Annotated in this window: 109 protein-coding genes and 2 pseudogenes (2 of these 111 only partly in view); 26 read left to right on the top strand and 85 right to left on the bottom strand. The window is 70.1% G+C overall.

The features are described from left to right. The 4 genes from ACFS27_RS27185 to ACFS27_RS27200 form a co-directional block, all read left to right on the top strand. Window positions 1–1509: the 3' portion of a PspC domain-containing protein gene (locus tag ACFS27_RS27185; RefSeq protein WP_377190189.1), read on the top strand. Its footprint begins 237 nt before the window's first position; only the last 1509 of its 1746 coding nucleotides appear in the window; its start codon lies off the left edge, out of view; its stop codon occupies window positions 1507–1509. Continuing rightward, on the top strand, window positions 1506–2138 hold the full coding sequence (locus tag ACFS27_RS27190; RefSeq protein ID WP_377190191.1) for a hypothetical protein: 633 nt from the start codon (window positions 1506–1508) through the stop codon (window positions 2136–2138). Before ACFS27_RS27185 ends, ACFS27_RS27190 begins: the two co-directional genes overlap by 4 nt. A gap of 164 nt (window positions 2139–2302) precedes the next feature. Further along, window positions 2303–3523, top strand: a complete 1221-nt coding sequence (locus ACFS27_RS27195) for a glycosyltransferase family 4 protein (RefSeq protein WP_377190193.1) — start codon at window positions 2303–2305, stop codon at window positions 3521–3523. Between the two features lie 136 nt (window positions 3524–3659). After that, window positions 3660–4286 (top strand): prepilin peptidase, encoded by a 627-nt coding sequence (locus ACFS27_RS27200; protein WP_377190195.1) that lies wholly within the window; start codon window positions 3660–3662, stop codon window positions 4284–4286. A 57-nt stretch (window positions 4287–4343) separates the two neighbouring features. Here the strand turns inward: ACFS27_RS27200 and guaA are convergent, their stop codons facing one another. From guaA to ACFS27_RS27220, 4 genes are all read right to left on the bottom strand, one after another. Further along, window positions 4344–5936, bottom strand: coding sequence for a glutamine-hydrolyzing GMP synthase (gene guaA / locus ACFS27_RS27205; RefSeq protein WP_377190197.1), 1593 nt, complete (start codon window positions 5934–5936; stop codon window positions 4344–4346). A 112-nt stretch (window positions 5937–6048) separates the two neighbouring features. Then, the gene (gene dgoD, locus ACFS27_RS27210; RefSeq protein ID WP_377190199.1) at window positions 6049–7197 is read right to left on the bottom strand and encodes a galactonate dehydratase; all 1149 of its coding nucleotides are present in this window, start codon (window positions 7195–7197) and stop codon (window positions 6049–6051) included. Beyond that, a complete protein-coding gene (locus ACFS27_RS27215; protein WP_377190200.1) occupies window positions 7194–7817 on the bottom strand; it encodes a 2-dehydro-3-deoxy-6-phosphogalactonate aldolase in 624 nt (207 codons plus the stop codon). Before ACFS27_RS27215 ends, dgoD begins: the two co-directional genes overlap by 4 nt. Beyond that, window positions 7814–8833 carry a 2-dehydro-3-deoxygalactonokinase gene (locus tag ACFS27_RS27220; protein WP_377190202.1) on the bottom strand — a complete coding sequence of 340 codons (1020 nt, stop codon included), beginning with the start codon at window positions 8831–8833 and terminating at the stop codon, window positions 7814–7816. Before ACFS27_RS27220 ends, ACFS27_RS27215 begins: the two co-directional genes overlap by 4 nt. 69 nt (window positions 8834–8902) lie before the next feature. Here ACFS27_RS27220 and ACFS27_RS27225 point away from each other — a divergent pair, with 69 nt between their 5' ends. Continuing rightward, the gene (locus tag ACFS27_RS27225; protein ID WP_377190204.1) at window positions 8903–9688 is read left to right on the top strand and encodes an IclR family transcriptional regulator; all 786 of its coding nucleotides are present in this window, start codon (window positions 8903–8905) and stop codon (window positions 9686–9688) included. Between the two features lie 3 nt (window positions 9689–9691). Here ACFS27_RS27225 and ACFS27_RS27230 read toward each other — a convergent pair whose 3' ends face one another. From ACFS27_RS27230 to ACFS27_RS27245, 4 genes are all read right to left on the bottom strand, one after another. Further along, window positions 9692–10348, bottom strand: coding sequence for an OmpA family protein (locus ACFS27_RS27230; protein WP_377190206.1), 657 nt, complete (start codon window positions 10346–10348; stop codon window positions 9692–9694). Beyond that, window positions 10345–10992, bottom strand: a complete 648-nt coding sequence (locus ACFS27_RS27235; protein WP_377190208.1) for a hypothetical protein — start codon at window positions 10990–10992, stop codon at window positions 10345–10347. The genes ACFS27_RS27230 and ACFS27_RS27235 overlap by 4 nt, the downstream gene beginning before the upstream one ends. A 121-nt stretch (window positions 10993–11113) precedes the next feature. Continuing rightward, window positions 11114–12859, bottom strand: coding sequence for an ABC transporter ATP-binding protein (locus tag ACFS27_RS27240; protein ID WP_377190210.1), 1746 nt, complete (start codon window positions 12857–12859; stop codon window positions 11114–11116). Further along, a complete protein-coding gene (locus ACFS27_RS27245; RefSeq protein ID WP_377190212.1) occupies window positions 12856–14667 on the bottom strand; it encodes an ABC transporter ATP-binding protein in 1812 nt (603 codons plus the stop codon). The genes ACFS27_RS27240 and ACFS27_RS27245 overlap by 4 nt, the downstream gene beginning before the upstream one ends. Window positions 14668–14751: 84 nt before the next feature. On the opposite strand from ACFS27_RS27245, the gene ACFS27_RS27250 reads away from it, so the two are divergent. Beyond that, on the top strand, window positions 14752–15165 hold the full coding sequence (locus ACFS27_RS27250) for a DUF3817 domain-containing protein (RefSeq protein WP_377190214.1): 414 nt from the start codon (window positions 14752–14754) through the stop codon (window positions 15163–15165). Here the strand turns inward: ACFS27_RS27250 and ACFS27_RS27255 are convergent. Further along, entirely contained in the window at window positions 15153–15971 is an 819-nt protein-coding gene (locus ACFS27_RS27255) for a hypothetical protein (protein ID WP_377190216.1), read from the bottom strand. The two genes, ACFS27_RS27250 and ACFS27_RS27255, sit on opposite strands and share 13 nt — an antisense overlap. 126 nt (window positions 15972–16097) lie before the next feature. Here ACFS27_RS27255 and ACFS27_RS27260 point away from each other — a divergent pair, with 126 nt between their 5' ends. Continuing rightward, window positions 16098–17264, top strand: coding sequence for a MalY/PatB family protein (locus ACFS27_RS27260; protein WP_377190218.1), 1167 nt, complete (start codon window positions 16098–16100; stop codon window positions 17262–17264). Between the two features lie 85 nt (window positions 17265–17349). Here ACFS27_RS27260 and ACFS27_RS27265 read toward each other — a convergent pair whose 3' ends face one another. Beyond that, window positions 17350–18252 carry an SURF1 family protein gene (locus ACFS27_RS27265; protein ID WP_377190220.1) on the bottom strand — a complete coding sequence of 301 codons (903 nt, stop codon included), beginning with the start codon at window positions 18250–18252 and terminating at the stop codon, window positions 17350–17352. Between the two features lie 186 nt (window positions 18253–18438). On the opposite strand from ACFS27_RS27265, the gene ACFS27_RS27270 reads away from it, so the two are divergent. From ACFS27_RS27270 to ACFS27_RS27290, 5 genes are all read left to right on the top strand, one after another. Next, a complete protein-coding gene (locus tag ACFS27_RS27270) occupies window positions 18439–20928 on the top strand; it encodes a phosphoketolase family protein (RefSeq protein WP_377190221.1) in 2490 nt (829 codons plus the stop codon). A gap of 49 nt (window positions 20929–20977) precedes the next feature. Then, window positions 20978–23083, top strand: coding sequence for a phosphate acetyltransferase (gene pta / locus ACFS27_RS27275; RefSeq protein ID WP_377190223.1), 2106 nt, complete (start codon window positions 20978–20980; stop codon window positions 23081–23083). A 98-nt stretch (window positions 23084–23181) separates the two neighbouring features. Then, the gene (locus ACFS27_RS27280; protein ID WP_377190225.1) at window positions 23182–24405 is read left to right on the top strand and encodes an acetate/propionate family kinase; all 1224 of its coding nucleotides are present in this window, start codon (window positions 23182–23184) and stop codon (window positions 24403–24405) included. Window positions 24406–24505: 100 nt separating this feature from the next. Further along, window positions 24506–25417 (top strand): DUF4031 domain-containing protein, encoded by a 912-nt coding sequence (locus ACFS27_RS27285; protein ID WP_377190227.1) that lies wholly within the window; start codon window positions 24506–24508, stop codon window positions 25415–25417. Between the two features lie 112 nt (window positions 25418–25529). Further along, complete coding sequence (locus tag ACFS27_RS27290; RefSeq protein ID WP_377190229.1) at window positions 25530–26153, top strand: SanA/YdcF family protein; 624 nt, start codon at window positions 25530–25532, stop codon at window positions 26151–26153. 33 nt (window positions 26154–26186) lie between these two features. Here the strand turns inward: ACFS27_RS27290 and ACFS27_RS27295 are convergent, their stop codons facing one another. The 4 genes from ACFS27_RS27295 to ACFS27_RS27310 all read right to left on the bottom strand — a co-directional run bounded on the left by ACFS27_RS27295 (window position 26187) and on the right by ACFS27_RS27310 (window position 30249). Beyond that, window positions 26187–26669 carry a hotdog fold domain-containing protein gene (locus ACFS27_RS27295; protein WP_377190230.1) on the bottom strand — a complete coding sequence of 161 codons (483 nt, stop codon included), beginning with the start codon at window positions 26667–26669 and terminating at the stop codon, window positions 26187–26189. A gap of 239 nt (window positions 26670–26908) precedes the next feature. Continuing rightward, window positions 26909–28543 (bottom strand): succinic semialdehyde dehydrogenase, encoded by a 1635-nt coding sequence (locus tag ACFS27_RS27300; protein WP_377190232.1) that lies wholly within the window; start codon window positions 28541–28543, stop codon window positions 26909–26911. A gap of 105 nt (window positions 28544–28648) precedes the next feature. After that, window positions 28649–29128, bottom strand: a complete 480-nt coding sequence (locus ACFS27_RS27305) for a GNAT family acetyltransferase (RefSeq protein WP_377190234.1) — start codon at window positions 29126–29128, stop codon at window positions 28649–28651. Next, the gene (locus ACFS27_RS27310; protein ID WP_377190236.1) at window positions 29125–30249 is read right to left on the bottom strand and encodes a GuaB3 family IMP dehydrogenase-related protein; all 1125 of its coding nucleotides are present in this window, start codon (window positions 30247–30249) and stop codon (window positions 29125–29127) included. Before ACFS27_RS27310 ends, ACFS27_RS27305 begins: the two co-directional genes overlap by 4 nt. Window positions 30250–30420: 171 nt before the next feature. Between ACFS27_RS27310 and ACFS27_RS27315 the strand changes: the two genes are divergently transcribed. After that, window positions 30421–31143 carry an exonuclease domain-containing protein gene (locus ACFS27_RS27315; protein ID WP_377190238.1) on the top strand — a complete coding sequence of 241 codons (723 nt, stop codon included), beginning with the start codon at window positions 30421–30423 and terminating at the stop codon, window positions 31141–31143. Between the two features lie 50 nt (window positions 31144–31193). On the opposite strand, the gene ACFS27_RS27320 is transcribed toward ACFS27_RS27315, so the two are convergent. Further along, window positions 31194–31832: a Rid family hydrolase gene (locus ACFS27_RS27320; RefSeq protein WP_377190240.1), complete on the bottom strand. Its 639-nt coding sequence runs from the start codon at window positions 31830–31832 to the stop codon at window positions 31194–31196. Between the two features lie 359 nt (window positions 31833–32191). Here ACFS27_RS27320 and ACFS27_RS27325 point away from each other — a divergent pair, with 359 nt between their 5' ends. After that, window positions 32192–33805 (top strand): flavin monoamine oxidase family protein, encoded by a 1614-nt coding sequence (locus tag ACFS27_RS27325; protein ID WP_377190242.1) that lies wholly within the window; start codon window positions 32192–32194, stop codon window positions 33803–33805. 108 nt (window positions 33806–33913) lie between these two features. Here the strand turns inward: ACFS27_RS27325 and guaB are convergent, their stop codons facing one another. Beyond that, a complete protein-coding gene (gene guaB / locus ACFS27_RS27330) occupies window positions 33914–35428 on the bottom strand; it encodes an IMP dehydrogenase (protein ID WP_377190244.1) in 1515 nt (504 codons plus the stop codon). A gap of 67 nt (window positions 35429–35495) precedes the next feature. Continuing rightward, window positions 35496–36752, bottom strand: a complete 1257-nt coding sequence (locus tag ACFS27_RS27335; RefSeq protein WP_377190245.1) for a MerR family transcriptional regulator — start codon at window positions 36750–36752, stop codon at window positions 35496–35498. 191 nt (window positions 36753–36943) lie between these two features. On the opposite strand from ACFS27_RS27335, the gene ACFS27_RS27340 reads away from it, so the two are divergent. Beyond that, a complete protein-coding gene (locus ACFS27_RS27340) occupies window positions 36944–37231 on the top strand; it encodes a WhiB family transcriptional regulator (protein ID WP_274993201.1) in 288 nt (95 codons plus the stop codon). A gap of 182 nt (window positions 37232–37413) precedes the next feature. Here the strand turns inward: ACFS27_RS27340 and groES are convergent, their stop codons facing one another. After that, entirely contained in the window at window positions 37414–37710 is a 297-nt protein-coding gene (gene groES / locus ACFS27_RS27345) for a co-chaperone GroES (protein WP_253869104.1), read from the bottom strand. 334 nt (window positions 37711–38044) lie between these two features. Between groES and ACFS27_RS27350 the strand changes: the two genes are divergently transcribed. Together ACFS27_RS27350 and ACFS27_RS27355 are read left to right on the top strand one after the other, a co-directional pair. Continuing rightward, window positions 38045–39313: a class I SAM-dependent methyltransferase gene (locus ACFS27_RS27350; protein WP_377190248.1), complete on the top strand. Its 1269-nt coding sequence runs from the start codon at window positions 38045–38047 to the stop codon at window positions 39311–39313. Continuing rightward, window positions 39310–40485, top strand: coding sequence for a glutamate--cysteine ligase (locus tag ACFS27_RS27355; RefSeq protein WP_377190249.1), 1176 nt, complete (start codon window positions 39310–39312; stop codon window positions 40483–40485). The genes ACFS27_RS27350 and ACFS27_RS27355 overlap by 4 nt, the downstream gene beginning before the upstream one ends. Before the next feature lie 7 nt (window positions 40486–40492). Here the strand turns inward: ACFS27_RS27355 and ACFS27_RS27360 are convergent, their stop codons facing one another. Beyond that, a complete protein-coding gene (locus ACFS27_RS27360) occupies window positions 40493–41107 on the bottom strand; it encodes a malonic semialdehyde reductase (protein WP_377190251.1) in 615 nt (204 codons plus the stop codon). Window positions 41108–41216: 109 nt separating this feature from the next. Between ACFS27_RS27360 and tsaD the strand changes: the two genes are divergently transcribed. Continuing rightward, window positions 41217–42260 carry a tRNA (adenosine(37)-N6)-threonylcarbamoyltransferase complex transferase subunit TsaD gene (gene tsaD / locus ACFS27_RS27365; protein ID WP_377190253.1) on the top strand — a complete coding sequence of 348 codons (1044 nt, stop codon included), beginning with the start codon at window positions 41217–41219 and terminating at the stop codon, window positions 42258–42260. 56 nt (window positions 42261–42316) lie between these two features. Further along, entirely contained in the window at window positions 42317–43036 is a 720-nt protein-coding gene (locus ACFS27_RS27370; RefSeq protein WP_377190255.1) for a hypothetical protein, read from the top strand. Window positions 43037–43060: 24 nt separating this feature from the next. Here the strand turns inward: ACFS27_RS27370 and ACFS27_RS27375 are convergent, their stop codons facing one another. The 6 genes from ACFS27_RS27375 to ACFS27_RS27400 all read right to left on the bottom strand — a co-directional run bounded on the left by ACFS27_RS27375 (window position 43061) and on the right by ACFS27_RS27400 (window position 48165). After that, window positions 43061–43918, bottom strand: a complete 858-nt coding sequence (locus tag ACFS27_RS27375) for a sulfurtransferase (RefSeq protein WP_377190257.1) — start codon at window positions 43916–43918, stop codon at window positions 43061–43063. Further along, window positions 43915–44463 (bottom strand): ribosomal protein S18-alanine N-acetyltransferase, encoded by a 549-nt coding sequence (rimI, locus tag ACFS27_RS27380; RefSeq protein WP_377190259.1) that lies wholly within the window; start codon window positions 44461–44463, stop codon window positions 43915–43917. Before rimI ends, ACFS27_RS27375 begins: the two co-directional genes overlap by 4 nt. After that, window positions 44460–45200, bottom strand: coding sequence for a tRNA (adenosine(37)-N6)-threonylcarbamoyltransferase complex dimerization subunit type 1 TsaB (tsaB, locus tag ACFS27_RS27385; RefSeq protein ID WP_377190261.1), 741 nt, complete (start codon window positions 45198–45200; stop codon window positions 44460–44462). Before tsaB ends, rimI begins: the two co-directional genes overlap by 4 nt. Window positions 45201–45267: 67 nt before the next feature. After that, window positions 45268–45804 (bottom strand): tRNA (adenosine(37)-N6)-threonylcarbamoyltransferase complex ATPase subunit type 1 TsaE, encoded by a 537-nt coding sequence (tsaE, locus tag ACFS27_RS27390; RefSeq protein WP_377191201.1) that lies wholly within the window; start codon window positions 45802–45804, stop codon window positions 45268–45270. 32 nt (window positions 45805–45836) lie between these two features. Next, entirely contained in the window at window positions 45837–47072 is a 1236-nt protein-coding gene (alr, locus tag ACFS27_RS27395; RefSeq protein WP_377190263.1) for an alanine racemase, read from the bottom strand. A gap of 79 nt (window positions 47073–47151) precedes the next feature. After that, on the bottom strand, window positions 47152–48165 hold the full coding sequence (locus tag ACFS27_RS27400) for a pseudouridine synthase (RefSeq protein ID WP_377190265.1): 1014 nt from the start codon (window positions 48163–48165) through the stop codon (window positions 47152–47154). Between the two features lie 178 nt (window positions 48166–48343). On the opposite strand from ACFS27_RS27400, the gene ACFS27_RS27405 reads away from it, so the two are divergent. Next, window positions 48344–48826, top strand: a complete 483-nt coding sequence (locus ACFS27_RS27405; RefSeq protein ID WP_377190267.1) for a glutathione peroxidase — start codon at window positions 48344–48346, stop codon at window positions 48824–48826. Window positions 48827–48855: 29 nt separating this feature from the next. Here the strand turns inward: ACFS27_RS27405 and ACFS27_RS27410 are convergent, their stop codons facing one another. Beyond that, a complete protein-coding gene (locus tag ACFS27_RS27410) occupies window positions 48856–49131 on the bottom strand; it encodes a hypothetical protein (RefSeq protein ID WP_377190269.1) in 276 nt (91 codons plus the stop codon). A gap of 167 nt (window positions 49132–49298) precedes the next feature. Here ACFS27_RS27410 and ACFS27_RS27415 point away from each other — a divergent pair, with 167 nt between their 5' ends. Continuing rightward, a complete protein-coding gene (locus ACFS27_RS27415; RefSeq protein WP_377190270.1) occupies window positions 49299–49772 on the top strand; it encodes a GNAT family N-acetyltransferase in 474 nt (157 codons plus the stop codon). Between the two features lie 10 nt (window positions 49773–49782). Here ACFS27_RS27415 and ACFS27_RS27420 read toward each other — a convergent pair whose 3' ends face one another. Genes ACFS27_RS27420 through ACFS27_RS27430 form a run of 3 tightly spaced genes read right to left on the bottom strand, consistent with a single transcriptional unit; the run spans window position 49783 to window position 52896 of the window. Next, window positions 49783–50424 (bottom strand): response regulator, encoded by a 642-nt coding sequence (locus ACFS27_RS27420; RefSeq protein ID WP_377190272.1) that lies wholly within the window; start codon window positions 50422–50424, stop codon window positions 49783–49785. Further along, entirely contained in the window at window positions 50417–51703 is a 1287-nt protein-coding gene (locus ACFS27_RS27425; RefSeq protein WP_377190274.1) for a sensor histidine kinase, read from the bottom strand. The genes ACFS27_RS27420 and ACFS27_RS27425 overlap by 8 nt, the downstream gene beginning before the upstream one ends. A 50-nt stretch (window positions 51704–51753) precedes the next feature. Beyond that, the gene (locus ACFS27_RS27430; protein ID WP_377190276.1) at window positions 51754–52896 is read right to left on the bottom strand and encodes a hypothetical protein; all 1143 of its coding nucleotides are present in this window, start codon (window positions 52894–52896) and stop codon (window positions 51754–51756) included. 125 nt (window positions 52897–53021) lie between these two features. On the opposite strand from ACFS27_RS27430, the gene ACFS27_RS27435 reads away from it, so the two are divergent. Then, the gene (locus tag ACFS27_RS27435; RefSeq protein ID WP_377190278.1) at window positions 53022–53783 is read left to right on the top strand and encodes a class I SAM-dependent methyltransferase; all 762 of its coding nucleotides are present in this window, start codon (window positions 53022–53024) and stop codon (window positions 53781–53783) included. A 16-nt stretch (window positions 53784–53799) separates the two neighbouring features. Here ACFS27_RS27435 and ACFS27_RS27440 read toward each other — a convergent pair whose 3' ends face one another. The 5 genes from ACFS27_RS27440 to ACFS27_RS27460 form a co-directional block, all read right to left on the bottom strand. Next, complete coding sequence (locus tag ACFS27_RS27440) at window positions 53800–55170, bottom strand: copper amine oxidase (RefSeq protein WP_377190280.1); 1371 nt, start codon at window positions 55168–55170, stop codon at window positions 53800–53802. A 134-nt stretch (window positions 55171–55304) separates the two neighbouring features. Further along, a complete protein-coding gene (locus tag ACFS27_RS27445) occupies window positions 55305–58208 on the bottom strand; it encodes a choice-of-anchor G family protein (RefSeq protein WP_377190282.1) in 2904 nt (967 codons plus the stop codon). A 403-nt stretch (window positions 58209–58611) separates the two neighbouring features. Next, window positions 58612–60996 (bottom strand): helix-turn-helix transcriptional regulator, encoded by a 2385-nt coding sequence (locus ACFS27_RS27450; protein WP_377190284.1) that lies wholly within the window; start codon window positions 60994–60996, stop codon window positions 58612–58614. Window positions 60997–61223: 227 nt separating this feature from the next. Then, window positions 61224–61424 carry a hypothetical protein gene (locus ACFS27_RS27455; protein WP_377190285.1) on the bottom strand — a complete coding sequence of 67 codons (201 nt, stop codon included), beginning with the start codon at window positions 61422–61424 and terminating at the stop codon, window positions 61224–61226. 56 nt (window positions 61425–61480) lie between these two features. Then, window positions 61481–63148: a bifunctional ADP-dependent NAD(P)H-hydrate dehydratase/NAD(P)H-hydrate epimerase gene (locus tag ACFS27_RS27460; protein ID WP_377190287.1), complete on the bottom strand. Its 1668-nt coding sequence runs from the start codon at window positions 63146–63148 to the stop codon at window positions 61481–61483. Between the two features lie 169 nt (window positions 63149–63317). Between ACFS27_RS27460 and ACFS27_RS27465 the strand changes: the two genes are divergently transcribed. Then, window positions 63318–64367, top strand: coding sequence for a TIGR03560 family F420-dependent LLM class oxidoreductase (locus ACFS27_RS27465; RefSeq protein WP_377190289.1), 1050 nt, complete (start codon window positions 63318–63320; stop codon window positions 64365–64367). A 32-nt stretch (window positions 64368–64399) separates the two neighbouring features. Here ACFS27_RS27465 and ACFS27_RS27470 read toward each other — a convergent pair whose 3' ends face one another. From ACFS27_RS27470 to glmS, 4 genes are all read right to left on the bottom strand, one after another. Further along, window positions 64400–64750, bottom strand: coding sequence for a holo-ACP synthase (locus ACFS27_RS27470; protein ID WP_377190291.1), 351 nt, complete (start codon window positions 64748–64750; stop codon window positions 64400–64402). Window positions 64751–65036: 286 nt separating this feature from the next. After that, window positions 65037–65891, bottom strand: a complete 855-nt coding sequence (locus ACFS27_RS27475) for an alpha/beta fold hydrolase (protein ID WP_377190293.1) — start codon at window positions 65889–65891, stop codon at window positions 65037–65039. Window positions 65892–65917: 26 nt separating this feature from the next. Then, on the bottom strand, window positions 65918–66274 hold the full coding sequence (locus ACFS27_RS27480; protein WP_377190295.1) for a pyrophosphatase: 357 nt from the start codon (window positions 66272–66274) through the stop codon (window positions 65918–65920). A gap of 39 nt (window positions 66275–66313) precedes the next feature. Beyond that, window positions 66314–68215, bottom strand: coding sequence for a glutamine--fructose-6-phosphate transaminase (isomerizing) (glmS, locus tag ACFS27_RS27485; protein WP_377190297.1), 1902 nt, complete (start codon window positions 68213–68215; stop codon window positions 66314–66316). A 122-nt stretch (window positions 68216–68337) separates the two neighbouring features. Between glmS and coaA the strand changes: the two genes are divergently transcribed. After that, window positions 68338–69333, top strand: a complete 996-nt coding sequence (coaA, locus tag ACFS27_RS27490) for a type I pantothenate kinase (RefSeq protein WP_377190299.1) — start codon at window positions 68338–68340, stop codon at window positions 69331–69333. Window positions 69334–69351: 18 nt separating this feature from the next. On the opposite strand, the gene ACFS27_RS27495 is transcribed toward coaA, so the two are convergent. The 4 genes from ACFS27_RS27495 to rplM all read right to left on the bottom strand — a co-directional run bounded on the left by ACFS27_RS27495 (window position 69352) and on the right by rplM (window position 72734). Then, window positions 69352–70017 carry a DedA family protein gene (locus ACFS27_RS27495; RefSeq protein WP_377190301.1) on the bottom strand — a complete coding sequence of 222 codons (666 nt, stop codon included), beginning with the start codon at window positions 70015–70017 and terminating at the stop codon, window positions 69352–69354. Window positions 70018–70265: 248 nt separating this feature from the next. Beyond that, on the bottom strand, window positions 70266–71630 hold the full coding sequence (gene glmM, locus ACFS27_RS27500) for a phosphoglucosamine mutase (RefSeq protein ID WP_377190303.1): 1365 nt from the start codon (window positions 71628–71630) through the stop codon (window positions 70266–70268). 124 nt (window positions 71631–71754) lie between these two features. After that, entirely contained in the window at window positions 71755–72240 is a 486-nt protein-coding gene (gene rpsI / locus ACFS27_RS27505; protein ID WP_377190305.1) for a 30S ribosomal protein S9, read from the bottom strand. A 44-nt stretch (window positions 72241–72284) separates the two neighbouring features. Then, window positions 72285–72734, bottom strand: coding sequence for a 50S ribosomal protein L13 (gene rplM / locus ACFS27_RS27510; RefSeq protein ID WP_377190307.1), 450 nt, complete (start codon window positions 72732–72734; stop codon window positions 72285–72287). Window positions 72735–73015: 281 nt separating this feature from the next. On the opposite strand from rplM, the gene ACFS27_RS27515 reads away from it, so the two are divergent. Further along, window positions 73016–73441: a DUF5709 domain-containing protein gene (locus ACFS27_RS27515; RefSeq protein WP_377190309.1), complete on the top strand. Its 426-nt coding sequence runs from the start codon at window positions 73016–73018 to the stop codon at window positions 73439–73441. Between the two features lie 78 nt (window positions 73442–73519). Here ACFS27_RS27515 and truA read toward each other — a convergent pair whose 3' ends face one another. After that, window positions 73520–74437, bottom strand: a complete 918-nt coding sequence (gene truA / locus ACFS27_RS27520; RefSeq protein WP_377190311.1) for a tRNA pseudouridine(38-40) synthase TruA — start codon at window positions 74435–74437, stop codon at window positions 73520–73522. Window positions 74438–74476: 39 nt separating this feature from the next. Between truA and ACFS27_RS27525 the strand changes: the two genes are divergently transcribed. Continuing rightward, window positions 74477–75238, top strand: coding sequence for an ROK family protein (locus tag ACFS27_RS27525; protein ID WP_377190313.1), 762 nt, complete (start codon window positions 74477–74479; stop codon window positions 75236–75238). A gap of 82 nt (window positions 75239–75320) precedes the next feature. On the opposite strand, the gene rplQ is transcribed toward ACFS27_RS27525, so the two are convergent. The 42 genes and pseudogenes from rplQ to ACFS27_RS27735 all read right to left on the bottom strand — a co-directional run. Continuing rightward, a complete protein-coding gene (rplQ, locus tag ACFS27_RS27530; protein WP_377190315.1) occupies window positions 75321–75842 on the bottom strand; it encodes a 50S ribosomal protein L17 in 522 nt (173 codons plus the stop codon). Between the two features lie 55 nt (window positions 75843–75897). Further along, window positions 75898–76875, bottom strand: a pseudogene (locus ACFS27_RS27535) (DNA-directed RNA polymerase subunit alpha). A gap of 461 nt (window positions 76876–77336) precedes the next feature. Continuing rightward, window positions 77337–77681: pseudogene (gene rpsK / locus ACFS27_RS27540) on the bottom strand (30S ribosomal protein S11); the annotation flags it as partial. Between the two features lie 75 nt (window positions 77682–77756). After that, window positions 77757–78131 (bottom strand): 30S ribosomal protein S13, encoded by a 375-nt coding sequence (gene rpsM / locus ACFS27_RS27545; RefSeq protein ID WP_253869160.1) that lies wholly within the window; start codon window positions 78129–78131, stop codon window positions 77757–77759. Window positions 78132–78316: 185 nt separating this feature from the next. Continuing rightward, window positions 78317–78430, bottom strand: coding sequence for a 50S ribosomal protein L36 (rpmJ, locus tag ACFS27_RS27550; RefSeq protein WP_003956441.1), 114 nt, complete (start codon window positions 78428–78430; stop codon window positions 78317–78319). A gap of 128 nt (window positions 78431–78558) precedes the next feature. Next, window positions 78559–78780 carry a translation initiation factor IF-1 gene (gene infA, locus ACFS27_RS27555; protein ID WP_116673604.1) on the bottom strand — a complete coding sequence of 74 codons (222 nt, stop codon included), beginning with the start codon at window positions 78778–78780 and terminating at the stop codon, window positions 78559–78561. A gap of 294 nt (window positions 78781–79074) precedes the next feature. Next, on the bottom strand, window positions 79075–79536 hold the full coding sequence (locus tag ACFS27_RS27560) for a hypothetical protein (RefSeq protein WP_377190317.1): 462 nt from the start codon (window positions 79534–79536) through the stop codon (window positions 79075–79077). Between the two features lie 77 nt (window positions 79537–79613). Beyond that, the gene (gene map / locus ACFS27_RS27565) at window positions 79614–80501 is read right to left on the bottom strand and encodes a type I methionyl aminopeptidase (protein WP_377190319.1); all 888 of its coding nucleotides are present in this window, start codon (window positions 80499–80501) and stop codon (window positions 79614–79616) included. A 3-nt stretch (window positions 80502–80504) separates the two neighbouring features. Next, entirely contained in the window at window positions 80505–81062 is a 558-nt protein-coding gene (locus tag ACFS27_RS27570) for an adenylate kinase (RefSeq protein ID WP_377191203.1), read from the bottom strand. A gap of 80 nt (window positions 81063–81142) precedes the next feature. Further along, window positions 81143–82438 (bottom strand): preprotein translocase subunit SecY, encoded by a 1296-nt coding sequence (secY, locus tag ACFS27_RS27575; RefSeq protein WP_377190320.1) that lies wholly within the window; start codon window positions 82436–82438, stop codon window positions 81143–81145. Window positions 82439–82651: 213 nt separating this feature from the next. Continuing rightward, the gene (gene rplO / locus ACFS27_RS27580) at window positions 82652–83104 is read right to left on the bottom strand and encodes a 50S ribosomal protein L15 (RefSeq protein WP_377190322.1); all 453 of its coding nucleotides are present in this window, start codon (window positions 83102–83104) and stop codon (window positions 82652–82654) included. A 2-nt stretch (window positions 83105–83106) separates the two neighbouring features. Further along, entirely contained in the window at window positions 83107–83289 is a 183-nt protein-coding gene (rpmD, locus tag ACFS27_RS27585) for a 50S ribosomal protein L30 (RefSeq protein WP_020016131.1), read from the bottom strand. Further along, a complete protein-coding gene (gene rpsE, locus ACFS27_RS27590; RefSeq protein WP_377190324.1) occupies window positions 83289–83942 on the bottom strand; it encodes a 30S ribosomal protein S5 in 654 nt (217 codons plus the stop codon). The genes rpmD and rpsE overlap by 1 nt, the downstream gene beginning before the upstream one ends. A 31-nt stretch (window positions 83943–83973) precedes the next feature. Further along, complete coding sequence (gene rplR, locus ACFS27_RS27595; RefSeq protein ID WP_377190326.1) at window positions 83974–84345, bottom strand: 50S ribosomal protein L18; 372 nt, start codon at window positions 84343–84345, stop codon at window positions 83974–83976. Window positions 84346–84347: 2 nt separating this feature from the next. Further along, window positions 84348–84884: a 50S ribosomal protein L6 gene (rplF, locus tag ACFS27_RS27600; protein ID WP_377190328.1), complete on the bottom strand. Its 537-nt coding sequence runs from the start codon at window positions 84882–84884 to the stop codon at window positions 84348–84350. Window positions 84885–84905: 21 nt separating this feature from the next. Further along, entirely contained in the window at window positions 84906–85304 is a 399-nt protein-coding gene (gene rpsH, locus ACFS27_RS27605) for a 30S ribosomal protein S8 (RefSeq protein WP_377190330.1), read from the bottom strand. Between the two features lie 73 nt (window positions 85305–85377). Further along, entirely contained in the window at window positions 85378–85563 is a 186-nt protein-coding gene (locus ACFS27_RS27610; protein ID WP_021480434.1) for a type Z 30S ribosomal protein S14, read from the bottom strand. Between the two features lies 1 nt (window position 85564). Next, window positions 85565–86140, bottom strand: coding sequence for a 50S ribosomal protein L5 (gene rplE, locus ACFS27_RS27615; RefSeq protein ID WP_253869169.1), 576 nt, complete (start codon window positions 86138–86140; stop codon window positions 85565–85567). After that, complete coding sequence (gene rplX / locus ACFS27_RS27620) at window positions 86140–86481, bottom strand: 50S ribosomal protein L24 (RefSeq protein ID WP_253869170.1); 342 nt, start codon at window positions 86479–86481, stop codon at window positions 86140–86142. The genes rplE and rplX overlap by 1 nt, the downstream gene beginning before the upstream one ends. A gap of 2 nt (window positions 86482–86483) precedes the next feature. Further along, a complete protein-coding gene (rplN, locus tag ACFS27_RS27625) occupies window positions 86484–86852 on the bottom strand; it encodes a 50S ribosomal protein L14 (protein ID WP_253869171.1) in 369 nt (122 codons plus the stop codon). Window positions 86853–86988: 136 nt separating this feature from the next. Next, window positions 86989–87276, bottom strand: coding sequence for a 30S ribosomal protein S17 (gene rpsQ, locus ACFS27_RS27630; RefSeq protein WP_253869172.1), 288 nt, complete (start codon window positions 87274–87276; stop codon window positions 86989–86991). 4 nt (window positions 87277–87280) lie between these two features. After that, the gene (gene rpmC / locus ACFS27_RS27635) at window positions 87281–87520 is read right to left on the bottom strand and encodes a 50S ribosomal protein L29 (protein WP_116673593.1); all 240 of its coding nucleotides are present in this window, start codon (window positions 87518–87520) and stop codon (window positions 87281–87283) included. Then, on the bottom strand, window positions 87520–87936 hold the full coding sequence (rplP, locus tag ACFS27_RS27640; protein WP_020016120.1) for a 50S ribosomal protein L16: 417 nt from the start codon (window positions 87934–87936) through the stop codon (window positions 87520–87522). The genes rpmC and rplP overlap by 1 nt, the downstream gene beginning before the upstream one ends. Before the next feature lie 2 nt (window positions 87937–87938). Continuing rightward, window positions 87939–88781 (bottom strand): 30S ribosomal protein S3, encoded by an 843-nt coding sequence (gene rpsC / locus ACFS27_RS27645; protein WP_377190336.1) that lies wholly within the window; start codon window positions 88779–88781, stop codon window positions 87939–87941. Continuing rightward, window positions 88781–89140, bottom strand: a complete 360-nt coding sequence (gene rplV, locus ACFS27_RS27650) for a 50S ribosomal protein L22 (protein WP_116673591.1) — start codon at window positions 89138–89140, stop codon at window positions 88781–88783. Before rplV ends, rpsC begins: the two co-directional genes overlap by 1 nt. 67 nt (window positions 89141–89207) lie before the next feature. After that, window positions 89208–89489 (bottom strand): 30S ribosomal protein S19, encoded by a 282-nt coding sequence (gene rpsS, locus ACFS27_RS27655; protein ID WP_357473565.1) that lies wholly within the window; start codon window positions 89487–89489, stop codon window positions 89208–89210. A gap of 14 nt (window positions 89490–89503) precedes the next feature. Next, window positions 89504–90340, bottom strand: a complete 837-nt coding sequence (rplB, locus tag ACFS27_RS27660; RefSeq protein ID WP_377190338.1) for a 50S ribosomal protein L2 — start codon at window positions 90338–90340, stop codon at window positions 89504–89506. 31 nt (window positions 90341–90371) lie between these two features. Beyond that, window positions 90372–90674, bottom strand: coding sequence for a 50S ribosomal protein L23 (rplW, locus tag ACFS27_RS27665; RefSeq protein ID WP_129788480.1), 303 nt, complete (start codon window positions 90672–90674; stop codon window positions 90372–90374). Further along, window positions 90671–91375, bottom strand: a complete 705-nt coding sequence (gene rplD, locus ACFS27_RS27670) for a 50S ribosomal protein L4 (protein WP_377190340.1) — start codon at window positions 91373–91375, stop codon at window positions 90671–90673. Before rplD ends, rplW begins: the two co-directional genes overlap by 4 nt. A gap of 5 nt (window positions 91376–91380) precedes the next feature. Next, window positions 91381–92034, bottom strand: coding sequence for a 50S ribosomal protein L3 (rplC, locus tag ACFS27_RS27675; protein ID WP_377190342.1), 654 nt, complete (start codon window positions 92032–92034; stop codon window positions 91381–91383). 14 nt (window positions 92035–92048) lie between these two features. Then, the gene (rpsJ, locus tag ACFS27_RS27680; protein ID WP_019146773.1) at window positions 92049–92357 is read right to left on the bottom strand and encodes a 30S ribosomal protein S10; all 309 of its coding nucleotides are present in this window, start codon (window positions 92355–92357) and stop codon (window positions 92049–92051) included. A 527-nt stretch (window positions 92358–92884) separates the two neighbouring features. Beyond that, the gene (gene tuf, locus ACFS27_RS27685) at window positions 92885–94081 is read right to left on the bottom strand and encodes an elongation factor Tu (RefSeq protein WP_377190344.1); all 1197 of its coding nucleotides are present in this window, start codon (window positions 94079–94081) and stop codon (window positions 92885–92887) included. Window positions 94082–94203: 122 nt separating this feature from the next. After that, window positions 94204–96306: an elongation factor G gene (gene fusA, locus ACFS27_RS27690; RefSeq protein WP_377190346.1), complete on the bottom strand. Its 2103-nt coding sequence runs from the start codon at window positions 96304–96306 to the stop codon at window positions 94204–94206. A gap of 93 nt (window positions 96307–96399) precedes the next feature. After that, window positions 96400–96870, bottom strand: coding sequence for a 30S ribosomal protein S7 (gene rpsG / locus ACFS27_RS27695; protein ID WP_182620558.1), 471 nt, complete (start codon window positions 96868–96870; stop codon window positions 96400–96402). Next, window positions 96870–97244 (bottom strand): 30S ribosomal protein S12, encoded by a 375-nt coding sequence (rpsL, locus tag ACFS27_RS27700; RefSeq protein WP_108492305.1) that lies wholly within the window; start codon window positions 97242–97244, stop codon window positions 96870–96872. Before rpsL ends, rpsG begins: the two co-directional genes overlap by 1 nt. Window positions 97245–97680: 436 nt before the next feature. Next, the gene (locus tag ACFS27_RS27705; protein ID WP_377190348.1) at window positions 97681–101565 is read right to left on the bottom strand and encodes a DNA-directed RNA polymerase subunit beta'; all 3885 of its coding nucleotides are present in this window, start codon (window positions 101563–101565) and stop codon (window positions 97681–97683) included. A gap of 78 nt (window positions 101566–101643) precedes the next feature. Further along, window positions 101644–105156: a DNA-directed RNA polymerase subunit beta gene (gene rpoB, locus ACFS27_RS27710; RefSeq protein WP_377190350.1), complete on the bottom strand. Its 3513-nt coding sequence runs from the start codon at window positions 105154–105156 to the stop codon at window positions 101644–101646. 395 nt (window positions 105157–105551) lie between these two features. Next, window positions 105552–105938, bottom strand: a complete 387-nt coding sequence (rplL, locus tag ACFS27_RS27715) for a 50S ribosomal protein L7/L12 (RefSeq protein ID WP_377190352.1) — start codon at window positions 105936–105938, stop codon at window positions 105552–105554. A gap of 81 nt (window positions 105939–106019) precedes the next feature. Further along, the gene (gene rplJ, locus ACFS27_RS27720) at window positions 106020–106550 is read right to left on the bottom strand and encodes a 50S ribosomal protein L10 (protein ID WP_377190354.1); all 531 of its coding nucleotides are present in this window, start codon (window positions 106548–106550) and stop codon (window positions 106020–106022) included. A gap of 405 nt (window positions 106551–106955) precedes the next feature. Further along, on the bottom strand, window positions 106956–109553 hold the full coding sequence (locus ACFS27_RS27725) for a CHAT domain-containing protein (RefSeq protein WP_377190356.1): 2598 nt from the start codon (window positions 109551–109553) through the stop codon (window positions 106956–106958). A 156-nt stretch (window positions 109554–109709) separates the two neighbouring features. Further along, on the bottom strand, window positions 109710–112307 hold the full coding sequence (locus ACFS27_RS27730) for a CHAT domain-containing protein (RefSeq protein ID WP_377190357.1): 2598 nt from the start codon (window positions 112305–112307) through the stop codon (window positions 109710–109712). 25 nt (window positions 112308–112332) lie between these two features. Further along, on the bottom strand, window positions 112333–113137 hold the 3' portion of the coding sequence (locus ACFS27_RS27735) for a S8 family serine peptidase (protein ID WP_377191205.1). It continues 737 nt past the right edge of the window; only the last 805 of its 1542 coding nucleotides appear in the window; its start codon lies off the right edge, out of view; the stop codon is at window positions 112333–112335.

Below are 113137 nucleotides of genomic sequence, written 5' to 3' on the forward strand. Positions count from 1 at the left end.
CCGCGCTCCGAGCGGCGCTGGGTGGGCGGCGTCGCCGGTGGCCTGGCCGAGCGGTTCGGCTGGGACCCGCTGCTGGTGCGTGGCCTGCTGATCGTGAGCTTCTTCCTCGGCGGCCTCGGCCTCATCCTGTACGGCGCCGCCTGGGCACTCCTCCCGGAGCGTGACGGCCGGATCCACCTGCAGGAGGCGACGCGCGGAAACTTCGACGTGGCGATGCTCGGTTCGGTGGCCGTGTTCCTCATCGGCTTCTCCTGGGGCGGCCCGCTGGGCTGGTGGGACGACGGCGGCGGCTGGGAGCTGGAGCTGCTGGGTGTCCTCTTCTGGCTGGCCGTGGTGGGCGGGGTCGTCTACCTGATCGTCCAGGGCATCCAGCGGCAGCGGGACAACAACGCCGCCCGCCGCGCGGGCGCTGTCCGTGGGTCCGTCCAGGGCACAGCCGGCATGCCCGGACCAGGGGCACCTGCCCCTGGCGTGCCCACGCCGGGTACCCCGACCGGCACCTCCGCACCCGTCGCGCCTCGTGCAGCGGGCCCCGGCCATCCGACGGCCAGCGCCTTCGAGGCTCCGCAGCGTCCTGGTGAGCCCGGCGCCCCTGCCCCGTTCACGCCCGCACCGCCGGTCAACTACCGGCGGCCCGACGGTCTGGTCTACGCGACCGGCGCCGGCCCTGCCCCGTACCGGCAGACGCAGTCTTCCTACCGGTCCGGCCCCACCCCGGCCAACCCGCCGCAGCCGGTCTACACTCCGCCGCCGGCCCGCGCCCACCGGGGTCCGGGCGGCACCACCGTCGGGGTCACGATCGGGCTGATCCTGCTGGCCGGTGCACTGCTCCTTGGCATGGACCGCGTGGACTACGGGGAGCTGCCCGGCAACGCCGGGTACGCAGCGGCCTGGCTGGGCATCGGGACGGTGATGCTCGGTGTCGCGATCTTCATCTCGGCCATGCGTGGCCGGACCAGCGGTCTGCTCGGGTTCTTCGCGATCATCGCGATGCTGTTCGGCCTCACGTACGTGTCCGTCGCCGGCGCAGTGGGTCCGCGCTGGGTGGACGACGCCGTGACGAGCAGCCGCGAGATCGAGGGCCTCGTGACGGACTCCAACAACCCGGACGCGGCCACCCTCACCGAGGGCACCGTCACCGTGCAGACCGTGCGCGAGGCGGAGAACGGCTTCTACGTCCAGTGGGGCGACCCCGTCATCGACCTCACGGAGCTCGACCTGTCCAGGACCGAGCCGGGCGAGCCCGTGGTGGTGCCGATCCAGCTCGGTGCAGGCCAGACCGTCGTCATGGTGCCGCAGGACGTGGCCGTCGAGGCGAACGCCTATGTCGCCGCCGGTTCCGTCCAGTGGCGGGTCGACGACCAGGACCGTGCCGCGAGCGGCGTCGGCTCCGACACCTACTTCGCGAGCGACGAGGTTGGAGACGACGGCGCCGTGCTGAGCCTCCAGATCGAGGCCGGCGCGGGCGAGGTCATCGTGAGCGAGATCAAGGCAGGGAGCACACCATGACCGAGCACCCGAACGACCGCGAGACCCAGAGCGACAGCCCAAGTCGGCCCGAGGGCCGGGACACGAGCGAAACCATGGACAACAAGACCACGCAGGATCCGGACACCACCGAGGTGCTGCCGTCGGCGGAGACCCCGCCCACGCAGGAGATCGCCCAGGCCACCCAGCGGCTCCCCGAGGGCTCAGTGCCCGAGGGAGAGGTGCACCCCGCCTACGGCGTCGCCGCGGCACGGGTACAGGAGCAGGAAGCTGCGGCGGCCGCCGTCCAGGACGCACCCGCTCCGGACGACTCCGACCCGCTCGCCCCGCTGCGTGACCCGGCGCCCGAGGCGCCGGCCCAGCCCGCCCAGGCGCCGCCCGCCCAGGCGCCGCCCGCCCAGACTCCGGCCCAGCCGGCACAGGCCGTCCAGCAGGTGCAGGCCGCTCAGCCGGCGGGTGCGGCCGCCGTGCGGCGCCCGCGCGTCGGGACGGCGGTGTGGGGGCTGATCGTGATCGCGGTCGGCCTGGGGATCCTCGCGGTCTCCGCCGGCGTGATGTTCGACCTGGGTGTCGCACTGATCGTGCTGCTGGGCGCGGCGGGCGTGATCCTCGTCGTCGGGTCGGTGATCTCCAGCCTCCGGCGGCGCTAGCGCGGGGCCGTTGAACCGTACGGCCGGAGGGTCGGGCCGCGGCGTCGGCACATCGCATCGAGGTCGGTCCAGGTCTGGACCGACCTCGATGCTTTCTGCCGACCGCGACCGGACATACCGACGTCACTGCGAACGCGCCGGCCGCCGGTGCGAGGATGACCAGCGTGCGCATCACTCACGTGTCGGACACCTACCTCCCGCTGCTCGGCGGCATCGAGGCCCAGGTGAGTCGCCTCGCCCGCCAGCAGGCAGCGGCCGGGCACGACGTCGAGGTCATCACCACCACACCGGCATCCCCCGGCGCCCACGGGGTGAGCACGGCGGTCGAGAAGGGCGTCACCGTGCACCGCGTCGCCGCGCGGGTGCCGGGCGGCTGGCCCGTCCACCCACGCTCCACCGCCCACGTGACAATGCGCCTGCGGGAGGCGATCACGCGGGGCGAGCGGCCCGACGTCGTGCACCTGCACATGGGGGTGCTCGCCCCCACCGCGCAGGCCGCGCTGCGACCGGTGACCCGGCTCAGGCTCCCTGCCGTGCTGACCGTGCACAGCGTGTGGGGCGGTGCCTGGCGGATTTTCGCGGCGGCCGACGCAGTGCTCGGCTGGTCACGCTGGCCGGTGCGGTGGTCGGCGGTGAGCGAGCTGACCGCGGCCCCGCTGCGGCGGCTCCTGCCCACGGCAGTGCCGACCGGAACGACGACCGGAACGACGGCCGGAGCGCCGAGCGGAGCGCCGAGCGGAGCGGGCAGAGACGGAGTGGCGATCCTGCCCAACGGGCTCGACCTGGATGCCTGGCGGGTGCCGCGCACCGAGCGTGACGCGCGGCCGGAGGGCTCCGCCGTGCACGTCGTGGCCGCTGCGCGGTTCGCGCCCCGCAAGCGGTTGCTGCCGCTGCTCAGAGCCGCCGCCGACGCCGCATCCCGGCTCCCCGACGGCGCGCTGTTCGTGACGCTCGCCGGCGACGGGCCAGAACGCGCGGCGGCAGTACGGTTCGTCGCGGAGCACGGGCTGCGCGACGTCGTCTCCCTGCCCGGACGGCTCACCGAGACCGAGCTCAAGCGGCTCTACGCGCGGGCCGACGTCTTTGCGGCGCCGTCCCCCGCCGAGGCCTTCGGCATCGCCGCGCTCGAGGCGCAGGCCGCCGGACTCACCGTGATCACCCACGCCGAATCGGGTGTGGCCGAGCGGGTGACCGAAGGCGTCACCGGCCTCGTGGTGCCCGACGACGACGCGCTCGCCCCCGCGATCGTTCGGCTCGCGACCGAGCCGGGCCTGCTCGACGGGCTGCTGGAGCGTGCCGCGACCCCGCCGTCCGGCGTGGACTGGCCGGAGGTGCTGGCCGTGACGGAGCAGGCGTACCGGGAGGCGGCGGCCCTGCTGCGGTGACCTGACGCCGCTCGCCGTGCCGGACGTAGGGTTCGTCGCACTCTCGGGAGCCATGCGGCGACTGCTCCTACGTTCGGCGAGGCCGGGTGCGGCTCGGCCGGGTGCGTCGGCCGGAGGGCGCCGATAGCCTCGGCCGGTGAGCCCCTCCGAACCCGCTGCGACGAGCCCGGCTGAGCCCTTCGTCGTCCGCCAGTACGAGCGCGCCAAGGCCGAGGTGCGGCCGTACGCGCGGCTCACCGGCATCGCCGCGGTGCCTGCCGCCGGCTGGGCGGTCTGGGCGAGCGGCCCGGGCTGGCTGACACCGGCCTACCTGGTGCTGGCCGTCGCGGGCGCGGCGCTCGCCGTGATCGACGCGCGCACCCACCGGCTGCCGAACGCCCTGGTCTTCCCCCTGACGTGGGCGACGGCGGTCCTGCTCGCGCTCGCGGCTCTCGGCACCGGCGCCTGGGGGTCCCTCGGCCGGGCCGCGCTGGGCGCGTGCGCGTTCTTCGCCGTCTACCAGGTGCTCTACCTCATCGCGCCGCGCGGCGGCATCGGGTACGGCGACGTCAAGCTCGCCCTGAGCCTCGGTGCACTCCTGACCTGGCACTCGTGGACCATCCTGCTGGTCGGCGTCTTCGCAGCGCACATCGTCGCCGGTGCGGTCGCGATAGTCCTGCTGCTCGGCCGGCGCGCGGGCTGGTCGACGGGCATCGCCTTCGGCCCCTACCTGCTGCTCGGCACCGTGATCGGCCTGACCTGGGCGCACCTCACCGGCTGGTGAGCACCCTCCGTACAGCACTGCGGCCCTGTCCCGGAGGAGGGACAGGGCCGCAGGAGGTCACTCCCACTCGATGGTGCCCGGCGGCTTGCTCGTCACGTCGAGCACCACGCGGTTGACCTCACGCACCTCGTTGGTGATGCGCGTCGAGATGGTCGACAGCACGTCGTACGGCAGGCGGGTCCAGTCCGCCGTCATCGCGTCCTCGGACGAGACCGGACGCAGCACGATCGGGTGGCCGTAGGTGCGGCCGTCGCCCTGGACGCCCACCGAGCGGACGTCGGCGAGCAGTACCACGGGGCACTGCCAGATCTCGTTGTCCAGCCCGGCCTTGGTCAGCTCCTCGCGGGCGATGGCGTCGGCACGGCGCAGGATCTCCAGGCGCTCGGCGGTGATCTCGCCGACGATCCGGATGCCCAGGCCCGGGCCGGGGAACGGCTGGCGCGAGACGATCTCCTCTGGCACCCCGAGCTCGCGGCCCACCGCGCGGACCTCGTCCTTGAAGAGGGTCCGCAGGGGCTCCACCAGGGAGAAGTCCAGGTCGTCTGGCAGGCCGCCCACGTTGTGGTGGCTCTTGATGTTGGCGGCGCCCTCGCCGCCGCCGGACTCGACGACGTCCGGGTACAGCGTGCCCTGCACGAGGAACTTGACCTCCTCGCCGTGCTCACCGGCCTCTTCGATGATCTCGCGCTGCGCGTCCTCGAAGACGCGGATGAACTCGCGGCCGATGATCTTGCGCTTGGTCTCCGGGTCGCTCACGCCCGCGAGCGCCGTCAGGAAGCGCTCCTTCTCGTCGCGAATGATCAGCTTGACGCCGGTCGAGGCGACGAAGTCGTTCTCGATCTGCTCGACCTCGCCGGCCCGCATGAGGCCGTGGTCGACGTGGACACAGGTGAGCTGGTCGCCGACGGCCCGCTGCACGAGCGCCGCTGCGACGGCGGAGTCGACGCCGCCGGACAGCGCACAGATGACGCGAGCGCTGCCGATCTGCGCCTTGATGTTCGCGACCTGGTCGGCGATGACGTTGCCGGGGGTCCAGTCGGGTGCGAGCCCTGCGCCCTCGTAGAGGAAGTGCTCGAGCACCTGCTGGCCGTGCGCGGAGTGCCGCACCTCGGGGTGCCACTGCACGCCGAACAGGCGGCGGTGGGTGTCCTCGAACGCGGCGACGGGCGAGCCGTCCGACGTCGCGAGCACCTCGAACCCGACCGGGGCCTTGTGCACGGCGTCGCCGTGGCTCATCCACGCGGTCTGGTGCTCTGGGGTGTCGGCGAGCAGCATGCCGGAGGAGCACACCTCGACCTCGGTGCCGCCGTACTCGCTCAGCCCGGTCTGGGCAACCTCGCCGCCCAGTGCCTGCGCCATGGCCTGGAACCCGTAGCAGATGCCCATGACCGGGACGCCGGCCTCGAAGAGCTTGGGGTCCACGAACGGGGCGCCCGCCGCGTACACGGAGGAGGGCCCGCCGGACAGGATGATGGCCGCTGGGTCCTTGGCGAGCATCTGCTCGACCGTGAACGTGTGCGGCACGATCTCCGAGTACACCTTCGCCTCGCGCACCCGGCGCGCGATCAGCTGGGCGTACTGCGCGCCGAAGTCGACGACGATGACCGGTCGGGGGGTCTGGGGCTGGCTGTCAGGGGCAGTGGACGACACCCGGCAAGTCTATGGGTCCGACGGCGGCGGGGCGCTCCACGTCCGTGTAACTTCGCGCACCCCGCCGTCGGTCCGTCGGCGGTGCCGGCTCGCCACCCGGCTCACGACCGGCTCACCACTCGGCGAACGAGCCGTCGCCGTGCCGCCAGACCGGGTTGCGCCAGCGATGCCCCTCGGCAGCGCGCTCACGGACGTACTCCTCGTTGACCTCGATCCCGAGGCCCGGCCCCTGCGGGATCGCGACGGAGCCCTCGGAGTAGGCGAAGACCGACGGGTCCACGATGTAGTCGAGCAGGTCGTTCGAGGTGTTGTAGTGGATACCGAGGCTCTGCTCCTGGATCACGGCGTTGTACGCGACGGCGTCGAGCTGCAGGCACGCTGCCAGCGCGACGGGGCCGAGCGGGCAGTGCGGCGCGACGGCGATGTCGTAGGCCTCGGCCATCGCCGCGATCTTGCGGACCTCCGTGATGCCGCCAGCGTGGGAGAGGTCGGGCTGGATGATGTCGACGACGCCGGAGGTGATGACGTCCTTGAAGTCCCACCGGGAGTAGAGCCGCTCGCCGAGCGCGATCGGCGTGACCGAGTTGCGCAGCACGTCCGCGATGCCGTCGACGTGCTCGGACAGCACGGGCTCCTCGACGAACATCAGGTGGTAGGGCGCGAGGGCGTCGAGGAGCACCCGTGCCATGGGCCGGTGCACGCGTCCGTGGAAGTCGACACCGATGCCGATGTCCGGCCCGACGGCGTCGCGCACGGCGGCGACGTTGGCGACCACCTTCTCCACCTTGTCGCGCGTGTCGAGGTACTGCAGCTCCTCCGGGCCGTTCATCTTGACCGCGGAGAAGCCCCGCTCGACCGCGTCCTTCGCCTGCGCGGCGGTCTCGGCCGGGCGGTCGCCGCCGATCCACGAGTACACCTTGATGCGGTCGCGTACCTGACCGCCGAGGAGCTCGTGGACCGGCACCCCGAGCGCCTTGCCCTTGATGTCCCAGAGGGCCTGGTCGATCCCGGCGAGCGCGCTCATGTGGATGCCACCACCGCGGTAGAACCCCGAGCGGTACAGGACCGTCCAGTGGTCCTCGATGCGGCGGGGGTCCTTGCCGATCAGGTAGTCGGACAGCTCCTCGACGGCCGCCGCGACGCTCGCCGCCCGGCCCTCGAGCACCGGCTCGCCCCAGCCGACGATCCCGGCGTCCGTCTCGATCTTGAGAAAGAGCCAGCGGGGCGGGAGGGCGAACGTCGTCATGGATGTGATCTTCACGGCGTGCTCCTGAGGTCGGTGTGCCAGATGCGGACGAGCTCGGCCGCTCTGGTGGCGACCACCTCCGGCCCGTCGCCCGGGCGGTAGAGCGACGTGCCGATCCCTGCGCCGGCCGCCCCGGCGGCGGCCCAGTCGGCGAGGTTGGTGGCGTCGACGCCGCCGACCGGCACGAGCTCCGTGCCGGGCGGCAGCACGCTGGCCCAGGCCCGCATGCCGCTGATGCCGACGGCCGTGCTCGGGAAGAGCTTGATCGCGCGTGCGCCCGCGTCGAGGGCCGTGAAGGCCTCGGTCGGCGTCGCAGCCCCTGGGTAGCTCGCCAGGCCGAGCCGCACCGTCTCCGCGACGACGTCGGCCCGCGTGTTCGGCGAGACGATGAGCGAGGCCCCTGCGTCGGCGGCCCTGCGGACGTCGTCGGGGGTGAGGACGGTGCCTGCCCCGACGCGTCGCTCGGGCGGCCCTGCCGCTCGGATGCGTCGGATGGACTCCAGCGGGTCCGGGGAGTTGTAGGGCACCTCGACGGCGTCGAACCCGGCGTCGAGGATCGCCTCCGCCACGGCGACGGCGTCGGCGGGCGTCACGCCGCGCAGGATGGCCACGAGGCCGGTGGGCTGGGAAGTCATGCGAGCTGCTCCTCGGTGGTCGCGGTGGTCTGCGTGGTGGCAGGGCCGGGCGCGCCGGGTGCCAGTCCGGCGTCGAGGGCGACGCGCCACAGCCCGTGGGCTGCGGCGTCCTCCCCGACCGTGCGGACCGTCGCGCCGCTGCGCTCCAGCGCGAAGCGATAACGGTGCGCGGTCGCCGGCGGCCCGCACAGCGCGACGACGGCGGCCGGGGTGCCGCGCAGCGCGTGCCGCACCTCTGCGCCGATCAGCAGGCCGGAGACGTAGTCGGCCACGTCGGTGGGGTCGAGCCGGCCGGCGAGCACGAGCGGTCGCGCCGTGAAGAGCAGGGCGGGCAGGCCGCGCTCGTCCCCCCGCTCGGCCTCGGTCCCGAGCCCTCGTTCGAAGGCCGCGGAGACCTCGGTGCCCGGCTCACCCGAGGCGAGCCGCGCGAGGATGCTGTCCCGCATCAGCAGGCCGTAGAGCTCGCCGGTCATCGCGGTCGTGAAGCCCGTGACCCGGCTGCCGTCCAGGCGCACCCACTTGGAGTGCGTTCCTGGCAGCACCACCGTCTCGGGCCGGTCGGCCAGCACGGCGAGCGCGCCGGCGAGCTGGACCTCCTCACCCCGCATGACGTCCGGGTCGGCGCCCGTCGCCCGCAGCCCTGGCACGAGGTGCACGACGGAGTCGCCCGCCGGGACGACGGTCAGCCGGTCGGCGAGGCCGCCGAGGTCAGCCGGGACGTCGAGGTACCCGGCCTCGGCCCAGCCGTGGTTCGAGCCGGCCATCCCTGCGCACAGCACCGGCACGCCGGGGTGCTCGGCGAGCCACGGGCGGCACAGCCGCGTGAACGTGTCCTCGAACGCGGTCGCCCGCTCCCGGGCCGTATCGGCTCGCCCCGAGACGGTCAGGGCGCCGTCGTCCGTGCGGACCTGGTGGATGACCGATCCGGTGCCGTCAAGGAGCCAGGCCCGGAACGTGGTCGTACCCCAGTCGAGGGCCACGAGCGCGGCGTCGCGCTCCGGTGCGTCGTCTGCCATGCCTTGGACGGTAGAGCCGGTATCCCGACTATCCGAACCGCATCCCTATTATCGGGATAGCCTGGCGCGATGGCAGAACCTTCCGCCGCTCCGCCGGGTACGCAGACGCTCGCCAGGGGCATCGCCGTCGTCAACGCCGTGTCCAGGGGCAGGACCCGGCTGCGCGACATCGCGGAGGAGACCGGCGTCGGGCGCAGCACGACGCACCGTCTGCTCCAGCTGCTTCTCGCCACCGGCTATCTTCGCCAGCTCGACGACGGCGCGTACGCGCTCGGTCCCGCGCTGATCGAGCTCGGCTACCAGGCGCTGCAGGAGAACCCGGTGACCGCCATCGCGTCGCCGGTGCTGCGCACGCTCGCCGAACGGGTGCACGACACCGTCCACCTCGCCATCGAGGACCGAGGGCAGGTGCTCTACCTCGACAAGATCCCGGGGACCCGCGGGGCGGTGATGCGTTCGCAGATCGGCCACCGCATGCCGCTGACCCGGACCGGGATCGGCAAGGCGCTGCTCCTGGACAGCCCGGGACGATGGAGCGAGCGGTTCCTGGCCGAGCGACCGGTGACGGCCGGGCAAGGACTGGCGCAGGACGTCCTGACCGTCGATGCGTTCGTCCAGGTCATGGAGGTTTCGGCGGGTCGGGGAGTGGCGTTCGACCTGGAGGAGAACGAGCCGGGCATCCTCTGTGTCGCGGCACCGGTCCGTGACACGTCGGGCTCGATCGTCGCGGCCATCAGCGTCACGGCGACCCGGCCCTACATGCCACCCGAGCGGCTCGAGACGCTCGCCCCCGTCGTGCACGACGCCGCCGCCCGGATCTCGGCAGGACTGGGCTGGCGGGCGTCGGGCGGTTAGCGCTCAGCCCGCGGTGCCCGCGTAGCCGACCTCGACGCGCCGGTTCTTGGCGCGACCCACGGGGTTGTCCTTGCCGTCTGCCTCGTTCTCCGCGATCGGCTGCCGCTCGCCGTGCCCCTTGACGGTGAGCCGCAGGTCCGGCCGGGCGTCGCGGAGGACGTCGGCGACCGCCTGCGCCCGGCGCTCCGAGAGCTCGTCGTTGAACGCGCCGTCCCCGATCGAGTCGGTGTGCCCGTCGACGGACACCTTCGCACCCTGCGGGATCTCGTCGAGCAGGGCGCGGACCGCAGTGCCGGCGCTCTTCGTGACCTTGTGCTCGCCGAACCGGAAGAGCAGGTCGGACGTCAGCCGGACGGTGGTCTCCTCGTCCTCCTCCACCACCGTCTCCAGCGGGGTGGTCGAGTCGCCGGGCCGCAGGTCCCACGTGGCGTCCTCGGCCACGAGGTCCCACCCGGCGTCGTCGGCCCGCAGGTCGAAGGTCGCGTCCGCGCGCATCGCGTCGGTGACCGGCACCGACGCGAACCGCTCGAGATCGGCCCGCTGCTGCTCGGTGATCTCCGCCATGAGTGCCGGGTCGGGAGACGGCGCCGCTGACGCGTCGGCCCCGGCCACACCACCGAGGGCGAGCACCGCCGCCAGCGCTCCGGCTGCCAGGGTCACGACCCACCGTCCAGGTAGGTCACCTCGGCCTGGGTGAAACCGGGCAGGCCCTCGACCGGCAGCACGTCGACGGTCTTCGGCGCGCCCTCCGGTGCGGGCAGCGACGCCCAGCCCTCGACCGTGCCGTGGTTCGGGAACCTGAAGTGGACCTCGTTCACTGCGGAGGACAGCATCGACGTCTTGCACCGCGTCGCGTCGGCGACGGTGCCCTTCCACGACCCGTCGGTGCAGAACGGCCGGTAGACCTTCAGGTTGGTCGCGTCGATGACGCTGGCCGCGGCCCCCAGGCCCATCTCGTAGTAGGAGAGGGTGGTGGTGGGTTCGGCGTCCTCGCTGTCCCAGCGCATGGCCCAGCGCACGGTCATGGTCTGCTCGGACACCTCGACTGCGCGCAGGGTGAGCGTCACCGTGCCCGCCACACCGGAGTCGCCGGGGATGTCCGACGTCGTCTCGGCCATGGACCCGGTCACCGTTCGCGCCGAACCCGTCACCTCGACCGGAGCTGCCGGCTGGCCGCCCGCCGCGGCGCCGTCCTCCGCCGACCCGCCTCCGGCAGGCCCGCCCTCCGGCGACCCGGTGCAGGCGCTCAGCGCGAGCATCCCGGCCATCACCAGTGCGACAACCCGACCCGACGTTCGCCTCATGCTTCTCCTTCTCGCGGAACTCGGCCTCGTCTTCGTAGAGACCGACCGAGGCGAACGTTCCACATACCTCCTCGCGGCGCACCGAAAACCCTAGGGGACTTCTACCCCTGGACGTCGAGGATCACTCGTGCTGCCAGCTGCGCCAGAGCTTCGCGTACTCGCCGCCCGCCGCGACCAGCTCGTCGTGCGGGCCGATCTCGGTGATGCGACCGCCGTCGAGCACGGCCACGCGGTCGGCGTCGTGGGCCGTGTGCAGGCGGTGCGCGATGGCCACGACCGTGCGTCCGTCGAGCACCGCGTTGAGCGAGCGCTCCAGGTGCCTGGCCGCGCGCGGGTCCAGCAACGAGGTCGCCTCGTCGAGGACGAGCGTGTGCGGGTCGAGCAGCACCAGCCGCGCCAGCGCCACCTGCTGCGCCTGCGCGGGCGTGAGCTTGTAGCCGCCCGAGCCGACTTCCGTGGCAAGGCCGTCGTCGAGCGCCTCGACCCAGCCGTGCGCGTCGACGGCCCGCAGCGCGTCCATCAGCTCGTCGTCGCTCGCCTCGAGCTTGGCCAGCCGCAGGTTCTCCGCCAGCGACCCCACGAACACGTGGTGCTCCTGGGTCACGAGCGCCACGTGCTTGCGCAGGTCTTCCAGCGGCAGGTCCACCAGTGGCACGCCGCCGACCTTCACCGTGCCGCCGGTGGGCGGGTGGATACCGGCCAGCATGCGGCCGAGGGTCGACTTGCCGGAGCCCGACGGACCGACGATCGCCAGCCGCTCCCCCACCCTGAGGTCGAGGTCGATGCCGTGCAGCACGTCGGTACCCGCCCGGTAGGCATAGCGGACGTCGGTGCCGCGCACCTGCTCGTCGTCGGGTACGGCGTCGCTCGCCGTGCGGTCCATCGGCACCAGCCGGACACCGATGATGCGCGACAGCGACGTGGCGGCCACCTGGATCTCGTCCAGCCAGAAGATGAGTTCCCAGACCGGACCCTGCAGCTGGTAGGTGTACATGACGATCGTGGCGACCATGCCGATGGTCACGGTGCCCTCCGACGCCAGGAACCCGCCCCAGACGAGCACAGAGATCGGTGCGAGCATGAAGGCGAAGTCCACGCCGGGGAACAGCACGGTCCGCAGGTTGAGCGTGCCGATCTCTGCCTCGAAGGCCTCGTGCAGGTCGTCGTCGCCGCGCGTCGTACGACGTCGGCCGATCTTGAGCGCGTCGATGGTGCGCGCACCCTCGACCGACTCCGTGACGGTGCCGTCGAGGCGCGCGTAGGCGGCGGACTCCCGCTGGTAGGCGGGAGTGGCGCGCTTGAGGTACCAGCGCGCCACCGCGACGAGGACCGGCACTCCCACGAACATCCCGAGCGCCACCAACGGCGACACGATCAGGCTGACGACGATCGTCAGGACGAGCGTCACCACCGCGATCACGAGCCGCGGCACGCCGAAGCGCACGGCGTTCTGGATGCGGTTGACGTCGCGGGTCGTCCGGGCGATCAGGTCACCGGTGCCGGCGGTCTCCACGGTGGACAGCGGCAGGGACGTGACCGTCTCGATGAACTCCTCGCGCATGTCCGCGAAGACCGTCTCGCCGAACACCATGGCGCGCCGCTGTGCGAACCGGGTGATCAGGGCCTGCACCACCACCGCGGCGACCGCCACGAGCACCAGGTTCCGCGCCACCTCCAGCGTGGTGCCGGCCGTGACGGCGTCGACGAGCCGGCCGAGCACGAACGGCCCGGCCAGACCTGCCGTCGCCGCGACCGTGTTGGCCACCGTGATGACGATGAGGGGTGCCCGGTGCCTCCCGAGCATCTTTCGCGTGTACTGCCAGGTGCCGGCCGCATCGGCGATCGGCAGGATCTTTCCCGTGCTCATGACGTGCCTCCCTCCGGTGTGTTGGTTGCGCCCAGCAGCTCGTCGAGCTCCGCGTCGAGGTCCTCGACCAGCGACCGGCCGACCACCCGGCGGTAGCGGGCGGCCTCGCGCCCGCCCTCCGCGGTGGTGGGCAGGTCCAGCAGCTCGCGGTGCGTCCCGTGCGTGACGACGCGCCCGTTGTCCAGGAAGATCACGTCGTCCACGTGGTCGAGCACCAGCGGGCTCGCGGTGACGATCAGGGTCGTCCGACCGCGGCGCCACCCGGTGAGCCGCTCTGCGATACGCGCCTCGGTGTGGGCGTCGACCGCCGAGGTCGGCTCGACCAGCACGAGGATCTCCGGGTCGGTGAGCAGCGCGCGGGCCAGCGCCACACGCTGCCGCTGCCCACCGGACAGCGAGCGGCCCTTCTCCGGGATCTCGCCCTCGATCCCGTCGGGCAGCGACTCCAGCACGTCATGTGCGTCCGCGATGTGCATGGCCCGCAGCAGCGCCTCCCGGTTCGCGGAGTCGCGTACGTCGAGCTCGCCCGCGAGGCGGCCGGAGAACAACGAGGGCGTCGCGTGCGCGACGACGATGCGGTCCCGCAGCTCGCGCTTTTCGAGGTCGAACAGCCGGACGCCGCCGAGCGTGACCGGCGTGCCCGCCTCGGCCTCGTCGTCGAACCGGCCCATCCGGACCGCGACCTGCGCCGACTCGTCCGGGTCCGGGCTGACCAGGGCGACGACCCGCCCCGGCTGGAGCGTGACGCCGGTCGTCTCGTCGACCAGCGGCACGCCGGCCGGCGGCATGGGCGCTGTCGACAGCCCCGCGCCGGTGGCCGGAACCACCTGCAGCACCTTGACCACCTTGCCTGCCGCGACGTGCGCCTTGGTCACGACGTTGACCGACTGCACGAGGAGATGCACCGGCCAGGACAGGAACGCGGCGTACCCGTAGAACGAGACGAGCTGGCCCGTGGTGATGCGCCCGGCGATGGCCTCCACCGCGCCGAGGTACACGACCAGCGCGATGAAGAGCCCTGGCAGCAGGATCTGCAACGCGTCCAGCACCGACTGGGTGCCCGCGACGTCGACGCCGGCCTCACGCACCTTCTGCGACTGCGTCCGGTACCGGCCGGTGAAGACCTTCTCGCCGCCGATGCCGCGCAGGATCCGTAGCCCCGAGACGGTGTCCGCGCCGAGCGTGGTGAGCCGGCCCTGGGCGTCACGCTGCCGCTTCTGCCGCTTCTGCAGCGGCTTGACCAGCAGCGCGAGGATCGCCGCAACGACCGGGAGGCCGAGCGCGATGACGACGCCCAGCGTGACCGACTGCGAGAGCATGAGCACGACCACGATGCCGTACGTGGCGACGCTGCCGATGGCCTGACCCGCGATGGCGAAGAGCTCGCCGATGCGCATCGTGTCGTTGGCCACCGACGACACCACCTCGCCGGTCGGCAGCTCCTTGGTGATGTTGTGCCCCGAGCGGGACACGGTGCGCGTCACGAGCTGGGACGTACGGAACGCCGCGTGCATCCACGCCGCGATGTCCCACCGGTGCCCGATCGCGTTCGAGGCGATCCAGACCAGCCCGACGCCCAGCATGATGCCCACCCAGGTCCAGGTGGTCCGGTCGAGCCCTGACGCGCTCGCGCTGTCGATGATCTGGCCGAGCAGGAACGGCTGGAAGGCGCTGCACGTGAAACCGAGCACACCGAACGCCATCGCCACGAGCACCACGCGTGCCTGTTTGCGGGCAAGCCACAGGAGCAGGGTGATCGGACCGCGCAGCGGCGGGGTGCCGGGATCGGCGAAGGGGAGGGAGCGCACGATCTACACGGTACGGAGAACCACTGACATTCATCCACGCTTTATCCCGACGGCAGATCGCACGCCGGAGAAGGCATATCCTCGATGGTTGTGAGTACCCCTCAGACTGCTCCCGAGATCTCCGCCGAGGCAGCCGCCACCGCGATCCGCAAGGCCCGCGGCGCGATGGCCCGCTACCGCTTCATGGCGCTCGTCACCGGTGTCATGCTGCTGATCCTCTGCGTCGAGCTGGGCATCAAGTACGGCCTGGGCGCGCTGACCGACGTCGACGGCGTCATGCCCTTCATCGCCTGGGTGCCGTTCGCGCACGGCTGGATCTATGTCGCGTACCTGGTCACCGTCGCCGACCTGTGGTCGAAGATGCGCTGGGGCTTCGGCCGCCTCGTCACGATGGTGATCGCCGGCGTGGTCCCGGTGATGTCGTTCGTGCTGGAGAAGAAGACCCACACCGAGGCCGAGGCGAAGCTCGCCGCACTGGAGACGCGCTACCTCGGTTGACGCCTCTGCGCGTCCAGCTCTGCCCGCAGGCCTGCGCCGAGCATCCCGACGATCTCGGTGCCCGGCTCGTCCTCGTCGGGCAGCATCTCGACGAACGCCGTGGCGATGAGGTCGTCGACAGCGGCGTCCGCCCCGAGCTCGCCCTCGAGGAGGTCGAGCACTGCCCGCACCTCCGCCGCGGGATCCGGGTCCGCCGAGGTGAACAGCCGAAGCACCGCGGACCGCTCCTCCTCGGTCCAGTCGTCGTCGATCTCGAGGGAGGCCCCGTCGGTGAGCAGCGCTACCTCGCGCTCCGCGACGTCGCCGAGGAACGGGTGGGCCAGCACCTCGTCGTGGTACCCGTAGCGCTCGGCGTCCGCGAGCGGCCGCAGCCCGGGCACCGCCTGGAGCAGCCGGTCGAGGAACCCGGCGACCGCCGGCTCGTTGCGGTGGTCGCGGTCCTGGTCGAGGGCCGCGCGCACCCGTGGGCCCAGGGCGTCGGCGAGATCACCGCCCCGCTCACCGGGAGACGGGACATGGATCAGGTAGGCGCTGATGACGTCCTCGCCGACGACCGGCGGCCCGGCCTCCAGCTCGGCGCCCAGCGCGAGCATCGCGTCCCGCGCGGCCTGATCATCGGCTCGCACCCTGGCCATCAGCTCCGCCGAGACCAGCTCCATCACGAACCCTTCGGTCATCAGCTCTTGCTCGAGGCCGGCGTCGAGGCCTGCCCGCACCTCGCTCTCGGCGACCTCTCCCGCGAGCGGCACTGCGCGGACCAGGTGCCCCCACCAGGCGGATCCGGTCCAGGGTCCGGTGTCAGTCATCGTCGTCCTCTCGGTTCACCGCTCGTCGCAGGTCGCTGATCAGCCGGTGCGCCTACCGTCGAACCATCCTCGCGCATCCGCCGGGCGTCCCTGCCGGAGGCGTGCCGTACCTGGTTCAATGCAAGCGTGACCGCTCACGCCTTCGACGCCCTCACCGCTGACCACCTCCGCGACAACGGCAGCCTCAAGTGGACCGCCTTCCCCGGCGCCATCGGGGCCTGGGTCGCGGAGATGGACTTCCCGCTCGCGCCTCCGGTCGCCGCCGCTCTGCACGACGCCGTGGACCGCGGCCTGCTCGGCTATCTCCCGCCGACCCTCGTGACCGGCATGGTCGATGCGTACGTGTCGTTCGCCGCCGACCGGTACTCGTGGCAGGTGGACCCGGACCGGGTGCGTCCCGTGTCCGACGTGCTGACCGCGCTCGAGCACACCATCACGCAGTTCTCGCGCCCCGGATCGCCGATCATCCTGCCGACTCCTGCCTACATGCCGTTCCTCACGCTGCCCGGCGGGCTCGGCCGCGAGGTCATCCAGGTACCGATGCTGCGCGACGCCGCCGGCCGGTACACCTACGACCTCGACGCGCTCGACGCCGCGTTCCGCGCCGGCGGCCACCTGCTGGTGCTCTGCAACCCGCACAACCCGATCGGCCGGGTGCTCGAGCCCGACGAGATGCTGGCCGTCGCCGAGGTGGTGGACCGCCACGGCGGTCGGGTGTTCTCCGACGAGATCCACGCGCCGCTCGTCTACCCGGGGCACCGGCACGTCCCGTACGCGTCGCTGAACGAGACGACGGCGGGCCACACCCTCACCGCTACCTCGGCCTCGAAGGCGTGGAACCTGCCGGGTCTCAAGTGCGCGCAGATCGTCCTGTCCAACGACGCGGACGTCCGGCTGTGGAACCGCGTGGGCCGGCGGGTCGAGGGCGGCGCGTCGACGCCGGGCGTCCTGGCGAACCAGGTCGCGTACACCGAGGGCCGGGACTGGCTCGACGACACCGTCGCCTACCTGCACGGCAACCTCACCCGGCTGGGCGAGCTGCTCGACGGGACGGGGATCGGCTACCGCGTACCGGAGGGGACCTACCTGGCCTGGCTGGACTGCCAGGACCTGGACCTGCCGGACGACGCCACCAGCGTTGCCGACCACTTCCGCAAGCATGCGGGCGTCGCCCTGACCGACGGCGGCCTCTGCGGCGAGGAGGGCCACGGGTTCGTACGGTTCAACGCCGCGATGCCGCGCCCGGTCCTGGAACGGGCTGTCGCCAGCATGCTGGAGACCCTGGGCCGCTGACCCGCACGCCGCAGGACGAGCGACCCCTCCGGGAGGCACGCGACACACCGGTAGGGGTCGGCGTTCCGCCGGGGACGTGGACAGGTCAGGCGGACGGCAGACCCGCGATGCCCGTGTCGGCGTCGGTCGGCTCGCCTCCCCTGCGTCCCCCGGCCATCTCGTCCCGCACCAGGCGGATCCACAGCAGGACGGCGAACCCGCCGAACAGCCACCACTGCAGCGCATAGAAGATGTTCTGCAGGTTGGCGTCCGAGCCACCGTCGATCGTGGGGCGCGGCAGGGCGGCGACGCCCCCGTTCTCGGGAGAGCCTGGGCCCGCGGTCGCCACGAGGTAGCCCGTGTAGATGGGCCCGCCCCACTCGTTGACGAGCGCGCTGAGCGCGATCTGGTCCGTCTGCCCGTCCACCACCGCCGCGCTTCCCGCCGTCGCCTCGCCCGCCTGCAGCCAGCCCGTCAGGGTGACCTCGCCCTTCGGGAGGATCAGCGCCTCGGCGTCGGCGCGTGTCTCCACCCAGCCCTGGACCACCGCCAGCACGGGCGCGCCGGAGAGGTCGGCCCAGGACTCGCCACCCGCTCCCTCGTCGGACACCCGGAAGGGGGAGAGGACGAGGTAGCCGGTGTGCCCCTCCAGGACGCGGCCCGGTACCAGCAGCGAACCAGAGGGCTCGAACTCGCCGGCGACCCGGACCTCACGGCCGACGAGCTCTCCGGGAAAGGTCTCCTGCGGCGTGAGCACGTCGCCCAGCCAGGACGGCCCCTCGGCGGCGGCCTCTGCGATCTCCTGCTGCTCGGCCAGCTCGGCACGCTCGTACGCACGGTCCAGCTGCCACGCGCCGAGCCTGCCGCACACGACCGCTGCCAGCACGAACAGGAGCAGCAGCCCGATCATGCGGGGCTGCCGGGCGACCTGGAGGAAGGTGCGGCGCTCGGGGCGTGCGTCGGCGTCGGGCGCCGTCTGTGTGGATGTGCTGGGGGCACTGACAGGCATACGTCCAACGGTAACCGCCCGCGGGGTGCCGGACGCACGGGTCGCGCGCCCTCGGTCCCGACGTCCGGCACGTCACACAAGGGGCACCTGACCGGTCGTCTCGCGTAGCAAGCCGTTCTGCGTTCGAATGAACGAGCAGACAACCGGCACAGATCCCGCACGTAACTCGCAGTAGGAGCGTGAGCGATGACCACGACCGCAGTCCCCGACTCCCCGACCACCGGATGGCGTGCCACCGGCGTCGCCCAGCTGGAGCCCGCCGACCTGGAGCGCATCCACGCGTGGTGGCGGGCCGCGAACTACCTCTCGGTCGGCCAGATCTACCTGCTCGACAACCCGCTCCTGCGCGAGCCCCTCGCTCCCGAGCACGTGAAGCCGCGCCTGCTGGGCCACTGGGGCACCACACCGGGCCTCAACTTCCTGTACGCGCACCTGAACCGGGCGATCAAGGAGCGCCGGCAGGAGACGGTCTACATCACCGGCCCCGGCCACGGCGGGCCGGGCCTGGTCGCCTCGGCCTATCTGGACCGCACCTACTCCGAGATCTACAGCGACATCACCGAGGACGCCGAGGGGGTGAAGCGCCTCTTCCGGCAGTTCTCGTTCCCGGGCGGCATCCCCAGCCACGTCGCGCCCGAGACGCCCGGCTCGATCCACGAGGGCGGCGAGCTCGGCTACTCCCTGAGCCACGCCTACGGCGCGGCCTTCGACAACCCGGACCTGCTCGTCGCGGCGGTCGTGGGCGACGGCGAGGCCGAGACCGGGCCGCTGGCCACCTCGTGGCACTCGAACAAGTTCCTCAACCCCGCGCAGGACGGCGTCGTGCTGCCGATCCTGCACCTCAACGGTTACAAGATCGCCAACCCGACGGTCCTGGCGCGCATCCCGGAGCAGGAGCTCCGCGACCTCATGGTCGGTTACGGGCACAAGCCGTACTTCTTCGAGGGCGGGTACGACAAGGACGAGCCGCCGCTCGAGACGCACCGCCGGTTCGCGGCCCTGCTCGACGAGGTGCTCGACGAGATCGCCGAGATCAAGGCGCGCGCGGCGAAGGGCGACCTGAGCCGCCCGGTCTGGCCCATGATCGTGTTCCGCACCCCCAAGGGCTGGAGCGGCCCCGATGAGATCGACGGCAAGAAGACGACGGGCTCGTGGCGCGCGCACCAGGTGCCGCTCGCGAGCGCCCGCGACACCGACGAGCACCTGCGCGTGCTGGAGGCATGGCTCCGGTCGTACCGCCCGGAGGAGCTGTTCGACGACGACGGGCGCGTGCTGCCCGAGATCAGCGAGCTGGCGCCGGAGGGCGACCTGCGGATGAGCGCGACGCCGCACGCGAACGGCGGCCTGCTGCTCAAGGACCTGCGCCTGCCGGACTTCCGGGAGTACGCGGTGGACGTCCCGACGCCCGGTGGGACCAAGTCCGAGGCACCGCGCGTGCTGGGCCAGTGGCTCACCGACGTGATCCGGATGAACCCGGACAGCTTCCGGATCTTCGGCCCGGACGAGACGGCGTCGAACCGCTTGCAGGCCGTGTACGAGGCGACCGACAAGCAGTGGAACGCCGAGTACATCGGGCCGGAGGTGGACGAGCACATGGCCCGCGCGGGCCGGGTCATGGAGATGCTGAGCGAGCACCAGGTGCAGGGTTGGCTCGAGGGCTACCTCCTGACCGGCCGGCACGGGTTGCTGACGAGCTACGAGGCGTTCATCCACATCGTCGACTCGATGTTCAACCAGCACGCCAAGTGGCTCAAGGTCACCAACGACATCCCGTGGCGGCGGCCCATCGCGTCCCTGAACTACCTGCTGTCCAGCCACGTGTGGCGGCAGGACCACAACGGGTTCAGCCACCAGGACCCGGGGTTCATCGACCACGTGGTGAACAAGAAGGCGGAGATCGTGCGGGTCTACCTGCCGCCGGACGCCAACACCCTGCTCAGCACGTACGACCACTGCCTGCGCAGCCGCCAGTACGTGAACGTCGTGGTGGCGGGCAAGCAGCCGGCGCCCAACTTCCTGGACCTGCAGAGCGCGATCGAGCACTGCACGCGCGGGCTCGGCATCTGGGAGTGGGCGGGCACGGAGAAGGCCGGCGAGAAGCCCGACGTCGTCCTGGGCTGTGCCGGTGACGTGCCGACGCTGGAGGTGCTCGCCGCGGCGGACATCCTGCGCCGCGAGCTGCCCGGCCTGAAGGTGCGCGTGGTGAACGTGGTGGACCTGATGCGCCTGCAGGACGCGACGGAGCACCCGCACGGCCTCACGAACTCCGAGTTCGACGGCCTGTTCACCACCGACCGGCCGATCATCTTCGCGTACCACGGCTACCCGTGGCTCGTGCACCGCCTCACCTACCGTCGCGCGGGCCACCCGAACCTCCACGTGCGCGGCTACAAGGAGGAGGGCACGACGACGACGCCGTTCGACATGGTCATGCTCAACGACCTCGACCGGTACCACCTTGTGATCGATGTCATCGACCGGGTCCCATCGCTGGGCAGCGCCCACGCCGGGCTCCGTCAGCGCATGCAGGATGCCCGGCTGCGCGCCCGTGCGTGGACCCGCGAGCACGGCGACGACATCCCCGAGGTGCGCGACTGGGTCTGGCCGGACGCCCAGGACCTGGCGGACGGCGACCAGGTTGACGCTACGCTCGGCACTGGTGGAGACAACGAGTAGCAGCAAATTTCGCCATGCGAGATCTGGCCCAGTGAAGACGGAGCAGCATGTGACCGGCGCGACCCGCAGCATCGTCATCGCATCACCGGAGGGCGAGAGCGGAAAGTCGACGGTCGCCCTGGGCGTCCTCGACCTGCTGGTCCGCAAGGGCCAGCGGGTCGGGGTGTACCGGCCGGTGTCGCGCGCCACGGAGGCAGAGGACACCAGCGGCGAACGCGACCACGTCCTGGAGCTCCTCCTGGAGCACGACGGCGTCGACATCGGCTATGCCGACGCCATCGGCGTGACCTACGCGGACGTGCACGCCGACCCGGAGGCGGCGCTGAGCCGCATCGTGTCCCGGTTCCACGACCTCGCCGCACGCTGCGACTCCGTGGTGGTCCTCGGCACCGACTACACCGACGTCGCGGGACCCACAGAGCTCTCGTTCAACGCACGCATCGCGGCGAACCTCGGCGCGCCCGTGCTGCTCGTGGTCTCCGGCCGCGAGCGCTCGCCCGAGGACGTCCGCGCCCTTGCCGACGTCAGCCTCGCCGAGCTGGCGGCGCACCACGCACAGGCGATCGGTCTGGTCGTCAACCGCGCGGACACCCACAGCGCGCTGGACGTGCGGACCCTGTTGGCAGCGGCCCAGCCCGACCTGCCGGTGTGGACCATCCCGGAGGAACCCTTCCTGCAGGCCCCGACCGTCGGCCAGCTGCTGGACGCCGTGGACGGCACGCTCGCGCTGGGTGACCCCGAGCTGCTCGGCCGCGAGGCGCTCGACGTGCTGGTCGGCGCCATGAGCTTCGAGCACCTGCTCGAACGGCTGACCGACGGCGCCGTCGTCATCACCCCGGGCGACCGCATCGACCTGCTGATCGGGCTGCTCGCCACGCACATGACGCCGTCGTTCCCGTCGCTGGCCGGGATCATCCTCAACGGCGGGTTCTACCCGCAGGGCCGCCCGGCGGAGCTGCTGGAGGCGATGCGCCCCAAGCTGCCGGTCATCACCACCGAGCTCGGCACGTACCCGGCGGCCCGTGCGGCGGCCACGACACGCGGGCGGGTCGACAAGGGCTCGGTGCGCAAGGTCGAGACTGCTCGTGCGTTGTTCGAGCGCGCCGTTGACACCGCCGCGCTCGCCGCCCGCCTCGACCTGCCGCGGCCACAGGTCGTCACGCCGCTGATGTTCGAGTACCAGCTCATCGAGCGAGCCCGGAACGACCGCAGGCACATCGTGCTGCCGGAGGGCTCCGACGACCGGATCCTCCGTGCCGCGTCGACGGTGCTGGCCCGCCAGATCGCGGACCTCACGATCCTTGGCTCGGACGAACCGGTCCGTGCCCGCGCCGCCGAGCTGGGCCTCGACATCGAGGCCGCCCGCGTGCTGTCACCGCACGATCCGGCGCACGTGGAGCAGTTCGCCGCCGAGTACACCCAGCTCCGCGCGCACAAGGGCATGACCGTCGAGCGGGCGCGGGAGATCGTCACCGACGTCTCCTACTTCGGCACAATGATGGTGCACCTGGGCCTCGCGGACGGCATGGTGTCCGGCGCCGCCCACTCGACGGCCCACACCATCCGGCCGTCGTTCGAGATCATCAAGACGAAGCCTGGCACGTCGTCGGTGTCCTCGGTCTTCTTCATGTGCCTGGAGGACCGGGTGCTCGTGTACGGCGACTGCGCGGTCATCCCCGACCCGACGTCGGACGAGCTCGCCGACATCGCCATCTCCTCCGCGGCCACCGCCCAGCAGTTCGGCGTGGAGCCGCGCATCGCGATGCTGTCCTACTCCACGGGCACGTCCGGAACGGGCGCCGACGTGGACAAGGTCCGCACCGCGACGGGGCTCGTCCGCGAACGCATCGTGCAGCTCGACATGGAGCTCGACGTCGAGGGGCCCATCCAGTACGACGCCGCGGTGGACGCCTCGGTCGCCGCGTCGAAGCTGCCCGAGTCCGACGTCGCCGGGCGGGCCACGGTGTTCGTGTTCCCCGACCTGAACACGGGCAACAACACGTACAAGGCGGTGCAGCGCTCGGCGGGTGCTGTCGCCGTCGGGCCGGTGCTGCAGGGCCTGAACAAGCCGGTGAACGACCTGTCCCGCGGCGCCCTGGTCCAGGACATAGTGAACACGGTGGCGATTACGGCCATCCAGGCCCAGCCCCAGTAACCCCCCTCTTGGTTGTGGGCGCGAACATTGCGCCTAAAACCGGCGCGAAGTGGCAAAGATCGCGCCCACAGCAATCGGACTTCTGAAAGGCTCGCCCTGTGGCTACCGTCCTTGTTCTCAACTCCGGCTCGTCGTCGCTCAAGTACCAGCTCGTGGACCCGGAGTCCGGCCGGTCGGTCGCCGGTGGGATCGTCGAGCGGATCGGCGAGTCCACCGGGTCGGCCACGCACCAGTCGGGCGACGCCGAGACGGTCCGCGACTCGCGGGTGCCGGACCACGGTGCGGCACTGCGCCTCGTGCTCGACCTGTTCGACGAGGTGGGGCCGTCCCTCGCGGACGCAGGCATCACCGCCGTCGGGCACCGGGTGGTGCACGGCGGTGCGGTGTTCACCGAGCCGACGCTGGTCGACGACGACGTCGTGACCGCCGTGCGCGACCTGATCCCGCTCGCCCCGCTGCACAATCCCGCGGCCGTCAAGGGGATCGAGGTAGCGCGCGAGCTGCTGTCGCACCTGCCCCACGTCGCAGTGTTCGACACCGCGTTCTTCGCGCCGCTGCCTGCTGCCGCCGCGACCTACGCCCTGGACCGCAAGGTCACCGCTGAGCACGGCATACGCCGGTACGGCTTCCACGGCACGTCGCACGAGTTCGTGTCGGCCGCCGTGGCCGCGCACCCGGCAGTCGCCGCCAAGCTGGCCGCCGAGGGCCGCGGCCCCGAGACGCTGCGCCAGGTGGTGCTGCACCTGGGCAACGGCGCGTCGGCGTCGGCGGTGCTGGGCGGGCGCCCGGTCGACACTTCGATGGGGTTCACGCCGCTCGAGGGCCTCGTGATGGGCACCCGGCCCGGAGACGTGGACCCGGGCATCGTGTTCCACCTGGTACGCACGGGCATGTCCGCGTCCGACGTCGACACGCTGCTCAACAAGCGGTCCGGGCTGCTGGGCATGTCCGGGGTGAACGACATGCGCGAGGTACGGAAGCTGGCCGACACGGGTGACGCCGACGCACGCCTCGCCCTTGAGGTGTACCTGCACCGGCTGCGCAAGTACGTCGGTGCGTACACGGCGGTGCTGGGCGGTATCGACGTGCTGACGTTCACCGCGGGCGTCGGCGAGAACGACCATCGCATCCGCTCGGGCGTGGTGCGGGACCTGAAGTTCCTCGGCCTGGCCATCGACCCGGCGGCGAACGAGGCACGGTCGGACGAGGCGCGCGTGGTCTCCGAGGGATCGGGCGGCGCGAAGCCCCTGGTCATGGTCGTCCCGACCAACGAGGAGCTGGCGATCGCACGCCAGGCGATGGAACTGGTCGAGGGCCCATAGCCCGTCGGGTCGCCAGGGAGCGACGGCGGGGCTTGACGTCGCGGCGCGGCCGGGGGCCATCCCGGCGATCGCCCGATCGACCCGCGCGTAGGCTCGCTCCGTGACCCTCTTCATCGATCCCCCGGCCTGGCCCGCGCACGGGACTCTGTTCTCCCACCTGGTCTCCGACGGGTCGCTGCAGGAGCTCCGGCTGTTCGCCCGCGCGGCCGGCGTGCCCGACCGGGCGTTCGACCTCGACCACTACGACGTGCCCGCCGAGCGGTACGACGAGCTGGCCGCGGCGGGCGCGGTTCCCGTCGAGGGCGGAGACCTGGCCCGGCGGCTGGCGGGCTCGGGTCTGCGGGTCTCGGGTGCCGAGCGCAACCGCGCCAAGCGCGCGGCGCTCCTGACCCGCTGGGACGGCCTGTGGGCCGATCCGGGCCTGGCCCGCAAGGCCGGCGAGGAGCTGGTGGACCGCTGGCGCGAGCCGCACCGGGTTTATCACACGACCCTGCACCTGGCCGCTGCGCTGGACGCCCTCGACTCCATCGCTGCCGAGAGCCAGGTCCACGAGCGCACGGTCTGGCGGGCCTGCCTCGCCCTGTGGTTCCACGATGCGGTGCACGACGGCGTGGCCCGGCAGGACGAGGAGCGTTCAGCGGCGCTGGTGACCGAGCTGCTCGGCCCGCTGGCCGGCACCGGGGTCTCGAGCGAGGACGTCGACGAGATCGCCCGCCTCGTCCTGGTCACGGCGGACCACGATCCCGCGCCCGACGACGTCGTCGGCGGCCTGGTCAGCGACGCCGACCTGGCGGTGCTGGGCGGCAGCCCCGTTGTCTACACGCGGTACACCCGCCAGGTGCGCGCCGAGTACTGCGACGTGCCCGACTTGCTGTTCCGGTCCGGCCGCTCCCAGGTGCTCCGCACGCTCCTGGCCGGCGGCCCCCTGTTCCGCACCGCAGCGGGCTCCGCTCGCTGGCAGGCCGCTGCAGACGCGAACCTCCGCGCGGAGCTGGCGCAGCTGGCCGCGTGAGCTCAGCGCGATGTGATCGGTAGGACGTCAGGAGTTCGGCAGTCCCGGAGTGCCGATCACCTGACGAACTACCGACCACATGCACAAGGCCGAGCACGGTACCGTTCCCGACGTGACTCCCCTCAAGGCCGCCGCGATCGTCGCGGGCGTGCTCGCCGTCGCCTTCATCGTCCCCGTCGCAACGGTGCAGGCCACCGGCCACACCCGGGTGCGGTACGACCCGAACGAGATCGAGAAGGCCGACGCCGTCATCGTCCTCGGGGCCGGGCTCCGCTCCGACGGGACGCCGTCCACGTACCTGCGCCGCCGCGTGGAGGCGGGCGCCGAGCTCTACCGTGCGGGCATCGCACCGACGGTCATCCTGAGCGGGGACGCGCACGACAACGCCGACGGCACCCGCTACGACGAGCCCGGCTCGATGCGTGCCTGGCTCCTGGACAACGACCTCGGCGTCCCGGACCACGCGATAGTCCTGGACCGCGAGGGCTTCAACACCACCGCGACCTGCCGCCGCGCCTACGACCTCTACGGAGCACGCACCGCCGTCGTCGTCACGCAGGACTACCACCTGCGCCGCACCCTCTTCTCCTGCGTGGAGGCGGGACTTGACGCTGTCGGGGTGGGCGTGAGTGCCGCGAGCTCCGTGCCGGTCCGCGCGGCGTGGTGGCACGTGCGTGAGCTACCGGCGAGCTGGAAGGCCGCCGTTCGATCCCTCGGCCGACGCCGCACCGGCTGACCTGACGGTCCTCGCCACGTCGCCCGACCGGGGTCACTTCTTCTTCGGCGTGACCCACAGGTGGATCGTGCCCTCGACCACCACGGTCCCGTCGGCCAGGACCCCGCGCACCCGCACCGGCAGGTCCGGGTCGCCGCCGTCCCACTGCGCCTGGTCGGTCTCGGCCACGCACGTGACGTCACCGGTCGACTTCGCGAGGTAGGCGACCTCCATGCCCTTGGGCAGCCACCGCTTGCTGTCGGGCACCGTGGCTTCGGCGAGCGAGCCCATGGCCATCTCGAGCCCGTTGCAGACGGCGATCGCGTGCACCGTGCCGATGTGGTTCCGGTTGCGCCGTCGGTTGGGCACCACGACCTCACCGTAGTTCGGCCGCATGTCGACCACTCGCGGGGCGAAGCTGCCGAAGTACGGGGCCTTGAGGGTGTAGGCCGCCGTGAAGATCCGCTTGCCGAGCACCGCGCCGATGACCGGCAGGGAGTTGGCGGACTTCCAGAAGGCGTGGAGCTGCGTCGTCATGCGGGCGAGCGTACCGGGCCCGGTGACGGCCCTTCACCTCACACTGCGCTGCGCCCCCGTCTCACGCTCCACCCGTATGGCGTGAGACTGCGGCTCCGCTCCGGGCGAGTGCCTCGTACCTCGGCCCTCACCCTGCGCTGCATTTCCACCTCACGCTCCACCCGTATGGCGTGAGACTGCGGCTCCGCTCCGGGCGAGTGCCTCGTACCTCGGCCCTCACCCTGCGCTGCGCCTCCGTCTCACGCCATGCGCAGCTTGCGCATCGCCTCCAGCGCCGTGGTGAGCACGCGGCTCGGGGTGTCGCCACCGAGGCCGTAGAGGCTGTCGAGCGTGGCACCGAACCGAGCGCCGCGCGCGGTCACGACGGTCTGCTGGCGGGTGAGCCCGTCGATCGACGCCGCCCCGTGCCGTCCGCCCAGGCCCGAGGCCTTCCAGCCGCCGAGCGGAGCCGAGACGGACCCCCAGGTCATCGTGTAGCCGTCGTTGATGGCTACCGATCCGGTCTCGATCCGGGTGGCCACGCGGCGCGCCCGGCCCACGTCCCGGGACCAGACGGCCGAGTGCAGGCCGTACTCGGTGTCGTTCATGACGGCAACGGCGTCCTCGTCGCAGTCGACGCGCGTGATCGTGACGACGGGCCCAAAGGTCTCCTCGCGCGTGACCACTGCCTGCGCCGGAACGTCGTCGAGCACCGTCGGGGCGTAGAAGTACGGGCCGACGTCGGCGCGATGCACCCCGCCGGCAAGCACCCGGGCGCCCCTGGCCAGTGCGTCGTCGACGTGCGCCGTCACCTTGTCGAGCTGCGCGGCGGAGGTGAGCGAACCCACCTCGGCCGAGTAGTCCAGTGCCGGGCCGAGTCGCAGGCTCCGCACGGCGCGCACGAACTTCGCGACGAACTCCTCGGCGACCGCCTCGTGCACGACCAGGCGCTCGATGGACACGCACAGCTGTCCGGCGTTCGAGAAGCAGGCGCGCACGATGCCGGGAACTGCCGCGTCGACGTCGACATCGTCGGTCACGTAGAGCGCGTTCTTGCCGCCCAGCTCGAGCGTGGCACCGATGAGGCGCTCGCCCGCGCGGGCCGCGACCTTGCGGCCCGTCGCGGTCGAACCGGTGAACGCGATGTGGTCCACGTGCTCGATCAGGGCCTCACCGACCTCCGGCCCGCCCGCGACCACCTGGAACAGGCCGGCGGGCAGGCCGGCGTCGTCCAGGGCCTCTGCGGCCCACAGCGCGGTGAGAGTGGTCTGCGGGTCCGGCTTGAGCACCACGGCGTTGCCGGCGAGGAGCGCGGGCAGCGCCTCGGAGAGCGCGAGCACCAGCGGGTAGTTCCACGGCGAGATCGCTCCGACCACACCGACGGGCCTGCGGTGCACCTGAACACCCGCGAGCAGCGGCACCATGCCGAGCGCCCGGCGGGACGAGAGGTAGCGCTCGCCGCGCACGGCGTAGTGCCGAGCGACCTGGGCGATGTCCGCGATCTCCTCGAAGGCGGCACGGCGCGACTTGCCGGTCTCCAGCTGGACGAGGTCGAGCGCCTCGGACTGCCGGTCCAGGACGATCCGGCCGAGCCGCTGGAGGACTCCGGCCCGCTCACGTACCGACAGGCGCGCCCAACTTCGCTGCGCTACCCGCGCCCGGACGACGCACGCGGCGACGTCCTCAGCGGAAGATACCGGGAACGTCACGAGCGGGGCGCCCGTGAACGGGCACATGGACCTGTGGGTGCCAGATCCCTCGGAGGTCGCGATCCGAGCCACGAGCGGGGCCATGACCCCTGGCTCAAGGACAAAGGTCCCCTGCGGGTGCTCCGGGTCGAGCACACCGCCGACCGCACCACTAGCCGCTGCGTCGGCTGCTGCGTCGTCGATCATGGCGGCCACCCTACGCGCAAAACCCTGCGCCACGTATTGATAGGTGTGTGAAACTAACTTTCGTGTGGCAGATGACGCAGCACGCGCACCTCGCCCGACGCAGACTCAGTCGGACTCGATCCAGCGCCCCAGAACGGTGCACTCCTGGTCGGCGTAGCCCATCCGGCCGTAGAAGCCGAGCACGTCCGTGTTGGTGGTCCGCACCATGAGCTGGATCTTGCGCGCGCCACGAGCGACCAGCCACGCCTCGGCAGCGACCACTGCCGCTCGGCCGAGGCCCGTGCTCTGCAGCTCCGGCGCGACGGCCACGTAGTAGAGCCAGCCGCGGTGTCCGTCGTGCCCGGCCATCGCGGTGGCGGCCACCCTGCCGTCGGCCCGCGCGACCAGGACGGTCGAGCCGTCGCCGGCTCGGGCGTCTGCGATGTCGACGTACGGGTCGTTCCATGGACGGGTCAGCTCGCAGGTCTTCCACAGCTCGACGACCTGCTCGACGTCGGCGTCCGTGATCTCCACGAACTCGCCGTCGGCGGCGGGCGCCGCGGCGAGAACCGGGGCGAGCGGCTCGCCGTCGGGCCGCCCGGTCATCGCGGCTGGTACGGCGACACGACGACCTCGACTCGCTGGAACTCCTTGAGGTCGGAGTAGCCGGTGGTCGCCATGGCGCGCCGGAGCGCGCCGACCAGGTTCAGGGTGCCGTCGGCCTGCTTGCCCGGGCCGAAGAGGATCTCCTCGAGCGTGCCCACCGTGCCGACCTCGACGCGCTCGCCGCGCGGCAGCTGCGGGTGGTGCGCCTCGGGGCCCCAGTGGAAGCCCTGGCCGGGCGCCTCGGCCGCACGCGCGAGCGCGGCGCCGAGCATGACGGCGTCCGCACCGCAGGCCACTGCCTTGACGATGTCGCCGGAGTGGCCGACGCCGCCGTCGGCGATGACGTGCACGTAGCGGCCGCCGGACTCGTCGAGGTAGTCACGGCGGGCGGCCGCGACGTCGGCCATGGAGGTGGCCATGGGCGCGTGGATGCCGAGGCTGACGCGGGTGGTGTGCGCCGCTCCGCCGCCGAACCCGACCAGCACGCCCGCGGCACCCGTGCGCATCAGGTGCAGTGCGGCGGTGTACGTCGAAGCCCCGCCGACGACGACCGGCACGTCCAGCTCGTAGATGAACCGCTTGAGGTTGAGCGGCTCGGCGTTGCCCGAAACGTGCTCGGCCGAGACCGTGGTGCCACGGATGATGAACAGGTCGACACCGGCGTCGACCACCGTCTTGTAGAACTCCTGGGTGCGCTGCGGGGTGAGCGCGCCGGCGACCGTGACGCCCGCGGCCCGGATCTCCTTGAGTCGCTGCGTGATGAGCTCCGGCTTGATGGGCTCCGCGTAGATCGCCTGCATGCGCCGCGTCGCCTCGTCGGCGGGCAGGGCAGCGATCTCCTCGAGCAGCGGCTCGGGCGACTCGTAGCGGGTCCACAGGCCCTCGAGGTCCAGCACGCCGAGGCCGCCGAACCGGCCCAGCGCCACAGCGCTGCTCGGGCTCATCACGGAGTCCATCGGGGCCGCGACGATCGGCAGGTCGAAGTGGTACGCGTCGATCTGCCAGCCGACCGAGACGTCCTTCGGGTCACGCGTGCGCCGGGACGGGACCACCGCGATGTCGTCGAAGGAATAGGCGCGCCGCCCGCGCTTGCCGCGTCCGATCTCGATCTCGTTGCTCACCCACCAAGCCTACCCATCGGACCTGGTGCGGCGCGCAGCTTCCCGTGATGTGCACGGTGGGGCAGGCCACAGTGTCGGTGACCGGTGGCAAGGTTCTCCATGGACGCACCGGGCGGCCGTACCGAGCGAGGCGCATATGGCACAGAAACCCGGACGAGCAGGGAGGACACCATGAACGAGACCTGGATCAACAGGCCGCTGCTGGGCTTCGACACCGAGACGACAGGGGTGGATGTCGCGGGCGACCGCATCGTCACCGCAGCCCTCGTGCTGCGCACGCCCGGGGTGGGCACGGAGGTCCGTACCTGGCTGATGGACCCGGGCATGGAGATCCCGGAGGAGGCAGCGGCGATCCATGGCATCTCGACGGAGCACGCCCGCGCCCACGGCGTCCAGCCGCGCGAGGCCCTCGAGGAGATCGCGGCGGAGCTCGCCACCCACCTGGCCGACGGCGTACCCGTCGTCGCCTACAACGCCGCCTTCGACCTCTCGTTGCTCGACTCCGAGCTGCTGCGCCACGGGCTCAAGACCCTTCCACAGCGCCTCGGGCACCCGGTGGAGCCGGTGGTGGACCCGCTGGTCATCGACCGCTGGCTGGATCGGTACCGCGCGGGCAAGCGCCGCCTCGGGGACCTGACCCAGTGGTACGGCGTCACGTCGGACGGCGACCTCCACACCGCGGAGGTGGACGTCCTCGCCACCCTCGACGTGCTGGAGGCGCTGACCCGCAGGTTCCCGCAGCTGGAGCGCATGCCCTTGGCGGACCTGCATCAGCAGCAGATCGGCGCACACCGCCAGTGGGCCGTGAGCTTCAACGAGTGGCGCCGGGAACAGGGCCTGGACGGACCGGGCGCGTCGGGGACCTGGCCGGTGCAGTACTCCGCAGGCATCTGACCGAGCATCCTCCCACCGGCCAGGCCCCGGACACCGGGGCCTGGCCGAGCTCAGCGGGGATACACGGCGTCGACCTCGACCTCGACGAGCCACCCGTCCACCGGGAGGTTCTCGACCTCCAGGGCGAAGCGTGACGGGCGCGCGCCGTTGACGACCATCGGCGCGACCGTCGCCGACCCGAGCGAGACGTCGATGGCCTTGCCGGTGGACAGGTTCGTGTTGGCGAAGAACTGGCGGTAGGCCCGGTTCCACCCGGCGAAGTCCATCTTCTCCTCGCCCTTCGGGTTCTGCAGGAACACCCGCATCGAGACGACGTCGTCGTAGGACAGCCCAGCCTTGTTCAGGTTCTCGCCGATCCGAGCGAGGGCGTTGATGCCCTGAGCCTCCGTGAGGGTCACCCCGTCCGGCAGCTCGCCCCCCGGGAAGACGTCGGTCGGGATGTAGCGCTCCTCTGCGGAGGCGCCGGGTGCGGTGTTGCGCGCGGCCGGGCCGAGACCGGAGGACTTGTACCAGGCGACGTTCTTGCCGATGGCCACGCCGTCGGCGATGGACGGGGTGTCCCCGGTGACGAAGGAGTGGGCCTGGGTCGGCTCAGGCCGGAAGGCGTGCGTGGCGGCGAAGGCGGTGCCCGGGATCGCGACAGCGGCGGTGACGACGACGGCGGCGACGAGCTTCGTGCGGTTCTTCATGGTGCTCCTCCAGCTGGCCTGCCGGGCGCCACGACGGCGTCCGGGTACGGTGCCCGGCGCTCGGCACCGGGTGGCGCGTGACGCTAGCCAGGAGGAGTTTCCGGGCGATGAACGCCGCGGGTCACGCCGGGAACACGTCCGACGTCGCCATTCCTCGCATCCCTGCAACCACGGTGACCTGCGCAAACCCGCCGAAACAACATGGTTACCACCGGTTGCCGCGGTCAATTGGTCAGAAACGACGGCGACCCTCCCCGGTGACCTGCGCTCCATAGCGTCCGGCGCGGTGCTGACGGCGGCCCTCGGCCTTCGAGCCGGGCCGCAGCACGTCAGGCCTGTCGACACGAGAGGTAGAGAGCGTGGTCACCGAGAAGAGCATCTCCGGCGTCTCCCGCCGTAACTTCCTGCAGGCGGTCGGCGCGGGCTCCAGCGCCGGCGTCATGTTCGCGACCATGGGCGCGATGGGCCTGGCCCCCAGCGCGGCCGCCCAGCCGAAGGCCGATTCCTGGATCCCTCCGCGCGGCAGCGACTTCACGCTGACCGGCCGTTCCGCCAAGAAGGTGGTCGTCGTCGGAGCCGGGCCCGCCGGCCTCGCGACCGCGTACGAGCTGCAGAAGGCCGGCTACCGGGTGACCGTGCTCGAGGCGCGGCACCGCGCCGGCGGACGAACCCTGACGATCCGCGGCGGGGACTCCGAGACCGACGTCGACGGCGTCACCCAGACCGCGAGGTTCGCCGACGGCGTCTACCTGAACGCCGGCGCCGGCCGCATCGCGCAGTGGATGGTCACCATGGACTACATCCGCGAGCTGGGGGTGCCGTACGAGGTGTTCACGAACGCGAACGCCGACGCCTACCTGTACAACGAGAGGTCCGGCGCGACGCCGGGCAACCCGGTCCGGTACCGCACCGCCAAGGCGGACGTCTTCGGCTACACGTCGGAGCTGCTGCACCACGCCACCGACCAGGGCGCCCTCGACCAGAGGCTGACCGCTGCGGACAAGGAGAACCTGCGCTCCTTCCTGCGCAGCTGGGGTTCGCTCAAGCCCGACGGCACCTACGCAGGGGGCAGCAACCGCGGCTACGAGGTCTATCCGTCGGCGTGGAACGAGCACGGCACGCCCTTGCCCGGGCCCGGCACGGTCTCGGACGTGCTGGCCTCGAAGGTGGGCCAGTACTTTCCGTTCGAGCTCAACTGGGAGCAGTCGATGCTCATGTTCCAGCCCAAGGGCGGCATGGACACGACCTACGAGTACATGGTTCGGGCCATCGGCACCCAGAACGTGCACCTCGGCTCACCCGTCACGGGCGTCGAGAACACCGGTGCCGGGGTCAAGGTCACCTACACCGCCCGGAACGGCAGGCCGCGCCAGATCGAGGCCGACTTCGCCGTCGTCTCGGCGCCGGCGGGACTCATGCGGCGGTGGGACACCAACTGGGGACCTGCGGTCGACACCGCGCTCGGCGAGTTCTCCGTCGGCTCCCCCGCCGGCAAGATCGGTCTGCAGTACCGGTCGCGCTTCTGGGAGGACGACCACCGGATCTTCGGCGGCATCACCGAGACCGACATGGACCTCGCTCACCTCTGGTACCCGTCGTACGGGTACGGCGAGAAGAAGGGGCTCGTCGTCGGCTACTACAACACGGGTGCCAACGCCCGCGCGTACGCGGACCTGGCGCCGAAGCAGCGAGAGCTGCGCGCCGTCGCGCAGGGTGTGAAGATCCACGGGGAGAAGTACCGCACGGAGCTGGACAGCTCCTTCTCCGTCGCCTGGCACAAGGTGCCCTACATCGAGGGTGCCTGGGCCTATCCGAACACCGCCTCCACCGGCTTCAAGCTGTTGCAGCAGGGCGCGGGCAACGTCTACATCGCGGGCGACTGGATGTCGGAGATCTCCGCATGGCAGCACGGCGCCTTCTGGTCCGCCCGCTACGCGGTCCAGACCCTGCACGAGCGCGTCATGTCCAGCTGACGGCAGGGCACGCCGGCCGCACGAACCTGTTCAGCTGTTGGTCAGGCCTGCCGGGACCGAGGTCCCGACAGGCCTGACCAGCGAAAGCGTCCTGAACCGGCGAGCGGTTCAGAATCCGCTGTAGTTCGGCGACTCGACGGTCATCTGCACGTCGTGCGGGTGGCTCTCCTTGAGCGACGCCGACGTGATGCGGATGAACTTGCCGTTGGCCTGCAGCTCCGGGACGGTCCGCGCGCCGGTGTAGAACATCGTCTGGTGCAGCCCGCCGATGAGCTGGTGCGCCACGGTGGACAGCGGACCCTTGTAGGCCACCTGCCCCTCGATGCCTTCCGGCACGATCTTGTCGTCGCTCGTGACCTCGGCCTGGAAGTAGCGGTCCTTGGAGTAGGACTTCTTGCCCCGCGAGGACATGGCGCCCATCGAGCCCATGCCGCGGTACGTCTTGAACTGCTTGCCGTTGACGAGCACCAGGTCGCCAGGGGTCTCCTCGCAGCCGGCGAACAGCGAGCCCAGCATCACGCTGTCGGCGCCCGCCACGATGGCCTTGCCGATCTCGCCGGAGTGCTTGAGGCCACCGTCGGCGATCACGGGCACGCCGGCGGGCTTGCAGGCCAGCGACGCCTCGTAGACGGCGGTGATCTGCGGCACGCCGACGCCGGTCACGACGCGCGTGGTGCAGATCGAGCCCGGCCCGACGCCGACCTTCACGGCGTCGGCGCCCGCGTCGACGAAGGCCTGCGCACCCTGACGGGTGGCGACGTTGCCGCCGATCACCTGGACGTCCTTGGTGGCGGGGTCGGACTTGAGCCGCTTGACCATGTCGATGAGCATGCGGACGTTGCCGTGCGCGGTGTCGGCGACGAGCACGTCCACACCGGCCTCGATCAGGTCGGTCGCACGCTGCCACGCGTCGCCGAAGTAGCCGATCGCCGCGCCGACCATGAGACGGCCCTGGCTGTCCTTCGACGAGTCCGGGAACTGCTCGGACTTCACGAAGTCCTTCACGGTGATCAGCCCGGTGATGCGGCCGTCGGGGTCGATCAGCGGCAGACGCTCCAGCTTGTGCTTGCGCAGCAGCAGCGTCGCGTCGTCCCGCGAGATCGTCGACGGGCCGGTGATCAGCGGCTGCGGCGTCATGACCTCGTCCACCTTGGTGGTGGCCCACTCCGCGACGGGTGTGAAGCGCAGGTCGCGGTTGGTGACCATGCCGATGAGCTTGTTCGAGACGTCGACCACCGGGAAGCCGGAGATCCGGAACTGGCCCGCGAGGGTGTCGAGCTCCTCGAGCGTGGCGTCCGGCCCGATCGTGACGGGATTCGTGATGATGCCGGTCTGTGTCCGCTTCACGAGGTCGACCTGATAGGCCTGATCCTCGATGGAGAGGTTGCGGTGCAGCACACCGAGGCCACCCTGGCGGGCCATGGCGATCGCCATCGCCGACTCGGTGACCGTGTCCATCGCCGCTGACAGCAACGGGATCTTGAGCGAGATCTCGCGCGTCAGGCGAGACGTCGTGTCGATGTCCGACGGCGCAAGGTCGGAGTAGCCCGGCTGCAGCAGGACGTCGTCATAGGTGAGCCCGAGGAAGCCGAACGGGTCGGCCGGCGAGGTCTGGTCCGTCATGCAGCAAGTCTACGACCCGAGCGGCCGCAGATCCTGGCCGGGCGAACCGACCGGCCCGAGGCGTGCGTCACCTCGCCTTGATCACGGCCAGCACCTCGTGCAGCAGCCCGGTGAACGACCGGACCCGCTGCACCGTGGGTCCGAAGGGCAGGTCCGTCGCTGCGGCGTCCGCACGCAGGCCCACGAAGATCGGCAGGTCCGGATAGCTCTCGTTCACCGCGTGCACGACGTCGAGGTCCGGCTTCGTCTGCGTGGTGGCGAGCACGACCGCCGTCGGGCGGACCATGGTCACCAGCTCGACCGAGCGGTGGGTGCTGGCGGGGCCGGTGACGATCCGCGCCATCGAACCCTGCGCGGCGAGCGCTGCCGCGAGCGCGTGGGCCGACAGCGGCACCACCTCGTCGGGAGCCGCGAAGACCAGGACGATCTTGCGCATCCGGCTCGGGTGGTTGGCCGGCGGGCCGCCCGCCTCGACCATGACGCGCTCGAACTCCTCGGTGTAGTGACGCAGCGCGCGCAGCGCGGCGGTCGCGAGGACCACCTCCGGCATCTCCCCCGGGCCGGCAAGGACCGTGCGCTCCGACAGCCGCAGCCAGGCCGGCTCCACGAGGTCGGTCCACCAGGTGGCGGGGTCCCCCTCCGGGCCCAGCACGAGCAGGTTGTCGCAGGCGGTCCTGCTGTAGGCGAGTGCGGCGTCGACCAGTGCGGAGACCCGCCCGGACGTCGGCGCGGGGGACGACGCGGCCCGCAGCCCCGCGGCCGGGACGTCACCACCGGTCGCCCCACCCGGCAGGGCCCGCAGGCGAGCCCGGCCGCGCGGCTCGTCCGCCTGCTCGCCGCCCGACGTCGGACCCGCGGGAACGGCAGGACCTGCCGGAGCGGTCTCGCCGGGCCCGTCGACGGTGTCGGCCTTCTCGTCGCCGGGCGCGGCCGGCGCCTCGACGGTCCCGAGGAAGGTCTCTGCGAACTCCGCTTCCGGGGACTCGGGGTCGCCCTCGACCTGCACGGTCGGCAGGGCGGGCGCGGTCCGGGTGGCCACCTCGAGCTCGGCGTGCCCCGCCTCGACCGCGGCACGGGCCGCGTCCACCGGTGCAACGCCCTCGAGCGTCAGCCGGCGCATCACGAGGAGCCGGGCGACGTCGTCCGGTGTGTAGCGGCGGTGCGACCCGGCGGTGCGGCCAGAGGGGCCCAGCCCGTACCGGCGGTCCCACGTACGCAGGGTGGCTGGCGCAACCCCGAGGCGTCTGGCAACTGCGGCGACGGCCAGTCCGGGGCTGGATGAACGTGACCCGCCCGAGCTCTGGGCAGGCCGCGAAGAAGTCATGGACTCGATTCTGCCGACCTGGACCTCTCAGCGCCACTGCGAAACCCGGCGTGCCGCCGATCTCGGTGGAATCTGGTCCAGATCGATACAAAACCGGTCAGGCCTGGCGCGCTTGCGGCTGACCCGATTCTGCTCACTAGTGGAAAAATTGCCCCTTGAACAACTTCTGCACAACTTGTAGGTTGTTCGGCATGACGGAGATCTCGAGGCTTCCCGGTCCGGTAATGGAATTGTGGGAATGGCAGTACCAGGGTTCGTGCCGTGACGCGGACGACACCCTGTTCTTCCACCCCGAGGGCGAGCGCGGGTCGACACGCCGCAGGCGTGCCGAGGCCGCCAAGGCGATCTGCCGCTCCTGCCCCGTGATGATGCAGTGCCGCGAGCAGTCGCTCCGCGTGCGCGAGCCGTACGGCGTGTGGGGCGGGCTCAGCGAGGACGAGCGCTCGGCCATCCTCGCCGGCAAGTCCGTCTCTGCCTGAACCACTTTCCGCCTGAACCACTTTTCTTCGCGCGAAGCTGGTCGCTCCGCCCGGTCTGCAACAACGCCGCTGCGGACCGCCGGCCTGGACGACCGACTTCGACGGGCACGACATTCGACGGGCACGACAAGAGCCCCGCACCATCCGGTGCGGGGCTCTCGTCTACCTGGCGTGGGCTGGAGTCAGCTCACGACCACGGCGAGGACGTCGCGCGCGGAGAGCACCAGGTACTCCTCACCCGCGTACTTGACCTCGGTGCCGCCGTACTTGGAGTAGATCACCTTGTCACCGACAGCGACGTCCAGCGGCACACGGTTGCCGTTGTCGTCGATGCGGCCCTGGCCAACGGCCAGAACCTCGCCCTCCTGGGGCTTCTCCTTGGCGGTGTCCGGGATGACCAGGCCGGAAGCGGTCGTGGTCTCGGCTTCGAGAGCCTTGACGACGATCCGGTCCTCGAGCGGCTTGATGGGGACCGACACGTCGGACCTCCTCTTTCGTGAGCGGATCGAGAGATCAGCTGCGTGATGGACGTAAGTGGCTCGAACGTTCGACCGTCCGCCGTCGTCGCGGGTGCCGGCGGGCACGAACGTCTGGGTTCTCCCCCGCGGGCCCGTGGAACGGGGTCCCGCGGCGGTGAACACCCCCAAATCTAGGTCGGCGCTAGCACTCGGTCAAGGCGAGTGCCAATCGGGTGGACCTGCTCACACCTCACGGGACCGACGCGCCGCCGCCACACCGGAAACACGCCATCCCGACGAAAAGGTTCCGTCGAGCCGCTCGTCACCACCAGGCCAAACGTGGAAAGATCTTCCCATGGATGCGGCGATTCTGAGCAAACTGCTCAGCCCCGACGGCTGGGCCCTGCTTGGTGCCCTTCCGCCCTACGACGAGCGACACGCCATGAAGACCGTGACGACGCTCCGCGACAAGGGCATAGCACCGGACCTCGCGGCCGCCGTGGTGACCCAGTCGAGGCTGCGCGCAAGGGCGCGGGCCAAGTTCGGCGACTTCGCGGACGGCATGCTCTTCACCGCCGACGGGCTGGAGCAGGCCACCCGGCTCCTCGTCGCTGCGCTGCACGCCCGGCGCTACCTCGACGCCGGCGTCACGATGCTCGCCGACCTGACCTGCGGCATCGGCGCCGACTCGCTCGCCTTCGCCGGGACCGGCCTCCGGGTCGTCGCGACCGACCTGGACGAGTGCACCGCCGCCATCGCGCAGTGGAACCTGCGCCACTTCCCCGAGGCAGACGTGCGGCATGCCGACGGCCTTTCCCTCGATCTGCGCGCGGAGGGCGTCGAGGGCGTCTACGCCGACCCGGCACGCCGCGTGGGTGGCGGCTCGGGCGGGCGGAGCCGTCGGGTGTTCGACCCGCGCGCCTACGAACCTCCGCTCGACTCCGTCTGGGCGCTGCGCGAGACGGTGGCCGCCGTCGGCATCAAGGTCGGCCCGGGCATCCCGCACGACGGGCTGCCCGACGACGCGGAGACGCAGTGGGTCTCCGTCAACGGCGACGTGGTCGAGGCCGGGATCTGGTTCGGACCGCTCGCGCCCGACGGTCCCGGCCGCTCGGCGCTCGTGCTGCGCACGTTCACCGACGACGGCGGGAAGGACCACACCCTCAGCCGCACGGTGCGGGGCTCCGACGTCGTGCCGGACGTCGGGGCCGTCGGCCAGTACCTCTACGAACCCGACGGGGCGGTCATCCGCGCCGGCCTCGTCGGCCAGGCAGCCGCCGAGCTGGGCGGGCGCCTCGTCGACCCGACCATCGCGTACGTCACCACGGACAGCCCTGCCGACCTGCCTCCGGCGCGCCCCACCGACTCGGCCGGGGCGCAGGCCCCCGTCGCCACCGGCTACCGGGTGCTCGACACGATGCCGTTCGGCCTGAAGCGACTCAAGTCATACCTGCGGACGCGGAACGTAGGACGCATCACGATCAAGAAGCGGGGCACCGCGGTGGTGCCTGAGCAACTTCGCAAGCAGCTCGTGCTCACCGGGACCGAGGAGGCGACGATCGTGCTCACACGCGTGGCAGGCAACCAACAGATACTGCTCGTCGAACCACTAGGACCCGTATGAGCTCGCCGGTCCGGCTCGGCTTCGGCGAGTCCCCTCGCTCCACCGTGGGCCTCGAGTGGGAGATCGGGCTGGTCGACTCCGACACCGCCGAACTCTCCCAGGCCGGGCCAGCCGTGCTCGACGCGCTCGCGCGCGACGTCGGCCAGCCCCGGCACACCTCGACGAGCTACGCCCCGCACGTGACCGGCGAGTTCATGAAGAACACGATCGAGCTGGTCACCGGCGTCTGCGGCACCGTCGCCGACGCGGGGACGGACCTGACCCACCTCCTCGACCGCGTCCGGACGGCGACCGACCGGCTGGGCCTCGACCTCATGGGCGGCGGGACGCACCCGCTCGCGCGGGCCGCGGACCAGCAGGTCGGCGACAAGGAGCGCTACAGCCGCATCATGGAGCGCACGGGGATCTGGGGGGCGCAGCTGATCATCTGGGGGCTGCACGTCCACGTCGGGGTCGAGCACCGTGACAAGGCGCTCCCGCTGATGCGTGCGATGCTCACCTACTTTCCGCACCTGCAGGCCCTGTCGGCCGGGTCGCCGTACTGGGCGGGCGAGCCCACCGGGTACGCGTCCAACCGGTCGATGCTGTTCCAGCAGATCCCGAGCTCCGGCCTGCCGGTCGCGTTCGGGACCTGGCAGGAGCTGGAGGCCTACGCGGGCGACATGCTGCACGTCGGCGCGGTCGAGGCGTTCAACGAGGTGCACTGGGACGTGCGGCCGTCACCGACGTTCGGCACGCTGGAGGTACGCGTCTGCGACGGACCCACCAACCTGGCGGAGGCCCTCACGCTGGCAGCCCTGGTGCACTGCCTCGTGGAGCACCTGTCCACGCAGCTCGACCAGGGCCGCACCCTGCCGGTGCTGCCGCCCTGGTTCGTCGAGGAGAACAAGTTCCGTTCCGCGCGCTACGGCCTCGACGCCACGGTGATCCTCGACGCCGACGGCAACCAGGGGCCGATCGCGGACGCCATCGGCAAGCTGCTGGTCGAGCTGGAGCCGGTCGCGCACCGGCTCGACTGCGCCGCGGAGCTCGCCGGGGTACGGGACATCGTCCGCTCGGGCGCCTCCTACCGGCGACAGCAGGCGGTCGCCGCCGCGCACGACGGCGACCTGGTGCCGGTCGTGCGCGCCATGGTGGAAGAGATGCGCCAGGGTCGCCCCCTGCCCACCTGACCCGGCGTCAGACGACCTGTGCGACCTCGTCGAACTCCAGGCGCGGGGCGCGGGGGCGGCTGGTGTCTGCGCCCTCGGCCACGCTCACGTTGACGACGAGGAAGCCCTTCCAGCCGTTGTCCGCGAAGAACTCGGCGTCGATCCCGTCATAGAGGCCGTGCATCGGGCCTGCGGCCAGTCCCGCCGCGCGCAGGCCGACGAGCAGGTAGCCGGCCTGCAGCAGGGCGTTGGTGCGCGCGGCGTCGGCGCGGACCGTGTCGTCGCCCGCGAAGATCTCGCGCGCGCCGGGCAGGTGCGGGACCAGGACGTCGAGGCGCTCGTGGAACTCCGGGTCGTAGGCGAGCACGAGCGTGACCGGCGCGTTCGCCACACGCTCCTGGTTGCCCTCCGGCACGTTGGCCACGAGGCGCTGCCGTGCCTCGGGCGTGCGCACGACCAGCACGCGCAGCGGGCTGACGTTCATCGCGGTGGGGCCCCACTTGATGAGGTCGTAGACGGCGGCGAGCTGTTCGTCGGTCACGTCGGACTCGGCGAACGTCGTCACGGTGCGCGCCGTACGGAAGAGCCGGTCAGCGGTCACGTCGTCGATGGCGAGGCCGGTGGCCTCGAGCGTCTCAGTCATGCCCCCGTCAACACGATTGCCCTCGGCGATAGTTCCGAATTCAACTATGACCCCGGCCACAGGCGGGACGTCACCCTCCGCACCACCGCGACCAATTAGGCTGGACCCCATGGCAGAACCCCTGGTCCTCGGCATCGAGACCTCCTGCGACGAGACCGGTGTCGCACTGGTCCGCGGAAACGAGCTGCTGGTCGACGCCGTCGCCAGCTCGATGGAGGAGCACGCCCGCTACGGCGGCATCATTCCCGAGGTCGCCAGCCGTGCCCACCTCGAGGCGATGATCCCCACCATCCAGAAGGCGCTCGGCGAGGCCGACGTCGACCTGTCCGAGGTCGACGCGGTCGCCGTCACCGCTGGTCCTGGCCTCGTGGGGCCGCTCACCATCGGGGCGTCCGCCGCGAAGGCTCTGTCGATCGGCCTGAACAAGCCGCTGTACGGCGTGAACCACGTGATCGGTCACGCGTGCGTCGACCAGCTCGTCGACGGGCCCCTGCCGGAGCGGGCGATGGCGCTCGTGGTGAGCGGCGGCCACAGCTCGCTGCTGATGGTGAACGACATCGCGACCGACGTCACGGAGCTGGGCTCCACCCTGGACGACGCCGCCGGCGAGGCCTTCGACAAGGTCGGCCGCCTGCTCGGGCTGCCCTACCCCGGCGGCCCGCACATCGACCGGCTCGCGCGGGAGGGCGACCCCACGGCCATCCGCTTCCCGCGCGGCCTCACCGCCGCGAAGGACCAGGCGAAGCACGCGTACGACTTCTCGTTCTCCGGTCTCAAGACGGCGGTCGCCCGCTGGGTCGAGGCACGCACCGACGCAGGACAGGCCATCCCCGTGCACGACGTCGCCGCGTCGTTCGCCGAGGCCGTCGCCGACGTGCTCACCGCCAAGACGATCGCCGCGTGCCACAAGCACGGCGTCGACACCCTGGTCATCGGCGGCGGGTTCTCGGCCAACAGCCAGCTGCGCGAGATGGCGGCCAAGCGGTGCGCAGAGGCGGGGATCGACCTGCGTATCCCGCCCATCCGGTACTGCACGGACAACGGCGCGATGATCGCGGCGCTCGGCTCCGCCGTCCTGCGCGCCGGCGTCGCCCCGAGCAGCCTCGACATCCCGGTGGACTCGTCGATGCCGTTGACCACCATCACCGTCTGACAGCACCGTCTGAACCTGTCCCCGCGACACCCTCGGGTGGCTCTACGCTGCCTCCCGTGCCTGACAGAACGCTGGAGAAGCTCGAGGCTGTCCCCGTCATCGAGACGGTCCGCCGGCTGTGCGACCGCATCGGCGCGCGGTTCCCCGACCGGGGAATCCACCGGGTGGCGCAGGAGCTCGCGTCGCTGACCGAGCAGGTCGCCGACACCTCGGCGGGTTCCCGCCGGCGCAGCCGCCTCGTCCGCACCGGTTCGCGCGCCATGATCGGCGTCGTGGTGCTGGTGGCGCTGGTCGCGTTCGGCTTCGCCGTCGAGGCCGCCTTCACCGAGGCACCGGACAACGGCCTCGACTGGCTCCCGCTCATCGAGAGCGCCGTGAACGACCTGGTGTTCGTCGCGATCGCCGTCGTGGTGCTGCACTCGCTGCCGGAGCGGGCCCAGCGCTCTGACCTGCTGGCCAAGCTGCACCGGCTGCGGTCGCTGGCACACATCATCGACATGCACCAGCTCACCAAGGAGCCGGAGAGCCTGCGGGACGCGTTCGCGGGCGGGACCGACGGCGACGTCGACCTCACGCCCGAGCAGGTCGAGTACTACCTGGAGTACTGCACGGAGCTCCTGTCCATCGTGAGCAAGGCGGCGGCGCTGTGCGCGGAGGAGTCGCAGGACGAGATAGTGCTGAGCACGGTGTCCACGATCGAGACGCTCACCATGAGCATGTCCCGCAAGGTGTGGCAGAAGATCACCGTGCTCAGCGAGCAGCGCACCGTGCCATGAGGGTCGGTATCCCCTCGCGGGGGTTCACGCCCCCGTCGCGACCTCGCGTGCCGGGTCGTTCGACCACTGCGACCACGACCCTGGGTACAGGGCTGCCTCCACTCCGGCCACGGCGAGGGCCGCCACCTCGTGCGACGCCGTGACTCCCGAGCCGCAGTACACGCCCGTCGAGCCCGTCGCGACCCCCAGCTCGCCGAAGCGCCGCCTCAGGTCCGCGGTCGAGAGGAACCGACCGTCCGCACCCAGGTTCCCGGTGGTCGGCGCGCTGGCCGCCCCGGGGATGTGCCCGGCCTGCGGGTCGACGGGCTCCACCTCGCCGCGGTAGCGCTCGGCGGCCCGGGCATCGAGGAGCACCCCGTCGCCGTCGGCCAGCGCGGCCGCCTCGTCGGCGTCCAGGACGGGCATACCACCCGGCTGCGCGACGACGTCGCCCGGCTCGGGCGTCACGTCACCCGGCTCGAGGACGAGACCCTCGGCGGACCAGGCGGCGAGGCCGCCGTCAAGGATGCGTACCGCCTGCACGCCGAAGTACCGCAGCAGCCACCAGGCGCGGGCGGCGGAGGTCCCGCCGACGGAGTCGTAGACAACGACGTGCGAGTCCTTCGAGACACCCCAGCGGCGTGCGGCCTGCTGGAACGCCGACGTCGACGGCAGCGGGTGTCGTCCGGCGGCCGGCGTCGCGTGGGCGGCGAGCTCGGTCTCCAGGTCCACGTACACCGCGCCAGGGACGTGGCCGGCACGGTACTGCTCGTGGCCGTCGGTCATACCGAGCGCCCAGCGGACGTCGAGGACGACCGGACGCCCCTCGACCGGGTCAGGTCCCCCGCCGACCTGCAGGTCCGCCGCCAGCGTGGTCGCGTCGACCAGCACTCGTTCTCTCACGCCGCGTCCCCCGCCTCGTCGTCGGGCGTGTCCGGGGTGTCGACCGGAGCGTCCGCCACGTCGTCCGCCGCTACGGCCAGGTCGAGGCGCATCGTGAACGCGTCCATGTCCTCCGGCTGGTAGTAGCGCTTGCGCACGCCGAGGACCTCGAACCCGAACTCCCGGTACATCTCGATCGCCGGGGCGTTGTCGACCCGGACCTCCAGGAGCACCGCTCCTGCCTTGACCTTGCGCGAGCGCTCGACCAGCGCGGTCATGAGCTGCCTGCCGACGCCGTGCCGCTGGGCGGCCGGGTCGACGCCGATGGTCATGACCTGCGTGACGTCGCCGTCGAACCACAGGCCCGCGTAGCCGACGACGGGCTGCTCGCCCGCGCGGTCGAGCCGCTCCGGCTCCGCCACGATGTACCAGCGGCCGAGCCCTGCCAGCTCGTCGGCGAGCATCCCGTAGGTCCAGGCGCCCCGGCCGAACAGCTGACGCTCCAGCTCCAGCACCCGGTCGAAGTCGGCGTTGCGCAGCGGACGGAGCCGCACCTCGGTGATCACGCGACGCCCCCGGTGGTCGGTGCGGTCGAGGTCCGTGCGGGTTCGTGCACGTCCGGACGCCGGAGGTACAGGGGCTCGGACGGCTGCTCCTCGCCCGCGGCGCGGCGCACGAGCGCCAGCCGGGCCAGCACCGTCGCGTCGGGGACGAGCGGCGCGTCGTCGGCGACGGGGAGGAACTCCGGGTAGAGCATCGCCCCCTCGCCGATCACGACGGGCAGCTGCCCGTCCTCGGTCTCGGGCGGGGCGAGCTGCGCCTGTGCGACGAACCCCGCCCGGTCGACGTCGGGCCCCGCGAGCCGCTCGGCGACCGGGAAGCCGTGGGGGCCCTCGAGCGCGACCACGCGGTAGCGCGCCCAGTAGACCTCCTTGCGGCGCGCGTCGGAGGTCGCGAGGATCTCCGTGCCCGGCCTCAGCCCGAGGTCGCTGATGGCTTGGACGGCCAGCGCGTCGAGGCTGGGCACGCCCAGCACGGGGATGTCGAGCGTGAGCGCGAGCGTGCGCGCCGTGACCAGGCCGACGCGGAGGCCGGTGAACGGGGCCGGCCCCGTACCGGCGACGACGGCGGTCAGGTCGCCGACCTCGATCCCCGCCTCGGCGAGAACCTCCTCGATCAGGGGCGCGAGGGACTCGGCGTGCCTGCGGCGCTCGTCCGAGGCGCGGGACGCGAGACGCGCACCGTCTTCGGAGACGAGCGAGACGGCGACTGCAGCTGAGGTATCAAGAGCAAGAACGGCCACATGACCAGGGTATTACGCCGACCGTCGGCCCTGGTCGGCTCAGCGGCAGATCCTGCGCAGATACGCCTCAGCTCAGCAGCCTGCTGAGGTCCACACCGGCCCAGCGCTGTCCGACGGCACGGATCGTCGCCTTGCGGGTCCCCGCCTCCGGGTCTTCCTCCGCGGCCACGCCGGGGTCGAACGACGGCGCGCCGCGCGGGCGCTCCAGGTCGATCTCCAGCCGGTCGTCCGCGAGCGCCTCGGCCAGGCCCCGTCCCCACTCGACGACCGTCACGGAGTCTTCGAGGGACGAGTCGAGGTCGAGCGCGTCGAGCTCGCTCAGCCCGCCGAGCCGGTAGGCGTCGACGTGCACGAGGCCGGGGCCGTTCGTCCCGTCGGCACGTGGCAGCGCCGGGTGCTCGCGCGCCACGATGAACGTGGGCGAGGCGACCTGGCCCCGTACGTTCAGCGCCCCGCCGATCCCCTGGGTCAGGGTCGTCTTTCCGGCGCCGAGGTCGCCCGTGAGGATGACCAGGTCCCCTGCACGGAGCTCCTCGGCGAGGGCGGCGCCCAGCGCGCGCGTCGTCTCGGCGTCGGGCAGCTCCAGCGTCACTCCCTCTGACATCACGATGTCGCCCTGCCCTCCTGCTGCCCCGCTCACGCGGTCTCCCTTCCTGCCGTGCCTGCGTACACGCGCGGCACGCGCGCCCCGAGGCGCGTCACGATCTCGTAGCTGATGGTGCCTGCGGCCTGTGCCCAGTCCTCTGCGTTGGGTGCGCCGGCCCGGGTCAGCCCGTCCGACGCACCGAACAGCGTGACGACGTCACCGGCCTGCTCCGGAGCGTACGGGCCGAGGTCGAGCATCACCTGGTCCATGCACACCCGGCCGGCCACCCGCAGGACGCGGGCGGTGCCGAGGCCGGTGCCGGGGGCCGCGACGTCGTCCACGCCGCCGCCCACCAGGACGGGACCGCCAGGGCCGAGCGAGCCGCCCGACGCGTGCCGCGGGATCCCGTCCCCGTACCCGAGCGGGATCACGCCGAGCACGGTGTCCTGCGTCGTCGTGTAGAAGTGGCCGTACGAGACGCCGCGGCCTGCCGGCACCCGCTTGACGGTGGCGAGGCGTGCTTCGAGCGTCATCGCGGGGCGCAGCCCGTAGTCGCCCGGCGCGCCCAGGTGCGGGACCGGCGAGAGCCCGTAGACGGCGATCCCCGGGCGCACCAGGTCGTAGTGCGCCGCCGGGTTGGTGAGGGTCGCAGCGGAGTTGGCGATGTGTCGCACCTCGAGGGGCATCCCTGCTCCCTCGACGATGCGGATCGCGTCCTCGAAGGCGTGGGTCTGCATCTTCACGGACGGGTCGTCGGGCTCGTCGGCGATGGCGAAGTGCGACATGAGCCCGATGACGGCGAGCGCTCCGTCCGCCTGCAGCGCCGCGGCCCGGTCGAGGACCGCGGGCAGGTCCTCGGGGGTGATCCCGTTGCGGCCGAGCCCGGTGTCGACCTTGAGGTGCACGCGGGCGGTCCGGCCGGCTGCGCGGGCACCGTCGGCCACCTCGTCGAGGGCCCAGGGGGCGGCGACCGCGATGTCGACGTCCTCCCGGACCAGCTCGGCGAACGGTGCGCCGGGTGCGTAGAGCCAGGTCAGGACGCGGGGTTCGGGTCCGACGGCGGCGCGGACCGCCAGCGCTTCCGTACCGTGTGCCGTACCGAGCCAGGTGGCACCGCCCGCGAGCGCCGCCCGGGCAGCGGGCGCCAGCCCGTGCCCGTATGCGTCGGCCTTGACGACGGCCATGACCTGCGCGGTCGGGGCGGTCGCCCGCAGGGCGCGCACGTTGTCGCGGATCGCGTCCAGATCGACGACCGCGCGTGCGGGATAGTCGGGGATGGTGCTCATCCTGAAGATTCTTGCACCTGTCCGTTCCAGCGGAGGGGTCAGACCGTCAGGTCGCTCGACCGGCCTGGGGGTACGACGGCTACGGGGCGGTCGAACCGAGCCATTCGCTCAGGTTTCTGCGGGACTCGAAGCGGCGCTGCCGCCCGGACAGCGGGTCGGTGAGCTCGAGGGAGCGGGACAGGAGCTGCAGCGGGCGGTCGAAGTCGTCGGGGTCGCTGTCGCGGAGCTCCGGCCAGAACGGGTCGTGCAGGATCGGCAGCCCGAGGGCCGCCATGTGCAGCCGAAGCTGGTGCGTCTTGCCGGTGTGGGGTTCCAGCCGGTAGAGGCCGAGGCCGCGCGCGTCGTCGGCCGCCGCGAGGGTGATCAGCGACTCGGCGTTCGGCTCGCCGGGGATCTCCTCCGCGCGGGTGACGCCGCGCCGCTTCACGATGCGGCTGCGGAGGGTGACGGGTTCTCCCCCGGCGACCCGGGCGGCCTCGGGCAGCGCGCTGTCCGACGGCCTGAGCGGCGCCACCGCCTCGTAGACCTTGCGGACCTCGCGTCGGGCGAAGGCCTCCTGGTACGCGCCGCGCACCTCCGGCCGCACGGTGAGGACGAGCACGCCGGCCGTGCCGCGGTCGAGCCGGTGCGCCGGGGAGAGCTCGGGCAGGTCGAGGGCGATCCGGAGGCGGACGAGGGCGGTCTGCCGCACCCAGCGTCCGCGGGGCATCGTCGCGAGAAAGTGCGGCTTGTCCACGACCAGCAGGTCCTCGTCGTGGTGCAGCACCTCAGGCTCGAACGGGATCGTGTCCTCGTGGGTCGGCGGGTCGCGGTAGAGGTAGAGAAACCCGCGCGGCTCGTACGGCGTCGTCGGGGTGAGGGGCTCGCCGCGACCCGTGACGATCTCGCCGAGCGCGAGCTTCTCGAGCAGGCGGGCCTCGTCGTCGTGGAAGCGGTCGAGGAGGTAGTCGAGCGCGTACGGGAACCGCGCGATCACGCCGGGGTCGTGCGGCAGCACGAGCCGGGTCGGGTTGAGCCCGTCCCGCACGGGCAGTGGCGGTCGGTGCTTGGCGGGGCCGGGGGTGCGGCGGGCGCCCGCCGGCGGGTGGGTCACGATGTCAACCTAACCCGGCCGGGCGGGAGCCGGAAAAGGTTGTGCCGATCGGAGTGTGTTGCCGAGAGTAGACAACGTCTACGCAGGGCAACTGGGCTCGGATTAGTGGTGTCTACCCGACGGTCCGGTTCGCCGCCGAGGGTTCCGTTGGTCCGGACAACGGGTGGAGGATGGGCGGGTGACCCTCTACGACATTCCCTTCCACACGATGGACGGCACCGAGATCTCGCTGGCCGAGCACAAGGACGACGTCGTGCTCGTGGTGAACGTGGCCTCGCGGTGCGGCCTGGCGCCGCAGTACGAGACCCTGGAGAAGCTGCAGAAGAAGTACCAGGACCGTGGCTTCACGGTGCTGGGCTTTCCCAGCAACCAGTTCCTGCAGGAGCTGAGCTCGAACGAGAAGATCGCCGAGTTCTGCTCCATGACCTACGGCGTCACGTTCCCCGTGCTCGACAAGATCAGGTTGAACGGCCGGCACGCTCACCCGCTGTACGAAGAGCTCAAGAAGACGGAGGACGCCGGGGGCCACTCGGGCAAGATCCGCTGGAACTTCGAGAAGTTCCTGGTCCTGCCCGGTGGTGACGTGCGCAGGTACGCACCGAAGACCCTGCCGGACGACCCGGCGATCGTCGACGAGATCGAGGCGCACCTCCCCCGCTGAGGTCGGGCCGCTCGGCGGCGGCCCGCGCCTCAGTCGTCACCGGCCGCGAGCGTGAGCCGCATCGCGACCGGCACCACGTCGGAGGCGTCGCCGAGCCAGCCGATCCAGACCCTGGTCAGGCCTAGCTCCCTGCCGGGGTCCGGCTCCTCCGCGACCAGCTTGTGCTTGCTCACGAGCGGCAAGGCCGTGAACTCGCTGACCGTCAAGATATCGATGACCAGCACGTCCACCCGATCAAGGCCGAACGCGAGCCAGTCCTGACTCACTCGCAGCGAGAGCGTGTCGAGTGCCGAGAGGCGGGACATCACTGCACTGAATGCTGTATCTGTCATGCAGCCTTGACGCTCGAACCGCGCAGAGGTCACAGCACTTCGCGGAAATGTTGCACACCAGTTTTCGCCCCGTCGGATCCACCCGTCGGCAAATCTCAGTGGTGGTGCCCGCTGCACACGCCGGCCCTACGCTGGAGGGCATGGACCCCCACCGATTTCGGCAGGCCACGCCAGAGGACGCACAGGCGCTCCTCGACGTCGAGCGCGCCGCCGGTGTTGCGGCCCTCGGCCATATCTTTCCGCCGGGCATGTACCCGTTCCCGTCCGACGAGGTCCGGGCCAAGTGGGAGGCCACGCTCGCCGAGCCGGGCGTCCGGGTGCTCGTGCTGGACGACGAGGTCGACAGCTCGCGCCTCGCCTGCTTCGTGGCCCACGACGAGCGGCTGCTGCGGCACCTGGCCGTGCACCCGTCCCGCTGGGGAGCAGGCCTGGCACGCGCGGCGATGAACGCGGCCGTCGCAGAGATGAGCGACCCGCGCCTGTGGTGCCTCTCCGACAACGACCAGGCCGTCGGCTTCTACGAGCACCTCGGCTGGCGCCGTACCGGGCGCACCAAGGCGTCGGACTACCCGCCGTTCCCCGACGAGGTCGAGATGGTCCTCCCCCGGGCCTGACCAGGACCGGCTACAGGTCGACCAGGCCCGCCCGGTACCCGAGCACCACGGCCTGGGTCCGGTCCCTGGCCTGCAGCTTCGCGAGGACGGATGCCACATGGGTGCGCACCGTCTCGACCCCGACCACGAGCGCCGTCGCGATCTCCGCGTTGGTCATCCCCTGCGCCACCAGGCCGAGCACCTCACGCTCGCGCGGCGTCAGCACGGGGGCTCCGGCCATGGCGCGTGGACGCGACCGGATCAGGGCACGCAGCGCCTCCGGGTACAGCAGGCTCTGCCCGACGGCGACCGTCCGGACCGCCTGCACCATCTCGTCGGCCCCCGCGCGCTTCAGCAGGAACCCGGACGCCCCGACCGTCAGCGCGTCGAGCACGTACCCGTCGTGCTCGAACGTCGTCACCACGAGCACCCGCGGCGGGTCCGGCAGGCGCAGCACGAGCTCGGTCGCGCGCAGGCCGTCCACGCCGGGCATCCGCACGTCCATGCAGACGACGTCCGGCCGCAGCGAGCGCGTCAGCTCGACCGCCTGGGCACCGTCGCCCGCCTCGCCGACGACCTGCAGGTCGGGCTCGGCGTCCAGGATGAGGCGCAGGCCGCTGCGGACGAGCGGCTCGTCGTCGGCGACGAGCACCCGGACCGGGGTGTCAGACATCTGGGTCCTTCCGGTTGGTTCTGCCAGGGGCGCGCTCGCCGGTTCGTTCCGCCGCCGGCAGGGGCGCGCAGGGCAGCGTCGCACGAAGCACCCAGCGGTCGCCGTCGCGACCCGCCCCCGTGGTGCCACCGAACAGGGCCACCCGTTCCCGGATGCCGGACAGCCCACGCCCTCCGGACGGGCGCCGGCCGGCGCGAGCTCCGGCGCGGACCGGGTTGACGACCTCGATCAGGACCCCGTCGCCGTCGTGCCCCACCGTGAGCTCGACCGGCCCGGGAGTACCGTGCCGGTGGGCGTTGGTGAGCGCCTCGGTGACGATGCGCTGCACGGTCCGGCTCAGGAGAGCCGGCAGGTCCTCCGGCAGATCGATGTGGGCGACCAGGTCCAGCCCGGCACGGCGGTGGGCGGAGACGACGTCGCCGAGCGCGGGCGCCAGGGCGAGGGGTGCCTCGTCGTCTGCGTCGTCGCGGAGGACGGCCAGGAGCTGGTCGAGCTCGGCGAGCGCCGAGCGCGCGGTGTCCTCGATGGCGGCCAAGGCTTCGGCCGCCGCGTCCGGGTCGGCCGCCACGACGCGTCGTCCGGCCGCCGCCTGGACGCTGACGACGGTGAGCGCGTGGCCGATCCCGTCGTGCAGCTCGCGCGCCAGGCGCGTGTGCTCCGCCTCGCGGCGGGCTCGGGCGAGGGCCGTCTCCATGCGGTCGTGCGGCGTGGGCCCGAGGACCCGGCCGGCGAGTGCCGACGCGGCCACGCCGAGCGGCCAGGTGGCCACGAGGGACAGCAGCGCGAAGGCCGCGCAGGCGACCAGCCGGAGCGCGAGCGACACCGGGCCGTCCGGCAGCGGGATCCCCGTGTAGAACGAGTCGCCGGACCGGAGCGCCTCACCGGTGAGCGCCTCGACGCCGATCAGCACCGCCATCGGGATGCCCGCGAACAGCCCGGCCGCGACGAGCAGGCCCGAGGTCAGGTGTCCCGCCACCCACAGGGCCGTCCGGATCCGGTGCGCGGGCCGAGGCTCGGCCGGGACCACGAGCTCGTCGTCCACGTCGAGCAGCGCGCGGGCCGCCGTGACCTCCAGCTCCCGTGCGCCCGGCACCAGCCCGAGGCCGATGGCGGCCGCGAAGGCCGCGCCCGCCAGTGCCCAGCTGGGCACCATCCCCGCCGAGATGTTCAACAGGCTGTAGACCAGCAGCACCAGGGCGAGCCCGATCGCCCCGCCCAGCATGTGCCAGGCGAACCGCCGGGCGAGGTGCCGCGTGAGATACCGCGTCGTCGCCTGCATGCCGTCATCCTCTCCGGTCGTCGGGGTCGACCGCCAGGTCGCCGTTCGTGTCACCCGGTCGGGAGCTGGTCGCGAGCCGGCTCGGCGGCATCGAGCGCCGCAGCCCGCTCGGACTGGAGCCGGTGGGCCACGTAGCCCCAGACGGCGAGGGCCAGGGCCGGGCCCCAGTACCAGCAGGGGAAGGCGATGGCGCTGACGATCTGGTCGCTGACGCTGTGTTCGCTGGCCGTGACCAGCATGGGGATGGCGGAGAAGATGAGGGTCACCGCGATCAGCCCCCCAGGTACGGCGGCAGCCGTGATCGGCACGCGGCGTCCGGCCAGGCCCGGCATCCACCGGGGAAACACCTCGCCCCAGGACCGGATCAGGCCGAGAGTGAGAAAGAAGCCGAGCCAGGCGGCACTGGACAGCGTGATCCCCCAGATCCGGGTGGACATGTCCATGTCGTACTCCCCGAGCTGGGGCCACGGTGTGAACCACGTGAGCCGGGCCAGCGCGTACGGGAGCGGTCCGGTGGCGGCCACGATCGTGATCGCACGGCGGTGCCTGACCACCCAGGCGGTGGCCCGCTCCATGGCCGACATACCGGAAAGCGCCTGGACGCCGACCATGGCCCACAGAGTGCCGAGCGCGAGGATGAGCAGCGTGATGAGAACCGTCACGCCATGGGACAAGAAGACGCCAAGGATTCCGGTCGCCAGCCCGGTGAGGGCGTCGCGTCCCAGGACCACGCCGACGACGAGAGCCACCAGGCCGGGCACTCCGATCGCCCAACGGGCCACTGGATACCGGCGCACCAGCTGGACGAGCATGACCACCACGGCGACGGGCATGAACAGCGCGACGAGGTAGCCCATCGTGGACAGCGGGCCGGAGCCCTGCAGCAGCACCCCGAACACGATGAGCTGCAGTGCGCCGGCCCCGACACGGCCACGCGCACCCAGGGCGCCGGCGAGGCCGGCGATCCCTGCAGCGACACCGGTCAGTGCGGTGACGACGTGCACGGTGGTGGCGACATCCGGCCCGGCGAGCCCGGTGAGGAGCACTGGCCCGGCGAACCCGGCCAGGAGCACCCCGGTGGGTCCGGCGTACGGGTTCGGCCACAGCCCGAGCATCCAGGCGAGGCCGAGCAGCGCGACTGCGCCGCTCGCGAGGGTGGCGCCGAGGAGAGTGGCGCGAGCGAGGCGTTCCATGACGGTTCCTTTCGGTCGGTCGGTCGGTATGCCTTCACACTCCCGCCCGGTGGGGGCTCTCCTCCTCCCCCGCCCGGGGGATATCGGCTGGTGACCGGGGGATCCGCAGGGATAGTTTCCTGTTCATGACGTTCGACGAGGAGATCGCCGAGGGGCTGGCCGTCCCGACCGACGGCTGGGACTTCTCCTGGTTCGCGGGCCGGGCCACCGAGGCGCGCCCCGGGTGGGGCTACGTGCGGCTGTGCGGCGAGCGGCTGGCCCAGGTCGACGCGGCACTCGACGTCGACACCGGCGGCGGCGAGGTCCTCGCGGAGGCGCTGGGGCTGGCGGACGGGGTCCCCGGCACGGTGCGGGCCACGGAAGCCTGGGCGCCCAACCACGAGCTCGCCTCGGCCGCGCTGGAGCCGTTCGGCGGTGTCGTGACCCTGGTCGACGGCTCGGCCGCCCCGCTCCCGTTCGACGACCGCAGCCTCGGCCTGGTGACGAGCCGCCACCCGGTCTCCTTCCCGTATGCCGAGGCGGCACGGGTGCTCGCCCCGGGCGGGACGCTGCTGGTCCAGGAGGTCGGTGCGGGCTCCAACCGGGCCCTGTACGAGTTCCTGATGGGTCCCCAGGAGAACCGCGACACCGAGTACCTGGACGAGGTCCGCGCTCAGGTCGCCGCCGTCGGCCTCGACCTGGTTCAGCTCCAGGACGCGCTGACGCGGGTCGAGTTCTTCGACCTGGCAGCGGTGGTGCACTTCCTGCGCAAGGTCCTGTGGACGGTCCCCGACTTCTCGGTCGAGAAGTACGAGGACCGGCTGCGGGCGCTCCGGGACCACATCGCCGAGCACGGCTCGTTCGTCTGCCACAGCCGTCGCACGCTGGTCGAGGCACGGAGAGCCTGAGCTGCGCGGGAGCGGGTCAAGGCACCTCGGGTGGCTTGCCGTTCACGTCCTCGCGGGCCGACGGCGGGTCGGCGCGCTGTGCCGTCAGGTCCCGCGGCGTCAGGGTGAAGCCCTGCCAGTGCATCTCCATGGGGCTCTGGTCCTCGTCGCGGGCTACGTGGTGGAACCCGACGGCGACCCACGTGACGACGTCGGACAGCTCCGCCTCGTCCTGCGCGAAGTCGAGGACACCCGAACCGCAGGTGCCCTCCTTGTTCGCGGTGGCGAAGAGCTGGCAGTCGTCGGCCTCGGTGAACGCGACGGCGTAGCCTGCGCCGTCTGCGTTGCGGCCCTTGTGCTGGTGGTCCTTGGTGAGCTCGAACGGCGTCGTCGCGCCCAGCTCGACCTGGTAGGAGATCTGGTGCCCGTCCGCGTTGCGCACGTCGGGGTTCATCACGCGCCACCAGCGCCGGTCGGCTGCCTCAGCGGTGCTCTCGCGAGGGATCCGGGTGAGTCCGCCCTCGACGAGCGGCGACCGGGGGCCCTGCTCACCGGTCGGCGCGGCGTCGTACTGCTCCACGACCTGGCCGCCCTGGCCGCCCAGCGCCCAGTGCACCCGCCACACCGCGTTGTGCGAGTGGCTGGTGGCGTAGTCCGTGTCCCCGGGGCCGACGGGCCAGCCGTGGGCCGGGTCGTCCCCGTAGTCCTCCGGTGACAGGTCGCCGGTTGCACCGAGGTCGGAGCGGATGCTGCCGTCGCTGCCGAACGTGTACTGGCTGACGTACTCGTACCAGCCGACCTTCGAGATCGTCGCGAGCCGGAGGTCCGTGCGCCGCGCGACCTCTGTCCCTGCGCCGTCGCTGCTCCGGTACGCGATCCCGCCGTCGACCACCTCCTGGCAGAGCACCGGGCGCCGCTCACCGCCGCCGCCCATCGACCCGTCGCCGATCTTCGGCACGTAGGTCTCGATCCGCTCGCCCAGGCATTCGGTCTCGGTGAGCGTCATCATCTGCCGGCCGCCGAAGCCCTGGGTGGTGATGTCCTCGGTGTTGCGCAGGCCGGTGTCGTACGGCACCTCGAGCTGCCCGATCGACAGCTCGGCCAGCACCTGCACCGCCTCGTGCCCGGCCGGGGCGAAGTGCACGTCCTGGAGCACCAGGCCGCGGTCGGGGTCGATCCGCCAGCACATGGTCCACGTGGAACCGCTGAGGAGTCCCTGCGTGATCGGCTCGTTCTCCGGACACTCCAGGTCCACGGCGCCCGACGCCTTCGTCTCTTCTCCCCGTGGAGCCGGTGCGGCAGGCACCGCTTGCTCCACCACCAGGATCGCAGCCACGACGAGTGCGACGATGGCCGCCGCTGCCACGATCGCCGGTACCACTCCACGTCTCGGCGACAGCTCGGGCACGACTCCCCCTTCGATCTCGAACGCACGACTCGCGTGCGGGCCTTTCCGTACAGGACCGGCCCGGTGCGACGACGTCGCACCGGGCCGGTCTTACTGCGTCAGACACGTGCTCCCTGAGTCAGTGACTCAGTTCGTCAGACGGAACGCTTGTCGTCCGACATGCGGCCCATCGCGGTAGCGAAGGCCTGGCTGATCTCGCGACGACGCTTGATCATGACCGCACCGGCGCCGAGGAGCAGCACCATGGCGGCGATGAGGGCCGTCACGTTCGCACCGGTCGCGGCGAGGTCGCCGTCACCGGCACCGTTGTCGCCGTCGCCGCCGCCGCTGACCGAAGCCGCGACCACCTCGAACTCGGCCGAGGCGGAGTCGCCGTTGGCCGTGCTGACGGCGATGCCCTGGTGCACACCGATGTCCTGCTTCTCGGTGACCGTGAAGGTCCACTCGACGTTGCCGTCGGCGTCCGCGGCCTGCGCCGGGAGACCGATCGGCTCCGAGGCGATGAGCCCCACGACAACCTCACCGGCGTCGAAGCCCGAGGCGTAGAAGGTCTGCTCGTCACCCTGCTGAACGAACGGCTCCTCGAACCAGGCCTTCAGGTCGCGGCCGTCGCCACCACCGATGTTGTCGACGACTGCGATCGGCGTCTGTGCGCCCTCGCTGCCGTCGTCCGGCTGCGCGTCGACGATGATGACGCCCGGCGGGGTCCCCTCGGGAACCGTGATCGGGGTGGTGAAGCCGCAGTCCTCATCGACGACCACGGTGACCGGGCCACCGATCTTCTTGCCCTCGGTGTCGAAGAGCTGCACGGTGACGGTTGCACCGGCCGGGAATCCCGTGCCGGTGACGATCACCTCGTCACCCGCCTCGACGATGGTCGGGTCGGCCGTGATGGTCGGGTCCGAGCACTCGGCCGGCGGGTTGGTGCCCGGGGGCAGGATCTCGAGCGGTGCCTCGGCACCGGGGGTGCCGTCCTCGGGCTCGGCCTCGACGACGTGGTCGCCGGGCTCTGCGTCCTCAGGAACCGTCAGGTCCGTGATGAAGCCACAGGCCTCGTCCGGGGTGACCGTGATCGGGTCGCCGACCGGGTTGCCCTCGGCGTCGTGCAGCTGCACGACGACCGGGACGCCGGCCGGGAAGCCCTGGCCAACGACCGAGACGGTGTCGCCAGGGTAGGCGGCGCTCGGCTCGACGGTCAGCGTCGGGTCCATGGCGCACACGTCGGCGCCGGAGATCACGGCGAGCGGGGCCTCAGCGGCCTCGCCGGTGGTGTCATCGGTGCCGATGACCGTGTAGTCGCCCAGCTCGGCGTCAGACGGAACCGGGACGGGGACCGTGAAGCCGCCCTCCGCGTCGGTGTCGACCGGGATGGCGTCTCCGACGGGGTTGCCGTCGGGGTCGGTGAGCTGAACCGTAGCGGTCGAGTCAGGCGTGTAGCCCTCGCCCGTCGCGATGGTCGACTGGCCCGGAGCGACAGAACCGGGGTTCACCGTCAGCGACGGGTCGATCTCACCGGGGTTGCCACCGCCGTCGGGCGAGATGCGCACCGCGGCGTTGCCGAGGTTGATCCGTGCGACCTCGTTGGCCGGCAGCAGCGCGATGCTGAGGGCGGACAGGTCGAGCGACGTGACGACCTCAGCGGCCTCGGCAGAGGTCGGGGTCACCCCGGCGGTCTCGGTCACCTGGCGGTTGATCGTGATCGAGAGGACCTCGGCCAGGACCTCGAAGACCGGCGAGAGCAGCTCGCGGATCGGAACCGTGATGGCGTCCGTCTTGAGGTCGTTGATCAGCAGCTCGAAGATCTTGTCGCCCTCGTCGCTGATCACCAGGTCGTACACCGGCGCGAGGAGCTCGGAGACGGCCGGGCCCAGCGTGTTGATGGTGTTGACCAGGACCGTGGCGAGCGGCGCTCCGAGGCCCGTGCTGTTGTTCTCGGCCTCGGGGAAGCTGCCGTCCACGACGGACGTCAGCGGGATCGACCACGACACGTCGAGACCGGTGGCCTCGTCCGTGAAGGCAAGGTTGACCGTCACGGCGTCGAGGGAGTCCTCGATCGCACCGATGAGGACGTTGGTGATCTCCTCCATCAGCTCGTGCACGGTCTCCGCGATGAGCGGGTAGGTCGTGTCGTCGATGAGCTCGGTGTTCGGGGGCAGACCGTTGAGGCCTTCCTCGCTCCCGTCCGGGTTGTCGACGAGCTGGTCGAGGTGCACCTGGAGCTCACCGGTCGACAGGTCGATCGTGATGAGCTGGTTCGCCGAGGTGATCGGCTCCGCCACGACGGACTCGAACAGCGTGTCCTGCATGTTGCTGTCCACGGTGATCGAGGGCGTCGGGACACCCGGGACCGCGTCGAACAGACCGGTCAGGAGGCTGTCGTCCAGGTTCGTGTTGACGAGGTCCTCGACGGCCGTGTCGATCGATCCACCGATGTCGTGGACGGACGAGGCCGCGTTCTCGATGACCGGCGAGTGCAGGGACAGGTCCAGGTCGGCGACGCGGTACTGGCCGAGGCCACCCACGCCGTCCTGGTCCAGGATCACGCCGTCCTCGGCGCGGACCTCAGCAGCACCCGCACCGACCTCGAGCAGGAGCTCGTCGACGATCTCGTCGGTCAGGCCGTCCACGCCCAGCAGGCGCGCGATCGACAGGACGTCGACAGACGCCTTGCCGAAGTCCTCGGTCTCGCCGTCCAGGGTGACGCCGCCGTCCGCGCCGAGCAGTCCGGAGACCGCGTGCGCGTCGACCGGGGACGACGCCTCGCTCTTGCTGGCCAGCGCACCGAGCTGACCGAAGTCCAGGATCTCGTCGAGGCGAACCTCGACGTCACCGATGCTCACGAGCTGCGAGCCGAGCAGCTCGACGTTGAGGTTGCCCTCGTTCGGCCCGGCGTTCGACTCCGAGCCTGCATCCGAGTAGGCGGCTGCGAGCAGCGCCTCCTGGAAGAGCGTCGAGTCGAGGACGCTCGCTGCGGCCTCGGACGGCTCGTCCGGGTAGTTGTCCACAGCGACCGCGGGCAGTCCGGTGGCCGTGACCACGACTGCTGTTGCCGCGGCCGTCGCCAGGGTCCGGCGCCACGGGACGCTACCCCTCCGGCGTCGGGACGGTACTTGCGTTCGGTTCAAGAGAACTCACTCCTCCATATACACGCTTCAAGAAAAGCGTCCGGATCGGTACGTGATCACGTCCGGATCGGTTGGGGCGGGGCGTATGAGACACCGGTGCCCGGGCTTTAGCGAACAGTGGTTCCCAGGGACCTGCCAGGCAGAGCGGCAATCGTGCGCTGACGCAAAAGAACGCAACGCGCTGTGCGTTCGAGGCGATCAGTGGCGCGACAAAGGCATCCGCGCGCACGGTGGCGGAAAGAAGTGAAGGTAGTCCGAAATGCCGGGTGAAAAACTCCAGCAATAGCGGGTGAAAAATCTGCGTTCGAGTTGCGCCTCAGCTACCGGCAAGCCAAGCGGGTGGACGGGTCTCGGCGAGGCGCACGAGGTCCCGCCGGTCCCGGATGCCGAGCGTGGCGTACGCCCGGCGCAGCCGGTTCACGACGGTCCGTTCGGACACGAACGTCGCCTGGGCGATCTGTGAGTTCGTCGCGCCGTGCACCGCGAGCCGGACCATCTCCCGCTCGTGCCCGCCGAGGACCTCCCACTCGGGCCCGGTCCCACCGGTCGCGTCCGCCTCGGCGAGGAACACGTCGATGCCGCGCAGCCAGCCCGTCATGCCGGCCAGTCGCACGAGCGTCCGGGCCTCGTCGAGCATCGCCTCACCCGTCGCGCGACCACCGCGGGTCACGGCGTACCGGCCGTAGGCGACCAGCATGCGCGCACGCTGCCATGGCGACATCGGGGTCGGCGGCGCGTGCAGGGCCGCCTCGAACGCGGCCGACGGCGCACCCTCGTCGGCGAGGAGCGCACAGAGCCGCGTGTAGGCGGCGGCGACGTCCGGCGCCGACCACTCGCCCGGCACGAGGGGCGGATCGAGCAGCCGCTGGGCCCGCGGTCCGACCTTGCCCGGGGGCGTCGACGCCATCACGGCCTCGACGAGGTCGCACCGCACCTGCACCCGTCCCCGGTACGGCCAGGCGCAGTGCTCGAGCGCGATGGTCAGCAGCGCGACGGCACCTTCCGCCTGCCCGACGACGAGGTGCGCGGCACCCAGGTCGGCTGCGTACTCGCCGAGCACCCGCGCCGACCAACCGCCTGCCTGGGCCGGCATCGTGCTCGCAGGCTCGGTCCCGTCGACGACGGCGTCCGCGGCGGCTCGCATGCCACGGGCGGGCAGCCACCCGTCGACCGACGGACGCAGCTCCGCCGCGTGCGCGAGGTGCGCGAGGACATCGGCGGCGCGCCCGTCGAACGCGGCGACACGAGCGGCGGCGAGGTCGCGCGCCACGATCTCCGCGACCGTCCGCCCCGGCGTCGCGCCGGAATGGTCGGCCAGCAGGCCCCTGGCGCCCACCACGTCCCCCAGCATCAGGAGGGCGCGCACCTGGATGTCGACACCCACCCAGTCCTGGCCGGGGGTCGGCCCGATCAGTCGCAGGTCCGCCCGGAGCGTGCCGGGGTCCGCCAGGTCGCCGCTCTCCTCCAGGCGGAGGAGTGCTACGGCGACCCGAGCACCCGCGGCCCGCGCCGCCTCGCCGGCACCCGCAGGGTCACGCCACCACAGGCGGTCGGTCCACTCCGCCCCCACACCGTCGGGCACCAGCGGGCCCCCGCCGTGGTCCCGCCAGGCACGGCCGGCCATCAGCGACACGCCGATGGCGCGCGCGGCCAGCCGTGGGTCGGGCGTCGCCGCCACCGCTGCCCACGCACGCGCAGGCAGCTCGTCCAGGTGCAACCCGTCAAGGATGTTCGCGACCACGCCGGGCGCGGACAGGTCGCGGTCCGGCGGTGGGGCCTCGTCGTCGGCGCCGTGCGCCTCCCTGCACAGCAGCGCGAGCAGCGGGTGCCGCACGGCCGCACGGCCGTCCCGGCGAGCCACCGAGGCACCCTCGAGCGGCGCGGTCGCCAGTGCGGTCGCCGTCGCAGGGTCGAGCCCGGCCAGCAGCGCACGGTAGGCGCGCCGGGCCGCCGAACCGACGCTCTCCGGCCCGGTCCAGGCGACGTCCCCGCACAGCTCCGCGGCACTCAACGAGCCCGCGAGCTCAAGGGCGAGCCGCGGGTTGCCGGCGCTCCAGCAGCGCAGGTGCTCGACGACGTCGGCCGCCACCGGGGCGCTCAGCTCCATGTCGAGCACCCGTCGCAGGGACATCCGGTCGAGCGGACCGAGCTCGAGCACCTCGACGTCGTCGGAGAGCGGCTCGACGGCGATGCTCCGCACGGCCGCGATCACCCGCCAGTCCTGCCCGTACGCCTCGTCCGCCAGGTGCTGGAGCCAGCGCGCACGGGCGGGGGTCAGCACTCCCACGTCGTCGACGAAGAGGACCCGCGGCCCCGGGCCGCTGTCGCCGGCCCAGACCGAGACCGCGCGCAGAAAACCCCGCGCGTCGAAGTCGGAGTCGTGGTCCTCGTGGTCCTGGACCGACCAGGCGGACAGATCGATGCGCCGACTGTTGTCCAGGTCGTGCGCCGAGGGCCGTGGCGAGCACGGCCGCACCACCCGGACCGCTGACGACCCAGCTCCGACCTGCTTCAGCGCCTGCAGCACCGTCGCTGTCTTGCCGATCCCGCTCAGTCCGCGCACGACCAGGACCGTCGGGTCCAGATCGGTCGCGAAGTGCCCGATGACCCGCAGCTCTCGATCCCGCCCGTGGACCACGTGGTTTCTCCCCCTGCTGCCTGCCTGGCTCCATGCCGTCGGCCCTGCCGAAGGCACCGCCATGGAAGGCCCGTAGCTTGATGGCACGCACACCCCAATTCGCCACTTGTCCACCACTCGGATGAGCATTGATCAGTAGCGCCTCAGGAGTCTATGACAAGAGATGAATCGTGCAGGGTGTGGCTGTGGTACGGGATATTACGGCTCTACTTGGCGCATCTCGGGCGGGTGCGAGAAAATCGCGCACCCGGGAAATACCGGCGGAATGTCCATTTCAGGAGACCCCGGCGTCACGCCAGCGGACCGAGCAATTCCCGCCTGTCCGCGCCGGGTCGGTCGGCACCGCCGAGCACTCCGACGAGCTTCTTCTCCTCGAACCGGAAGTGCGTCTCCATCACTGCCTCGATGCCGTCGAGGTGCCGCAGCACCTCGTCCCGGCCGCCCCCCGACCTCGCGGCGCGCTCCAGCTCGCCCAGCAGGTGGTCCAGCATGGAGTGGTCCCGCTGGAGGTCCGCGACGACGGACGCCAGGCCGGGCTCGGCCGCCGTCAGGCGCTCAGCAGCTCCGCGATGACCGCCGGTACCGCCTGGGCGATCTCCAGCGCCGCCACGGGGCCGCCCGCTGACGCGCGAGCCGCCGCGCGACCGTGCACGAGCACCGCGGCGGCCGCCAGCCGGGCCGCGAGCGCCTCGTCCTCGACGACGTCGGCCGAACGGCCCGCGAGCAGCGTCCCCAGGATTCCCGCGAGCACGTCGCCGGCCCCTGCGGTGGCCGTCCAGGCCGGCGCGTCGGCCTGTGCGTAGGTGTCGCCGGGGCCTGCCACCACGGTGATCGCACCCTTGAGCAGCACCGTCGCACCCGTCGCCTGGTGCGCCGTCCGCACCCAGTGCAGCGGCTGCGCCTCGACCCCCGCCCGGTCGACGTCGTGCCCGAGGCCCTGCAGCAGCTCCGCCAGCTCGCCGGCGTGCGGGGTCAGCACCGCCCATGCGGGAAGCCGGTGCTCCAGCATGGTGAGCCCGCCCGCGTCGATGACGGCGGGCATCTTTCCACCTGTGACGTCCTCCGACAGCACACCCGTCACGGCCGCGAGCGCACCGAAGATCCGTCGGGCCTGGCCGTCGCCGTCCGGCTCGGCGTCCGGGTCGACGGCGGGGACGCCTGGGCCGAGGACCCACGCCTGCACGCGGCCGCCCGCCACGACGACCTCTGGGCGGGCCAGCAGGACCCGGGTGCCGACCGCCTCGGGGCCCAGGTAGCGCACCATGCCTGCGCCGGCCAGCACGGCCCCCGACGTGGCGAGGACCGCCGCGCCCGGGTAGGTGCTCGTCCCGGCGATCACACCGACGACGCCTCGGGTGTACTTGTGGTCGTGCGGGCTGGGAGCGGGCCACAGCGCGGCCACGTCGGCGGGCTCCATGCGCCGCACCCGGCCCGACGCCGGGTCCGCGCCGGTCATCGCGTGCCTGCCGGTCGTCACTCCCCAGATTGCACCGCCCCACCCTTCGCCGCCCGAGGCGGCGGGGAAGCCGACGTCGATGAGCTCGACCTGCCCGGCGAGGTGTGCCGCCGGCGGCAGGAGCAGGCCGGGCTTGAGCGCGCCGAACGTGACCGTGCGGTCCGCCTGCAGGACGGGGCCGAGCACCGCGCCGTCGTCCACGCCGATGCCGCTCGGGATGTCGACGGCGATCGTGTACGGCCAGAGCTCCCCCGCCGTCTCACGGGCTTCCGCGAGGGTGCGTACGAGGCCGCCGGCGGGCGGGCGCAGCGCGCCCCGCGCGCCGACACCGACCAGGCCGTCGAGCACGACGTCGGAGGCGAGTGCGGTCCGGACCACCGAGGGGACCCGGATGTCGGCGAGCGTGAGCACGGTGCCGCCCGCCGCCCGGAACGCGCCGAGGCCGTCCTCGTGCGCGCGCGTGGACGCCAGGACGGCGGTCACGGTCATGCCGCGCCGCGCGAGGTGGGCTCCCGCGAACAGGGTGTCGCCGCCGTTGTTGCCTGGTCCGACGAGCAGCAGCGCACGGGCGCCGCGCACGTCACGCCTGGCTCCCGCCCCGCTGCGGGGCCGAACCCTTGCGGTGCCGGGCAGACCGTCGGAACCGAGGCTGCCCCGCAGGCGGGCGGCACCCGGGCGTCCGGGCACCCGCCCGTCGACAGGGCGCGCCGCGACCTCCCGGAGCACCACCTGAGCAAGTGCGTACGCCGCTCTGGCCATGAGCGGCTCGCCTGCTGCGATCAGTGGCTCTTCGGCCTTTCGTACCTCGTCGGACCTCCACGCGTCTTTCACAGTCCTATAGTGCCGCTTCCGCCACCGTTGAGGTACCAAATCCCAGCATTCTGGACCGCCCCTCCCCTGGGGAACGCGGTCGGCATAAGGTCGGGCCATGCGATTCGGACTCTTCATCCCGCAGGGCTGGCGCCTCGACCTGGTCGACATCGCGCCGGCCGACCAGTGGGCCGCCATGCTCTCCCTTGTGCACCGCGCCGAGAACCAGGCGGCCGGCGAGGCCGTCCCCGGCGGTGAGTTCGCCTGGGAGTCGGCGTGGGTCTACGACCACTTCCACACCGTCCCGCAGGTCACCACGGAGGCCACCCACGAGGCGTGGACCCTCATGGCGGCGTTCGCCGCGGCCACGCAGCGCATCCGCCTGGGACAGATGTGCACGTGCATGGCGTACCGCAATCCGGCGTACCTGGCCAAGGTCGCCTCGACCGTCGACACGGTCTCCGGCGGCCGCGTCGAGATGGGCATCGGTGCCGGCTGGTACGAGCACGAGTGGCGCGCCTACGGCCACGGCTTCCCGTCCGCCGGCGAGCGCCTGCGAGCGCTCGACGAGGGCGTGCAGATCATGGCGAGCATGTGGCGCACGGGCTCATCGGGCACGTTCGAGGGCAAGCGGTACCAGGTGGACGGCGCACTCTGCTACCCGCAGCCGCTGCAGCAGCTCCCGGTGGGCGACGGCGGTGCCGAGGTGCCGTCCATCCCGCTGTGGATCGCCGGCGGCGGCGAGAAGAAGACGCTGCGCATCGCGGCCCAGCACGCCCAGTACACGAACTTCGCCGGTGCGCCGGAGACGTTCGACCACAAGTCGCGCGTGCTGGCGGAGCACTGCAAGGAGCTGGGCCGGGACCTCGGCGAGATCACCCGGTCGGCGAACTACAACGTGGTGATCGGCGAGACCGAGGCCGACGTCGCCGACCGCATGGCCTGGATCGAGGCGCACCTGCGCAAGTGGGCCCCCGAGAAGGCCGACGAGGAGATCAACACCTGGCGGACCGGGCTACTGGTCGGGACACCCGAGCAGATCGTCGAGCGGCTGCAGGACATGCGGAGTCGCGGCCTGGAGTACGCGATCACGTACTTCCAGGAGGCGGCCTACGACCAGTCCGGCCTCGAGCTCTTCGAGAAGCGGGTCGTCCCAGAGCTCCAGTAGCTCACCCGACCCCGATCGGGGCCAGGGAAAGATCACCCCTCCGCGATCACCATCGCCGACGCTATCCCCGCGTCGTGCGAGATCGTGATGTGCCAGGTGCGCACACCCAGCTCGGCGGCGCGGGCGGCGACGGTGCCGCTCGCGTCGATCCGGGGCGGGCCGCCGACCGTGCGGTGCACGGTGACGTCGTGCCAGCGAAGGTTCCCCGGGGCGCCGAGCGACTTGGCGATGGCCTCCTTGGCCGCGAACCGAGCGGCCAGGGACGACGGCGGCAGCTCCCGCTCCACCTCCGTGAAGAGCTTCTCGCGCAGCCGGGGCGTGCGATCGAGGGTCTCCATGAACCGGTTCACGTCGACCACGTCGATGCCCGTCCCGATGATCATTGGCTCAGCCTAGAGGTCGTCGACGGTCTCACTGATTTCATCCATGTCCCACCACACTCCGGCCTTGCGCATGATGCCCGTTTTCAGGCACTCTGTTCCAGTAATGTAGAGGTAAAGGTGGCGCCTGCATCGTACCGGCAGAGCGCCACCTTTCATGCGTAGGAGGCCGCCATGCCCGAGGACGACGACAAGCTCCCCTTTCCTGTGCTCATGGTCGTGATCTTCGGCGTCGTGATCGCGGCGATCGTCAGCCTGCTCGTCTTCGTCGCGGTCGCGCGCTGACGACTCAGGCCTGGCCGCTCAGCGCATGCCGCTGAGCACCGGCCTCTTCCTCGACGCGGTCCAGCCACTCGCTCACCAACGCCTCGAACAACCCGCGCTGCTCGATGTTCAGTGCATGCCCCGCGCGGTCCAGCACCGCGAAGGTCGCCCGCGGGTAGTGCTCGACCAGCTCCCACGCGTCGCGGTAGCCGGTCACCGAGTCCTGCCGCCCCACCACGACGAGCGCCGGCCGCTCGAACGGCGCGGGCTCGACGGCGAAGGTGCCCGCATAGCTTCCTTCGATCCGCGCGGTCACCACCGGGTCGGCGGCCGCCAGTCCGGGGTCCACCTGCCGCCGGGTCGCCTGCCAGGTCTCCTCGGTCTGCACCACGAGGATCTCCTCCGCCCCCAGCGCCTCGGCACCGACCCGCTCGGCCAGCCCCGGGTCGCGGACGAGCACCTGGCGCACCGGGAGCTGCCGGAGCTCGTGGCGCGGTTCGACCACCGTCACCACGGCGGCCAGTCCCGCCACCCGTTCCGGGTCGGCGGCGGCCAACCCGCGCGCCAGGTAGCCGCCGTACGACTGGCCGACGACGACGTACGGGCCCTCCGGCACCAGCGCCTCGACGGTCCCGCGCAGGATCCTGAAGACGTCGTCGGTGCTCGCGACGTCGGGCGCTTCCGTTCGCCCCATACCCGGAAGGTCGACGTAGAGCCGACGCCAGCCCGGTCGCTCCGCGAAGACCGGCTCGAACGCGCCGGTCATGATCCGATGGTCCACCGGGAACCCGTGCACCAGCACTGCCGTGGCCGCTCCGGGCGTGCCCGACCCATGCTCCACGTAATGCACGCTGACCCCGTCAACCTCCACGTACGCCATGTACGCCCCTTCCGTCGGGCACGAGGTTAGACGGAGCCTCCGACATCCCGGATGCCCGCGGTGTCCTCCGGCTGGACAAGATGCCGCCAGCGGAACCACTTGCGTTCCAGCTCCTCGGACAGGTCCACGTCGAACCGCCGGGCGACGAGCAACAGCTGCGCCAGCGCGTCGGCCACCTCGCCACGGAACGCGTCGCGCGTCTCGTCGTCGGACAGGCCGCGGTCCCGCGAACGGCCGGACAGGCTGAGGAACGCCTGGGTCAGCTCCCCGACCTCCTCGTGCAGCTTCAGGACGAGCCAGTCGTCGGTGCGCTCCAGCCCGTGCACCCGCGCGTAGACGCGGCTGATGATCTCGACTTCGTCGGAGAGGTTCTCGAGGTCCACGCCGCCGAGCGTGCCACAGCCGAGGCCCTCACCCGTCGGCTACTCCACGGTCACGGACTTCGCGAGGTTGCGCGGCTGGTCCACGTCGAGCCCCTTCGCGGTCGCCAGCGCCATCGCGAAGATCTGCAGCGGCACGACCGCCAGCAGCGGCTGGAGCAGGGTGGGTGCCTGCGGGATCCAGAAGATCTCGTCGGCGTACTTGCGCACCTCGTCGTCGCCGTCCTCTGCGATCACGAGGGTGCGGGCGCCGCGCGCCCGGATCTCCTGGATGTTCGAGACGACCTTGGAGTGCAGGGAGTCGCGCCCTCGCGGCGACGGCACGACGACGAACACCGGCTGGCCCTCATCGATCAGCGCGATCGGGCCGTGCTTGAGCTCTCCCGCTGCGAAGCCCTCCGCGTGGATGTACGCGAGCTCCTTGAGCTTGAGGGCACCCTCCAGCGCGACGGGGAATCCGACGTGCCGGCCCAGGAACAGCACCTTGTCGGACTTCTCCATGGACCGGGCGGTCGCGCGCACGTACTCGCCGCGCTCGATGACCGTCTGGATCTTGCGGGGCATGGCGCGCAGCTCGTCGAGGAGCGTCACGATCTCGTCGGGGAACTTGTTGCCGCGCAGCTGCGCCAGGTACAGGCCAAGCACGTACGCGGCAGTGATCTGCGCGAGGAACGCCTTGGTGGAGGCGACGGCGATCTCCGGGCCCGCGTGCGTGTACAGCACCGCGTCGGACTCGCGCGGGATCGTCGAGCCGTGCGTGTTGACGATCGAGATCACCTTGGCGCCCTGCTCGCGCGCGTGGCGCACGGCCATCAGCGTGTCCATGGTCTCGCCGGACTGCGTCACGGCGACGACGAGCGTGCGCTCGTCGACGATCGGGTCGCGGTAGCGGAACTCGTGCGCCAGCTCGACCTCCACGGGGATGCGGCACCAGTGCTCGATCGCGTACTTCGCCACGTGCCCCGAGTAGGCGGCCGTACCGCAGGCGACCACGATGATCTTGTTCACCGCGCGCAGGATCGACTCGTCGATGCGCAGGTCGTCCAGCACCAGCGCCCCGGCGGCGTCGGTCCGGCCGAGGAGGGTGTCGGCGACGGCCTGCGGCTGGTCGTGGATCTCCTTGTCCATGAACGACGCGAAGCCACCCTTCTCAGCGGCGGCGGCGTCCCAGTCCACGGTGTAGCGCTTGGCCTCGGCGGGTTTGCCGTCGAAGTCGGTCACGGCCACCGACGTCGGCGTGATCGTCACCACCTGGTCCTGCCCCAGCTCGAGGGCCTCCTTGGTGTGTGCGATGAACGCGGCGACGTCCGACCCGAGGAAGTTCTCCCCCTCGCCGAGACCGACGACGAGCGGGGAGTCGTGCCGGGCGCCCACCACCGTGTCCGGCGCGTCCGCGTGGACGGCGAGCAGCGTGAACGTGCCGTGCAGGCGGCCGGCCACCGCCGTCATCGCGTCGGTCAGGTTCCCCGTCTCGCGGTACGCCTTGGCCACGAGGTGAGCGGCCACCTCCGTGTCGGTCTCCGAACGGAAGGTCACGCCGTCCGCCAGGAGCTCGGCCTTGAGCTGGGCGAAGTTCTCGACGATGCCGTTGTGGATCACGGCGAGCCGGTCGCCGTCGGCCAGGTGCGGGTGCGCGTTCGCGTCCGTCGGACCGCCGTGCGTGGCCCAGCGGGTGTGGCCGATGGCAGCGGTGGCCTCCGGCAGCGGCTCCTGGTCGAGCGCCTCGATCAGGTTGGCGAGCTTGCCCGACTTCTTGGCCCAGGCGACGCCGTCCAGCCCCGGCGCGACGAGCGCGACACCGGCCGAGTCATATCCGCGGTACTCCAGCCGTCGCAGTCCTTCGATGGCGACGGCGAGGGGCGTGCCCGACGGCGTAGCGGCACCTGAGGCGTTTCCGTCCGCCGTAGTCGCAGCAGTTCCCGTGTAACCCACAATCCCACACATGCGGGCGAGTCTAGCGAGGGTCCTGACCTGCCCCCATGACCAGGCTCACACGCCGGCCTCCGCACAGTCCCCGCGACGCCCCGCCGGGGCCGGTGGCGATTCCCGCGTCTGCTTGGGGCACAATGCTGCAGGTGGTTTCCCAGTTCCCGACGACGGATCACGGCGAGCACCTGCTGGCCCTCTCCCCGTCCTCGCCCTACGTGGATCTCGACCGCGCGGCCTGGAGCCGCCTGTCGGCCTCCACTCCCCTGCCGCTGACCGACGAGGACGTCGAACGTCTGCGGGGTCTCGGCGACCCCATCGACCTGGCCGAGGTCGACGCGATCTACCGTCCCCTGTCGCGCCTGCTCAACCTGTACGTGATGGCGACCGGCGGGCTGCACGACGCGACGTCGACCTTTCTGCACGAGGACCCTCCCCGCACCCCGTACGTCATCGGGGTGGCCGGCTCGGTCGCCGTCGGCAAGTCGACGACGGCGCGCGTCCTGCGCGAGATGCTCGCCCGCTGGCCGGAGACGCCGCGCGTCGAGCTCATCACGACCGACGGGTTCCTCTACCCGAACGCCGAGCTCGAACGACGCGGTCTGATGGAGCGCAAGGGCTTCCCCGAGTCGTACGACCGGCGCGCACTGATCCGCTTCCTCTCCAGGATCAAGGCCGGCCGGCCCGAGGTGCGTGCCCCCGTCTACTCGCACGTCACCTATGACATCGTGCCGGACCAGGAGATGGTGGTCCGCAAGCCCGACGTGCTCATCGTCGAGGGCCTCAACGTGCTGCAGCCGGCCCGCCCGTCGGCCGTCGACGAGTCGACGGTCGCGGTGAGCGACTTCTTCGACTTCTCGATCTACGTGGACGCCCGGACGCGGAACATCCGGCAGTGGTACGTGGACCGGTTCCTCGAGCTGCGCCGTACCGCGTTCACCAAGCCCGACTCCTACTTCCGGCGGTACGCCTCGCTCTCCGACCAGGAGGCGACGGAGCGGGCCCTGAAGATCTGGGAGTCCATCAACGCGCCGAACCTCGAGCGGAACATCATCCCCACGCGCGGTCGCGCGACGCTCGTCCTGACCAAGGGATCGGACCACGCGGTGCAGCGGGTCCGCCTCCGCAAGCTCTGAGTACGCGGCTGTGGGCCCTCAGGAGTCCGACGGCGGGACCGTGACCTTCGCGTCGGACGGGTCCGCTGCGGTCTCGGGCTCCTCGTCGAGGTGCCTGCGCGAGAACCAGCCGACCACCTTGTCCACGATGAAGCCCATCGCGACGCCCAGCACCACGCCGATGCCGATCGCCAGGAGCGGCTCGTGGCCGAGCCACTGCGCGGCGACCAGGCCGATGCCCGCGGAGTAGAGCGCCCACATGACGGCGGCGATCGCCGCGATGACCATGAACCGGCGCCGCGGGTAGCCGACGGCGCCGGCCGTCATGTTCACGGCGACCCGTCCGATCGGCACGTAGCGCGCCGCCAGGATGAAGGAAGCCCCGCGGCGGGTCAGCGCCCGCTCCGCCCAGGCCACCGAGCGGCGCCCGCGCGGGCCCCGTAGGAACGGCACGCGCTCGGTACCGATCAGCTGCCCGATCTTGTAGGCGATCTGGTCGCCCACCCACGCCCCGGCCGCCGCGGTCAGGAGCACCAGCCACATCCAGGGCGTCCCGGTGCTGTGTGCCGACACGGCCAGCGTGATCACGACGGACTCGCTGGGCAGCGGCGGGAAGAAGCCGTCGATGGTCGCGAAGGCGAACATCGCCGGGTAGATCCACGGCGAGGCCGCCATCGCGAGGATCCAGGCCTCGGTGGCACTCATGACTGTGGAGATGAGTTCGAGCACGGGACCTCGAGAGTCTCGGTCGGGCGCTACCCGTCGACAGTGTCAGGGCGACGCCCGGGGGCGGAGGACGGCACTTGTCAGCGCCTGCGGCCAGCCTACGCAAGGGGGGCCCCTGAAAGACATCAGGGGTCCCCCTGGTAGAACCCCGCTTCCCAAGGATTCACTGAGCGTTCACGCCTGCCGTGCCTACCGCCACAACCCCGCGCGGCGGCCCACCACCTTCGCTACAGCGCGAGCCGCTCCCGCACGACGGCGGCCAGGTCCTCCGCCACCTTGTCCGCCTCGTCCTGGGCAGGGGCCTCGACCATGACGCGCACCAGGGGCTCGGTGCCGGACTGGCGCAGCAGCACCCTGCCGGTGTCCCCCAGACGTGCCGTCGCGTCGGCCACGGCCGCCTGGACGCCCTCGTCGGTACCCGCACGAGACTTGTCCACGCCTGGCACGTTGACGAGGGTCTGCGGCAGACGCTCGATCTGCCCGGCAAGGTCGGCCAGGCGCTTGCCCGACGCCTTCACCCGTGCGGCAAGGTGCAGCGCCGACAGGACGCCGTCGCCCGTCGTGGCGTGGTCGGCCAGGATGATGTGGCCGGACTGCTCACCGCCGAGACCGAACCCGTTGGCCCGCATCTCCTCGAGCACGTACCGGTCGCCGACGGCGGTCTGCACCGTCGTGATGCCGCGCTCGCGCATCGCCAGGATCAGACCGAGGTTGCTCATCACGGTCACCACGAGGGTGTCGCCGGGCAGGCGGCCCTCCTCCTGGAGCGCACTGGCGAGGATCCCGAGGATCTGGTCGCCGTCCACGATGGCGCCGGTGTGGTCGACGGCGAGGCAGCGGTCGGCGTCGCCGTCGAACGCGACGCCGAAGTCGGACTCGGACGCCACGACGACGGCCTGGAGCTGCTCCGGATGCGTGGACCCGCACTTCTCGTTGATGTTGCGCCCGTCGGGGCTCGCGTTCATCACCACGACGTCGGCGCCCGCAGCACGCAGCGCGTCGGGGCCCACCTCGCTCGCGGCGCCGTTGGCGCAGTCGAGCGCGATGCGCAGGCCTTCGAGCGGCCGGTGGTCGGGGGTCGTCCCGACGCTGTCGGTCAGGTGCCGCACGTAACGGTCCGCTGCGGCCTGCCCGTCGATGCGGATACGCCCGACGTCGGCGCCCGTCGGGCGCTCCCACTCGTCGCCGAGCGTGGCCTGGATGGCGTCCTCGACGGCGTCGTCCAGCTTGAGCCCTCCGCGGGCGAAGAACTTGATGCCGTTGTCGGGCATCGGGTTGTGCGAGGCGGAGACCATGACGCCCAGGTCAGCCTCCAGCTCCGTCACGAGGTAGGCCAGCGCGGGCGTCGGCAGCACGTTGAGCATCACCACGTCCACACCCGCCGACGCCAGTCCCGCCGCGACGGCGCCCGCGAGGAACTCGCCCGAGGCGCGAGTGTCCCGCCCCACGACCGCGCGCGGGCGCGGCCCCAGCAGCTCACCCTGTGCCGTGAGCACCCGCGCGGCGGCGGCGCCCAGCTCCAGTGCCAGCTCCGCCGTGATGTCCTTGTTAGCGAGACCCCGAACTCCGTCGGTGCCGAACAGCCTGCCCATGCCGGTTCTCCTCAGATCGTTCGGATCCCACCGTAGTGGGCGCCCAGCCCGTGCCGGAAATGCAGATGGCCCCGCTGAACAGTGTCGACACTGTTCGGCGGGGCCATCCAGCCACGCGCTGGGATCAGCGCTTGCTGTACTGCGGAGCCTTGCGGGCCTTCTTGAGACCGGCCTTCTTGCGCTCGACCTTGCGGTCGTCACGCCGGAGGAAGCCGGCCTTCTTGAGCTCGGCGCGGTTCGCGTCCTCGTCGATCTCGTTCAGCGCGCGGGCGATGCCAAGGCGCAGCGCGCCGGCCTGGCCCGACGTGCCGCCACCCGTGATCCGGGCGATGACGTCGAAACGGCCCTCGACCTCGACGAGCTGCAGCGGCGAGTTCACCAGCTGCTGGTGCACCTTGTTCGGGAAGTACTCCTCGAGGGTGCGGCCGTTGACCTTCCAGGTGCCGGTGCCGGGGACGAGGCGCACGCGCGCCACGGCCTCCTTGCGGCGCCCGAGGGCCTGAGCCGGGGCGGTGATGGACGAGCCGCGCGTTGCAGGTGCGGCCGTCTCGGTGGTGTAGTTGCTGGGCGACTCTGCGCCCTGCTCGATGTCGACGGTGGTCTCGGCCACTGTGGTGTCCTCGCGTCCTTCAGCGTTGCGATCCGGCAGCGGCCTCAGGCCTGCTGCGAAACCTGGGTGATCTCGAACGGCTTGGCCTGCTGCGCCGTGTGCGGGTGCTCAGGGCCTGCATAGACCTTCAGGTGGGTCATCTGCTCCCGGCCGAGCGAGGTCTTGGGGATCATGCCGCGCACGGCCTTCTCGACGGCGCGCTCCGGCTTGGTGTCCAGGAACTCGCCGTACGGGGTGGCAGTGAGGCCGCCCGGGTAACCCGAGTGGCGGTAAGCCATCTTGGTCTCGCGCTTGTTGCCGCTCAGCGCGACCTTGTCCGCGTTGATGATGATGACGAAGTCACCACCGTCGACGTGCGGGGCGAAAGTCGGCTTGTGCTTCCCGCGCAGCAGTGTGGCGACCTGGCTTGCCAGGCGGCCCAGGACGACGTCGGTCGCGTCGACGACGTACCAGTCGCGCTGGACGTCGCCGGGCTTGGGGGTGTACGTACGCACGGTTCGTAACCTTTTCGTTTTCGGTGTCGTCGGGCGAGAAGCAGCGCCCGATGAGTCAGGTCGTTGTGCGCGGGGGTCAGAGTGACGTCCGGGCCGATCGCAAGCACTCGAGTGGGCTCGATGCTGACGCAGGACGTCGTGACAAAGCACAACGACTCATTAGAGTACCTGGCGGCTTCCCCGGGGGTCAAAGCGAAGCGGGTAGCGATACCCGTCGCGGACCATGAGGTTCGACACGTCCGCCTGTGGCGTCGGCGGCGATCTGGTGCCACGGTAGGAACATGACCGAGGAAACGCCAGCCACGATGCCAGGTCCGGACGGGCTCGCCGAGGGAGACACCGACCAGCTCCCGTCCGAGGACACGTTGTACGACCGGGGCACCAAGGACAGCCTCGACGAGGGTTACTCCCCGCCGGAGCGCCCCCGCAGCAACCATTGGGGCGAGACCTCGTGGGAGGAGCGGCACGGCGAGCCGATGGACCAGCGCCTCCGCGAGGAGGAGCCGGACGTCTGGCAGGCGGACCCGCTCGACCGCGCCGACACGTCACGCGCGGGACGGCTCGTGTCCGACCCCGACGCGGACCCCGGCAGCTACGCCCGCGAGGACGGCAACCGCGAGAACGACCTGTACGGAACGGACGCCGGCATCGACGGCGCGGGAGCGAGCGCCGAAGAGGCAGCGGTCCACTGGGTCGACGAGCCGTGACCGAAGGTAGAGAGTCCTGAGCCGCGACGCGACGTAGTCGTCTCCCGCTGGTCGCGGGAGCGCTACGTCGCCGCAGCCCTACGTGGCGCCGACGGTCTCTTCCCAGACGTCCTCGTCCATGCGTTTCGCGCGGACGGAGTCGGCCCGCGCCGCGAGCTCCTCGTCCGGCGGGAACGTGATCTCCTCGAGGCACAGGCCTTCCGGCGGCACGACGAAGACGCCCGCGTCCCTGCGTCGGCTCGCCAGGAGGTCCGCAGGCCAGCTCACGGGCCGGCGGCCCTCCCCCACCGCTATGGAGGCGCCGACCAGCGCACGCACCATGTTGTGGCAGAAGGCGTCTGCGACGACGTGCGCGACGGCCAGCCCGGCGTCCGGCCCCTCGGTGGGCCGCTCCCACGCGATGCGCTGCAGCTCGCGGATGGTCGTCGCACCGGGCCGGGGCTTGCAGTACGAGGCGAAGTCGCGCACACCGGTGAGCGGACGGACGGCCTCGTCCATCGCGGCGACGTCGAGCGGCTTGCGGGACCACAGGACGTGCTTGCGGCGCAACGGGTCCCGGAGCTCAAGGGCGTCGGCGATCCGGTACGTGTAGCGGCGGCGCAGCGCCGAGAAGCGCGCGTCGAACCCCGGCGGCGCCGGGACGGCGGCGCGCACGACCACGTCGCTCGGGAGCACGCCCGTCAGACGGGACACCAACGCCTCGGCCGGCGTGCGGCTGGAACGCCCGGAACGCCCGGGCAGCGCGGCCCAGGCACCCGCCTCGATGTCGACGTGCGCCACCTGCCCTCGCGCGTGGACGCCAGAGTCGGTACGCCCCGCGACGGTGAACCGGGGCGTCGGCCGGCCGAGCTGCTCGCTGCGCAGGACGCGCGCGAGACCGTCCTCGAGGGCCCCTTCCACGGTACGCAGGCCCGGCTGGCGCGCCCAGCCGGCGAAGCCGCTTCCGTCGTAGGCGAGGTCGATGCGGGCCCTGATGAACTCGTTCACGTAGGCCATCCTCCCCGATCCCGGCCCGGGGGTTCGTAAAGTGACGTCATGGTAGACACCCTCACGCTGGCGGTCGACTGCGGTGGCGGCGGGATCAAGGCAGCGGTCCTCGACACGTCGGGCACCGCCCACGCAACGCCGGTCCGCGTCCCGACGCCGTACCCGCTCCCGCCCGAGCTCCTCGTCGACACGATCGCCAAGATCGCCACCGACCTCCCGGCGGCCGCGCGGGTCACGGTCGGTCTGCCGGGCATGATCCGCAGCGGCGTCGTCGTGCACACGCCGCACTACATCACCCGGTCGGGCCCGCGCTCGCGCGTGCTGCCTGCGCTGCTGGACGCCTGGCGCAACTTCGACATGCGCGCGGCGGTCGCGCAGCGGCTCGGGCTGCCCGCACTCGTCCTGAACGACGCAGAGGTGCACGGCGCCGGCGTCGTCGCCGCGTCGGGTCTCGAGCTCGTCATCACCCTCGGTACCGGCCTGGGGACGGCCATGTTCCACGGGGGGCGCATCGCACCGCACCTGGAGTGGTCGCACGCTCCGGTGCGCCGCAGCCTGACGTACGACCAGTACATCGGCGAGCCCGAACGCCGTCGGCTCGGTGACGGGCTGTGGTCGCGCCGGGTCGTCTCCGTCGTCGACGGCCTGCGGCCCGTCTTCCTCTGGGACCGGCTCTACATCGGCGGCGGGAACGCTCGGTGCATCACTCCGTCGGCACTCACCCGGCTCGGCGACGACGTCGTCATCGTGCCGAACTCCGCCGCGCTGGTGGGCGGCGCGCGAGCGTGGGACCTCCCGCCGTCCCAGTGAGCCGCCGGACGCACGACGACGCCGGGCCGCACCTTCCGTACGGAGGGTGCGGCCCGGCGTCGTCGTGCAGGGAGAAAGAGGCTCAGGCCTCCTTCTTCTCCTCCGTGGTCTCCTCGGCCGGAGCGTCCTCGACGGGAGCGTCCTCGACCGGGGCGTCCTGGACGTCCTCAGCCGGGGTCTCCTCGACGGGGGCGGCCTTCTCGGCGGCCTTGGTGGCCTCCTTGACGACGGCCTGCTTGGGGCTCACGGGCTCGGTGATGAGCTCGATGACCGCCATCGGCGCGTTGTCACCCTTGCGGGTGCCGATCTTGGTGATGCGCGTGTAGCCACCGTTGCGCTCGGCCATGGCCGGGGCGATCTCGGTGAAGAGCGTGTGCACCACGCCCTTGTCACGCACGACGGTCAGCACGCGACGACGCGCGGACAGGTCGCCCTTCTTCGCGAACGTGATCAGGCGCTCAGCCAGGGGACGCAGGCGCTTGGCCTTGGTCTCCGTGGTCGTGATGCGGCCGTGCTCGAAGAGGGAGGTCGACAGGTTCGCGAGAATCAGGCGCTCGTGAGCCGGGCTACCGCCGAGCCGCGGACCCTTGGTGGGGGTAGGCATTACTTGTCTCCTTGGAAGTGGTTCCGCGCGTCCGGCCTAGGCCGGACGCGGGACGTCAGTACGACTGCTCGTCGCCGCTGTAGGCCGCGGAGTCGCCACCCTCGAAGTACGAAGCGCCGGCCGGATCGAAGTCCAGCGGCGAGTCCTTGAGGCTGAGGCCGAGCTCGGCCAGCTTCTCCTTGACCTCGGTGATCGACTTGGCACCGAAGTTGCGGATGTCGAGCAGGTCCGCCTCGCTGCGAGCCACAAGCTCGCCCACCTGGTGGATGCCCTCGCGCTTGAGGCAGTTGTACGAACGGATGGTGAGGTTGAGCTCCTCGATCGGCAGCGCCAGGTCCGCGGCAAGCGCGGTGTCCGTCGGCGACGGGCCGATCTCGATGCCCTCGGCCTCGACGTTCAGCTCACGTGCCAGGCCGAACAGCTCGACCAGGGTCTTGCCAGCCGATGCGAGCGCGTCGCGAGGCGTGATCGCCTGCTTGGTCTCGACGTCGACAATGAGCTTGTCGAAGTCGGTGCGCTGCTCGACTCGGGTGGCCTCGACCTTGTACGTGACCTTGAGGACCGGCGAGTAGATCGAATCAACCGGGATGCGCCCGATCTCCGCGTCGAACTGCTTGTTCTGCGCGGCGGACACGTACCCACGACCCCGCTCGACGGTCAGCTCGATCTCGAGCTTGCCCTTGTCGTTGAGGGTGGCGATGTGCAGGTCGGGGTTGTGGACCTCGACTCCCGCCGGCGGAACGATGTCCGCGGCGGTCACGATGCCGGCGCCCTGCTTGCGCAGGTACATCACGACGGGCTCGTCGTTCTCCGAGGAGACGACGAGGTTCTTGATGTTGAGGATGATCTCGGTGACGTCCTCCTTCACGCCCGACACGGTGCTGAACTCATGCAGCACACCGTCGATGCGGATGGAGGTGACGGCCGCGCCCGGGATGGACGACAGCAGCGTGCGACGCATCGAGTTGCCGAGCGTGTAGCCGAAGCCAGGCTCGAGCGGCTACGTGAGAAGGCGGGAACGGCTCTCCGAGATGACCCTCTTCGTCCGTGGGGCGCTGTGGCGATGAGCACTGTGTGTGTCCTTTCAGTGGTGCGTCCGCTATAGCGCATCACGGCAGCGATCTCTCGCAGCCCGAGCAGGAGCTCTGCACCGTCCGGGCGAAGGCGCACCGCGAAAGAGTGAGTCGGACGTCGGAGAGAGAAGGGAAGGGAGAAGGGAGAAAGGGGAGAGAAAGAGAAGAGGAGAGAGAAGAAAGAAAGAGGAAGAGGGAAGGAGGAGGGGAGGGAGAGGGAAAAAGGGAAGGGAGAGGGAGAGAGAAAAAGGGAAAAAGAAGAAGGAGGGAGAGGAAAAGAGAGGAAGGAGCGAGGAAAAGAAAAAGCGGTCGCGGTGCGGTCCCCGCGCCCTGGGGCCGCGCGAGCGCACGCGGCGCGACGAGATATCAGACAGCGGCGACAAAGCTTCGAGCGGCAGCCGTGGAGCCTAGCGCACGCTGGCGAGCAGACCTCGAGAAAAGCGGTCGCCTGGAGCGAGCGAGCGCGGGCTGCGACGACCGGAACCGGGACCGGCACGAAGACGTCGACCTTCTTGACGCCGTGCTCCTGCGCGCGGCGGGCAGCCGACTCGGCGGCCATCTGCGCGGCGTACGGGGTGGACTTGCGGGAGCCCTTGAAGCCGACGTGGCCTGCGGACGCCCACGACACCACAGCACCGGACGGGTCGGTGATCGAGATGATCGTGTTGTTGAAGGTGGACTTGATGTGCGCCTGGCCGAGCGGGACGTTCTTCTTGTCCTTGCGGCGGGGCTTACGGCCGGCGGCGGCGCGAGTCTTGGGAGGCATGTGTTTTGAAATCTCCTGGTCTGATCGGACCGGGGCGGTCTCAGCTCGGTGAGCCGACCGCTCCACGGACTGCTATCAGCGGGCCTTCTTCTTGCCCGCGACGGTGCGCTTGGGACCCTTGCGGGTACGCGCGTTGGTCTTGGTGCGCTGACCACGCACCGGCAGTCCGCGACGGTGGCGGATGCCCTGGTAGGTGCCGATCTCGACCTTGCGGCGGATATCGGCCGCGACCTCACGGCGGAGGTCACCCTCGAGCTTGAAGTTGCCCTCGAGGTGGTCGCGGAGCGCAACGAGCTCGGCGTCGCCGAGGTCCTTCACGCGGACGTCCGGGCTGATGCCCGTGGCGGCCAGGGTCTCCTTCGCGCGGGTACGACCCACACCGAAGATGTAAGTGAGCGCAACCTCAAGCCGCTTGTCGCGGGGGAGGTCGACGCCGATAAGACGTGCCATGTGCCTTCCGGCTCCTTGTACTGCTCGTCGGAGGTCTACCGCACCGCCATCCCGCGAGTCACGCGGGCCCCGGCCTCCGGGCCGAGGGTTCCCCTCTCCCTGCGCGGTTGCCCGCTGGGCGAGGTTCGAGGTGGTGCGCTGACGGTGGCCTCAGCCACCGACCCGGGCGGTTGCCCGGGATGTGATCAGCCCTGGCGCTGCTTGTGGCGCAGGTTGTCGCAGATCACCATGACGCGACCGTGCCGGCGAATCACCTTGCACTTGTCGCAGATCTTCTTGACGCTCGGCTTGACCTTCATCGGATTTTTCCTCCGCAACGGACGTCCGGTCTCCCGGTGCGCACGCAGCAGTGTCGTGGGTGGTCGATCATGCGGCGACGTCACCTCCGGCCAGGCCGTGGACGACGTAGCCCCGGATCGGGGACTGACTACTTGTAGCGGTAGACGATCCGGCCGCGGGACAGGTCGTACGGGCTGAGCTCCACCACCACGCGGTCCTCGGGAAGGATCCGGATGTAGTGCTGACGCATCTTGCCCGAGATGTGCGCGAGAACTCTGTGACCGTTCGACAGCTCTACGCGGAACATCGCGTTCGGCAGAGCCTCGATCACGCTGCCCTCGATCTCGATGACACCGTCCTTCTTTGCCATATCCTCCGCTAACTCTCGTCGTGACTGCTTCCACGCCCACGGCACCGCAGGATCCCTGCGAAGCCGACAGTCGGGTGTGGATGTCGTGTGTGTCCGTGTGCCGCCTACCTCGTGCGCCTCGGCCTGCGCCCCGCTTGCGCGGGGACCGGCAGGCGCCGTGGCACCCTGTCAGGAACTGGAGGCGTTGAACGGACTACACCCAGCGGTCCAGCCTACGTCACTTCCGAAAGCAATCAAAGCGCAGGGCGCCGTGATGGGCCTCGAGGGCCGTGAGCCTCGCCACGCGCACCCGTTTCAGAGGTCGTACTCGACCCCCGGCAGACCGATCATCGTGTGCGGCAGGCTGCCCACGAAGAAGAACAGCATCGGGAGCCAGCCGAGCACGACCCCCAGACCGAGCGCGATGAGCACCGGGATACCGCGAGTCTTCCAGAGCCAGACGCCGAGCAGCCACACCACGATGCCGAGCAGCAGGACCGACTCCCACACCAGGAGCGACGTGCCGAACCCGAGCACGATGCCGACCCACAGAAAAGGGCTCGGTGCGAGACGGCGACCCCACGCGGCAAGCCAGCGCCCGAAGCGCTCAAGGCCACGACGTGCGGCCGGAACCGCCCGGGCGCGCCAGGGACCTCCCGTCGACCCGCGCACCACGTGCGCCGGCGCCGCGTAGGTCGCGTCCACGGGGAGCCCGACGTCCACGCCAGGCTCCGGAGAGCCGGCGCTGCCGGGCGGGGTGTGCGCGTCATTGGTCACGAGCCGATCGTAGCCAACTGAACCCGACTTAAATAGCCCCCGGGTGAAACCCGTCGACCCCGGCTCCGCCAGGCGGTTCAGCCGAGCGCGACCGGCTCCACGCCGAAGACGCCGAGGCGCTCCGCTCCCCCGTCGACCGCGGTCAGGACGACGATGCCGTCCTCCATGATCGCCGTCGAGTGCTCCCAGTGCGCCGCGCGGGCCCCGTCGACCGTGACCACCGTCCAGTCGTCCTCGAGGACCCTGGTCTCTGCTCCGCCCCGCGCGATCATCGGCTCGATCGCAAGACACATCCCTGGACGCAACCGCGGTCCCGACGCCGACGTCTTGTAGTTGTGCACGTCCGGCGGCTGATGCATGGCACTGCCGATACCGTGCCCGACGTAGTCCTCGACGATGCCGTACTCGACCCCGCTGAACTCACCGGCCATCTCGACGGCCGCCTCGACGGCCTCGCCGACGGCGTTCAGCCGCTTCGCGGAGGCCAGGGCGGCGATGCCCGCCCACATGGCGGCCTCCGTCGTCCGGATGAGCGCGATGTCGGCGAGGTCAGCACCCGCGGCGACCAGGTCGTCGTCGGGCAGCTTGTGGTCAAGAGCGCCGTCGGCACCCAGGACGAACGAGATGGCCGAGTCGCCGTGCCACCCCTCGACGGTCGCACCGCAGTCGATCGAGACCAGGTCACCCGCCGCGAGCACCCTGCTACCGGGGATCCCGTGGATGACCTCGTCGTTGACCGACGTGCAGATCACGCCCGTGAACCCGTGGTAGCCGAGGAACGACGGCGCCGCGCCGGCCTCGTCGATGGTCCGGGCGGCCACCGCGTCCAGGTCCGCGGTCGTCAGGCCGGGCCGGGCCGCAGCCCGTACCGCGGCGAGAGTCTCCGCGACCACCAGACCGGCGCGCCGCATGAGGCGCACCTGGTCCGGTGTCTTGTACTCGACTCGTTCCCGCCCGAAGACCACGCCTCAGCCCAGCTGGGCCGCGAGAGCGGCGACGATACGGTCGGTGACCTCGGCGATCTCGCCGAGCCCGTCGACCTGGACGAGCAGGTTGCGCTCGGCGTACGCAGCCGTCAGCGGAGCGGTCTGCTCCGCATAGATGTCGAGCCGGCGCGTGATCGCGTCCTTGGTGTCGTCCTCACGCCCCTCCTCCTCGGCACGCTTCGCGATGCGTGACAGGAGCTCGGCGCGGTCCGCCGTCAGCTCGATGACGCCGTCCAGTGCCCAGCCGAGGTTGGCGAGGATCTGGTCGAGCTCCGCGACCTGGGCCGCGTTCCGCGGGTACCCGTCGAGGATGAAGCCCTGCTTGACGTCCGGCTCCGCGAGGCGGTCCTTCACCATCGCGTTGGTGACCTCGTCAGGAACCAGGTCGCCTTTGTTCGTGTACTCCTGCGCAAGCTTGCCCAGCTCGGTCTCCCCCGCGATGTTCGCGCGGAAGATGTCGCCCGTCGAGATCGGGACGATCCCGAAGACGTCAGCGAGGCGGGCTGCCTGCGTACCCTTCCCCGCGCCCTGCGGACCCATGATGACCAGGCGCGTGACCTGGCCCTCGTGGTCCGGACGAGCGTGCAGCTCGCGGCGAGAGGTGGTGGTGGGGGTCTGGCTCAACGGAGAAATCCTTCGTAGTGGCGCTGCTGCAGCTGCGAATCGATCTGCTTGACCGTATCCAGCCCGACACCGACCACGATGAGGATCGAGGCACCGCCGAAGGGCAGGGACGTGCTGACGCCGAGGAAGACGAGCACCAGCGTCGGGATCAGCGCGACGAGCGCGAGGTACAGGGAACCGGCGGAGGTGATCCGGGTGATCACGAAGTCCAGGTACTCCGCCGTGGGGCGGCCGGCGCGGATGCCGGGGATGAAGCCGCCGTACTTCTTCATGTTGTCCGCGACCTCGTCCGGGTTGAACGTGATCGAGGTGTAGAAGAAGCAGAAGAAGATGATCATCAGCGTGTACACCGCGATGTACAGCGGCGACGACTGCTCGACCAGGTTGTTGGAGATCCAGACGACCCACTCGGACTGCTGGTCCCCGAACTGCGCGAGGAGGCCGGGCACCGCGAGGATCGACGCAGCGAAGATCACGGGGATGACACCCGACATGTTGATCTTGATCGGGATGTACGTGCTGGTGCCGCCGTACATCCGGCGGCCCACCATGCGCTTCGCGTACTGCACGGGGATCCGGCGCTGCGACTGCTCGACGAACACCACGAGACCGATCACCAGGACGATGACCAGGATCATGACCGTGAAGTTGACGACGCCGTTGGCGCCACCGGCGATCGACCAGAGCGACGTGGGGAAGCTCGCTGCGATCGACGTGAAGATCAGGAGCGACATGCCGTTGCCGACGCCGCGCTCGGTGATCAGCTCGCCGAGCCACATGACGAGGCCCGTGCCTGCGGTCATGGTGATGACCATGAAGATCGAGGTCAGGACGCCGTCGTCCGGGATGACGGGGACGTCACAGCCCTGGAAGAGCAGGCCCTGACGCGCCGTCGTGATGACGGTGGTCGACTGCAGGATCGCGAGGCCGATGGTGAGGTAGCGCGTGTACTGGGTCAGCTTGGTCTGACCCGACTGGCCCTCCTTCTGCAGCGCCTCGAAGCGTGGGATCACCACGCGAAGCAGCTGCACGATGATGCTTGCCGTGATGTACGGCATGATCCCGAGGGCGAAGATCGACAGCTGCAGCAGAGCTCCGCCGCTGAAGACGTTGATCAGGCCGAGCAGCGTGTTGTCACCCTGCCCAGCAATACATTGCTGCACGTTCGCATAGTCCACACCGGGAGTCGGGATGAACGACCCGAGCCGGAAGATCGCCATGATCGCGATCGTGAACAGCAGCTTGCGCCGCAGGTCTGGCGTCCGGAAAGCCCGGCCGAAAGCGCTGAGCACCCTATCCTCCTGGCCCGCCGTTGCGGGATATCGTGTCGCCGGCAGGACACCGGCGAGGTGTGTCGAACGTGGGCCAGACCACAACGGTGCAGCCGGACCGTGTCGGATTCTACGTTGCTCACGGGGTCTCTCGGACCACGAGGGCCCCCGAATTTTCCCAAGAGAGCACACAGGGCCGGCCGCGCATCATGCGCCGCCGGCCCTGGAGCTGTCTCAGGCCTCGGAAACCGTACCGCCGGCCGCCAGGATCTTCTCCTTGGCGGATGCCGAGACGCGGTCGACCGCGATCTCGAGCTTGACGGTGATCTCACCGTTGCCGAGCACCTTCACGGGCTGGCCCTTGCGGACCGCCCCCTTGGCGACGAGGTCCTCCACGGTGACAGAGCCACCGTCGGGGAACAGCGTTGAGAGCTTGTCCAGGTTCACGACCTGGAACTCCACGCGGAACGGGTTCTTGAACCCACGGAGCTTCGGGAGGCGCATGTGCAGAGGCACCTGCCCACCCTCGAAGCCTGCGGGCACCTGGTAACGGGCCTTCGTGCCCTTGGTACCACGACCTGCCGTCTTGCCCTTCGACGCCTCACCACGACCCACACGGGTCTTCGCGGTCTTGGCGCCGGGGGCCGGACGGAGGTGGTGCATCTTCAGCGGCTTGTTCTCCGCCATGATCACTCGACCTCCTCGACGGCGACGAGGTGCGCCACCGTCTTGACCATGCCACGAATCTCCGCACGGTCCTCCTTCACGGCAGTGTCGCCGATCCGCTTGAGGCCCAGGGTTCGCAGCGTGTCACGCTGGTTCTGCTTGCCGCCGATGGCGGACTTGGTCTGAGTCACCTTGAGTCGAGCCATCACGCACCCGCCTTCGCAGCAGACTCGGCACGACCAGCAGCCTGCGCGCGAAGGAGCGCGGCCGGGGCCACGTCCTCGAGCGGGAGGCCACGACGAGCGGCAACAGCAGCCGGCTCCTCGAGGCCCTTCAGGGCCGCGACCGTGGCGTGCACGATGTTGATCGCGTTCGACGAACCGAGCGACTTGCTCAGCACGTCGTGGATGCCGGCGCACTCCAGCACGGCGCGCACCGGACCACCGGCGATCACACCGGTACCCGGCGACGCCGGACGCAGGAACACGACACCGGCGGCCTTCTCACCCTGGATGGGGTGAGGGATGGTGCCCTGGATACGAGGGACGCGGAAGAAGCTCTTCTTCGCCTCCTCGACACCCTTGGCGATAGCCGCGGGCACTTCCTTGGCCTTGCCGTAGCCGACGCCGACGGTGCCATCGCCATCGCCCACCACGACGAGCGCGGTGAAGCTGAAGCGACGGCCGCCCTTGACGACCTTGGAGACGCGGTTGATGGAGACGACCTTCTCGACGAAGGCGCTCTTTTCCTCGCGCCCTCCGCGACGGTCGTCGCGACGGCCGCCACCACGGCGGTCGTTACGGTCCTTGTTCTCGGTGGCGGCACCCTGGGGGGCGCCGCTGCGCTGCCCTGCAGCCATCAGAGAGTCCTCTTCTTCCGTGCGTTGGTCATCACAGGGCCAGACCGCCCTCGCGGGCGCCGTCAGCCACTGCAGCGACGCGACCGTGGTACTTGTTGCCGCCGCGGTCGAACACGACGGTGTCGACGCCGACAGCCTTGGCACGCTCGGCGACGAGCTCGCCGATCTTGCGGGCCTTGGCCGTCTTGTCGCCGTCGAACGCACGCAGGTCGGCCTCGAGGGTCGACGCCGACGCGACGGTCTTGCCCACGTTGTCGTCCACGACCTGCACCACCATGTGGCGCGAGGAACGGGTGACAACCAGACGCGGCCGAACGGCGGTGCCGGCGATCTTCTTGCGCAGGCGCAGGTGACGACGCTGGCGAGCGACGGACTTTCCCTTACCCAGGATCTTGATAGCCATCGTCACTTACCAGCCTTTCCGACCTTGCGGCGGACATTCTCGCCGGCGTAACGCACGCCCTTGCCCTTGTAAGGCTCGGGCTTGCGGATCTTGCGAATGTTCGCTGCGACCTCGCCGACCTGCTGCTTGTCGATGCCCGAGACCGAGAACTTGGTAGGGCTCTCGACTGCGAACGTGACACCCGCGGGGGGTTCGATGACAACGGGGTGGCTGAATCCGAGCGCGAACTCAAGGCCCGAGCCCTTCGCCACGACTCGGTAACCAGTACCGACGATCTCGAGCTTCTTCTCGTAGCCCTGCGTCACACCGGTGATCATGTTGGCGATCAGGGTGCGGGTCAGGCCGTGCAGCGCACGGGAGTTCCGCTCGTCGTCCGGACGGGACACCACGAGCTGGGTGTCCTCCTGGGCGACATTGATGGGGGCGGGCACGTTGTGCTCGAGAGAACCCTTGGGGCCCTTCACGGTCACGAGCGCGCCGCTGACAGTGATGTCCACGCCGGCTGGGACCGGAACGGGAAGCTTGCCGATTCGAGACATTGGCGTTTTCTCCTTTCCGGATTACCAGACGTAGGCGAGGACTTCGCCGCCGACGCCCTTGGCCTGTGCCTGCCGGTCGGTGAGGAGACCAGAGGACGTGGACATAATCGCCACGCCCAGGCCGCCGAGCACCTTGGGCAGATCGGTGGACTTGCGGTAGACACGCAGACCGGGCTTCGAGATGCGGCGCACGCCCGCAAGGGCGCGCTCCCGGTTCTGGCCGTACTTCAGCTCGAGCGTGAGGGACTTGCCCACCTGGGCGTCCTCCACGGACCAGCCGACGATGTAGCCCTCGGCCTGCAGGATCTCAGCAATGTGCGTCTTCAGCTTCGACGACGGCATGGTGACCGTGTCGTGGTGAGCCGAGTTCGCGTTACGCAGACGGGTCAGCATGTCTGCGATCGGGTCGGTCATAGTCATCGGGCTCTTGCCCTTCCTCGCCGGGGTATCCGAACGGCCGTCAAAGGCCGAACAGACCTACGACGTAGTTGTGTTACCAGCTGCTCTTGGTGACGCCGGGAAGTTCGCCGCGGTGGGCCATCTCCCGCACGCAGATACGGCACAGGCCGAACTTGCGGTAAACGGAGTGCGGGCGACCGCACTTCTGGCACCGGGTGTAGGCGCGGACCGCAAACTTCGGCTTGGCGGCCGCCTTGTTGATCAGGGCCTTCTTCGCCATGTCAGTTGCTCTCCTTGAAGGGGAAGCCGAGACGGCGCAGCAGGGAGCGGCCCTCGTCGTCGGTCGTCGCCGTCGTCACGACCGTGATGTCCATACCGCGGACGCGGTCGATCTTGTCCTGGTCGATCTCGTGGAACATCGACTGCTCCGTGAGACCGAAGGTGTAGTTGCCGTGGCCGTCGAACTGCTTGGGCGACAGACCGCGGAAGTCGCGAATACGCGGCAGCGCGGTTGCCAGCAGACGGTCCAGGAACTCCCACATGCGGTCACCGCGAAGCGTCACGTGCGCACCGATCGGCATGCCCTCGCGCAGCTTGAACTGCGCGATGGACTTACGAGCCTTGGTGACCTGCGGCTTCTGACCGGTGATCGCCGAGAGGTCGCGGATAGCGCCCTCGATGAGCTTCGAGTCCTTGGCCGCGTCGCCCACACCCATGTTCACGACGATCTTCGTGAGACCGCCGGCCTGGTGCAGGTTCTTGTGGCCGAACTCCTCGATCAGCGCCGGGAGGATCTCCTCGCGGTACTTCTGCTTGAGGCGCGGCAGGGCCGGGGCCTCGATGGTCGTCTCGGTCATCAGATGTCCTTCCCGGAGCGCTTCGCAACGCGGATCCGGACGGTCTTGGTACGACCGTCGCGCTCCACCTGCTCCTCGCGGTACCCGACGCGGGTGCCCTTCTTGGACTCCGGGTCGACGATCATCACGTTGCTCACGTGGATCGGCGCCTCGACCGTCTCGATGCCACCGGTGCGGGCGCCGCGCTGCGACTGGCCCACCTTGGTGTGCTTCGTGACGCGCTGAACGCCCTCGACCACGAGGCGGTCGGAGTCCTTGAAGACTTCGAGCACCCGGCCGGTCTTGCCCTTGTCACGACCCGAGATCACGATGACCTGGTCGCCCTTCTTGATCTTCGCCATGGTCAGAGCACCTCCGGTGCCAGCGAGATGATCTTCATGAACCGCTTGTCGCGCAGCTCACGACCCACCGGGCCGAAGATGCGGGTGCCGCGAGGCTCGCCGTCGCTCTTCAGGATGACGGCGGCGTTCTCGTCGAACTTGATGTAGGAACCGTCGGGACGGCGGCGCTCCTTGGCGGTCCGGACGACGACGGCCTTGATGACGTCGCCCTTCTTCACGTTGCCGCCTGGGATCGCGTCCTTGACGGTGGCGACGATGGTGTCGCCGATTCCGGCGTAGCGACGGCCGGAGCCACCGAGAACGCGGATGCAGAGAATCTCCTTGGCACCCGTGTTGTCGGCGACCCGAAGTCGCGACTCCTGCTGGATCATTTGAATGAACTCCTGTCGTCGAACTGGTTCTCGCGCGGACTGTTTCCGGCGAGCCTGGCCGAACGGATAGTTACTGTGCTGGCCGGGACGGCACGCGTACGTGTGTCACGCACCGCCCCAGCCGGGATAGAAGTCCTTACTTGGCCTTCTCGAGGATCTCCACGAGCCGGAACCGCTTGGTAGCGGACAGCGGGCGGGTCTCCATGATGACGACCAGGTCGCCGATACCGGCGCTGTTCTGCTCGTCGTGCGCCTTGACCTTCGTGGTGCGACGAATGACCTTGGCGTAGAGCGGGTGCTTCACCCGGTCCTCGACCTCGATCACGATGGTCTTGTCCATCTTGTCGCTGACCACGTAGCCACGGCGCACCTTGCGCGTCGCACGCTGGGCCTCGGGGGCCGCAGCAGTCGTGTTCTCGCTCATTGCCTCACTCACTCACGCTCGGAGCCGTACGGATGCCGAGCTCGCGCTCACGCAGGATCGTGTAGATCCGAGCGATGTCGCGACGCACGGCCTTGAGACGACCGTGGCTCTCGAGCTGGCCGGTCGCCGACTGGAAGCGGAGGTTGAAAAGCTCCTCCTTGGCTTCCTTCAGCTTGGCGACGAGAGTCTCGTCATCCATGCCATCCAGATCGATGGGGGCAAGCCCCTGCGTACCGATAGCCATCAGACACCACCCTCGCGCACCACGAAACGGCACTTCATCGGGAGCTTGTGCATCGCGCGGCGCATGGCCTCGCGTGCAAGGGACTCGTCAACACCGGCCAGTTCGAAAACGATCCGACCCGGCTTGACGTTAGCGACCCACCACTCCGGCGAACCCTTACCGGAACCCATGCGGGTCTCGGCAGGCTTCTTCGTCAGCGGGCGGTCCGGGTAGATGTTGATCCACACCTTGCCGCCACGCTTGATGTGGCGAGTCATTGCGATACGCGCCGCCTCGATCTGGCGGTTGGTGACGTACGCCGGCTCCAGAGCCTGGATGCCGAAGTCGCCGAACGCGATCTGCGTGCCACCCTTGGCCGCGCCGGAGCGCGACGGGTGGTGCTGCTTGCGGTGCTTGACCCTGCGCGGGATCAGCATGGTCAGGCCTCCGTTCCGGTCTCTGCGGCCGGTGCAGCAGCTGCCTCAGCCGCGGGGGCTGCCTCAGTGCTGCGCTCGGCCGGACGCTCGTTGCGACGACCGCCACCGCGACGCTCGCCACCGCGCTCGCCACGCTCGCCGCCGCGCTCGCCACGGCCACGGCCCTGACGGGGAGCGGCAGTAGCCTGCTGAGCGGCGAACTCCTTCTCGGTGACCTCGCCCTTGTAGATCCACACCTTCACGCCGATGCGGCCGAAGGTGGTGCGGGCCTCGTAGAAGCCGTAGTCGATGTACGCGCGGAGCGTGTGCAGGGGCACGCGGCCCTCGCGATAGAACTCCGAGCGGCTCATCTCCGCGCCGCCGAGGCGGCCGGCGACCTGCACGCGGATGCCCTTCGCGCCGGCACGCTGGGCGGACTGCATGCCCTTGCGCATCGCGCGACGGAAGGAGACACGGCTGGCCAGCTGCTCGGCAATGCCCTGAGCAACGAGCTGCGCGTCGATCTCCGCGTTCTTGACCTCGAGGATGTTGAGCTGAACCTGCTTGCCGGTGAGCTTCTCGAGCTCGCCGCGGATGCGGTCTGCCTCAGCCCCTCGACGGCCGATCACGATGCCCGGACGTGCCGTGTGGATGTCCACGCGGACACGATCGCGGGTGCGCTCGATCTCAACCTTGGAGATACCTGCACGCTCGAGACCAGTGCTCATGAGCTTGCGGATCTGAACGTCCTCACGGACGTAGTCGCGGTACCGCTGACCGGGCTTGGTGCTGTCGGCGAACCAACGCGACCGGTGGTCAGTCGTAATACCCAGGCGGTACCCGTGCGGGTGAACCTTCTGTCCCACTATCGGGCCCCTTCCTTGTCGGCGAGCACCACGGTGATGTGGCTGGTGCGCTTAAGAATGCGCGTAGCACGTCCCTGAGCCCGCGGGCGGAAACGCTTGAGCGTCGGCCCCTCGTCCACGAACGCGGCGGAGACGACCAGGTCGCCCTCGTCGAAACGTTCGCTCGCGCGGTCGGCCTTCACCCGAGCGTTGGCGATCGCGCTCTCCACAACCTTGCGGATCGGCTCGCTGGCGGCCTGCGGTGCGAACTTCAGCACCGCGACGGCCTCAGAGGCCTGCTTGCCACGGATGAGGTCCACGACGCGCCGGGCCTTCTGGGGCGTGACACGGACGAACCGCGCCTGCGCCTTGGCTTCCATTGCTGTCCTGCTTCCTTTTCTCAGACAGTCCAGATCATCACTGCTATGGCGGGGAGAACCCCACGCCTCAGCGGCGACGACCCTTCCTGTCGTCCTTCACGTGGCCGCGGAAGGTCCGCGTGGGAGCGAACTCGCCGAGCTTGTGGCCGACCATCGACTCGGTCACGAAGACCGGGACGTGCTTGCGACCGTCGTGCACGGCAAAGGTGTGACCGAGAAAGTCGGGCGTGACAACCGACCGACGGGACCAGGTCTTGATTACTGTCTTGGTCCCCTTCTCGTTCTGGACGTCCACCTTCTTCTGGAGGTGGTCGTCTACGAAGGGGCCCTTCTTCAGGCTACGAGGCATGTTTCAGGCTCCTATCAGCGCTTCTTGCCGGTACGACGGCGACGGACGATCATCCGGTCGCTCGACTTGTTCGGACGGCGGGTACGACCCTCCGGCTGGCCCCAAGGGCTCACCGGGTGGCGTCCACCGGACGTCTTGCCTTCACCACCACCGTGGGGGTGGTCAACCGGGTTCATGGCGACGCCACGCACGGTCGGGCGCTTGCCCTTCCAGCGCATGCGGCCGGCCTTGCCCCAGCTGATGTTCGACTGCTCGGCGTTACCGACCTCGCCGACCGTCGCGCGGCAGCGCAGGTCGACCATCCGGATCTCGCCGGACGGCATGCGCAGCTGCGCATAGGGGCCGTCCTTGGCAACGAGCTGCACCGACGCACCGGCCGAACGGGCGATCTTCGCACCGCCACCGGGCCGAAGCTCGATGGCGTGGATGACCGTACCGGTCGGGATGTTGCGCAGCGGCAGGTTGTTGCCGGGCTTGATGTCGGCACCCGCACCGGCCTCGATGCGGTCGCCCTGCGACAGCTTGTTCGGCGCGATGATGTAGCGCTTCTCGCCGTCCGCGTAGTGCAGGAGCGCGATGCGCGCCGTGCGGTTGGGGTCGTACTCGATGTGAGCGACCTTCGCGGGCACGCCGTCCTTGTCGTGACGACGGAAGTCGATGACTCGGTAGGCGCGCTTGTGGCCGCCGCCCTTGTGGCGCGTCGTGATACGACCGGTGTTGTTACGGCCACCGGTCTTGCTCAGCGGGCGGATCAGCGACTTCTCCGGCTGCGAGCGTGTGACCTCGACAAAGTCGGCAACGCTGGAGCCACGGCGGCCGGGCGTCGTCGGCTTGTACTTACGGATTCCCATGGAAACCTGTCCTCAATCGTCTCTCGTCAGCTCAGCCGACCGGACCGCCGAAGATGTCGATCGTGCCCTCGCGGAGGGTGACGATCGCACGCTTCGTGTCCTTGCGCTTGCCGAGGCCAAAACGCGTGCGACGCGTCTTGCCCTTGCGGTTCATCGTGTTCACCGACGCGACCTTGACGCTGAAGACCTTCTCGATAGCGATCTTGATCTCGGTCTTGTTGGCGCTCGGGTCCACGATGAAGGTGTACTTGCCCTCGTCGAGAAGGTTGTAGCTCTTCTCGGAGACGACCGGCGCGAGCAGGATGTCGCGCGGGTCCTTCACGGTGACGGTCACTTGGCAGTCTCCTCGGTGATATCAGCCTCGGACCCGATCTCCGACTCAGTGGCGACAGCCTTCGCACCCTTGGTCGGGCCCTCGAGGAACGCGGCAAGCGCACCCTCGGTGAAGATGACGTCGTCGGAGATGAGCACGTCGTAGGTGTTCAGCTGGTCAGCGACCAGGAGGTGCACCTCGGGAACGTTGCGCAGGGACCGATGCGTCGCGTCGTCACCGCGGAGCGTCACGACGAGCACGTTGGCACGCGTCGTCAGCTTCGTGATCGTGGCGAGCGCCGTCTTGGTCGACGGAACACCGTCGATGCCGAAGCCGGCAACGACGTGCACGCGGCCGGCACGGGCGCGGTCCGAAAGCGCACCGCGGAGAGCGGCAGCCTTCATCTTCTTCGGGGTGCGCTGGTCGTAGCTGCGCGGCTGCGGGCCGTGAACGACGCCACCGCCGGCGAACTGCGGAGCACGCGTCGAACCCTGGCGGGCGCGACCGGTGCCCTTCTGCTTGTACGGCTTACGGCCACCACCGCGAACCTCGCCACGAGTCTTCGTGGACGCTGTGCCCTGGCGGGCCGCTGCGCGCTGCGCAACAACCACCTGGTGGATCAGCGGGATGTTCACGGCCACGTCGAACACCTCAGCAGGGAGCTCGGCGGTGCCGGACTTCTTGCCCTGGGCGTCCAGGACGTCGACAGTCAGAGCGGACATCGGGTTCACGCTCCCTTCGCGGCGTTACGCACGAGGACGACGCCACCCTTGGGGCCGGGAACTGCGCCCTTGACGAGCAGCAGACCCTTCTCTGCGTCGACCGCGTGAACGGTCAGGTTCTGGGTGGTCTGACGGTCATTACCCATCCGACCCGCCATCCGCATGCCCTTGAAGACTCGCGACGGCGTCGAAGCGCCACCGATCGAGCCAGGCTTGCGGTGGTTACGGTGCGCACCGTGGGAGGCACCCACGCCGGAGAAGCCGTGACGCTTCATCACACCGGCGGTGCCCTTGCCCTTGGTCGTGCCAATCACGTCGACCACAGCGCCGGCCTCGAAGGCCTCAGCGGTGATCTCCTGGCCGAGCGTGAACTCGCCAGCGTTCTCGGTGCGGATCTCGGCCACGTGACGACGAGGCGTCACACCGGCCTTCTCGAAGTGGCCCTTGAGGGGCTTGGTGACCTTGCGCGGGTCAACCTGGCCGGTCGCAAGCTGGACAGCCGCATAACCGTCGGCGTCCACCGTGCGGACCTGGGTCACCACATTGGTGCCCACGGAGACCACGGTCACCGGCACGAGGCGGCCTGCCTCGTCCCAGAGCTGGGTCATACCAAGCTTGGTCCCGAGCAACGCGGTCACGTTCTTCTGCTGGTTGGTCATGATGTCCTCCAGCCTCAGAGCTTGATCTCGATGTTCACGTCCGCCGGCAGGTCGAGTCGCATGAGCGAGTCGACGGCCTTGGGCGTGGGATCGATGATGTCGATGAGCCGCTTGTGCGTACGCATCTCGAAGTGCTCACGGCTGTCCTTGTACTTGTGAGGCGACCGGATCACAACGAAGACGTTCTTCTCCGTCGGCAGCGGCACCGGACCCACGACCGTCGCACCAGCGCGAGTGACCGTGTCGACGATCTTGCGCGCCGAACTGTCGATCACCTCGTGGTCGTAGGACTTGAGCCGGATGCGGATCTTCTGTCCCGCCATGGCGTCGTCTGACTCTCTCTCTCGAACCGCTACTGTCCGACCCACGCACTCGGGCGTGTCGCTTAAAGCGGCACAGCCGGGCGCATAACACCATCGCTGGTGCCGGGGCCGTTGGGAAGTGATCTCGTCCTGGCTGTACAGCCAGAACCGACCACGACGTTTGCCGAGCCTGCTCGGAACAGTCCCTCCGGAAGACCGGAGGACGTGTGCTCCGCGGGGCGCCTCGTACGCATCGAATAGCAGGCGATAAACCCCGCGACCCCTCGCCCGGTTTTCCCCGGGAGGGTGACCGCTCCAGCCTCTGCTGATCCCGAACGATCCGGGACCAAGGACTGCGGTTCTGCACACTGTTCGACACTTGAAAGAGCGCGCCTGTGACAGGCAACTATGCAATCTTGCCACACGACTCCGCATGTACCAAACGGAGGACCGTGTGACGCCTGCTACTACGCGATGAGGCCCGGGCGCCGAAGCACCCGGGCCTCATCGTTCAGCTGACTTCCGTCAGATGAGTCTGTGCTCCAAGATCACTTGATGATCTTGGTGACACGGCCTGAACCGACCGTGCGGCCACCCTCGCGGATGGCGAAGCCCAGACCCTCCTCCATGGCGATCGGCTGGATGAGCTCGACCGACATCTCGGTGTTGTCGCCGGGCATGACCATCTCGGTGCCCTCGGGCAGCGTGATGACGCCGGTGACGTCCGTGGTGCGGAAGTAGAACTGCGGGCGGTAGTTCGAGTAGAACGGGTTGTGACGGCCACCCTCGTCCTTGCCCAGGATGTAGACCTGAGCCTCGAAGTTCGTGTGCGGGGTGATCGAACCCGGCTTCACGATGACCTGCCCGCGCTCGACGTCCTCGCGCTTGATGCCACGCAGGAGCAGACCGGTGTTGTCGCCGGCCTGTGCCTGGTCCATCTGCTTGTGGAACGTCTCGATGCCCGTGACCGTGGTCTTCTGCGGCTCGCGGATACCGACGATCTCGACGTCAGAGTTGACGTCCAGCGTGCCACGCTCGACCTTACCGGTGACGACCGTGCCACGACCGGTGATCGTGAAGACGTCCTCGATCGGCATGAGGAACGGCTTGTCGAGGTCGCGCACCGGCTCCGGCACGTTCTCGTCGACAGCGTTCATCAGCTCGACGACCTTCTCGACCCACTCGGCGTCGCCCTCGAGAGCCTTGAGGCCCGAGACGCGAACGACGGGCGCGTTGTCGCCGTCGAACTCCTGCGAGGAGAGCAGCTCACGGACCTCCATCTCGACGAGCTCGAGGATCTCCTCGTCGTCGACCATGTCGGACTTGTTGAGCGCCACGAGCAGGTAGGGCACGCCGACCTGACGGGCGAGCAGCACGTGCTCACGCGTCTGGGCCATCGGGCCGTCGGTCGCGGCAACCACCAGGATCGCGCCGTCCATCTGCGCGGCACCGGTGATCATGTTCTTGATGTAGTCGGCGTGACCAGGGGCGTCGACGTGCGCGTAGTGGCGCGCCGGCGTCTCGTACTCGATGTGCGCGATGTTGATCGTGATACCGCGCTGCTTCTCTTCCGGCGCGGCGTCGATCTCGTCGAAGTTGCGCTGCGTGTTCGCCGGAAGGTCCGGGTACTTGTCCGCAAGCGTCTTCGAGATCGCGGCGGTCAGCGTCGTCTTACCGTGGTCGACGTGACCGATCGTGCCGATGTTGACGTGCGGCTTGGTCCGCTCGAACTTGGCCTTAGCCACTGGGGTCCTCCTGGGACTTGGGTAGATGTTCCGAACGTTGCAGATGCTCGGCCAAGAAGCCTACAACTGCGGGGCGTGCGGTTCTTCCTACAGGTTGGTTGTGCGGGTCGACCTGTGGGGACTCACTCGCCCCGGGTCTTCTTGATGATCTCTTCGGCAACTGCCTTGGGAACCTCGGCATAGCTGTCGAACTGCATCGAGTACACCGCGCGGCCCTGGGTCTTCGACCGGAGGTCGCCGATGTAACCGAACATCTCGCTCAGCGGCACCTGGGCGCGAACGACCTTGACACCGGTCGCGTCCTCCATGGACTGGATCATGCCACGTCGGGAGTTGATGTCGCCGATCACGTCGCCCATGTACTCCTCGGGCGTACGCACCTCGACGGCCATGACCGGCTCGAGCAGGACCGGGTCGGCGCGCTTGACGCCTTCCTTGAAGACCATCGAACCGGCAATCTTGAACGCCATCTCCGAGGAGTCGACGTCGTGGTACGCACCATCGATCAGCGACGCCTTGACGCCGACGACCGGGAAGCCTGCCAGGACACCCTGCTGCATGGCCGACTGGATACCAGCGTCCACGGACGGGATGTACTCACGGGGGATGCGGCCACCGGTGACGGCGTTCTCGAACTCGTAGAGCTCGCCCTCCGTCGTCTCCAGCGGTGCGAAGGTCACCTGGACCTTCGCGAACTGGCCGGAACCACCGGTCTGCTTCTTGTGCGTGTAGTCGACCTTCTCCGCAACGCGGCGAATGGTCTCGCGGTAGGCGACCTGCGGCTTACCGACGTTGGCCTCGACCTTGAACTCGCGACGCATACGGTCCACGAGGATGTCGAGGTGGAGCTCGCCCATACCGCCGATGACGGTCTGGCCGGTCTCGTCGTCCAGGCGCACCCGGAACGTCGGGTCCTCCTGCGCGAGCTTCTGGATAGCGGTCGACAGCTTCTCCTGGTCGGCCTTCGTCTTCGGCTCGATCGCCACGTCGATGACGGGCTCCGGGAAGCTCATCGACTCGAGGATGACCTGGTTCGCCGGGTCGGACAGGGTGTCACCGGTGGTGACGTCCTTGAGCCCGATGAACGCGTAGATGTGGCCCGCGTGTGCTTCCTCGACCGGGTTCTCCTTGTTGGAGTGCATCTGGAAGAGCTTCCCGATGCGCTCCTTCTTGCCCTTGGTCGAGTTCTGCACCTGTGCGCCCTGCGCGACCTTGCCCGAGTAGACGCGGACGTAGGTCAGCTTGCCGAAGAACGGGTGCGTGGCGACCTTGAACGCGAGGGCCGAGAACGGCTCCGACTCGTCCGGGCGACGCTCGACGATCTTCTCCGGGTCCTTGACGTCGTGGCCCTGGACGGCCGGGACGTCGAGCGGGGTCGGCAGATAGTCGATCACGGCGTCGAGCATGGGCTGCACGCCCTTGTTCTTGAACGCCGAGCCACACAGCACCGGGAAGGCCGCCGAGCTGATGACGAGCTTGCGGATACCGGCCTTGATCTCCGGGATCGTCAGCTCTTCACCGGCGAGGAACTTCTCGAGCAGCTCGTCGTCAGCCTCGGCGACGGCCTCGATGAGCTGAGCGCGGTACTGCTCAGCCTTCTCGACCATGTCGGCCGGGATCTCCTCGACCTCGTACTCCTCGCCCATCTTGGTGTCGCCGCGCCACGTGAGCGCCTTCATCTCGATGAGGTCGACAACGCCCTCGAAGTCGTTCTCAGCACCGATCGGGAGCTGGATGACGAGCGGCTTCGCCTTGAGGCGGTTGATGATGGTGTCGACGGTGAAGTAGAAGTCCGCACCGAGCTTGTCCATCTTGTTGACGAAGCAGATGCGCGGGACGTCGTACTTGTCCGCCTGGCGCCAGACCGTCTCCGACTGGGGCTCGACGCCCTCCTTGCCGTCGAACACGGCAACGGCACCATCGAGCACGCGGAGCGAACGCTCCACCTCGACCGTGAAGTCGACGTGACCCGGCGTATCGATGATGTTGATCTGGTTGTTCTTCCAGTAGCAGGTCGTCGCGGCGGACGTGATCGTGATGCCGCGCTCCTGCTCCTGCTCCATCCAGTCCATCGTCGACGCACCGTCGTGCGTCTCACCGATCTTGTAGTTCACACCCGTGTAGAACAGGATGCGCTCGGTCGTCGTGGTCTTGCCGGCATCGATATGGGCCATGATGCCGATGTTGCGGACCTTGTTCAGGTCAGTCAGCACGTCGAGTGCCACGGTGTCTTACCCCTTGGTCTGAAGGTGGGCTGGGGGCCGGCGGTCAAGCATCCACCGACGGCCCCGGGGTAACCCGGGGCCGCTCGGAAGCTACTACCAGCGGTAGTGCGCGAAGGCCTTGTTGGAGTCGGCCATCTTGTGCATGTCCTCGCGGCGCTTGACCGCAGCACCGAGACCGTTCGACGCGTCGAGGATCTCGTTCATGAGACGCTCGGTCATCGTCTTCTCGCGACGAGCGCGGGAGAAGTCGGTGAGCCAGCGCAGCGCGAGCGTGGTGGCACGCGTGGGGCGGACGTCGACCGGCACCTGGTACGTGGCGCCACCGACGCGGCGGGAGCGCACCTCGAGCGCGGGGCGGACGTTGTCCAGCGCGCGCTTGAGGACCACGACCGGGTCGCCGTCGGTCTTGGAGCGGACACCCTCGAGGGCGCCGTAGACGATCGCCTCGGCGGTCGACTTCTTGCCGTCGAGCAGGACCTTGTTGATCAGCTGCGTGACAACCGGGGACCCGTACACCGGGTCAACGATGAGCGGCCGCTTCGGGGCCGGACCCTTGCGGGGCATCAGCTCTTCTCCTTCTTGGCGCCGTACTTGCTCCGACCCTGCTTGCGACCCTTGACACCCTGGGTGTCGAGAGCGCCGCGGACGATCTTGTAACGGACGCCGGGAAGGTCCTTCACACGGCCGCCGCGCACGAGCACGATCGAGTGCTCCTGCAGGTTGTGGCCGACACCGGGGATGTACGCGGTGACTTCGGTACCGGAGGAGAGCTTCACGCGCGCGACCTTACGGAGCGCCGAGTTCGGCTTCTTGGGGGTGGTGGTGTACACGCGTGTGCACACACCGCGCCGCTGAGGAGAGGCATGAAGGGCCGGCGTCTTGGACGCCGTGACCTTCGATGTACGCCCCTTGCGGACGAGCTGCTGGATCGTAGGCACTACGTCTCCGTCGTCTTCTTGAGCTTCGGCGACGCCCTGCCGGCGTCCCCGTCGATGGTTTGGCTTGTGCGTGCCGATCGCATGCGGCACCCACAGCCCCCACGGGGACTGCTACGCCACGTACCACCGGCTCGATGGCCCGGATCCACCATCGGGGCACGACGTGCCCCGGAGGATTACACCGGGATGCCCACGCACTCACATCGGCCGCTTCCGAAGCTGCCCTGCGGCGGCCTTCAAGAGGTGCGGCCCGACGGCGCGGGCACGAATTCTAAGAATACCCACGTGTTTACAGGGGGTCAAAACGAATCGGGTGTGAGATGGGCCCGAAACCCCCACGTAGAGCGCCTGCCCGGCCCCGACCCGGCTCGACCGACGAGGGTCGAGCTGGTCAGGACCGGGCAGGCGCGCACTACCTAGTTCTCAGAGGATCGGATCAGCGGAAGTCGCCGAGGTCCAGGTCCTCCAGCGGGATCGCCTCGCCCGAGCCCATACCGAGCGTCGGGAAGTCGATCTCGTCATAGCCGAAGCTCGGGTAGAGCTCGGCCTTGGCCTGCTCGGTGGGCTCGACCTCGACGTTGCGGTAGCGGGGCAGACCCGTACCGGCCGGGATGAGCTTACCGATGATGACGTTCTCCTTGAGGCCCAGCAGCGGGTCACGACGACCGCTCATCGACGCCTCGGTGAGCACTCGGGTGGTCTCCTGGAAGGAGGCCGCCGAGAGCCACGAGTCGGTGGCGAGCGAAGCCTTCGTGATACCCATCAGCTCCGGACGGCCGGCGGCCGGCTGGCCACCCTCCGACACGGCCTTGCGGTTGGCGTCCTCGAAGCGCATGCGCTCCGCGAGCTCACCGGGCAGCAGGTGCGAGTCACCCGAGTCGAGCACGGTCACGCGACGCAGCATCTGCCGCACGATGACCTCGATGTGCTTGTCGTGGATGTCCACGCCCTGGCTGCGGTAGGTCTCCTGGACCTGGTCCACCAGGTGGGTCTGCGTGGCACGCGGGCCGAGGATCCGCAGCACCTTCTTCGGGTCGACAGCACCCTGGACGAGCTGGGTACCCACGGTGACGTGGTCGCCGTCCGCGATCTTGAGGCGCGCACGCTTCGTGACCGGGTACTTGATCTCCTCGCCACCGTCGTCCGGCGTCAGCACGAGGTGACGCGTCCGCTCGGTGTCCTCGATCGTCACGCGACCCGTGTACTCCGCGATCGGCGCCTCACCCTTGGGGGTGCGGGCCTCGAAGAGCTCGGTGACACGCGGCAGACCCTGCGTGATGTCCTCAGCGGCAGCCACACCACCGGTGTGGAAGGTACGCATCGTCAGCTGCGTGCCCGGCTCACCGATCGACTGCGCCGCGATGATGCCGACGGCCTCGCCGATGTCCACGAGCAGACCCGTGGCAAGGGAGCGGCCGTAGCACTTGGCGCAGGTACCGACGCGGGACTCGCACGTCAGGACCGAACGGACCTTGACGCTCTCGATGCCCGCTGCGATGACCTGGTCGATGATGACGTCGCCCGCGTCCGACCCGGCGGTCGCGATGACGTTGCCGTCCGCGTCCACCACGTCCGTCGCGAAGGTACGCGAGTAGATGCTGGTCTCGACGCGGTCGTCCGGGATGAGCGAACCGTCGGGGAGCTTCTCGGCGACCGGCAGCGTGAGGCCACGCTCGGTGCCGCAGTCCTCCTCGCGGATGATGACGTCCTGCGAGACGTCCACCAGACGACGGGTCAGGTAACCCGAGTCCGCCGTACGGAGGGCCGTGTCGGCCAGACCCTTACGGGCACCGTGCGTCGCGATGAAGTACTCGAGGACGGACAGGCCCTCGCGGTAGTTGGACTTGATCGGGCGAGGGATGATCTCGCCCTTCGGGTTCGCCACAAGGCCGCGCATACCGGCGATCTGACGGACCTGCATCCAGTTACCACGTGCGCCAGAGCCCACCATGCGCATGACGGTGTTCCGCGCGTTGCTCTCGAGGTTGACCCGCATGGCCTGCGCGACCTTGTCGGTGGCCTGCGTCCAGATCTCGATGAGCTCCTGACGGCGCTCGTCGTCGGTGATCAGACCCTTGTCGAACTGCTGCTGAACCTTCAGGGCACGAGCCTCGTGCGCCTCGAGGATCTCGGCCTTGGCGGTCGGTGCAGCGACGTCGGAGATGGCGATCGTGACGCCGGAGCGTGTGGCCCACCGGTAGCCGGCGTCCTTCAGCGCGTCCAGCGCAGCGGCCACCTCGACCTTCGGGTAACGCTCGGCGAGGTCGTTGACGATCGTCGACAGGCGCTTCTTGTCGGCCACACCGTTCTCGTACGGGTAGTCGACGGGCAGCGCCTCGTTGAACAGGTACCGGCCGAGCGTGGTGTCGAACAGGAGCTGCTGCCCCTGCTCCCAGCCCTCGGGCGCCTCGAAGTCCTTCAGCGGCGGCACCAGGTCCGACATCCGCAGCTTGATCTTGGCGTTGATGTCCAGCTCGTTGCGGTCGAAGGCCATGATGGCCTCGGCCACGGAGCCGAACGCGCGGCCCTCGCCCACGGCGTCCGGACGGTCGCTCGTGAGGTGGTGCAGACCGATGATCATGTCCTGCGAAGGCATGGTCACCGGACGGCCGTCCGACGGCTTGAGGATGTTGTTGCTCGAGAGCATGAGGATGCGGGCCTCGGCCTGCGCCTCGGCGCTCAGGGGCAGGTGCACAGCCATCTGGTCACCGTCGAAGTCGGCGTTGAACGCGCCGCACACGAGCGGGTGCAGGTGGATGGCCTTGCCCTCGACGAGCTGCGGCTCGAACGCCTGGATGCCCAGACGGTGCAGCGTCGGCGCACGGTTCAGGAGCACGGGGTGCTCCGTGATGACCTCTTCGAGCACGTCCCAGACCACGGGGCGCGTGCGCTCGACCATGCGCTTGGCGCTCTTGATGTTCTGCGCGTGGTTGAGCTCGACGAGCCGCTTCATGACGAAGGGCTTGAACAGCTCGAGCGCCATCTGCTTGGGCAGACCGCACTGGTGCAGCTTGAGCTGCGGGCCGACCACGATGACCGAACGGCCCGAGTAGTCGACGCGCTTGCCGAGCAGGTTCTGACGGAACCGGCCCTGCTTGCCCTTGAGCATGTCGGAGATCGACTTCAGCGGCCGGTTGCCCGGGCCCGTCACCGGGCGGCCACGGCGGCCGTTGTCGAACAGCGAGTCGACGGCCTCCTGGAGCATCCGCTTCTCGTTGTTGACGATGATCTCCGGCGCGCCGAGGTCCAGAAGCCGCTTGAGGCGGTTGTTCCGGTTGATGACGCGGCGGTACAGGTCGTTCAGGTCCGACGTCGCGAACCGGCCACCGTCGAGCTGCACCATCGGGCGCAGGTCCGGCGGGATGACCGGGACGGCGTCGAGCACCATCGCCGTGGGCGAGTTCGTGGTCGTGAGGAACGCGTTCACGACCTTGAGGCGCTTGAGGGCACGGGTCTTGCGCTGGCCCTTGCCCGAGCGGATGGTCTCGCGCAGCGACTCGGCCTCTGCGTCCAGATCGAAGTTCTGGAGGCGCTGCTGGATCGCGTTCGCGCCCATGGCGCCCTCGAAGTAGGTGCCGTAGCGGTCCTGCAGCTGGCGGTACAGCATCTCGTCGCCCTCGAGGTCAGCGACCTTGAGGTTCTTGAACCGGTCCCAGACCTGCTCGAGGCGGTCCAGCTCCTGGTCCGCACGCTTGCGGAGCTGAGCCATCTCGCGCTCGGCGGAGTCACGCACCTTGCGGCGCGCGTCGGCCTTTGCACCCTCTGCCTCGAGCTCGGCCAGGTCGGCCTCGAGCTTCTGGGCACGGGTGTTGATGTCGTTGTCCCGGCGGTCGGAGATCTCCTTCTTCTCGAGATCGATCTCGTTCTGCAGGTTGGGCAGATCTTCCTGGCGGGCCTCGTCGTCGACCGACGTGATCATGTAGGCCGCGAAGTAGATGACCTTCTCGAGGTCCTTCGGGGCCAGGTCCAGCAGGTAGCCCAGGCGGGACGGCACACCCTTGAAGAACCAGATGTGCGTGACGGGCGCGGCGAGCTCGATGTGGCCCATGCGCTCACGGCGCACCTTGGAGCGCGTGACCTCTACGCCACAACGCTCACAGATGATGCCCTTGAAGCGCACGCGCTTGTACTTGCCGCAGTAGCACTCCCAGTCGCGGGTGGGACCGAAGATCTTCTCGCAGAAGAGCCCGTCCTTCTCCGGCTTGAGGGTGCGGTAGTTGATGGTCTCTGGCTTCTTGACCTCACCGTGCGACCAGGCACGGATGTCCTCGGCCGTGGCGAGGCCGATACGCAGCTCGTCGAAGACGTTGACGTCGAGCAAGATGGTCCTACTTCCTGAAGTTCTCGAAAACCCTCGTGGTGTCCAGGTCCGCGCCCGGTGTACGGGCGCGGACCGGTGTCAGATCTCGTCGACGCTGGAGGCGGCGTTGGGCCGCCGCGAGAGGTCGATACCGAGCTCCTCAGCGGCGCGGTACACCTCGTCGTCCGACTCCTTCATCTCGATGGAGACACCGTCGCTCGAAAGCACCTCGACGTTCAGGCACAGCGACTGCATCTCCTTGAGGAGCACCTTGAAGGACTCAGGGATGCCCGAGTCGGGGATGTTCTCGCCCTTGACGATCGCCTCGTAGACCTTGACACGGCCCGGGACGTCGTCGGACTTGATGGTGAGGAGCTCCTGGAGCGTGTACGCGGCGCCGTACGCCTCGAGTGCCCAGACCTCCATCTCACCGAACCGCTGACCACCGAACTGCGCCTTACCACCCAGCGGCTGCTGCGTGATCATGGAGTACGGGCCGGTCGAACGCGCGTGGATCTTGTCGTCGACCAGGTGGTGCAGCTTCAGGATGTACATGTAGCCGGTCGAGACGGCCTCGGGGAACGGCTCGCCGGAGCGGCCGTCGAAGAGGAACGCCTTGCCGTCCGCGTTGACCATCCGCTCGCCGTCACGGTTGGGCAGGGTGGCACCGAAGAGACCGCGCAGCGCGACCTCCTCCAGACCGTCGAACACCGGAGTGGCGACGGGGCGGCCCGGCTCGCTCGTGTGAGCGACGTCGGGGAGGCTCTGCAGCCACTCCCCGCCCTTGTCGTCGGCCAGCGAGACGTCCCAGCCCTGCTTGGCGATCCACCCGAGGTGGGTCTCCAGCACCTGGCCGACGTTCATACGGCCCGGCACACCCAGCGGGTTCAGGATGACGTCGACCGGCGTGCCGTCCTCGAGGAACGGCATGTCCTCCTGCGGGAGGATCTTCGAGATGACGCCCTTGTTGCCGTGGCGGCCGGCCAGCTTGTCGCCGACCGTGATCTTGCGGCGCTGCGCGATGTAGACGCGCACCAGCTGGTTCACGCCGGCGGGCAGCTCGTCGCCGTCCTCCCGGTTGAACTCGCGCACGGCGATGACCGTGCCCTGCTCACCGTGGGGCACCTTGAGCGAGGTGTCGCGCACCTCGCGCGCCTTCTCGCCGAAGATCGCACGCAGCAGGCGCTCCTCCGGGGTCAGCTCGGTCTCACCCTTGGGGGTGACCTTGCCGACCAGGATGTCGCCGGCGCCGACCTCGGCACCGATGCGGATCACGCCGCGCTCGTCGAGGTCCGCGAGGACCTCCTCGGAGACGTTCGGGATGTCCCGCGTGATCTCCTCAGGGCCCAGCTTGGTGTCGCGAGCGTCGACCTCGTGCTCCTCGATGTGGATCGAGGAGAGGACGTCGTCCTCGACGAGGCGCTGCGACAGGATGATCGCGTCCTCGTAGTTGTGGCCCTCCCACGACATGAACGCGACGAGCAGGTTGCGGCCGAGCGCGAGCTCGCCCTCGTCCGTCGCCGGGCCGTCGGCGAGGACGGAGCCGACCTCGATCCGCGCACCCTCGTCGACCAGCACGCGCTGGTTGTAGCTCGTGCCCTGGTTCGAGCGCACGAACTTGTGCACGCGGTACGAGCCCGTCGTGCCGTCGTCGTTCGCGACGAGCACCAGGTCGGCCGAGACCTCGGTGACGACACCGGGCTTGGTCGCCACGATGACGTCGCCGGCGTCGACAGCCGCGCGCCGCTCCATGCCGGTACCGACCACGGGGGCCTCGGACCGGACCAGCGGCACCGCCTGGCGCTGCATGTTCGCACCCATCAGGGCGCGGTTCGCGTCGTCGTGCTCCAGGAACGGGATCAGGGCAGTCGCGACCGACACCATCTGGCGCGGCGAGATGTCCATGTAGTCGACCTCGGCACCCGGGATGTCGTTGGTCTCGCCACCCTTGGTACGGACGAGCACGCGGTCGAGGACGAACGTGCCGTCCTCGAGCAGCGGCGTGTTCGCCTGCGCGATGATGTAGCGGTCCTCGTCATCGGCCGTCAGGTACTCGATGTTGTCGGTGACCTTGCCGTTCTCGACCTTGCGGTACGGCGTCTCGATGAAGCCGAACGGGTTGATGCGACCGAACGACGCGAGCGAACCGATCAGACCGATGTTCGGACCCTCAGGGGTCTCGATCGGGCACATGCGGCCGTAGTGCGACGGGTGGACGTCACGGACCTCCATGCCGGCGCGGTCGCGGGACAGACCACCCGGGCCCAGCGCGTTCAGGCGACGCTTGTGCGTCAGACCGGCGAGCGGGTTGTTCTGGTCCATGAACTGCGACAGCTGCGAGGTACCGAAGAACTCACGGATCGACGCAACGACCGGACGGATGTTGATCAGCGTCTGCGGCGTGATGGCCTCGACGTCCTGCGTGGTCATGCGCTCGCGAACGACGCGCTCCATGCGGGACAGACCGGTGCGCACCTGGTTCTGGATGAGCTCACCCACGGCGCGGATGCGACGGTTGCCGAAGTGGTCGATGTCGTCGACCTCTACGCGGACCTCGACCTGCTGGCCGTTGCGCATGCCCGACAGAACCTGCTTGTCGGCGTGCAGCGCGGCGAGGTACTTGATCGTGGCCACGACGTCGGTCAGCGACAGCGTGGACTCGGCCAGCTGCGCGTCGACACCGAGCTTCTTGTTCGCCTTGTAGCGGCCGACCTTCGCGAGGTCGTAGCGCTTCGGGTTGAAGTAGAAGTTCTCGAGCAGCGCGCGACCGGCCTCGACCGTGGGCGGCTCGCCCGGGCGGATCTTGCGGTACAGGTCGACCAGGGCCTCGTCCTCGGTGTGGACGTGGTCCTTCTCGAGCGTGTCGAGGACCGACGGGAACTCGGCGAACTCCTCGCGGATCTCCGCCTCGCTCATGCCGAGGGCCTTGAGCAGCACGGTGACGGACTGCTTGCGCTTGCGGTCGACGCGGACGCCGACGGCGTCGCGCTTGTCGATCTCGAACTCGAGCCAAGCACCACGCGACGGGATGATCTTCGCGGAGAAGACGTCCTTGTCGCTGGTCTTGTCCGGGGTGCGCTCGAAGTAGACACCCGGGGAACGCACCAGCTGGGAGACGACGACACGCTCGGTGCCGTTGATGATGAAGGTGCCGCGGGCCGTCATGAGCGGGAAGTCACCCATGAAGACGGTCTGGCTCTTGATCTCACCGGTGGTGTAGTTGACGAACTCCGCAGTGACGAACAGCGGGGCCGCGTAGGTGAAGTCCTTCTCCTTGCACTCGTCCGCCGTGTACTTCGGCGGCTCGAAGCGGTGGTTCGAGAAGGAGAGAGACATCGAGGAGCCGAAGTCCTCGATCGGGGAGATCTCCTCGAAGATCTCCTCGAGGCCCGAAGTTTCCGGGACATCATTACGGCCAGCCGCCTTGGCAGTTTCTACCCGGCCCTGCCAGGCTGGGTTACCAAGAAGCCAGTCGAAGCTCTCGGTCTGAAGGCCAAGCAGGTCGGGGACCTCGAGTGGCTCATAGATCTTTGCGAAAGAAACGCGACGGGAAGCGGTACGGTTCGCAATGGCTTCGGCGGACGGAGCTGAAGGGGTGCGCGAGGCAGCCAAGAGGGGTCCTTCCCTGCAGTTCGAGTGAACGCTGTACGCTCTGCGGTGCTGCAGGAAGCTCTGCCGGACTTCACCGGTCGCCGGAGGGCATCCCACAAGCGGGGATGCAACCAGGACTTTCGGGAAGCAGGGGGAGGCGTCGAGGGCACACGCGGGCGCAAAGCGCTAGCATACCTATCTCCCTTAAGTATGTCCAGTCGCCCCAGTACCTGCACGCCGAGACGCCCATAATCGCGGATCGTTGCGTATCCGCACCGGCGCGGACACAACGGCTGAACTGGGCAAACACGAGAGGCCCGCACCCCGAGGGGTGCGGGCCTCTGCAGTCGGCGGACGGCGCCCGGGACGAGCCCCGGGCCGCCGTCACACCAGCCCGAAGGCGGTGGAGCCAGAAGTCACTTGAGGGTGACGGTGGCGCCGGCGCCCTCAAGAGCAGCCTTGGCCTTCTCGGCGGCGTCCTTGTCGGCAGCCTCGAGAACCGGCTTCGGCGCGCCGTCGACCAGGTCCTTGGCCTCCTTGAGACCGAGGGACGTGAGCGCGCGCACCTCCTTGATGACCTGGATCTTCTTGTCACCAGCAGCCTCGAGGATGACGTCGAACTCCGTCTTCTCCTCGGCGGCCTCGGCGGGCGCGCCACCGGCGGGGCCGGCAACGGCCACGGCGGCCGGGGCGGCCGCGGAGACGTCGAACTTCTCCTCGAAGGCCTTCACGAACTCCGAGAGCTCGAGAAGGGTGAGCTCCTCAAAGGTGGACAGGAGCTCTTCGGTGCTGAGCTTCGCCATGTTGGCGTTCCTTTCGGTAATCGCTTCGCGGGCCGGTCAGCCCGCCAGAAGCAGGGGGTTTGTTGCTGTGCTGCCACCCGATCAGGCGGCAGCACCCTCCGATTCCTGCTTCTGACGCAGGGCATCGATGACGCGAGCGACCTGAGCGGGCTTGGCGCTGAAGGCGTAAGCAGCCTGGCTGATCTTCGCCTTCATGGCACCGGCCGCCTTGGCCAGCAGAACCTCGCGGGACTCGAGGTCCGCGAGCTTCGTGATCTCTGCGGCCGTCATGGAGGCGCCGTCAAGCACGCCCCCCTTGATGACCAGAGCGGGGTTCGCCTTGGCGAAGTCACGCAGTCCCTTCGCAGCCTCGACCGGGTCACCGGTCACGAATGCGATGGCGGAGGGGCCCTTCAGAGCGGCGTCGAGACCCTCGACACCGGCCTGCTTGGCCGCGATCTCCGTAAGCGTGTTCTTCACCACGGCGTAGGTTGCGTTGCCGCCGAGCGACCGACGCAGCTCCTTGAGCTGCGCAACGGTGAGCCCGCGGTACTCGGTCAGCACGGCTGCATTGGAGTCACGGAACTTGTCCGCGAGCTCCGCAACAGCGGCTGCCTTCTCCGGCGTCGCCATGGCAGTCCTTCCGGTGGTGGTACCACCGTTCCCTGAGGCGTGAGCCCCGGGCTGGGCCCCGGAAATGAGAAAGAGCCCCGGCGCAGGCGACGGGGCTCGGTTGCGCGGCAGGGCCGCACTCGAGTTCGCACCTACGCAGGCCCCCGCTCTCAGCGGGACTTCGGTCCTCTTCCACCCTGCAAGAGAGCAGCGTCGGACAACCGGCGGTCTTGGGTTACCTGAGTAGATTACACGATCCCGAGACTGGTGCCGCACCGACGCCGGGTGGCGCCCGCCACACACCGCCGAACGTAGGGTCCGTCGCTCTATCGCCGTCGAACGTAGGGTCAGTCGCCTTAACAGCGCCCTTGCAGCGACTGACCCTACGTTCGACCGGGCCGACGGCGGCGGCAGGGCGGCACCGGGTCAGCGGGTCAGGCCCTCCAGGGAGCCGAAGCACACCAGCGGCGCCGGCTCGGGCTCGTCCGCGAGCGCCGCGGCCAGCGCCGCCTCCGGATCGTCGGTGGCGCGCAGGTGGGCGTGGAACCGTGGCATCACGCGGGCGGCGACGGCGTCCGACAGCGGGGCGACCGCCGCGACGACGGCGCGGGCGCCGAGGCGTAGGAGCACCGCGGTGAGTCCGAGGATCTCGCCGCCGACCACCTGGGAGGAGCCGCCGACCTCGCACGCCGACAGGATCACGACCGACCCCGGCAGCCGCGTGCCGTCGAGCTCGTGCGCGAAGAGCGGGCCGTCGGCCAGGTCGACGGAGGCGAAGAGCGGGTTGTCGGCGTCGTGCCGGCCGTGGGTCGCGAGGTGCACGATGTCGTGCGTGGCGAGCGCCTCCCGCACGGCCGCCGTGGTGGCGGCCGCGCCGGTGAGAACTGTCGCGCCGGGCCACATCTTGCCCACGGCACGTACCTCGCTCGCACCGAGGGTCACCCCTGGACCGTGTGCAGCGAGCAGCCGGTGCCCCTCCCCCGGCCGCGCGTGCTCCCGTCCGCGCGCGACGTACGAGCGCATGGTGGTGCGCTTGCCCCGCCGGGAGGGGAGCGCCGTCCACGGCACACCGACGAGCGGGTCCCTGCCCACGACGTACAGGGGTCCGTCCGCCGCCAGGGGCAGGACGAGGAGCCGGTCGAGCGCGTCGAGGTTGCGGGTGAGGGAGCGGCGGGCGACGTCGCGCAGCGCCGGGGGCACGAGGTCGTTCGCGCATACTCCGAGGTCGGCACGGGCGCGCAGCACCCGCTCGGCGACGTCGGCCCGTGGGCACAGGTCGACGGTGCTGGTGCCCTGCGCGTCCAGCCGGACGCAGCGCAGGATGCCGTCGAACACCAGGAAGTTGGCGACCACCGCGCCGTCGTCGCGCTCGGCCAGCAGGCTGCGCACGTCCGCCACCGTGGCCGGACGTTCCTCCTCAGCGCCTGCGTCGGCACCCATGCGGTGCCAGGCGCGCTCACGGGCGGTCGCCAGGAGCCTGCCGGAGCGCTCGAAGAGGTAGGCGCGCTCGTCCGCGGTCTCCTGGCTCGTGAGCATGCGGGCCCGGACGACGAGGCCGCGGGCCTCCGTGACGAGCGCTCGCACGGCGGGGTCGTCCGGGGCGGCCGCGCCGCCCACCCCAGCGAACGTGGCACGCCCGCGTTCGAGTGCCTCGAACAGTGCATCGGGCTCTCCGGTCCGTGTGGCGGCCTCGACGTCGGTGCGCTGCAGGTCCACGCCGTGCACGGCGGCGGCGGTCACGGACTCCACCGAGCCGAGGCCCACGCGGTGGTCGGCGAGCAGCCCGAGGCCCTGCCGCACGGCGGCGATTCCCGCGTCCCGGTCCCCCGAGGCGAAGGCGATCTGCGCGAGCACGGTCTGCTGCCGGATCCGGGTGGTCAGCGAGGCGTCGGCCATGCCGTCCGGCAGCTTGTCGAGCACGGAGCGGGCGGCCGCGACGTCGTCGGCCAGGAGGTACCACTGCGCCGCGACGAACCGGGCGGCGAGACCCGGGTGCTGCCCGAGGAGCGGGTCCACCTCGTCGCCGGCCTGTACCGCTTCGAGCGCCTGCTCGGCGCGGTCCCGCGCGTCGTGCGGTACGGGGACCTCGCCACGGCGGACCGGCAGGAGGATCGCCTCCAGCTCGGCGACGTGGGCGACCGCCGCGCGCTGCGGGTGACCGACGCCGGCGTAGTACCGCCGGGCGAAGGCCGCGCCGATGCGGGCCTCCTCCCAGCGGTGCAGCGCCATGAGGCAGCGGGCGCGGAAGTACTCGGCGTCCGCGCGGTGCTGGGCCCGGCCTGGGAGGACCATGCGAGAGATCGCCTGGGTGAGGACGCGCTCGGCGTCCTCGAGCAGCCCCGCCTCGTAGAGGACGGCGCCGCGGCCGATGTCGAGCACGCCGTCGGCCCGCTCCGGGTCGACGGCGCGAGCTGCGGCCATGGCCTGCAATGCGCCCGGGATGTCGCCGAGCGCGTACCGCACAAAGCCGGTGTTCTGCAGGGCGAGCGAGGCGACAGCGGTCAGGTCCGCGCGCGCCGCCCGCTCGTAGCAGGCGTCGAAGTCGCGGAGCGCCGCATCCAGCCGGCCGAGCTCGATCGCCGTCGCGCCGCGGTTGAGCAGGGCGACCGCAAAGTCTCGCGGCGGCAGCGTCGTCGGATCCGCGAGCACGTGGTCGAAGGCCGCCATGGCGTCGAGCTGCCGTCCCGCACGCTGGAGGAGCAGACCGCGCGTCCCCTCGACGACGGCGGCCAGCCGCATCCTCGACGACGACGGCGCCGTCTCCGCACGAGCATCGGCGTCGTCGAGGAGCGCCAGAGGCTTGTCGAGCGTGTCCTCGATCGCCTGGACGGCAACGGCCTCCCCCGTCAGGGAACGCACCATGCCCTCGGCCCAGCGTTCATGGTTCGCAGGCCCAAGGCCGTGGGGGTCGATGATCCGAAGCCGGTCGAGTACGTCCCGGAACCGGGGCAGGGCGTCGCCAGGCCGCGACCGGGAGTTGAGCTCCCGCGCGGCCATCAGCTCCGCCTCAAGTTCCGGCCACATGTCGCCCCCTCGCCGTTTTGGCGCCACCGCGGGCGTCAGGCGGGACACGGTAGCGGGGTGCGGAGGCCTGTGTCACCGGCCGGATCGACGCCGCAGGTCAGGGGCCTGCGCCCGGGTGAAGCCGACCGGCTGGACGGCTATTCGCCCGTCGGGGCGTCACCCGACGGCAAGCCCTTCGACCGAGCTGAAGCAGACCAACGGAACCGGCTCAGCGACGTCCTTGAGTGCCGCCGCGAGCGCCGCCTCCGGATCGTCGGTGTCACGCAGGTGGGCGTGCAGCCGGGGCATGACGCGGGCGGCGAGCTCGTCCGAGAGCTTGGCGACGGACGCGATGACCGCTCGGGCTCCCAGGCGCAGGAGTACCGAGGTCAGCCCCAGCACCTCGCCGCCGAGCACCTGGGTGGAACCGCCGACCTCGCACGACGACAGGATCACCACCGAGCCAGGCAGCGGCGTCCCGTCGAGTTCGTGGGCGAACAGCGGTCCGTCGGCGAGATCGATGCTCGCGAAGAGGGGGTTGTCGGCGTCGTGCTGGCCGTGAGTGGCGAGGTGCACGACGTCGTGGGTGGCCAGGGCCGTGCGGACGTGCTCGGTGACGGCGTGCTCCCCGGTCAGGACGGTTGCGCCTGCCCACTGGCGTCCGACGGCGTGGGCTTCCTCGGTGCCGTGCTTCACGCCGGGGCCCGCTGCTGCCAGGAGTCGGCGCTTGCCGCTGGGGCGGGCGTGGGTGCGGCCGCGGGCTACGTAGGAGTTCACGGCGGTGCGGAGGCCGCTGCGGGACGGGAGTGCGGTCCAGGGGACGCTGAGCAGGGGCGCGCGGGCCACTACGTAAAGGTCGCCGTCGGCACGGAGTGGTGCGAGCAGGATGGTGTCGAGGAGTTTGAGGTTGCGTGCCAGCGAGGAATTGGCGGCGGCGCGCAAGGGCGCCGGGATGAGGTCGTTGGCGGCCATGGCGAAATCGGCGCCCAAGCGTCGGACGCGCTCAGTCACGTCCTCCACAGGCCCGATCTCAATGGCTGTCACGCCCTGGGAATCCACCCGCACGCAGCGAAGTCGACCACCGATGTTCACGAAGTTCGCCACCACCGAATCACCATCGCGCGCTGCGAGAACGCGATGCATCTCCCGCGCCGTGACCGGGCTCTGGACCGCGCTCCCGTTTCCGGCGTGCCGCCACGACCGCTTCCTGACCTGGTCCTGGATTCGTCGAGCGCGATGAGTCAGCCGTTCGCGCTCCTTCGCCTCGGAAGCACCGAGCTCGCGGGCCTTTGCGAGCAGTCCGCGTGCCTCGGTGAGGAGCGCGGCGGCCTCCGGATCCTCGGGCGGCGTCACACGTCCTGCACCGGCGAACGTGGCACGACCTCGTTCAAGCGCATCGAAGATGGCTGCAGGACGACCTGTCGCGACAGCTGTCTCGACGTCGACTCGAGTTAAGTCTTCACCGTGAGCCGCTGCCGCAGTGACGGACTCCACCGAACCGAGCCGGCTCCGATGGCCAGCGAGCAACCTCGCGCCGCTCCGAACCGCACGGAGGCCACGCGGCCGGTTTCCCTCCGCAAAGGCGAGCTCTGCCTGAACGGTGTAGTGCTGGATGCGCATGGTCAGGGGTGCACTCTTCAGGCCGCGGGGCAGTTCTTGGAGCGTTTCCCGGGCTGCGTCCAAGTTCCCGGCGAGGACAAGCCAGTGCGCGGCGACCAGGCGTGCGGCATGACCCGGGTGCTGCCCGAGGACCGGGCCAGCGGCGTCCCCCTCAACCACGGCAGATAGAGCCTGCGCCGCCCGTCGGCGGGCGGTTGCACGAGCGAGCCGGTCACTGCGTCGGCCTGCGGCGAGCGCAGCCTCCAGCTCGAGCACCCGGGACAACACCGCTCGCGGTATATAGCCAACAGCCTCAAAGTGCTGGCGTGAGCGGGCGGCGAGCGTCTGTGCGTCGTCGAACCGGCGCAGGATGAGGAGACAGCGGGCACGGTAGTACTCGGCCTCAGCACGCTCGGGGCGAAGCCGCGACGCCTTGAGCTGGGGGATTGTCTCGGTGAGCAGCTGGTCCGCGGCGGCCACCAGCCCTCCCTCGAAGAGGGCCTCGGCGCGACCGAGCATATCGATCGCCGTGCTCCCGTCCGGACGGACCTCAAGTGCCTTCTCCATCGCTATCAGAGCGCCTGGAAGGTCGCCCAGCAGATGGCGGACGTATCCGATGTTGTGGAGCGCGAACGACTGGGTGCGGGTGTTGCCGTCGGCCTCGGCGTACTGGTGTGCCGACTCGTGATCCTTCAGCGACTCAGCGATACGCCCGACCTGCATCAGCGCGAACCCTCGGTTGAGGTGGTCAATCGCTCGGCTGCGCAGGTCGTCCGGGTCGTGCGCGGCTAGCGACGCGGAGATCGGGGCGAGGCTCGCGACGAACTGCCCGCTGCGCAACAAAATGACACCGCGCTGACCAGAGACCAGGCCGACGAGCCCCCGACGGATTGACTCAGGAGCAGCTTCCGCCTCGGTAGCTGCCCGGTCCAGTGCCGATGTCGTGGCTTCGCCGTCCATCGAACACTCATACGTCGCCAAGGCGAGACCAAGCTGAGACCGGACCATGAGCCGTGAACGTTGCTCGACCTCACGCTCAGAGCGGGCGTCCGCCACAGCGAGGTCAGCGACAAGGACGCGGAATGCGGTCAGAGCGCCAACCGGCTGGTTCTGGTCGTTCAGAGTCCGAGCGGCGGTATAGCGCCGCTCGAGCAGGTCCCAGTCCACTCGGCTCATACGGCACCACGATACTCAGCAAGGATCAAGCCGAGGCGGGGCTCACCGTATAGAGATCGCTCACCCTTGTGACGGCATCCCACGCCGCGGCGACCCGTGACGAGAAGTCGGACAGGGATGCGTCTGACACGTCGGCAACGCGACCGTGCAGGAGTGCCTTGGCGAGCTCCCCCGCCAAGGCCGGCGCGGCGAAGGATGTCCCGCTCCACAGGCCGAAGCCGCTGCTGAAATTGTCGGGGTCGACCGTTCGCCGCAACCCGTCCCCACTCTGCCTAGGCACCTCGGCACCGTCGAAGGTGGTTGGCATCGAGCTGAGCACACGCGCGCCTGGGCGGGCCGCGATCACCCATGGGCCGTCGTTGCTGAAGTCAGCCAGCGTTCCGTCCGGATTGTCTCCCGTCACCGGCAGGAGTGGCGTGTAGTCAGGGCGCAAGTCCGAATCGCTCAGCGCGACGGCGCCCTCCGGCGTCCGCCGGACACGGGGCGCCCAAGCCGCAGGAAACATCGGCCTGGCAGAACCATCGTTTCCTGCGGAGACCACTACAAGGACGCCCACCCGGCGAAGGTCGCGCAAGCGCCCGCGGAGCACGCCGTCGTAGTCCTCGTCGTCCTCGGGCCGCTCCGCATAGAACCCACCGCTGAGCACCGCCACGTCGACCGGCCAGTACCCGTCTGCTCCCGCAACGCCCCGCAGATGGAACTCCAGGAGCTTCTCCAGCGTCCGTGCCAGGTCCCACTCCCTCACCCGGCCGTCGCCACCGAAGATCCGGACCGGCATGATCGCCGCGTCGGGGCACACCTGGTGCACGACGCCGGCGATGAAGGTTCCG

It is taken from the genome of Promicromonospora vindobonensis, assembly GCF_042685865.1.
Classification (GTDB): domain Bacteria; phylum Actinomycetota; class Actinomycetes; order Actinomycetales; family Cellulomonadaceae; genus Promicromonospora; species Promicromonospora vindobonensis.

Coding starts and splice junctions, on each gene's coding strand:
- ACFS27_RS27265 (WP_377190220.1), bottom strand. CDS start 18,252: ATGCCTGTCAGTGCCCCCAGCACATCCACACAGACGGCGCCCGACGCC.
- rpmJ (WP_003956441.1), bottom strand. CDS start 78,430: ATGAAGGTCAAGCCGAGCGTCAAGAAGATCTGCGACAAGTGCAAGGTG.
- rpsM (WP_253869160.1), bottom strand. CDS start 78,131: ATGGCACGTCTTATCGGCGTCGACCTCCCCCGCGACAAGCGGCTTGAG.
- ACFS27_RS27725 (WP_377190356.1), bottom strand. CDS start 109,553: ATGTGGCCGGAACTTGAGGCGGAGCTGATGGCCGCGCGGGAGCTCAAC.
- rplQ (WP_377190315.1), bottom strand. CDS start 75,842: ATGCCTACCCCCACCAAGGGTCCGCGGCTCGGCGGTAGCCCGGCTCAC.
- ACFS27_RS27335 (WP_377190245.1), bottom strand. CDS start 36,752: ATGACTTCTTCGCGGCCTGCCCAGAGCTCGGGCGGGTCACGTTCATCC.
- ACFS27_RS27360 (WP_377190251.1), bottom strand. CDS start 41,107: ATGACTGAGACGCTCGAGGCCACCGGCCTCGCCATCGACGACGTGACC.
- ACFS27_RS27610 (WP_021480434.1), bottom strand. CDS start 85,563: ATGGCGAAGAAGGCCCTGATCAACAAGGCGGCCGCCAAGCCGAAGTTT.
- ACFS27_RS27350 (WP_377190248.1), top strand. CDS start 38,045: ATGGATGCGGCGATTCTGAGCAAACTGCTCAGCCCCGACGGCTGGGCC.
- ACFS27_RS27525 (WP_377190313.1), top strand. CDS start 74,477: ATGGTAGACACCCTCACGCTGGCGGTCGACTGCGGTGGCGGCGGGATC.
- ACFS27_RS27225 (WP_377190204.1), top strand. CDS start 8,903: ATGGCAGAACCTTCCGCCGCTCCGCCGGGTACGCAGACGCTCGCCAGG.
- alr (WP_377190263.1), bottom strand. CDS start 47,072: ATGAGCACCATCCCCGACTATCCCGCACGCGCGGTCGTCGATCTGGAC.
- rplB (WP_377190338.1), bottom strand. CDS start 90,340: ATGGGAATCCGTAAGTACAAGCCGACGACGCCCGGCCGCCGTGGCTCC.
- ACFS27_RS27515 (WP_377190309.1), top strand. CDS start 73,016: ATGACCGAGGAAACGCCAGCCACGATGCCAGGTCCGGACGGGCTCGCC.
- rpsE (WP_377190324.1), bottom strand. CDS start 83,942: ATGGCTGCAGGGCAGCGCAGCGGCGCCCCCCAGGGTGCCGCCACCGAG.
- ACFS27_RS27295 (WP_377190230.1), bottom strand. CDS start 26,669: ATGACGACGCAGCTCCACGCCTTCTGGAAGTCCGCCAACTCCCTGCCG.
- ACFS27_RS27425 (WP_377190274.1), bottom strand. CDS start 51,703: ATGCAGGCGACGACGCGGTATCTCACGCGGCACCTCGCCCGGCGGTTC.
- ACFS27_RS27320 (WP_377190240.1), bottom strand. CDS start 31,832: ATGAAGAACCGCACGAAGCTCGTCGCCGCCGTCGTCGTCACCGCCGCT.
- truA (WP_377190311.1), bottom strand. CDS start 74,437: ATGGCCTACGTGAACGAGTTCATCAGGGCCCGCATCGACCTCGCCTAC.
- ACFS27_RS27465 (WP_377190289.1), top strand. CDS start 63,318: ATGCGATTCGGACTCTTCATCCCGCAGGGCTGGCGCCTCGACCTGGTC.
- ACFS27_RS27455 (WP_377190285.1), bottom strand. CDS start 61,424: ATGCTGGACCACCTGCTGGGCGAGCTGGAGCGCGCCGCGAGGTCGGGG.
- rpsH (WP_377190330.1), bottom strand. CDS start 85,304: ATGACTATGACCGACCCGATCGCAGACATGCTGACCCGTCTGCGTAAC.
- ACFS27_RS27220 (WP_377190202.1), bottom strand. CDS start 8,833: ATGGCAGACGACGCACCGGAGCGCGACGCCGCGCTCGTGGCCCTCGAC.
- rplX (WP_253869170.1), bottom strand. CDS start 86,481: ATGGCGAAGATCAAGAAGGGCGACCAGGTCATCGTGATCTCGGGTCGT.
- ACFS27_RS27240 (WP_377190210.1), bottom strand. CDS start 12,859: ATGAGCACGGGAAAGATCCTGCCGATCGCCGATGCGGCCGGCACCTGG.
- guaB (WP_377190244.1), bottom strand. CDS start 35,428: ATGACGGACCAGACCTCGCCGGCCGACCCGTTCGGCTTCCTCGGGCTC.
- rpsJ (WP_019146773.1), bottom strand. CDS start 92,357: ATGGCGGGACAGAAGATCCGCATCCGGCTCAAGTCCTACGACCACGAG.
- ACFS27_RS27235 (WP_377190208.1), bottom strand. CDS start 10,992: ATGAGGCGAACGTCGGGTCGGGTTGTCGCACTGGTGATGGCCGGGATG.
- ACFS27_RS27315 (WP_377190238.1), top strand. CDS start 30,421: ATGAACGAGACCTGGATCAACAGGCCGCTGCTGGGCTTCGACACCGAG.
- ACFS27_RS27420 (WP_377190272.1), bottom strand. CDS start 50,424: ATGTCTGACACCCCGGTCCGGGTGCTCGTCGCCGACGACGAGCCGCTC.
- ACFS27_RS27415 (WP_377190270.1), top strand. CDS start 49,299: ATGGACCCCCACCGATTTCGGCAGGCCACGCCAGAGGACGCACAGGCG.
- rplC (WP_377190342.1), bottom strand. CDS start 92,034: ATGACCAACCAGCAGAAGAACGTGACCGCGTTGCTCGGGACCAAGCTT.
- infA (WP_116673604.1), bottom strand. CDS start 78,780: ATGGCAAAGAAGGACGGTGTCATCGAGATCGAGGGCAGCGTGATCGAG.
- ACFS27_RS27340 (WP_274993201.1), top strand. CDS start 36,944: ATGACGGAGATCTCGAGGCTTCCCGGTCCGGTAATGGAATTGTGGGAA.
- rpsQ (WP_253869172.1), bottom strand. CDS start 87,276: ATGAGCGAGAACACGACTGCTGCGGCCCCCGAGGCCCAGCGTGCGACG.
- ACFS27_RS27430 (WP_377190276.1), bottom strand. CDS start 52,896: ATGGAACGCCTCGCTCGCGCCACTCTCCTCGGCGCCACCCTCGCGAGC.
- ACFS27_RS27460 (WP_377190287.1), bottom strand. CDS start 63,148: ATGGCCAGAGCGGCGTACGCACTTGCTCAGGTGGTGCTCCGGGAGGTC.
- ACFS27_RS27255 (WP_377190216.1), bottom strand. CDS start 15,971: ATGACTGACACCGGACCCTGGACCGGATCCGCCTGGTGGGGGCACCTG.
- ACFS27_RS27730 (WP_377190357.1), bottom strand. CDS start 112,307: ATGAGCCGAGTGGACTGGGACCTGCTCGAGCGGCGCTATACCGCCGCT.
- ACFS27_RS27270 (WP_377190221.1), top strand. CDS start 18,439: ATGACCACGACCGCAGTCCCCGACTCCCCGACCACCGGATGGCGTGCC.
- ACFS27_RS27300 (WP_377190232.1), bottom strand. CDS start 28,543: ATGATCGACGACGCAGCAGCCGACGCAGCGGCTAGTGGTGCGGTCGGC.
- ACFS27_RS27215 (WP_377190200.1), bottom strand. CDS start 7,817: ATGACTTCCCAGCCCACCGGCCTCGTGGCCATCCTGCGCGGCGTGACG.
- glmM (WP_377190303.1), bottom strand. CDS start 71,630: ATGGGCAGGCTGTTCGGCACCGACGGAGTTCGGGGTCTCGCTAACAAG.
- rplJ (WP_377190354.1), bottom strand. CDS start 106,550: ATGGCGACGCCGGAGAAGGCAGCCGCTGTTGCGGAGCTCGCGGACAAG.
- ACFS27_RS27305 (WP_377190234.1), bottom strand. CDS start 29,128: ATGACCGGGCGGCCCGACGGCGAGCCGCTCGCCCCGGTTCTCGCCGCG.
- rplV (WP_116673591.1), bottom strand. CDS start 89,140: ATGGAAGCCAAGGCGCAGGCGCGGTTCGTCCGTGTCACGCCCCAGAAG.
- ACFS27_RS27570 (WP_377191203.1), bottom strand. CDS start 81,062: ATGGGTCCGCAGGGCGCGGGGAAGGGTACGCAGGCAGCCCGCCTCGCT.
- rplD (WP_377190340.1), bottom strand. CDS start 91,375: ATGTCCGCTCTGACTGTCGACGTCCTGGACGCCCAGGGCAAGAAGTCC.
- rplP (WP_020016120.1), bottom strand. CDS start 87,936: ATGCTGATCCCGCGCAGGGTCAAGCACCGCAAGCAGCACCACCCGTCG.
- rplO (WP_377190322.1), bottom strand. CDS start 83,104: ATGGCGGAGAACAAGCCGCTGAAGATGCACCACCTCCGTCCGGCCCCC.
- ACFS27_RS27355 (WP_377190249.1), top strand. CDS start 39,310: ATGAGCTCGCCGGTCCGGCTCGGCTTCGGCGAGTCCCCTCGCTCCACC.
- rpmC (WP_116673593.1), bottom strand. CDS start 87,520: ATGGCTATCGGTACGCAGGGGCTTGCCCCCATCGATCTGGATGGCATG.
- rpsG (WP_182620558.1), bottom strand. CDS start 96,870: ATGCCCCGCAAGGGTCCGGCCCCGAAGCGGCCGCTCATCGTTGACCCG.
- glmS (WP_377190297.1), bottom strand. CDS start 68,215: ATGTGTGGGATTGTGGGTTACACGGGAACTGCTGCGACTACGGCGGAC.
- rplF (WP_377190328.1), bottom strand. CDS start 84,884: ATGTCTCGAATCGGCAAGCTTCCCGTTCCGGTCCCAGCCGGCGTGGAC.
- ACFS27_RS27410 (WP_377190269.1), bottom strand. CDS start 49,131: ATGTCCCGCCTCTCGGCACTCGACACGCTCTCGCTGCGAGTGAGTCAG.
- tsaE (WP_377191201.1), bottom strand. CDS start 45,804: ATGTCAGAGGGAGTGACGCTGGAGCTGCCCGACGCCGAGACGACGCGC.
- ACFS27_RS27435 (WP_377190278.1), top strand. CDS start 53,022: ATGACGTTCGACGAGGAGATCGCCGAGGGGCTGGCCGTCCCGACCGAC.
- ACFS27_RS27470 (WP_377190291.1), bottom strand. CDS start 64,750: ATGATCATCGGGACGGGCATCGACGTGGTCGACGTGAACCGGTTCATG.
- coaA (WP_377190299.1), top strand. CDS start 68,338: ATGCTGCAGGTGGTTTCCCAGTTCCCGACGACGGATCACGGCGAGCAC.
- rpsS (WP_357473565.1), bottom strand. CDS start 89,489: ATGCCTCGTAGCCTGAAGAAGGGCCCCTTCGTAGACGACCACCTCCAG.
- ACFS27_RS27190 (WP_377190191.1), top strand. CDS start 1,506: ATGACCGAGCACCCGAACGACCGCGAGACCCAGAGCGACAGCCCAAGT.
- rpmD (WP_020016131.1), bottom strand. CDS start 83,289: ATGGCTCGACTCAAGGTGACTCAGACCAAGTCCGCCATCGGCGGCAAG.
- tsaD (WP_377190253.1), top strand. CDS start 41,217: ATGGCAGAACCCCTGGTCCTCGGCATCGAGACCTCCTGCGACGAGACC.
- ACFS27_RS27250 (WP_377190214.1), top strand. CDS start 14,752: ATGGTTGTGAGTACCCCTCAGACTGCTCCCGAGATCTCCGCCGAGGCA.
- rplE (WP_253869169.1), bottom strand. CDS start 86,140: ATGACCGAGACGACCATCGAGGCCCCGGCCCTGCCGCGCCTCAAGCAG.
- ACFS27_RS27495 (WP_377190301.1), bottom strand. CDS start 70,017: ATGAGTGCCACCGAGGCCTGGATCCTCGCGATGGCGGCCTCGCCGTGG.
- rplL (WP_377190352.1), bottom strand. CDS start 105,938: ATGGCGAAGCTCAGCACCGAAGAGCTCCTGTCCACCTTTGAGGAGCTC.
- rplR (WP_377190326.1), bottom strand. CDS start 84,345: ATGGCTATCAAGATCCTGGGTAAGGGAAAGTCCGTCGCTCGCCAGCGT.
- rplN (WP_253869171.1), bottom strand. CDS start 86,852: ATGATCCAGCAGGAGTCGCGACTTCGGGTCGCCGACAACACGGGTGCC.
- ACFS27_RS27450 (WP_377190284.1), bottom strand. CDS start 60,996: ATGGCGGTGCCTTCGGCAGGGCCGACGGCATGGAGCCAGGCAGGCAGC.
- ACFS27_RS27475 (WP_377190293.1), bottom strand. CDS start 65,891: ATGGCGTACGTGGAGGTTGACGGGGTCAGCGTGCATTACGTGGAGCAT.